107 protein-coding genes (2 of these 107 cut by a window edge) are annotated in these 115,343 nt (G+C 54.3%); 58 read left to right on the top strand and 49 right to left on the bottom strand.

From position 1 onward, the window contains the following. Positions 1-784: the 3' portion of a flagellar assembly protein T N-terminal domain-containing protein gene (locus RG807_RS04030; RefSeq protein ID WP_309043736.1), read on the top strand. The gene continues 425 nt to the left of window position 1, outside the view; the window shows 784 of its 1,209 coding nt (coding positions 426-1,209); its start codon lies beyond the left edge, outside the window; it ends in the stop codon at positions 782-784. 23 nt (positions 785-807) lie between these two features. On the opposite strand, the gene RG807_RS04025 is transcribed toward RG807_RS04030, so the two are convergent. The 8 genes from RG807_RS04025 to trhP form a co-directional block, all read right to left on the bottom strand. Then, entirely contained in the window at positions 808-1,269 is a 462-nt protein-coding gene (locus tag RG807_RS04025) for a SufE family protein (RefSeq protein ID WP_309043735.1), read from the bottom strand. After that, complete coding sequence (gene sufT / locus RG807_RS04020) at positions 1,270-1,812, bottom strand: putative Fe-S cluster assembly protein SufT (protein ID WP_309043734.1); 543 nt, start codon at positions 1,810-1,812, stop codon at positions 1,270-1,272. It lies immediately after the preceding gene. 39 nt (positions 1,813-1,851) lie between these two features. After that, a complete protein-coding gene (locus RG807_RS04015; RefSeq protein ID WP_309043733.1) occupies positions 1,852-2,205 on the bottom strand; it encodes a HesB/IscA family protein in 354 nt (117 codons plus the stop codon). Between the two features lie 13 nt (positions 2,206-2,218). Next, a complete protein-coding gene (locus RG807_RS04010; RefSeq protein WP_309043732.1) occupies positions 2,219-3,472 on the bottom strand; it encodes an aminotransferase class V-fold PLP-dependent enzyme in 1,254 nt (417 codons plus the stop codon). 5 nt (positions 3,473-3,477) lie between these two features. Next, on the bottom strand, positions 3,478-4,767 hold the full coding sequence (gene sufD, locus RG807_RS04005; RefSeq protein ID WP_309043731.1) for a Fe-S cluster assembly protein SufD: 1,290 nt from the start codon (positions 4,765-4,767) through the stop codon (positions 3,478-3,480). A gap of 12 nt (positions 4,768-4,779) precedes the next feature. Continuing rightward, positions 4,780-5,568: a Fe-S cluster assembly ATPase SufC gene (sufC, locus tag RG807_RS04000; RefSeq protein ID WP_309043730.1), complete on the bottom strand. Its 789-nt coding sequence runs from the start codon at positions 5,566-5,568 to the stop codon at positions 4,780-4,782. 41 nt (positions 5,569-5,609) lie between these two features. Next, entirely contained in the window at positions 5,610-7,058 is a 1,449-nt protein-coding gene (sufB, locus tag RG807_RS03995; protein ID WP_309043729.1) for a Fe-S cluster assembly protein SufB, read from the bottom strand. 244 nt (positions 7,059-7,302) lie between these two features. Then, positions 7,303-8,622: a prephenate-dependent tRNA uridine(34) hydroxylase TrhP gene (gene trhP, locus RG807_RS03990; protein WP_309043728.1), complete on the bottom strand. Its 1,320-nt coding sequence runs from the start codon at positions 8,620-8,622 to the stop codon at positions 7,303-7,305. 157 nt (positions 8,623-8,779) lie between these two features. Here trhP and RG807_RS03985 point away from each other — a divergent pair, with 157 nt between their 5' ends. Beyond that, a complete protein-coding gene (locus tag RG807_RS03985; protein WP_309043727.1) occupies positions 8,780-9,136 on the top strand; it encodes a helix-turn-helix transcriptional regulator in 357 nt (118 codons plus the stop codon). A gap of 17 nt (positions 9,137-9,153) precedes the next feature. On the opposite strand, the gene fabB is transcribed toward RG807_RS03985, so the two are convergent. From fabB to RG807_RS03970, 3 genes are all read right to left on the bottom strand, one after another. Next, the gene (gene fabB / locus RG807_RS03980) at positions 9,154-10,365 is read right to left on the bottom strand and encodes a beta-ketoacyl-ACP synthase I (protein WP_309043726.1); all 1,212 of its coding nucleotides are present in this window, start codon (positions 10,363-10,365) and stop codon (positions 9,154-9,156) included. Between the two features lie 11 nt (positions 10,366-10,376). Next, positions 10,377-10,886 carry a bifunctional 3-hydroxydecanoyl-ACP dehydratase/trans-2-decenoyl-ACP isomerase gene (gene fabA, locus RG807_RS03975; protein ID WP_309043725.1) on the bottom strand — a complete coding sequence of 170 codons (510 nt, stop codon included), beginning with the start codon at positions 10,884-10,886 and terminating at the stop codon, positions 10,377-10,379. 208 nt (positions 10,887-11,094) lie between these two features. Beyond that, the gene (locus tag RG807_RS03970; RefSeq protein WP_309043724.1) at positions 11,095-12,279 is read right to left on the bottom strand and encodes an NnrS family protein; all 1,185 of its coding nucleotides are present in this window, start codon (positions 12,277-12,279) and stop codon (positions 11,095-11,097) included. Positions 12,280-12,405: 126 nt separating this feature from the next. Between RG807_RS03970 and RG807_RS03965 the strand changes: the two genes are divergently transcribed. After that, the gene (locus RG807_RS03965; protein ID WP_309043723.1) at positions 12,406-12,783 is read left to right on the top strand and encodes a SirB2 family protein; all 378 of its coding nucleotides are present in this window, start codon (positions 12,406-12,408) and stop codon (positions 12,781-12,783) included. Here RG807_RS03965 and RG807_RS03960 read toward each other — a convergent pair. Continuing rightward, positions 12,739-13,593 carry an ion transporter gene (locus tag RG807_RS03960; protein WP_309043722.1) on the bottom strand — a complete coding sequence of 285 codons (855 nt, stop codon included), beginning with the start codon at positions 13,591-13,593 and terminating at the stop codon, positions 12,739-12,741. The two genes, RG807_RS03965 and RG807_RS03960, sit on opposite strands and share 45 nt — an antisense overlap. Before the next feature lie 104 nt (positions 13,594-13,697). Then, entirely contained in the window at positions 13,698-15,050 is a 1,353-nt protein-coding gene (locus RG807_RS03955) for an MFS transporter (RefSeq protein WP_309043721.1), read from the bottom strand. 291 nt (positions 15,051-15,341) lie between these two features. On the opposite strand from RG807_RS03955, the gene RG807_RS03950 reads away from it, so the two are divergent. Both RG807_RS03950 and RG807_RS03945 read left to right on the top strand, forming a co-directional pair. Continuing rightward, positions 15,342-15,803, top strand: a complete 462-nt coding sequence (locus RG807_RS03950; protein ID WP_309043720.1) for a universal stress protein — start codon at positions 15,342-15,344, stop codon at positions 15,801-15,803. Positions 15,804-15,842: 39 nt separating this feature from the next. Further along, positions 15,843-17,348: an MFS transporter gene (locus RG807_RS03945; RefSeq protein WP_309043719.1), complete on the top strand. Its 1,506-nt coding sequence runs from the start codon at positions 15,843-15,845 to the stop codon at positions 17,346-17,348. 70 nt (positions 17,349-17,418) lie between these two features. Here the strand turns inward: RG807_RS03945 and RG807_RS03940 are convergent, their stop codons facing one another. Then, positions 17,419-18,684, bottom strand: coding sequence for a RidA family protein (locus RG807_RS03940; RefSeq protein WP_309043718.1), 1,266 nt, complete (start codon positions 18,682-18,684; stop codon positions 17,419-17,421). A 243-nt stretch (positions 18,685-18,927) separates the two neighbouring features. Here RG807_RS03940 and RG807_RS03935 point away from each other — a divergent pair, with 243 nt between their 5' ends. The 8 genes from RG807_RS03935 to RG807_RS03900 all read left to right on the top strand — a co-directional run bounded on the left by RG807_RS03935 (position 18,928) and on the right by RG807_RS03900 (position 24,829). Then, entirely contained in the window at positions 18,928-19,836 is a 909-nt protein-coding gene (locus RG807_RS03935; protein WP_309043717.1) for an urease accessory protein UreD, read from the top strand. 105 nt (positions 19,837-19,941) lie between these two features. Further along, positions 19,942-20,244 (top strand): urease subunit gamma, encoded by a 303-nt coding sequence (ureA, locus tag RG807_RS03930; protein ID WP_100638258.1) that lies wholly within the window; start codon positions 19,942-19,944, stop codon positions 20,242-20,244. 11 nt (positions 20,245-20,255) lie between these two features. Next, positions 20,256-20,591 (top strand): urease subunit beta, encoded by a 336-nt coding sequence (locus tag RG807_RS03925; RefSeq protein ID WP_200202876.1) that lies wholly within the window; start codon positions 20,256-20,258, stop codon positions 20,589-20,591. Next, a complete protein-coding gene (gene ureC, locus RG807_RS03920; protein WP_309043716.1) occupies positions 20,588-22,291 on the top strand; it encodes an urease subunit alpha in 1,704 nt (567 codons plus the stop codon). The genes RG807_RS03925 and ureC overlap by 4 nt, the downstream gene beginning before the upstream one ends. A gap of 20 nt (positions 22,292-22,311) precedes the next feature. Next, on the top strand, positions 22,312-22,842 hold the full coding sequence (ureE, locus tag RG807_RS03915) for an urease accessory protein UreE (protein ID WP_309043715.1): 531 nt from the start codon (positions 22,312-22,314) through the stop codon (positions 22,840-22,842). Beyond that, on the top strand, positions 22,832-23,527 hold the full coding sequence (locus tag RG807_RS03910) for an urease accessory protein UreF (protein ID WP_309043903.1): 696 nt from the start codon (positions 22,832-22,834) through the stop codon (positions 23,525-23,527). The genes ureE and RG807_RS03910 overlap by 11 nt, the downstream gene beginning before the upstream one ends. 31 nt (positions 23,528-23,558) lie before the next feature. After that, the gene (gene ureG, locus RG807_RS03905; protein WP_309043714.1) at positions 23,559-24,197 is read left to right on the top strand and encodes an urease accessory protein UreG; all 639 of its coding nucleotides are present in this window, start codon (positions 23,559-23,561) and stop codon (positions 24,195-24,197) included. A gap of 47 nt (positions 24,198-24,244) precedes the next feature. Continuing rightward, on the top strand, positions 24,245-24,829 hold the full coding sequence (locus RG807_RS03900) for a HupE/UreJ family protein (protein WP_309043713.1): 585 nt from the start codon (positions 24,245-24,247) through the stop codon (positions 24,827-24,829). A 94-nt stretch (positions 24,830-24,923) separates the two neighbouring features. Here the strand turns inward: RG807_RS03900 and RG807_RS03895 are convergent, their stop codons facing one another. Together RG807_RS03895 and RG807_RS03890 are read right to left on the bottom strand one after the other, a co-directional pair. Further along, entirely contained in the window at positions 24,924-26,516 is a 1,593-nt protein-coding gene (locus RG807_RS03895; protein WP_309043712.1) for an MFS transporter, read from the bottom strand. Positions 26,517-26,773: 257 nt separating this feature from the next. Further along, positions 26,774-27,910, bottom strand: a complete 1,137-nt coding sequence (locus tag RG807_RS03890) for an NnrS family protein (RefSeq protein WP_309043711.1) — start codon at positions 27,908-27,910, stop codon at positions 26,774-26,776. Between the two features lie 142 nt (positions 27,911-28,052). Between RG807_RS03890 and RG807_RS03885 the strand changes: the two genes are divergently transcribed. The 8 genes from RG807_RS03885 to RG807_RS03850 all read left to right on the top strand — a co-directional run bounded on the left by RG807_RS03885 (position 28,053) and on the right by RG807_RS03850 (position 36,574). After that, on the top strand, positions 28,053-28,616 hold the full coding sequence (locus RG807_RS03885) for a Yip1 family protein (protein ID WP_309043710.1): 564 nt from the start codon (positions 28,053-28,055) through the stop codon (positions 28,614-28,616). Positions 28,617-28,774: 158 nt separating this feature from the next. Beyond that, positions 28,775-30,364, top strand: coding sequence for a MoxR family ATPase (locus RG807_RS03880; RefSeq protein ID WP_309043709.1), 1,590 nt, complete (start codon positions 28,775-28,777; stop codon positions 30,362-30,364). 1 nt (position 30,365) lies between these two features. Continuing rightward, complete coding sequence (locus tag RG807_RS03875) at positions 30,366-31,298, top strand: hypothetical protein (RefSeq protein ID WP_309043708.1); 933 nt, start codon at positions 30,366-30,368, stop codon at positions 31,296-31,298. Next, on the top strand, positions 31,295-33,064 hold the full coding sequence (locus tag RG807_RS03870) for a hypothetical protein (protein ID WP_309043707.1): 1,770 nt from the start codon (positions 31,295-31,297) through the stop codon (positions 33,062-33,064). The genes RG807_RS03875 and RG807_RS03870 overlap by 4 nt, the downstream gene beginning before the upstream one ends. Before the next feature lie 3 nt (positions 33,065-33,067). After that, the gene (locus RG807_RS03865) at positions 33,068-33,640 is read left to right on the top strand and encodes a hypothetical protein (RefSeq protein ID WP_309043706.1); all 573 of its coding nucleotides are present in this window, start codon (positions 33,068-33,070) and stop codon (positions 33,638-33,640) included. Between the two features lie 2 nt (positions 33,641-33,642). After that, positions 33,643-34,986, top strand: a complete 1,344-nt coding sequence (locus RG807_RS03860) for a phenylacetate--CoA ligase family protein (RefSeq protein ID WP_309043705.1) — start codon at positions 33,643-33,645, stop codon at positions 34,984-34,986. Further along, the gene (gene pnuC / locus RG807_RS03855; protein WP_309043704.1) at positions 34,983-35,567 is read left to right on the top strand and encodes a nicotinamide riboside transporter PnuC; all 585 of its coding nucleotides are present in this window, start codon (positions 34,983-34,985) and stop codon (positions 35,565-35,567) included. Before RG807_RS03860 ends, pnuC begins: the two co-directional genes overlap by 4 nt. Further along, entirely contained in the window at positions 35,540-36,574 is a 1,035-nt protein-coding gene (locus tag RG807_RS03850; RefSeq protein ID WP_309043703.1) for an AAA family ATPase, read from the top strand. Before pnuC ends, RG807_RS03850 begins: the two co-directional genes overlap by 28 nt. A gap of 15 nt (positions 36,575-36,589) precedes the next feature. On the opposite strand, the gene RG807_RS03845 is transcribed toward RG807_RS03850, so the two are convergent. From RG807_RS03845 to RG807_RS03830, 4 genes are all read right to left on the bottom strand, one after another. Next, entirely contained in the window at positions 36,590-37,087 is a 498-nt protein-coding gene (locus tag RG807_RS03845) for an acyl-CoA thioesterase (RefSeq protein ID WP_309043702.1), read from the bottom strand. Between the two features lie 31 nt (positions 37,088-37,118). Then, positions 37,119-40,418: a carboxyl transferase domain-containing protein gene (locus tag RG807_RS03840; RefSeq protein WP_309043701.1), complete on the bottom strand. Its 3,300-nt coding sequence runs from the start codon at positions 40,416-40,418 to the stop codon at positions 37,119-37,121. 136 nt (positions 40,419-40,554) lie between these two features. After that, complete coding sequence (trhA, locus tag RG807_RS03835) at positions 40,555-41,220, bottom strand: PAQR family membrane homeostasis protein TrhA (protein WP_309043700.1); 666 nt, start codon at positions 41,218-41,220, stop codon at positions 40,555-40,557. A gap of 92 nt (positions 41,221-41,312) precedes the next feature. Then, positions 41,313-42,014 (bottom strand): Crp/Fnr family transcriptional regulator, encoded by a 702-nt coding sequence (locus tag RG807_RS03830; RefSeq protein WP_309043699.1) that lies wholly within the window; start codon positions 42,012-42,014, stop codon positions 41,313-41,315. A gap of 275 nt (positions 42,015-42,289) precedes the next feature. Between RG807_RS03830 and RG807_RS03825 the strand changes: the two genes are divergently transcribed. Continuing rightward, the gene (locus RG807_RS03825) at positions 42,290-42,427 is read left to right on the top strand and encodes a hypothetical protein (RefSeq protein ID WP_309043698.1); all 138 of its coding nucleotides are present in this window, start codon (positions 42,290-42,292) and stop codon (positions 42,425-42,427) included. Next, positions 42,424-43,224: an energy transducer TonB gene (locus RG807_RS03820; protein WP_309043697.1), complete on the top strand. Its 801-nt coding sequence runs from the start codon at positions 42,424-42,426 to the stop codon at positions 43,222-43,224. The genes RG807_RS03825 and RG807_RS03820 overlap by 4 nt, the downstream gene beginning before the upstream one ends. Here the strand turns inward: RG807_RS03820 and RG807_RS03815 are convergent, their stop codons facing one another. Then, positions 43,225-45,192, bottom strand: coding sequence for a TonB-dependent receptor plug domain-containing protein (locus RG807_RS03815; protein ID WP_309043696.1), 1,968 nt, complete (start codon positions 45,190-45,192; stop codon positions 43,225-43,227). 195 nt (positions 45,193-45,387) lie between these two features. Further along, the gene (locus tag RG807_RS03810) at positions 45,388-47,070 is read right to left on the bottom strand and encodes a cytochrome D1 domain-containing protein (protein ID WP_435404653.1); all 1,683 of its coding nucleotides are present in this window, start codon (positions 47,068-47,070) and stop codon (positions 45,388-45,390) included. Positions 47,071-47,402: 332 nt separating this feature from the next. On the opposite strand from RG807_RS03810, the gene RG807_RS03805 reads away from it, so the two are divergent. Both RG807_RS03805 and RG807_RS03800 read left to right on the top strand, forming a co-directional pair. Beyond that, positions 47,403-48,191: a CbbQ/NirQ/NorQ/GpvN family protein gene (locus RG807_RS03805; RefSeq protein WP_309043695.1), complete on the top strand. Its 789-nt coding sequence runs from the start codon at positions 47,403-47,405 to the stop codon at positions 48,189-48,191. Next, on the top strand, positions 48,157-48,531 hold the full coding sequence (locus tag RG807_RS03800; RefSeq protein ID WP_309043694.1) for a hypothetical protein: 375 nt from the start codon (positions 48,157-48,159) through the stop codon (positions 48,529-48,531). The genes RG807_RS03805 and RG807_RS03800 overlap by 35 nt, the downstream gene beginning before the upstream one ends. 162 nt (positions 48,532-48,693) lie before the next feature. On the opposite strand, the gene RG807_RS03795 is transcribed toward RG807_RS03800, so the two are convergent. The 5 genes from RG807_RS03795 to RG807_RS03775 form a co-directional block, all read right to left on the bottom strand. Continuing rightward, a complete protein-coding gene (locus RG807_RS03795) occupies positions 48,694-48,933 on the bottom strand; it encodes a cytochrome C oxidase subunit IV family protein (protein ID WP_298449044.1) in 240 nt (79 codons plus the stop codon). Between the two features lie 12 nt (positions 48,934-48,945). Then, complete coding sequence (locus tag RG807_RS03790; RefSeq protein WP_309043693.1) at positions 48,946-49,530, bottom strand: cytochrome c oxidase subunit 3; 585 nt, start codon at positions 49,528-49,530, stop codon at positions 48,946-48,948. 10 nt (positions 49,531-49,540) lie between these two features. Further along, positions 49,541-51,364, bottom strand: coding sequence for a nitric oxide reductase activation protein NorD (locus RG807_RS03785; protein WP_309043692.1), 1,824 nt, complete (start codon positions 51,362-51,364; stop codon positions 49,541-49,543). 92 nt (positions 51,365-51,456) lie between these two features. Further along, the gene (locus RG807_RS03780; protein WP_309043691.1) at positions 51,457-52,872 is read right to left on the bottom strand and encodes a cbb3-type cytochrome c oxidase subunit I; all 1,416 of its coding nucleotides are present in this window, start codon (positions 52,870-52,872) and stop codon (positions 51,457-51,459) included. A 10-nt stretch (positions 52,873-52,882) separates the two neighbouring features. Beyond that, positions 52,883-53,332 (bottom strand): c-type cytochrome, encoded by a 450-nt coding sequence (locus RG807_RS03775; RefSeq protein WP_298449036.1) that lies wholly within the window; start codon positions 53,330-53,332, stop codon positions 52,883-52,885. Positions 53,333-53,517: 185 nt separating this feature from the next. Here RG807_RS03775 and RG807_RS03770 point away from each other — a divergent pair, with 185 nt between their 5' ends. Further along, complete coding sequence (locus RG807_RS03770) at positions 53,518-54,435, top strand: AEC family transporter (RefSeq protein WP_309043690.1); 918 nt, start codon at positions 53,518-53,520, stop codon at positions 54,433-54,435. On the opposite strand, the gene rrtA is transcribed toward RG807_RS03770, so the two are convergent. After that, positions 54,404-55,012 carry a rhombosortase gene (gene rrtA, locus RG807_RS03765; RefSeq protein ID WP_309043689.1) on the bottom strand — a complete coding sequence of 203 codons (609 nt, stop codon included), beginning with the start codon at positions 55,010-55,012 and terminating at the stop codon, positions 54,404-54,406. The genes RG807_RS03770 and rrtA overlap by 32 nt on opposite strands. Positions 55,013-55,099: 87 nt before the next feature. On the opposite strand from rrtA, the gene RG807_RS03760 reads away from it, so the two are divergent. Continuing rightward, positions 55,100-56,734 carry a M12 family metallo-peptidase gene (locus tag RG807_RS03760; protein WP_309043688.1) on the top strand — a complete coding sequence of 545 codons (1,635 nt, stop codon included), beginning with the start codon at positions 55,100-55,102 and terminating at the stop codon, positions 56,732-56,734. Continuing rightward, the gene (locus RG807_RS03755) at positions 56,731-57,231 is read left to right on the top strand and encodes a DUF6174 domain-containing protein (protein WP_309043687.1); all 501 of its coding nucleotides are present in this window, start codon (positions 56,731-56,733) and stop codon (positions 57,229-57,231) included. Before RG807_RS03760 ends, RG807_RS03755 begins: the two co-directional genes overlap by 4 nt. On the opposite strand, the gene RG807_RS03750 is transcribed toward RG807_RS03755, so the two are convergent. Then, positions 57,199-57,846 carry a cation efflux transmembrane domain-containing protein gene (locus RG807_RS03750; protein ID WP_309043686.1) on the bottom strand — a complete coding sequence of 216 codons (648 nt, stop codon included), beginning with the start codon at positions 57,844-57,846 and terminating at the stop codon, positions 57,199-57,201. The two genes, RG807_RS03755 and RG807_RS03750, sit on opposite strands and share 33 nt — an antisense overlap. A gap of 88 nt (positions 57,847-57,934) precedes the next feature. Next, complete coding sequence (gene cadR, locus RG807_RS03745) at positions 57,935-58,402, bottom strand: Cd(II)/Pb(II)-responsive transcriptional regulator (protein WP_309043685.1); 468 nt, start codon at positions 58,400-58,402, stop codon at positions 57,935-57,937. Positions 58,403-58,547: 145 nt separating this feature from the next. Between cadR and RG807_RS03740 the strand changes: the two genes are divergently transcribed. Beyond that, entirely contained in the window at positions 58,548-60,236 is a 1,689-nt protein-coding gene (locus RG807_RS03740; RefSeq protein WP_309043684.1) for an HAD family hydrolase, read from the top strand. Here RG807_RS03740 and RG807_RS03735 read toward each other — a convergent pair. Continuing rightward, on the bottom strand, positions 60,233-61,471 hold the full coding sequence (locus RG807_RS03735) for a substrate-binding periplasmic protein (protein ID WP_309043683.1): 1,239 nt from the start codon (positions 61,469-61,471) through the stop codon (positions 60,233-60,235). The two genes, RG807_RS03740 and RG807_RS03735, sit on opposite strands and share 4 nt — an antisense overlap. A gap of 377 nt (positions 61,472-61,848) precedes the next feature. On the opposite strand from RG807_RS03735, the gene hemN reads away from it, so the two are divergent. From hemN to RG807_RS03710, 5 genes are all read left to right on the top strand, one after another. Beyond that, entirely contained in the window at positions 61,849-63,267 is a 1,419-nt protein-coding gene (gene hemN / locus RG807_RS03730; RefSeq protein WP_309043682.1) for an oxygen-independent coproporphyrinogen III oxidase, read from the top strand. Between the two features lie 453 nt (positions 63,268-63,720). Beyond that, positions 63,721-65,418 carry a sodium:solute symporter family protein gene (locus RG807_RS03725; protein ID WP_309043681.1) on the top strand — a complete coding sequence of 566 codons (1,698 nt, stop codon included), beginning with the start codon at positions 63,721-63,723 and terminating at the stop codon, positions 65,416-65,418. Further along, on the top strand, positions 65,415-65,546 hold the full coding sequence (locus tag RG807_RS03720; protein ID WP_309043680.1) for a putative transporter small subunit: 132 nt from the start codon (positions 65,415-65,417) through the stop codon (positions 65,544-65,546). Before RG807_RS03725 ends, RG807_RS03720 begins: the two co-directional genes overlap by 4 nt. A gap of 156 nt (positions 65,547-65,702) precedes the next feature. Next, entirely contained in the window at positions 65,703-66,698 is a 996-nt protein-coding gene (gene ubiU / locus RG807_RS03715) for a ubiquinone anaerobic biosynthesis protein UbiU (RefSeq protein WP_309043679.1), read from the top strand. A gap of 13 nt (positions 66,699-66,711) precedes the next feature. After that, positions 66,712-67,617, top strand: a complete 906-nt coding sequence (locus tag RG807_RS03710; RefSeq protein WP_309043678.1) for a U32 family peptidase — start codon at positions 66,712-66,714, stop codon at positions 67,615-67,617. Here the strand turns inward: RG807_RS03710 and RG807_RS03705 are convergent. The 5 genes from RG807_RS03705 to RG807_RS03685 form a co-directional block, all read right to left on the bottom strand. Then, positions 67,608-68,300, bottom strand: a complete 693-nt coding sequence (locus RG807_RS03705; protein WP_309043677.1) for an MOSC domain-containing protein — start codon at positions 68,298-68,300, stop codon at positions 67,608-67,610. The two genes, RG807_RS03710 and RG807_RS03705, sit on opposite strands and share 10 nt — an antisense overlap. Before the next feature lie 35 nt (positions 68,301-68,335). Next, positions 68,336-68,797 (bottom strand): hypothetical protein, encoded by a 462-nt coding sequence (locus RG807_RS03700; protein ID WP_309043676.1) that lies wholly within the window; start codon positions 68,795-68,797, stop codon positions 68,336-68,338. A 116-nt stretch (positions 68,798-68,913) separates the two neighbouring features. Further along, positions 68,914-69,408 (bottom strand): ubiquinone anaerobic biosynthesis accessory factor UbiT, encoded by a 495-nt coding sequence (ubiT, locus tag RG807_RS03695; RefSeq protein ID WP_309043675.1) that lies wholly within the window; start codon positions 69,406-69,408, stop codon positions 68,914-68,916. A 70-nt stretch (positions 69,409-69,478) separates the two neighbouring features. Further along, positions 69,479-70,150: a two-component system response regulator NarL gene (gene narL / locus RG807_RS03690; RefSeq protein ID WP_200368875.1), complete on the bottom strand. Its 672-nt coding sequence runs from the start codon at positions 70,148-70,150 to the stop codon at positions 69,479-69,481. A 65-nt stretch (positions 70,151-70,215) separates the two neighbouring features. Continuing rightward, positions 70,216-72,078 (bottom strand): histidine kinase, encoded by a 1,863-nt coding sequence (locus RG807_RS03685; RefSeq protein ID WP_309043674.1) that lies wholly within the window; start codon positions 72,076-72,078, stop codon positions 70,216-70,218. A gap of 155 nt (positions 72,079-72,233) precedes the next feature. Between RG807_RS03685 and RG807_RS03680 the strand changes: the two genes are divergently transcribed. The 14 genes from RG807_RS03680 (at position 72,234) to RG807_RS03615 (ending at position 90,718) form a co-directional block, all read left to right on the top strand. Next, the gene (locus RG807_RS03680; RefSeq protein ID WP_309043673.1) at positions 72,234-73,502 is read left to right on the top strand and encodes an MFS transporter; all 1,269 of its coding nucleotides are present in this window, start codon (positions 72,234-72,236) and stop codon (positions 73,500-73,502) included. A 129-nt stretch (positions 73,503-73,631) separates the two neighbouring features. Next, entirely contained in the window at positions 73,632-77,375 is a 3,744-nt protein-coding gene (locus tag RG807_RS03675; protein ID WP_309043672.1) for a nitrate reductase subunit alpha, read from the top strand. After that, positions 77,372-78,943 (top strand): nitrate reductase subunit beta, encoded by a 1,572-nt coding sequence (gene narH / locus RG807_RS03670; RefSeq protein ID WP_309043671.1) that lies wholly within the window; start codon positions 77,372-77,374, stop codon positions 78,941-78,943. Before RG807_RS03675 ends, narH begins: the two co-directional genes overlap by 4 nt. A 9-nt stretch (positions 78,944-78,952) precedes the next feature. Beyond that, positions 78,953-79,705: a nitrate reductase molybdenum cofactor assembly chaperone gene (narJ, locus tag RG807_RS03665; protein WP_309043670.1), complete on the top strand. Its 753-nt coding sequence runs from the start codon at positions 78,953-78,955 to the stop codon at positions 79,703-79,705. 23 nt (positions 79,706-79,728) lie between these two features. Then, positions 79,729-80,406 carry a respiratory nitrate reductase subunit gamma gene (gene narI, locus RG807_RS03660; protein WP_309043901.1) on the top strand — a complete coding sequence of 226 codons (678 nt, stop codon included), beginning with the start codon at positions 79,729-79,731 and terminating at the stop codon, positions 80,404-80,406. A 91-nt stretch (positions 80,407-80,497) separates the two neighbouring features. Continuing rightward, positions 80,498-81,304, top strand: coding sequence for a peptidylprolyl isomerase (locus RG807_RS03655; protein ID WP_309043669.1), 807 nt, complete (start codon positions 80,498-80,500; stop codon positions 81,302-81,304). A 151-nt stretch (positions 81,305-81,455) separates the two neighbouring features. After that, positions 81,456-82,232: a Crp/Fnr family transcriptional regulator gene (locus RG807_RS03650; RefSeq protein WP_435404652.1), complete on the top strand. Its 777-nt coding sequence runs from the start codon at positions 81,456-81,458 to the stop codon at positions 82,230-82,232. A gap of 23 nt (positions 82,233-82,255) precedes the next feature. After that, positions 82,256-82,657, top strand: a complete 402-nt coding sequence (locus RG807_RS03645) for a ribonucleotide reductase subunit alpha (protein ID WP_309043668.1) — start codon at positions 82,256-82,258, stop codon at positions 82,655-82,657. Positions 82,658-82,842: 185 nt separating this feature from the next. Then, entirely contained in the window at positions 82,843-84,933 is a 2,091-nt protein-coding gene (gene nosR / locus RG807_RS03640; protein ID WP_309043899.1) for a transcriptional regulator NosR, read from the top strand. A gap of 69 nt (positions 84,934-85,002) precedes the next feature. Continuing rightward, a complete protein-coding gene (gene nosZ / locus RG807_RS03635) occupies positions 85,003-86,898 on the top strand; it encodes a TAT-dependent nitrous-oxide reductase (protein ID WP_298448993.1) in 1,896 nt (631 codons plus the stop codon). A 210-nt stretch (positions 86,899-87,108) separates the two neighbouring features. Then, on the top strand, positions 87,109-88,374 hold the full coding sequence (locus RG807_RS03630) for a nitrous oxide reductase family maturation protein NosD (protein ID WP_309043667.1): 1,266 nt from the start codon (positions 87,109-87,111) through the stop codon (positions 88,372-88,374). Then, a complete protein-coding gene (locus tag RG807_RS03625; RefSeq protein WP_309043666.1) occupies positions 88,374-89,306 on the top strand; it encodes an ABC transporter ATP-binding protein in 933 nt (310 codons plus the stop codon). Before RG807_RS03630 ends, RG807_RS03625 begins: the two co-directional genes overlap by 1 nt. Next, positions 89,303-90,133, top strand: coding sequence for an ABC transporter permease (locus RG807_RS03620; protein WP_309043665.1), 831 nt, complete (start codon positions 89,303-89,305; stop codon positions 90,131-90,133). Before RG807_RS03625 ends, RG807_RS03620 begins: the two co-directional genes overlap by 4 nt. Before the next feature lie 42 nt (positions 90,134-90,175). Further along, on the top strand, positions 90,176-90,718 hold the full coding sequence (locus RG807_RS03615) for a nitrous oxide reductase accessory protein NosL (protein WP_309043664.1): 543 nt from the start codon (positions 90,176-90,178) through the stop codon (positions 90,716-90,718). On the opposite strand, the gene RG807_RS03610 is transcribed toward RG807_RS03615, so the two are convergent. Beyond that, positions 90,715-92,445 carry a thiamine pyrophosphate-binding protein gene (locus RG807_RS03610; protein ID WP_309043663.1) on the bottom strand — a complete coding sequence of 577 codons (1,731 nt, stop codon included), beginning with the start codon at positions 92,443-92,445 and terminating at the stop codon, positions 90,715-90,717. The two genes, RG807_RS03615 and RG807_RS03610, sit on opposite strands and share 4 nt — an antisense overlap. A 142-nt stretch (positions 92,446-92,587) precedes the next feature. Then, the gene (moaA, locus tag RG807_RS03605; protein ID WP_309043662.1) at positions 92,588-93,580 is read right to left on the bottom strand and encodes a GTP 3',8-cyclase MoaA; all 993 of its coding nucleotides are present in this window, start codon (positions 93,578-93,580) and stop codon (positions 92,588-92,590) included. A gap of 244 nt (positions 93,581-93,824) precedes the next feature. Between moaA and RG807_RS03600 the strand changes: the two genes are divergently transcribed. Genes RG807_RS03600 through RG807_RS03590 form a run of 3 tightly spaced genes read left to right on the top strand, consistent with a single transcriptional unit; the run spans position 93,825 to position 94,923 of the window. Further along, a complete protein-coding gene (locus RG807_RS03600; RefSeq protein WP_309043661.1) occupies positions 93,825-94,040 on the top strand; it encodes a hypothetical protein in 216 nt (71 codons plus the stop codon). Between the two features lie 47 nt (positions 94,041-94,087). Further along, positions 94,088-94,456, top strand: coding sequence for a YbaN family protein (locus tag RG807_RS03595; protein ID WP_309043660.1), 369 nt, complete (start codon positions 94,088-94,090; stop codon positions 94,454-94,456). A 29-nt stretch (positions 94,457-94,485) separates the two neighbouring features. Beyond that, the gene (locus RG807_RS03590) at positions 94,486-94,923 is read left to right on the top strand and encodes an RrF2 family transcriptional regulator (protein WP_298448977.1); all 438 of its coding nucleotides are present in this window, start codon (positions 94,486-94,488) and stop codon (positions 94,921-94,923) included. A 35-nt stretch (positions 94,924-94,958) separates the two neighbouring features. Here the strand turns inward: RG807_RS03590 and RG807_RS03585 are convergent, their stop codons facing one another. Both RG807_RS03585 and RG807_RS03580 read right to left on the bottom strand, forming a co-directional pair. Continuing rightward, positions 94,959-96,038 carry a fatty acid desaturase family protein gene (locus RG807_RS03585; protein WP_309043659.1) on the bottom strand — a complete coding sequence of 360 codons (1,080 nt, stop codon included), beginning with the start codon at positions 96,036-96,038 and terminating at the stop codon, positions 94,959-94,961. Positions 96,039-96,048: 10 nt separating this feature from the next. Then, the gene (locus RG807_RS03580) at positions 96,049-97,164 is read right to left on the bottom strand and encodes a ferredoxin reductase (RefSeq protein ID WP_309043658.1); all 1,116 of its coding nucleotides are present in this window, start codon (positions 97,162-97,164) and stop codon (positions 96,049-96,051) included. A 196-nt stretch (positions 97,165-97,360) separates the two neighbouring features. Here RG807_RS03580 and RG807_RS03575 point away from each other — a divergent pair, with 196 nt between their 5' ends. Then, positions 97,361-97,981 carry a TetR family transcriptional regulator gene (locus tag RG807_RS03575; RefSeq protein WP_309043657.1) on the top strand — a complete coding sequence of 207 codons (621 nt, stop codon included), beginning with the start codon at positions 97,361-97,363 and terminating at the stop codon, positions 97,979-97,981. Positions 97,982-98,010: 29 nt separating this feature from the next. Here RG807_RS03575 and RG807_RS03570 read toward each other — a convergent pair whose 3' ends face one another. Further along, positions 98,011-99,453 carry a WS/DGAT/MGAT family O-acyltransferase gene (locus RG807_RS03570; protein ID WP_309043656.1) on the bottom strand — a complete coding sequence of 481 codons (1,443 nt, stop codon included), beginning with the start codon at positions 99,451-99,453 and terminating at the stop codon, positions 98,011-98,013. A gap of 215 nt (positions 99,454-99,668) precedes the next feature. Between RG807_RS03570 and RG807_RS03565 the strand changes: the two genes are divergently transcribed. Further along, positions 99,669-100,559 (top strand): bile acid:sodium symporter family protein, encoded by an 891-nt coding sequence (locus RG807_RS03565; protein WP_309043655.1) that lies wholly within the window; start codon positions 99,669-99,671, stop codon positions 100,557-100,559. Positions 100,560-100,566: 7 nt separating this feature from the next. Here RG807_RS03565 and RG807_RS03560 read toward each other — a convergent pair whose 3' ends face one another. From RG807_RS03560 to tmpT, 4 genes are all read right to left on the bottom strand, one after another. Then, complete coding sequence (locus RG807_RS03560) at positions 100,567-102,126, bottom strand: SpoVR family protein (protein ID WP_309043654.1); 1,560 nt, start codon at positions 102,124-102,126, stop codon at positions 100,567-100,569. Then, entirely contained in the window at positions 102,123-103,409 is a 1,287-nt protein-coding gene (locus tag RG807_RS03555; RefSeq protein ID WP_309043898.1) for a YeaH/YhbH family protein, read from the bottom strand. The genes RG807_RS03560 and RG807_RS03555 overlap by 4 nt, the downstream gene beginning before the upstream one ends. A 73-nt stretch (positions 103,410-103,482) precedes the next feature. Next, positions 103,483-105,405, bottom strand: a complete 1,923-nt coding sequence (locus RG807_RS03550; RefSeq protein WP_309043653.1) for a PrkA family serine protein kinase — start codon at positions 105,403-105,405, stop codon at positions 103,483-103,485. Between the two features lie 239 nt (positions 105,406-105,644). Further along, positions 105,645-106,298: a thiopurine S-methyltransferase gene (gene tmpT, locus RG807_RS03545; protein WP_309043652.1), complete on the bottom strand. Its 654-nt coding sequence runs from the start codon at positions 106,296-106,298 to the stop codon at positions 105,645-105,647. 74 nt (positions 106,299-106,372) lie between these two features. On the opposite strand from tmpT, the gene RG807_RS03540 reads away from it, so the two are divergent. The 5 genes from RG807_RS03540 (at position 106,373) to RG807_RS03520 (ending at position 111,350) form a co-directional block, all read left to right on the top strand. Continuing rightward, on the top strand, positions 106,373-107,308 hold the full coding sequence (locus tag RG807_RS03540; RefSeq protein ID WP_309043651.1) for a D-2-hydroxyacid dehydrogenase: 936 nt from the start codon (positions 106,373-106,375) through the stop codon (positions 107,306-107,308). 63 nt (positions 107,309-107,371) lie between these two features. Further along, positions 107,372-108,859 (top strand): COG3014 family protein, encoded by a 1,488-nt coding sequence (locus RG807_RS03535; RefSeq protein WP_309043650.1) that lies wholly within the window; start codon positions 107,372-107,374, stop codon positions 108,857-108,859. A 52-nt stretch (positions 108,860-108,911) separates the two neighbouring features. Continuing rightward, complete coding sequence (locus tag RG807_RS03530; protein WP_309043649.1) at positions 108,912-109,304, top strand: YcfL family putative periplasmic lipoprotein; 393 nt, start codon at positions 108,912-108,914, stop codon at positions 109,302-109,304. A gap of 12 nt (positions 109,305-109,316) precedes the next feature. After that, complete coding sequence (lpoB, locus tag RG807_RS03525) at positions 109,317-109,919, top strand: penicillin-binding protein activator LpoB (protein ID WP_309043648.1); 603 nt, start codon at positions 109,317-109,319, stop codon at positions 109,917-109,919. A 96-nt stretch (positions 109,920-110,015) separates the two neighbouring features. Then, entirely contained in the window at positions 110,016-111,350 is a 1,335-nt protein-coding gene (locus tag RG807_RS03520) for a YihY/virulence factor BrkB family protein (protein WP_309043647.1), read from the top strand. On the opposite strand, the gene RG807_RS03515 is transcribed toward RG807_RS03520, so the two are convergent. The 4 genes from RG807_RS03515 to RG807_RS03500 form a co-directional block, all read right to left on the bottom strand. Next, entirely contained in the window at positions 111,328-112,368 is a 1,041-nt protein-coding gene (locus RG807_RS03515) for an HDOD domain-containing protein (RefSeq protein WP_309043646.1), read from the bottom strand. The two genes, RG807_RS03520 and RG807_RS03515, sit on opposite strands and share 23 nt — an antisense overlap. A gap of 108 nt (positions 112,369-112,476) precedes the next feature. After that, entirely contained in the window at positions 112,477-113,706 is a 1,230-nt protein-coding gene (locus RG807_RS03510) for a DUF445 domain-containing protein (RefSeq protein ID WP_298448948.1), read from the bottom strand. Positions 113,707-113,811: 105 nt separating this feature from the next. Continuing rightward, complete coding sequence (locus RG807_RS03505) at positions 113,812-114,546, bottom strand: 16S rRNA (uracil(1498)-N(3))-methyltransferase (RefSeq protein ID WP_309043645.1); 735 nt, start codon at positions 114,544-114,546, stop codon at positions 113,812-113,814. 15 nt (positions 114,547-114,561) lie between these two features. Further along, a protein-coding gene (locus RG807_RS03500; RefSeq protein ID WP_309043644.1) for an adenosylmethionine--8-amino-7-oxononanoate transaminase crosses the window boundary here: on the bottom strand, positions 114,562-115,343 show its 3' portion. The gene runs 568 nt beyond the window's last position; the window shows 782 of its 1,350 coding nt (coding positions 569-1,350); the start codon falls outside the window, past its right edge — the gene reads right to left on this strand; its stop codon occupies positions 114,562-114,564.

Below are 115,343 nucleotides of genomic sequence, written 5' to 3'. Positions count from 1 at the left end.
CCGTGTGGGGCGTATTGATGACGCTGGTGAGGTTCTGCCGCAGTTTTTGCAGCAAGGCTTGCGGGAAACTGGGAACTTGCAGGTGTTATCTGCCTCTACCTCTCGTTTGTTCCCCGATTTGCTGAATGCGCCCACACTGCAGCAGGGGAGCAACCGCCTTACCAATGTGATCCAGGTGGCCCGTGAAATGGGCGCCCAGTTTGTTGTGACAGGTGTTATCCGGGATCTTGGCGTTGCAGACCCTACAGCTTGGGGCACTTCGGTTCTGGACAAATTTCAGAGAGGTATTGGTGTCGCGGATATGCGTCGGCGTTTCGCGGTGGATCTTGTTGTTCTCGATGGCTTCAGTGGCTCGCCTGTCTATCAGCAACGCTTTGAAACGGCTGCAGTCTGGACTACCAACGTGGGTAGTTCTACCGGATTTGGCTCTGAAGGATTTCGTAAATCCCAGTATGGGAAGGCAGTGGCTGGTGTTCTGAACGATATGACTCAGGCCGTAACTGAAGCTTTGGCATGTCAGCCGTTTATGACCCGGATCACCCGGGTAGAAGGCCAACTGGTGACTCTGGCTTCAGGCGCAACCGCTGGTTTACGGCCTGGCGATGAGCTGCATCTGTATCGCAGTGCTCAGTATTTTGATTCGTTGGGAGGGACGCCGGAATTGAGTGACAGCCAGATGACGGTCACCCTGAACAATGTTCATCCGGACTTCAGTAATGGCAAAATGCCCAGCATAGGTGGGCAGGTGAACATTCAGCGAGACGATATTGCCATAATCTGGTAACTCGCCCTAAGTCTGTGAACTGGTCACTCAGTTGCTTGTGCCGCAGCAATATCGCGGATCTTCCCGATCATGGAGCGCAAACCATTGCCGCGGGTCGGGGAGATGTGGCGGAACAGGTCCAGTTGCTCAAACAGCTCGTCTATATCGGTGGCCAGCAAGTCTCTTGGGGTTTTCCCGTTCAATGCAATCAGAATCATGGCAGCAAGGCCGCGCACGATCATTGCGTCGGAATCTATCAGGAGATAGAGCTTGCCACTGGCTTCGTGGAAGTGGGAAACCACCCATACCTGGCTCTGACAGCCGTGAACGTAGTTTTTTTCAATCCGGGCATCGTCCGGAAAAGCCGGTAGCTGTTTGCCCAGATCAATAATAAACGCGTAGCGCTCTTCCCAGTCGTCCAGAAACTCAAAACCGTCGAGTACGTCTTCCAGAGTCGGGTTTTTTCCGAGCGGGTTGTCCAGAAAATCCTGTTCTGTCGCTGGCATTTACAACATTCCCAGTTCGAGTTTGGCTTCGTCAGTAAGCATATCGTTGTTCCAGGGCGGGTCAAAGGTAAGCTCTACGGTTACCTTGTCCACGTTGGGTACGTGCTCTACTTTTACCTTCACATCTTCAGTAATGACGGGCCCCATACCGCAGCCTGCAGCGGTGAGAGTCATCAGGATATAAACGTGATTGCCTTCGGGCGTGCCGTTTTCGATCCGACATTCGTAAATCAGGCCCAGATCCACCACGTTAACCGGAATTTCCGGGTCGTAGCAGTTGCGTATGGCTTCCCATACCTGGTTTTCGTTGATGGATCCGTCTGCCGGCGTGTCAAAACTGCTTTCCAGTGGCTTTTTACCCAGAGCGTCGGCGTTGTGGCCTTCGATGCGAGCGAGGTTGCCATTGACCGCAACGGTAAAGGTACCGCCCAACGACTGCGTGATGGTTACAAAGCTATCTGCCGGAATCATGACTTCTGTTCCGGTGGGAACAAGGCGGGCTTCCACCTCGCGTTTGGTCAGGACGACTTCACGTTCTTGCATGCCTGGTTAAACCTCGTTTGGCGCGGAGAGGGGGCGGAATCAGCTTATGGTAAAGCTCTCACCACACCCGCATTCGGCGGTGGCGTTTGGATTGCGGAACTGGAACATGGAGTTTACGCCTTCGGTAACGAAGTCGATCTCGATGCCATTCACCAGGGAAAGGTGTTCCTCTTTCACAAACACATCAACCCCGTCAATGTGGAATATTCTGTCGTCGGATGAGGCTTCGTCCACCCACTGGGTTTCGTACTTGAAGCCGGAACATCCGCTTTTTCTGATCGCCAACCGAATACCTTTGGCGCTCGATGCTTTGTCGAGTTGCTTGCGTACGTGCTTGACGGCACTTGGCGTCATGGTGACGCCTACGGTCGGTGTGAAGACTTCTGCTGTCATGGTGTCTCCTCCATCAGGCAAACAGGCGCTGGACTTTCTGTAAGGCGGCAAACAATTGTTCCACCTCATCCAGTGTATTGTAGAACGCAAAGGAGGCCCGTGCTGTACCGGGAACTCCGTAGAAATCCATCAGCGGCATTGCACAGTGGTGGCCAGTACGAATGGCGATGCCTTGCTGATCCAATAAGGTTCCTATATCACTGGGGTGCAAGCCCTCGATTTTAAAGGACATTACGGGAACTTTTTGCTTTGCAGTGCCGATAATGCTCATGCCTGGAACGGTTTCAACCAATTGGTTGGCGCGCGCCATCAAAGCATTCTCTGCCGCTTCCATTGCTGGCCTGTCGAGCCCGTTAAGGTAGTCGATTGCAGCACCCAAGCCTACAGCTTCTGCGATTGCGGGCGTACCTGCTTCAAATTTGTAGGGCAGAACGTTCCAAGTGGTGCGTTCAAACGATACCCGCTCAATCATCTCGCCGCCGCCCTGATAGGGAGGCATGTCTTCCAGCAGCGCGGCTTTGCCATAAAGCACGCCAATGCCGGTTGGGCCGAACAGCTTGTGAGATGAAAACACGTAAAAGTCACAGTCCAGTGCCTGCACATCCGGCTGGAAGTGGGGAACTGCCTGGGCGCCATCCAACAGGGTAATCACACCACGAGCCTTCGCCTTGCCCACCAATTCGTTTACCGGATTGATTGTGCCCAGAACGTTGGAAACGTGAGTGATGGCTAGTATACGGGTGCGGTCGTTCAACAAACGATCAAAGGATTCAAGATCCAGTTCGCCCGCAGGCGTAACCTGAATCGGCACCACTTTTGCGCCAGTGCGTTCGGCAACCATCTGCCAGGGCACAATGTTGGCGTGGTGCTCCATGTGGCTCACCAGAATTTCGTCGCCGGCTTTGAGCTTGGGTGCCAGGCCGTTCGCCACCAGGTTGATGGCTTCTGTTGTGCCTTTTGTCCAGATGATTTCCCGGGTACTGCCTGCATTCAAAAAGCTGCGAATGGTTTCCCGGGCACCTTCAAATGCTGCAGTGGCACGGTCGCCAAGGGTGTGGGCACCCCGGTGTACGTTTGAGTGCATTTCCCGGTAATAACGGTCCATGGCATCCAGAACGGCGAGCGGCTTTTGTGCCGACGCACCGTTATCCAGATACACCAGTGGCTTCCCGTTCACCTGTTGCGACAGTATGGGGAAGTCCCGGCGTATGGCTTGTACATCAAACGCCGTCTGGGTGGCTGTGTTTGCCATGGACAGGTCATTCATACCGGTCAGACCTCCTGGAATGCTTGATCAAAAAACTGGTTGAGGCGGATTTGCACCGTATCTTTCACGGCATCCACTGGAATCTGGGCAACCAGTTCGTTGATGAACGCCATGGTCAACAGTACGTTGGCTTCACGGATGCCGATGCCCCGTGATACCAGATAAAACAGCGATTCTTTGTCCAGTTGACCGATGGTGGCGCCGTGGGCGCATTTCACGTCATCGGCGTAGATTTCCAGCTCGGGCTTGGTATCGATCTCTGCACCGGTAGAAAGCAGCAGGTTCTTGTTGCTCATATTCGCGTTGGACTTCTGGGCATCCGGGTGAATATGAATTCTGCCGTTGAACACCGCGTGAGATTTATCCGCTGCAATGTTGCGGTAGGTTTCTTCACTGTCGCAATTGGGTGCTACGTGCTCAATGGTGGTGTGGTTGTCGTAGTGCTGTGTGCCTTGGGTTACAACAACGCCATTGAGTTTGCACTCGGCGCCTTTGCCTTCCAGTCGAACCCGCAGATCGTGGCGCCTTAGAGGGCCACCAAAGCCTACGCAGTGGCTCTCGAAGCGGGAGCTACGTTGCTGGGTTACGCCAGTGGCGCCGATGTGTTGTACGTTCTCGCCGCCCATGCTCAGGCGAATGTTGGTAACATTTGCGCCCTCCGCAAGGGTGAACTCGGTTACGGAGTTCACGAATACTGCTTCCTGGCCGCTGGAAATAAACTCTTCCACCAGTGTGATCTGGCTGTTACGGCCTGCCTCAACAAATATGCGTGGGAAGGCAGATCCGCTGGCGTCGGCGGTCACTTCATGAATGATGAACAGTGGCTGATCAAGAACTGCGTCTGGCTTCAGGCGAATGACGAGGCCGTCTTCAAAACGCGCAGTGTTCAACCCTGCAAATTGCACCGCTTTTGCGTCCAGGGTGCTGTCCAGGCGCTCTGCCAGCTCGCTGGCTTCAGCGTCTGACAGATCACTGAACCGCTGAATAAGAATATCGTTCAGATCCGGGTACTCGCTGGCTTCTGGCACCATTACGCCATTGATAAAAGCCACCTTGTAGCCGGGCACAGCAAGAGCACTGCCGGTTTTGCCCGCAGTGGGCAGTGAGGTAGCCATCTCGTCAGTCAGCTTCAGATACTTGCTGGAGTATTTCCAGTTCTCGGTTTTCCGCGTTGGCATGGGCATGTCTACCAATGCGGCGCCGCGTTGTTTGCGCAGAGCAAGCAGTGGTGCGGGTAGTGCCTGGCCAGCCGGCTGTAGAAACGCGCTGGAAAGAAGACTTGGTGCTGGTTTCATTCCGCGGTCTCCTTAGTTGGCTGAGTTGGAGAGGGCTGAACTGGCTGCAGTTTCATCGTCCTTGATGCCAAGCCATGCGTAACCACGCTCTTCCAGCTCCAGGGCCAATTCACGGCCGCCAGACTTCACAATCTTGCCTTCGGCCAGAACGTGAACGAAATCAGGAACAATGTGGTCAAGCAGGCGCTGATAGTGAGTGACCATCAAAATGGCCCGGTCTTCGGCACGCAGAGCGTTAACGCCGTCAGAAACAACCTTGAGTGCGTCGATGTCCAGGCCGGAGTCGGTTTCATCCAGGATGGCCAGCTTTGGTTGCAGCATCAGGGCTTGCATGATTTCGTTACGCTTCTTTTCGCCACCGGAGAAACCTTCGTTTACACCGCGCTTGAGAAAAGCAGGGTCCAGATCCACTTGCTTGGAAATTTCCCGAGCCAACTTCATGAATTCAGCGGCGTTCATTTCTGATTCGCCCCTGTGGTGGCGCATGGCGTTTACCGATGTGCGCATGAACTGCAAGTTGCTAACGCCCGGAATCTCTACCGGGTACTGAAACGCCAGGAACACGCCATCCCGTGCCCGCTCTTCGGTCGCTTTCTCAAGCAGGTCTTCACCGTGCATGGTGACGCTGCCAGAGGTAACTTCAAATGCGTCGTTGCCTGCAAGCACTTGGGCCAGCGTACTTTTGCCCGAACCGTTCGGGCCCATAATCGCATGTACTTCCCCGGCTTTGATCTCCAGGTTTATACCTTTGAGGATTTCTTTGCCCTCAACGGAGGCGTGCAGGTTTTTGATGCTCAGCATTTGTGGCTTCTCTCTTTAATCTGAAAATCTGTGTATGTAGTTTAACCAACAGAACCTTCAAGGCTGACTTCAAGAAGCTTGCCGGCTTCAACCGCAAACTCCATGGGAAGTTCCTTGAAAACGTCCTTGCAGAAACCGTTCACAATCATGGACACGGCCCGCTCCATATCAATCCCGCGCTGGCGGCAAAGGAACATCTGCTCGTCGCTCACTTTCGAGGTGGTGGCCTCGTGCTCAACGATGGCGGACTTGTTCAGGCTCTCAATGTACGGGAAGGTATGTGCGCCGCACTGGTCACCGATCAGCAGCGAATCACACTCGGTAAAGTTGCGAGCGCCATCGGCGCGGGGGCCGAACTTGACCAGACCGCGATATACGTTGGAGCTTTTACCAGCCGAAATACCTTTGGAGATGATGGTGCTGGTGGTGTTTTTGCCCAGGTGAATCATCTTGGTGCCAGTATCGGCCTGCTGGTAGTTGTGGGTAAGCGCTACTGAGTAGAACTCACCAACGCTGCCTTCACCGCGCAGGATACAGCTGGGGTACTTCCAGGTAATGGCCGAGCCGGTTTCCACCTGAGTCCAGGAAACCTTGGAGTTCTTGCCGATACAGGCTGCGCGCTTGGTAACAAAGTTGTAGATGCCGCCCTTGCCGTTCTCATCGCCCGGGTACCAGTTCTGTACCGTGGAGTATTTGATCTCTGCATCGTCCAGAGCGATCAGTTCAACCACCGCTGCGTGCAGCTGGTTCTCGTCGCGCATCGGGGCGGTACAGCCTTCCAGATAGCTCACGTAACTGCCTTCGTCGGCAATAATCAGCGTGCGCTCGAACTGCCCGGTGTTTGCCGCGTTGATGCGGAAGTATGTGGACAGTTCCATGGGGCAACGAACGCCCTTGGGAACGTATACAAAGGTTCCGTCCGAGAAGACTGCTGCGTTTAGGCCGGCAAAGAAGTTGTCTGTATGGGGAACAACAGTGCCGAGGTATTTTTGCACCAGTTCAGGGTAATCGCGCACGGCTTCTGAAATAGAGCAGAAGATAACGCCTGCTTTTGCCAGTGGCTCTTTGAACGTGGTAGCCACTGAAACGGAATCGAATACTGCGTCAACGGCTACGCCGGCGAGCTTTGCGTGTTCGTGCAGCGGGATTCCCAGTTTTTCATAGGTTTTAAGCAGCTCGGGATCTACATCGTCGAGGCTCTGTGGCATGTCTTCTTTGCGCTTCGGGGCCGAGTAATAGGAGATCGAGTTGTAATCGACTCGCTCATAGCCCAGGTGAGCCCAATCGGGTTCTTCCATTTCAAGCCAGCGACGATAAGCCTTGAGGCGCCATTCCAGCATGAACTGTGGCTCTTTCTTGATTTCAGAAAGGCGGGTGATAACGTCTTCATTCAAACCGGGCTCGAAGGTATCTACTTCGATATCTGTTACGAAACCGTGTTCGTATTCCCGTTTGATCAGTTCGTTCACCTCTTTGTTGGCGGTCGTCATGATCGTCGCTCCGTATTCTCTCTCGCGGGCTCTGAGGCCCTTTGATTTGCCGGCAACCAAAACTGGTTTGCGGGGCCTGATCTGTTGCTTCTGGTTCGTAATTGTACAATACCAGACTAAATTAGTCAGGTATTAAATTGGGGGGAATGGCAAGTATATCGTAATACACCCGCCAGACGCTAAATCTGACGGGTTTGGAGCGGTTTTGATAGGCGTATATACGGAGTCGATCGCTCCGTGAACGTTAGGCTTCGGGTGGCAAAATGCGGGTGAGGTAACTGTGTTTCAGTGCTTCAGGTGTGTGCGGTGGGCGAGGGATGCGAACTATGTGGCCGCTGCCCGGTGCGCAATCCATAGCGATGCCGTTGCGGTTCTCCATAACCGGTATTGAAAACTGCAGATTGCCAGAAGGTGTAATCAGTTCCATTTGGTCGCCTGGGGAGAATTTGTTTTTCACATCGATGGTGAGCCATTGCCCGTCATCATCGGTGATGGTGCCCACAACTTGTTGTGTGCCCAGATAGGAGGAGCCACGCTCGTAGGTCTGGTATTCCTGTGGCATGTGCCTGCGTAGAAAACCTTCTGTGTAGCCCCGGTTGGATAGCGCTTCCAGATCGTTCATCAGCGCCATATCAAAAGGCTTGCCTTGTGTCGCCTGATCTATGGCGCTGCGGTATACCTGAGTGGTGCGGGCAACATAATAGGTGCTTTTGGTGCGGCCCTCGATTTTCAGGGAATGCACGCCCATGGCCGCCAGCTCCGCCACGTGCTGCACCGCTCGCAGATCCCGTGAGTTCATGATGTAGGTGCCGTGCTCATCCTCATAGGCGGGAATAAAGCTACCGGGGCGGTTAGGTTCTTCCAGAAGAATTTCTTTCGGCTCGAAACTTTGAATATCGCTTGCGGCCGATGTGGCAATCAGGTCGCCGGTCTGGTCCTGGGTGTGGGTAACTTCCTTGTAGTTCCAGCGGCAGGCATTGGTGCATGCGCCCTGGTTGGCGTCTCTATGATTCATATAGCCCGAGAGCAGGCAGCGCCCGGAGTAGGCCATGCACAGAGCACCGTGAACGAAGACTTCCAGTTCCATATCCGGAACCCGCTCGCGTATGTCACGAATTTCACCCAGCCCCAGTTCCCGTGAAAGAATCACCCGGCTGATGCCCTGGCGGCGCCAGAACTCCACAGTTGCCCAATTAACGGCATTGGCCTGCACCGAGAGGTGGATGGGCTGATCCGGCCATTTTTCCCGCACCAGCATGATCAGGCCGGGGTCGGACATAATCAGCGCATCCGGCTTGTACTCCAGCACCGGTTCCAGATCCCGCAGGTAGGAGCGCACCTTGTCGTTGTGGGGCGCAATGTTCGACACCAAATAAAACTGTTTGCCCAGTTCATGGGCGCGCTGGATACCGGAGCCCAGAGCGGCAGTATCTTTGAAGCTGTTGTTGCGCACCCGCAGGGAATAGCGGGGCTGGCCGGCGTAAACGGCATCTGCCCCATAGGCGAATGCGGTCTCCAGGTGTTCAGGGGTGCCGGCGGGTGCCAGCAATTCCGGGATATTCATGTGGGCTCCGGGTAAATCAGTGGTGGGCTATTTTGCCGCAAGCTAATGTGCTTTCCCTTGATCCCGCTCAAACGTCTTATTGATTATTTTCAGCTAACATGTGTACGCTGTAAGTTGTGATGAGAGTTGAATAGATATGAATCTGGAGGATAAAAAGATGGCGTCAGGCCCCCTGAGCCAGGATGCAGTGCGGGTTTCGCTGGGTAACAGAGTAAGTTCGCTTATCAGCAGTCAGCTTGCCCGAGGCAAGGTGGGCGTTGAGGTGGTGGCGTCTCAGTTGCACATGAGTCGGTACACGCTCCACAAGAAATTGAAGCGGGAAGGTTTGACATTTGCCCGAATACTGGAGGATGTGCGCCGTAAGCAGGCGCTAACTTACATGCAGGATAAAACCAAGCCGCTGGTGGAAATTGCCGAGCAGCTTGGGTTTTCAGAATTGAGTGCGTTCAGCCGGGCATTCAAGCGCTGGATGGGCACGTCCCCGGCTGAATATCGCTCTATCAGGTTGTCCTGAACTTTAATTGCGAGACATCAGAACTTTTTAAATACCAATGTTGCGTTGGTGCCGCCAAAGCCAAAACTGTTGCTCATAACGAGATCCAGGTTCTGGTTGTCCAGGCGCTTACGCACGATTGGATAGCCTTCGGCGCCTTCGTCGAGGTTCTCGATGTTAGCTGAGGGCGCGATAAAGCCGTCCCGCTGCATGATTAAGCAGTAGATGGCTTCATGAACGCCTGCCGCACCAAGAGCGTGGCCGCAAAGCGGCTTGGTGGAGCTTAGCGGTGGGATTTTGTCACCAAAGGTCGCTTTCAGCGCCTTCAGTTCAGTTACGTCACCAGCAGGTGTACTGGTGCCGTGGGTGTTGATATAGCTGATTTCGCCATCCAGGTTTTTCATGGCCTGGTGCATACAGCGAATAGCACCTTCACCGCTTGGGGCAACCATGTCGGCGCCGTCTGATGTGGCGCCAAAACCAACCAGTTCTGCAATGATGTTCGCGCCTCGCGCCTCTGCATGCTCCAGAGCCTCGATCACCAGGGTACCGCCGCCGCCGGAGATAACAAAGCCATCACGGTCTGCATCATAGGTGCGGGATGCTTTCTCAGGCGTATCGTTGTATTTGGTTGAGAGTGCGCCCATGGCGTCAAACATCAGGCTCAGGGTCCAGTGGATATCTTCGCCGCCGCCGGCAAGCATTACATCCTGACGCCCCAAAGCAATCTGGTCTGCAGCATGGCCGATGGCGTGTGCGCTGGTGGCACAGGCTGAGGTAATGCCGTAGTTGATGCCTGTAATACCGAATGCCGTTGCAATGGTCGCGTTGATTGAGCTGCCCATTGTGCGGGGTACGCGGTAAGGCCCAACGCGACGAATGCCTTTGGCGCGGTGGGTGTCGATTGCATCGAGAAGCTCAACGGTTGACGCGCCGCCGGTGCCAAATACGGCGCCGGTGCTGTTAGCCGTGAGGTGCTCATTGGTTAGTCCAGCCTGCTCAATAGCTTCACAGGCTGCGAGATAGGTGTAGGCCGCAGCCGGGCACATGAAGCGCAAAAGCTTGCGGTCAATCAGTTCGGGCAGGTTCAGATCAATCTGACCACAAACGTGGCTGCGCAAACCATTGTCACGAGCTTCTTCACTGAAGCCGATTCCAGGAATGGACTCCTTCAGGGAGCGTGTGACTTCTTTTTGATTGGTGCCTAGGCTGGAGACAATCCCCATGCCGGTGATAACAACACGACGCATCTTGTTAACTCCTAGAAATCATCGGTGGAAGTGAACACGCCAACCCGCAGGTCTTTGGCGGTGTATATTTCTTTGCCATCCACTTCCATGCGTCCGTCGGCAATAGCCATTGTAAGCTTACGCCGGATTACGCGTTTGAGGTCGAGGTAGTAGGTTACCTTTTTGTTGGTCGGGAGAACCTGGCCGGTGAACTTCACCTCTCCAGCGCCCAGCGCACGGCCCTTGCCTTCACTGCCGCCCCAGGCCAGATAAAATCCCACCAGTTGCCACAGAGCATCAAGGCCCAGGCAGCCAGGCATAACGGGATCATCTACGAAGTGGACTTTAAAGAACCAGAGGTCGGGATTGATATCCAGTTCAGCTACCAGGCTACCTTTCCCGTAGATGCCGTCATCTGTTCCTATGTGGGTGACGCGGTCAACCATTAGCATCTCGTCTATGGGCAGCCGCGTGGCGCCCGGGAAAAGTTTGCCATGACCACACTTAATCAGGTCTTCCTTGTCAAAATGATCCGGGTTCATAGTGCCATCGTCTCTGTTACAGAATGATTTATTGTTACTTTAGCTGTTATTTCGAGAGTCGCTATTGACCATTAGTGGATGATTAACGCTTAAGCGGTGCAGTTGCAAGTTCGGTTTGTTCTCCGGGGCGGGTTGTAGCGCAAAAAAAACAGGCTCCTGCGAGCCTGTTCATTCTTCAAACCCCTTGGGAAACCTCATCCCCAGGGTATCAGCCTGCGCGGCCATCGGGTCTCGGGCTTGCCAGTATTTTCGTGTAACGCACCAGGAACATGCCGAAGGCGAATATCCAGAGCAGGCTACTGCTGCCAATTCCAGGGTGCCAGGGAACTATGTCGAAGGCCGTTAGTACGCGAATCGTTGCCGCCAACTGGATCGCAATGAATGCGGTAACCATACCTTTGGGCAGTACCAGGGGGCGGCCGGTATGGCCAAGTGTTACCCGGGCGATAACGCCCAGAATGAGACAGCTGATGGCGCCAGTACCTGCAGCATGGCTCCAGGCGTTAGACGGCCAGCCTGCGAAAATGGTGCCAGCCAGAAGGTATAGGGAAACCGGGATCCAGAGAATAGAGAGGTGAAGAACCCATAGGAGGGGTTCTTTGCGAGCCAGCCAGCCCTTCCAGTTAGCGAGGCGCACCAACACAAGAGTGCCGGCAACGACCGCCAGCATGCCTGTGATGGCTTGCCAACCGGTGACCAGTGAGGCCATAAGCAGAATCATGGAAAACAGTGACGCCATATCCAGCGCCGGGATATTCTTTACCGCATCAGCAGTCAGCCCGCGCTGGCGCAACCAGCCAGTGGTGAATGCAGGCGTTATGCGCCCACCCACAATGCTGATCAGTGCCATGGCTGCAATCAGTGCTCCGTGGCTGTATGTCATGTCCAGGCGAGTCACAAAACCAATCTGCATGAGCCACAGCAAGCCGAGAACTACCAACAGCATGAGCTGACGCTTTTGTTTCGCATGCCAAACTCGCCATCCTGCATCCAGCATTACCAGAGGGAGGAATGCCAGGTTGACGCCTTGTACTAGCCACTCTGGCAGATCTGCACCCAGGGCTAGCAGCAGTCGCCCTGCCAGCCATACTCCCCAAAGCAGAAACAGCCGAATGCCATGAGTGCGCTCAGTCTGGGTCCAAACACAGACTGCAGTCAGTAAAAAACCTGCAATCGCAGCGGTCAGAAAGCCAAACAGCATCTCATGCTGGTGCCAGAACAGCCCCGGCATGGCTAATGGCATATTGATAGTGCCTGTTACCTGCAGCACCCAGAGCGGTATGGCGAGAAGTGCCAGTACTGTCATGGACAGGAAGAAAATACGAAACGGATAGCCGAAAAGCTGACTGAAGCTGGCGGACCCAGCGTTAGGGGGTGTTGAAGTAGCCTGCATGTTGGTTCCTGTCGATACATATATGTGAGTTATATGTTAAACGGCTGGGCGCAGAATTAACATACCCGGTTGGTGGTATCTATGCGTACAATGTCTCTATCGTTTTGATTCACAATGGAATGGTTTATGAACTCATACATGATACTGAAGCACCTTCACATGACGACAGCCTACCTCACCGTAGTCCTGTTCACACTGAGATTGCTGCTGGATGCCGTGGGCCGCCCCGGCTGGCGCGCAACCCCGCTGCGCTGGATACCCCACGCCAACGACACAGTGTTGCTGGTCGCAGCCATCAGCCTGCTATTTGTGGGTAGCTGGAACCCGCTTGAGCAGGGCTGGATTCTGGCAAAAATTACACTGTTGCTAGGCTACATCGCCGCCGGATTATTCGCCCTGAAAGTTACCGTGTCACGCCCGGTTCGTGTTGTGGCGGCTGTTCTGGCTTTAGTCCAGGTGTCAGCTATCTTCCATCTTGCCATGGCCAAGCCTGTTCTGTTCTGATTTGGAGAGGCTGACCAGTTCTGCCAGCTGGCTCTGCACGTCTCGCAACTGGCGCGTAATCTCATCGCGCTCATCGTGAGCTTGCTGAGCCTGCTTGGCATTTTGCTCCTCGCTCATCACCTCCAGAATCGCCCCGATCATCATGTTCAGGAACACGAAAGCTGTTAGGAAAATGAACGTTAGATAGAAAATCCAGCTAAGCGGGTAGTGTTCCATCGTTGCATACATAACATCTGTCCAATCCTCGAACGTGGCCACACGGAACAGCGTGAGCATGGAGATGGCAACATCTCCCCAGAGATCGTCATCCACTTTGGCGAAGAACATCGAGCCCATGGCGGCATAGATGTAAAAAATAATGAACATCAACAACGCGATGTACCCCATCCGTGGGATGGCTTTGAGCAGGGAGTTGATCAGGAATCGCAGCTCCGGCACCACAGAGACCAGACGCAATACCCGGAAGACCCGCAATAATCTGCCAAGTAAAACCGCCTCCGAGTTATCCAGAGGAATCAGGCTGCCAATCACGACCAGCGTGTCGAACACGTTCCAGCCATCCATGAAGAAGCGACGCTTGACGGGGCTGGCGGCGAAGCGGAAAAGAATCTCGATCAGGAAAAACAGTGTAATAGCGGCATCCATAATACCCAGTGACTGCTCTACCAGGGGTGGTAAGTCATAGGTTTTCGCGCCAATGGTCAGGGCGGACAGGATGATTATGGCAATCACTACGCCCTGAAAGAGCGTGCTGGATTCAATACGGTGCAGCTGGTTGAAGCCTGCCGTAGGAGAAAGTTCCAGGGACATGGGGGTTACTGCTCCAGGTGAAATCGAGTGTGCGGATTCTAAAGGCATGGCCAGCGCTGGAACAGTACTGTTACAGAGATTTCAAGAAACTCGCACCAAACAACTTACTGCGGTGGTGATTCTGTGCTGCCGCCCCGGTGCGGCTTGCGATTCAGGGGGTAGAACAGCTGAGGTGATGCGAGCTCCGGCAGGTCGGTTTGCTCCTGGTTGGCAGCCCACTCAACGCGCTCTGCAGAGCGGATGGCGTAATGCATCCAGGCCAGCGCCGCAGCGGCAATGATGAACATCAGCATAAAGCAGCTCTGCCAAATGCCGGTAACGTCGTTCAAAACTCCGAAAGTGAGCGGCAGGATGAATCCTCCCAGTCCACCGATCATGCCTACTACACCACCAACAGCACCCACGTGCATGGGGTAGTAAACAGGGATGTGTTTGTAAACCGCCGCTTTGCCCAGCGACATGAAAAAACCCAGGGTGAAAATCAGAACGATAAACACCGGGAGGCTCATTTCAAAAGTGAAACGAATGTCTCGATCAATTCCGTGTACCACGTAATCTGTAGGGGGATAGCTCAGCAAAAAGGTACAAATAACCGATGCAATAAACGTCCAGTACATCACCCGGCGCGCCCCGAAGCGATCTGACATCCAGCCGCCCAGAATGCGGAACAGGGAAGCAGGGATAGTGTACAGGGCCGCAATCATGCCTGCGGTTGTTATATCAAGGCCGTAAACGCCTATCAGGTAATGGGGCAACCAAAGAGCCAGTGCCACAAAAGCCCCGAATACGAAGAAGTAATAAAGCGCGAAACGCCATACGCGCAGATCCCTCAGGGGCTCCATTTGCTCCATAAACGAGCGTTGCTGCTCGTCTTTTTTTCGGCCAGCTGAGATAGGGTCTTCCTTTGCCAGAAGCATGAAGACGATGCCCATAACCGCTAGCACAGAAGCGTAAATCTGCGCCGTTGTTTCCCAGCCGAAGGCCACCAACAAAAAAGGTGCACCAAAGTTGGTGACTGCGGAGCCCACGTTGCCTGCACCGAAGATACCTAACGCTGTGCCTTGCCGGGCGGGTTCAAACCACGCAGCTGTGTAGGCCACACCCACAATGAACGCGCCACCGGCAAGGCCAACGCCAAGAGCGCCAACCAACAACATCAGGTATGTAGTGGCAAAGGTGAGCAAGTAAACGCAGGTAGCCGTGGTCAGCATGAGTATGCCTAACACCCAGCGACCGCCGTATCGATCCGTCCAGATTCCCAGGAATAGCCGGCTGATTGAGCCGGTCAGGATAGGGGTGGCCATAAGCAAGCCAAGCTGTGTGTCAGACAGGCCCAAGTCTTCCGCTATGCGGATGCCAATGATGGAAAAAATGGTCCAAACGGCGAAGCACAGGGTGAAGGCCAGAGTGGAAAGGCCAAGTGCGCGATGTTGTTGTGGTCTGGTTGGCGAGTTCATTGCTGCGGCCCTATCTGTCTGCACATACCGGCTTTTTCAAAGCCTCTGTAACCATATCAAAAGTGGGTTTTTCCGTGGGAAAGCATTGGGGGTACCTCCAGCAGGGTGGGCGGGTGGTAGGTGCTGGCAGGGATTTCCTGGGAGGGGGTAGGGCTTCGATTGCTCTGGAGGGGTACTCGCCGCTGAATTTGACTTAAATCAAATATACGCCGCTGAGGAATGTGGGCTAATGCTGAGCAATATCAATTGGCGGAGTGCCCGTGTGGGGTGTGGCCGCCTTCGGAGACTGCTATGAAAATCATGATTGCCTACGACGGCTCCAGGAACGCAAAGCTGGCGCTGGTTCAGACGATTACGATGTTTCGCGAGCTGAAACCTCAGATCACCCTGGTGGCTGTGGCGGAAAACCCCAGAGACATCACTGCCAGTAATGAAGATATGTTTCAGGAAGAGTTGACGGATCTCAAGCGGCACCTTCTTGAGGCGCAGGAAGTTTGCGAGAAAGAGGGCGTCACCTCGGAAACGCTACTTCTGGAAGGCGATGCCCGGAAAATGTTGCTGTATGCCGCAGAGAGCAAAGTTAAGCCCGGCATGATGGTTATTGCCCGCCACAGTGAAGAGGTTGATGGCGGGTTGATTGCTCGTTCATTGACCTACTTTGTGGATGAACTGGATTACATGACATTCGGCAAAGTCAGCTCGTTTCTGGCGCGCCGGGTGCAGTGCCCCCTACTTATCCTGCCCAGCCGCTAACAGCCACTGGCACTGAACTGTAAGCCCCCGGAGGGTGAAATGAGAGTTGCAGACGTATTCCGCTTCAAAAATCCGGAGATCAAGGCACTGCACCTGACCTGGATAGCGTTTTTTATCACATTTTATGTGTGGTTCAACATGGCGCCGCTGGCGTCCAGTATGCTCAAAAGCGTCGACTGGTTGACGGCTGATGATCTACGCCTGTTCGCCATCTGTAACGTGGCGTTGACGATCCCCGCACGAATCATTGTGGGCATGGCCCTTGACCGCTTTGGCCCGCGCCGGGTGTTCTCCATACTGATGGTCCTGATGTCGATTCCGGCACTCACCTTCGCCTTTGGCGACACCATGACCCAGCTGCTGGTCAGCCGCTTGGTTCTAAGCTCCATCGGTGCCAGCTTTGTGGTGGGTATCCACATGACTGCCATGTGGTTCAAGCCTCGCGACATTGGCTTTGCCGAGGGCTTCTACGCAGGCTGGGGTAACTTCGGTTCCGCAGCAGCGGCGTTGACTCTGCCTACCATCGCGCTGCAAATGTATGGCGGCGATGACGGCTGGCGCTGGGCCATTGCCCAGAGTGCGATTGTGATGGCGCTCTACGGTGTTTACTACTGGTTCGCCGTAACAGACGGCCCGGTGGGAACCGTGCACCGCAAGCCCCGCAAAGCCAGCGCGCTGGAGGTTAGTACCTGGGGCGACATGGTAAAACTGATTCTGTGGACCATCCCCTTGATCGGCGTTCTTGCTATCCTGGTATGGCGCATCCAGAACATGGGCTACCTGAGTGTGACCGGTGCGGTGGTCGCCTATGCAGTCATCGTTGCGATTGTGCTCTACCAGATTGTGCAAATCCTGCGGGTGAACTTGCCTATCCTGAAAAAGGGTGTGCCAGAAGACGACAAATACCCGTTCAACAGTGTTGCTGCGCTGAACAGTACCTACTTTGCCAACTTTGGCGCTGAGCTTGCGGTGGTCTCCATGCTGCCAATGTTCTTCGAAGAAACCTGGAGCCTGAGTGCGGCAGCCGCCGGTATGGTTGCAGCCTCCTTTGCCTTCGTTAACCTGGTGGCACGCCCCATGGGTGGCATGGTTTCCGACCGCATGGGTAACCGCCGCTTCGTGATGCTCAGCTATATGTTCGGTATTTGTGTGGGTTTTGCGCTGATGGGCTTGCTCAATTCGAGCTGGCCACTGATTATCGCCGTAGGCATTACTGTCTTCACCTCCTTCTTCGTGCAGGGTGCTGAAGGTGCAACCTTCGGTATTATCCCGTCGATCAAACGCCGCCTGACCGGGCAAATATCAGGCATGGCCGGTGCTTATGGCAACGTGGGGGCGGTGGTCTACCTGACTATCTTCACCTTCGTTACCCCTAGCCAGTTCTTCTTTATCATTGCTGGCGGAGCCTTCATAAGCTGGGTGCTTTGCCTGATGTGGTTGAAAGAGCCTGAGTCTGGCTTTGCGGAAGAGTATGAAGTGTCTTCTGTCGATCTGCAGATTGAGGAAGAGGAGCGCCAGCGCCAGGTAGCACTTGGCAGGGCGTGATGCCAATATCAATATCCTGAAGTAACAAGGCCCGCCGGAAGTGATTTCGGCGGGCTTTGTTTTGTGAACGTCACAGACTGGGTGGTGTACCTTCTCCGTTCGAAAGAACGGCATCGATTTGAACCAAAGCACCCTCAGGAATAGCTGAAACGCCAATGGTTGTTCTGGCAGGAGGATCACTTTCGAAGAATGTTGTGTAAACCTCGTTTATAGAGTCGATGTCTGCAATATTTTTTACCTGGATCGTTACCCTAACGATATCGTCCATCACGTGATCAGTGCTTTCTATAATTGCCTTTATATTTTGCAAACATTGCCCGGCTTGTTCTTTTGCGCCTCCTGCGATCATGCCACCGGTGCCCGGGTCTAGAGGTAGTTGGCCAGATAAGTGATTGTAATGGGAAAATGCGACTGTCTGTGTAGACAGAGAACTCCGGGGTGCCCGTTCCGTATTGTGTGCTCTTATGACGATTCCGTGCCTGTCTTCGACGGCCTGCGGGGGCGTGCCGTCTCCATGCGATACAACCGCATCAATCTGCACTAACGCATCCAACGGCAATCCTGATGCTGAAATTATTGTCCGTGCCGGTACATAGGCAGCGGCTCTTGCTATAGCTGAGTCAGGGAAAAACGTTGTGTAAACTTCATTCACTGCATCAACATCCGTTATGTTTCTAAGGAATATGTTGATTTTGACAATGTCGTCAAAAGGAACGTCGATACTTTCTAAAATTGCTTTGAGGTTTTCTAAGCATTGCGCGGTTTGAGCTTTTACACCGCCTGTAACCAACTCGCCAGATTCGGGATCAATCGGTAATTGGGCCGAAATGTTGTTGTAGTGAGAGAATGCGACGGTTTGTGTTGAGGAAGAGCTTTGAGGCGCGGCTTTCGTGTTTTTTGCCGCTTTCAAGAGGTCGCATGGCTGTTGTGGGGGAGTGCCTTCGCCGTTCGAAATGATGGCGTCTACTTGCAACAATGCGTTTTCCGCAGGCAAAGCTGAAACCGCGACGGTTGTTCGCGTAGGGAGATAGTTCTGGAAGAATGATTTGTACACTGCCTCTACAGCGTCAATATCGGAGATGTTTGTCAGGAATATATTGATTTTGACGACATCGTCCATAACATGATTGATGCTTTCTATAATTGCTTTTATGTTCTCAAGGCACTGCTTTGTTTGATTTTTGATCCCACCCGTAACCACTGCACCCGTTTCGGGGTCTATTGGTAGTTGAGCTGAAATATTATTGTAGTGAGAAAATGCCACTGATTGCGTCGATGACAGGTTTTTGGGTGCATTTTCCGTATTTCTTGAAACTTTAACGATGTTGTCGCTCATATCGATAGCGCCCCAATGTCATGGCATTTTATGTGGGCTCGAGTCTTGCCACCCCCCGAAATTAATCTTAGACGACGCATTGATCTCTTGCCTGCCATAGAACTTTTTTTGTGTTGTGCCTCCCTCTGATAGCGCACATGGGCGATTGCACTGCTATCTTAATTTGAAAGCCTTGCCATATGGCAAAGTGGTCGATTACCCAGAAGCGTCCACTCCAGGCCACTAATTAAGGTGTTTGACAGAATGACTGTTCTATTTTCTGCACCCGGAAAGAATCAGGTGATTTCGGACTCCGGGCACCGTTTCGATGCGACTCGCCACTGGGCAGCCTCTTTAACTCTGGGCTTCCGCGCCTATGTGGAGGGCGATGCCAGTATCACCCGCATGAGCACCGCTCGCCATTATGGCCCCCTACGAGTGCAGCGGCCGTTCTATCCAGAAGGCCGCGACGGCTGCTGCCACGTGTATTTGCTGCACCCGCCTGGCGGCGTTGTCAGTGGCGATGCGCTCAATATCGATGTCACTGTTGGTGCAAACTCGCACACTCTGTTAACTACACCCGCTGCCAACAAACTTTACAGAGCTGACAGTAACGGCGTTGCCTGGACACAGCACACTCATCTCAAGGTTGCCGATGGCGCTACGCTGGAATGGTTGCCCCAGGAAACCCTGGCATTTGACGGCTCCCGCGGCGAACAAACCCTGCATGTTGATCTAGACGGCAGCGCCAAGTGCCTTGGCTGGGAAATTCTCGGCCTCGGCCGGCCCGCCAGCGACCTGCCATTCGTAAATGGCCGCCTTGAGCAACGCTTTCAGCTCACCCGTAATGGCCGCCCTTTGTGGTTGGAGCGTCAATGTATAGACCCTCATCACCCGCGCTATACCGGAAGATGGGGGCAGGGCGGTGCCACTGTGCATGCCACACTCTGGGCCGTAGGGTTGAGTGAACCGGCTGAAGCCATCTCAATGCTCAGGGAGCAACTACCATCGGGCAGTCATTGGGCTGTTACTTTCCGGCGGAGTGTATTGCTGCTGCGGTACCTGGGTACTGAGCGTAACCAAGCCTGGGAATTGTTTCAGCAGGCACGAAGTATTCTTCGACCACGACTGACGGGGCATCAAGCCATTGTGCCGCGCATCTGGCTAACCTGATTTATACATTACGCCGAGGCAGTCGCTTGGGTGCTGAACAGCGCTTTTGCCCGTCAAATGGCAAGAGCTTTAGAAAAAGCGATTTGGATAACAACGGAGTTAACAATGGAATTAGCACCAAGAGATAAAGACAAACTGCTGTTGTTCACCGCTGGCCTGCTCGCTGAACGCCGTAAGGAAAAAGGCCTCAAACTAAATTACCCGGAATCGGTCGCGCTGATCAGTTGCGCCATTATGGAAGGTGCCCGCGAAGGTCGCACTGTGGCAGATATGATGAGTGCCGGCCGCGAAATACTGACCCGTGATGATGTAATGGAAGGCGTTGCCGAGATGGTTCAGTCCGTCCAGGTAGAAGCAACCTTTCCCGACGGCACCAAGCTGGTCACCGTCCATAACCCCATTGTCTGAGGAGGCGCACCATGATTCCTGGTGAATATCAGTTGAAGAGCGAAGACATTGAGCTGTGCGTAGGGCGGGAAAGCATTTCTATGAGCGTCGCCAACACCGGCGACCGCCCAATACAGGTCGGCTCCCATTATCACTTTGCGGAAACCAACCCGGCTCTGCGCCTGGATCGCAAAAAAGCATACGGCTACCGCCTGGCTATCGCTGCGGGTACCGCTATTCGCTTTGAGCCCGGCCAGACTCGCGAAGTGACGTTGATTCCCTACGTGGGTTTGCGTCGCATCTATGGCTTTCGCGGTGAAGTGATGGGCCCGTTGGATAAGAACCCGAACGAGGGAGCAAAATCATGAAGATTTCCCGGCAAGCTTATTCAGACATGTACGGCCCTACCACCGGCGACCGTATTCGCCTGGGTGATACGGAGTTGTGGATCGAGATTGAAAAAGATCACACCCATTACGGCGAAGAGGTGATGTTCGGTGGCGGCAAGGTTATTCGTGATGGTATGGGGCAAAGCCAGCGCTGTGATGATGCGGTGATGGATACCGTGATCACCAACGCTATTGTTATTGATTGGTGGGGCATAGTTAAAGCCGATGTGGGGCTGAAAAACGGGCGCATTGCCGCTATTGGTAAGGCTGGAAATCCGGATACCCAGCCCGATATTGACATAGTTATTGGTGCCGGCACTGAAATCATCGCCGGAGAAGGCCAGATTCTTACCGCGGGCGCTGTTGATACCCACGTTCACTATATTTGCCCGCAGCAGGCTGATGAGGCCTTGATGAGCGGTCTCACCACCATGATCGGCGGTGGTACCGGGCCAGCAACGGGTTCCGTTGCGACCACCCACACCCCTGGCCCCTGGCACCTGGGTAAAATGATGCAGGCGGTGGATGACCTGCCTATCAATATAGGTTTTCTCGGAAAAGGCAGCGCCAGTACGCCAGAGGCGCTGGAGCAGCAGGTGAAAGCCGGAGCCATGAGCCTGAAAATCCACGAGGATTGGGGTGCTGCGCCGGCCTCGATCAGCAACGCACTGGATGTGGCTGATCGTTACGACATACAGGTCGCCATCCACGCCGATAGCCTGAACGAATCGGGGTTTGTGGAAGATACTTTGGCTGCATTCAAAGACCGCTGTATCCATACCTATCACTCCGAGGGAGCTGGGGGTGGTCACGCGCCGGACATTATCGTGGCCTGTAGCCTGCCCAACGTGCTGCCATCGTCCACCAACCCTACCCGCCCATACACCATCAACACAGTTGATGAACATCTCGATATGTTGATGGAGTGCCACAACCTGGATCCAAATATTCCGGAAGACGTGGCCTTTGCGGATTCCCGTATTCGTCGTGAAACCATCGCCGCCGAAGACATCCTCCACGACATCGGCGTGATCTCCATGATCTCGTCAGACTCCCAAGCTATGGGTCGTATTGGTGAGGTGGTTTGCCGCACCTGGCAAACCGCCCACAAAATGCGGGTTCAACGAGGCTTGCTGCCGGAGGATCAAGAACGCGGCACCGATAATTTCCGGGTGAAGCGTTACATCGCCAAATACACGATTAACCCAGCCATTACCCACGGCGTTGGCCATGAGGTTGGCTCTGTGGAGGTAGGTAAGCTGGCGGATCTGGTGTTATGGAAGCCGGCCTTCTTCGGCGTTAAGCCATCGATCATCCTCAAGGGCGGCATGATTGCCGGCGCAGCTATGGGTGATCCAAACGCTGCTATCTCCACACCACAACCCGTGCATTACCGGCGCATGTTTGGAGCGTTGGGCAGGGCTGCAGCAGCAACCCGAATGACCTTTGTAAGCCAGGCGGCAATGAACACTGGGTTGGAAGAAAAACTGGGTCTGAAGAGCCCATTGGTGGCTGTTAAAAACGTCCGCCAGATGCGCAAGAGCGATATGAAATTGAATAGCGCCTGCCCAAAACTGACGGTAGATCCGCAAACTTATGAAGTTCATGCAGACGGCGAGCTACTGACCTGTGAACCCCTCACAGAAGTGCCACTGGCTCAGCGCTACCACCTGTTTTAACCGTTTGTAAGGACATCAAAATGCTTGAGTTAACACAAAGGCTGGATGGCAGTTCTGAAGGAGAGATCTACGACACTCTGACCTTGCCATACGAATTGCGCATCCGGGGACGGTTACGGGCCAAGACCGATAAGGGGCGCGACGTCGGGCTGTTCCTTGATCGTGGCCCTGTGCTGCGTCACGGCGATCTGTTGCGCTCCAGTGGAGGTGAGACAGTTCGTGTTTGCGCTGCTGATGAGTCGGTCACGACCGCCTATATTGAAAATGGATTGCCCTTGGCGCGCCTGTGTTATCACCTTGGCAATCGCCATGTAACGCTCGCGCTGGGTGTTGAGGCAGACGGGCGCCATTGGGTCAGGTTTCCGCCAGACCACGTGCTGGAAGAGCTGGCGCAGCTATTAGGGGCAAGCCTGGAGCATCATCTGGCTCCCTTTGATCCAGAGTCCGGTGCATATGCCCATGCGGGGCGGGAGCACTCACATGGGCATACCCACAGCCACGACCATTCCCATGGGCATAGCCATGATGAAGAGCATAACCATGCACACTGACAACCAGCCCACCGTGCCGAGCGACCTGGCGTTGCTTGGATTGATGCAGCTGGTCAGCCCGGCTTTACCGATAGGAGCTTTTGCTTGGTCGCAAGGCCTGGAAAGTGCTTTTGAGATGGGCTGGGTTCGAAACGAAGAGGAATTGGGGGAGTGGTTGGAAGGCGTGCTTGAAGATGGCTTGAGCCGGTGCGAGTTGCCGGTGCTATGCAGGCTACACAACTGTTGGGCCAAGGGTGATAGCCGCGGCCTTGCATACTGGAACGATTGGTTGCATGCCAGCCGGGAAACCGCCGAATTGAGTGACGAAGGAACGCGGTTAGGGCTGGCATTGCTTCGCCTGCTGACCAGTTTGAAGCTTGAGCCGCAGGCTGACCAGCTGCCGGAAGAGCCGGATTACGTGACGGTGTTTGCTTGGACGGCTTTCCAGCGAGGAGTGCCAGTGCGCCATAGCATGCTCGGCTTTGTGTGGGGGTGGCTTGAGAATCAGCTCGCCGTTGCGTGTAAGGCCTTGCCTTTAGGGCATACCGCTGCTCAACGCCTGAACGAACAGCTACGCCCGAAACTGGTGGCTGCGGTTGAAAACGCATTGTCGCTACCTGACGAACAAATGGGCCCCATTCTGCCGGGGTTGGCTCTTGGCAGTGCCCAGCATGAAACCCAATATTCAAGACTATTCCGAAGCTGACTGCTTCGAGTACACAGAGGGACAAGCAACAATGAAACATTGTTTACGAGTAGGCGTTGGTGGACCGGTAGGTTCCGGGAAAACGGCCCTGTTGCGGCAGTTATGCAGTGCTTTGAAAGATCATTACGACATAGCGGTGGTTACCAACGACATTTACACCCGTGAAGATGCTGACTTCCTGCTGAAACACGAGGCCCTGCCTGCAGATCGCATTTTAGGAGTGGAAACAGGGGGCTGCCCGCACACGGCTATCCGTGAGGATGCGTCCATGAACCTGGCAGCCATTGATGATCTCCAGGCGCGTCATCCAAACCTCGAGCTTGTGTTGGTGGAATCTGGTGGCGACAACCTCGCAGCTACGTTCAGCCCAGAGCTGTCGGATTTGACCCTGTACGTTATCGATGTTGCGGCTGGCGACAAAATCCCCCGTAAAGGCGGCCCCGGCATCACCAAGTCGGACTTGCTGATCATCAACAAGATCGACATCGCTGAATACGTGCACGCATCGCTGGATGTGATGGAGCGGGATTCCAAAAAAATGCGTGGCGATCGCCCCTTCGTTTTCACCAATCTGTATGACGGTGTTGGCCTGGAAGAGATTATCAGCTTCATTCTGAAGCAGGGCATGCTGCCCGAACGTCGACCTGAAAAGCTCACCGATACCGCCTGAGTGCGCACAAGCCTGACAACAAACGCAGAGAATAGACGGAGAGTACTATGACTAGAATAACCAAGTTTCTGATGACCGTTGGTTTGATGTTGACCGCTACCCTCGCTGTGGCGCACCCGGGTGAGGCTGGCCACACCCATAGCGGTTTTCTCAGTGGATTGTTGCACCCGATATTGGGCATAGACCATTTGCTGGCCATGGCCGCCATTGGTTTCTGGAGCGTTCGGCAGAACCAGATCATGAAAAAGGCAACGCCGTTATTCGTGGTGGGAGGCATGGTGCTGGGCGCAGCTATCGCCTGGGGTGGTGTTAGCCTCGCGGGTGTGGAAACCGGCATTGCCATGTCGGTGCTACTGGCCGGTGTGCTGATTGCCACCATGGCAAAACTGCCAACTGTTGTCGGTGGCGCGTTGGTTGCACTGTTCATGGTCACCCATGGTTATGCGCACGGCACTGAAATGGCTGCAGGTGCAAGCTTGATGGCATACATGGCCGGCTTCGTTGTGGCTACTCTGGCGATTACCTTTGTGGGGCGTGGCCTGGGAGCTTTGATGTTGAAGGCCGATAACCGTGTTACCCGTGCGTTGGGTGGAGTGGTTGCGGTTGTAGGCGGTGTGTTGGCCGCAGGCTGATGCCTTTGGATAGATAAAGCGTTTTAATCACACTAAAAAGCCCGCCGGGGATATCCTCGGCGGGCTTTTATTTGTCTACGGTTTACTGAGCGTTTTAAGGGTTCTTGATGTATGCGCCCTTGCGCAGATAGAACCACCAGTTAACGATCAGACAAAGCGCATAGAACACTGCGAACCCGTACATAGCCACTTCTGGAGTGCCTGCCTGGATCTGCTGCCCTAGCAGCTTGGGCGCAATGAAGGCACCGTAGGCGGCGATGGCACTGGTCCAGCCAAGCACTGGGCCCTTCTGCTGCTGGTCAAAAATATACCCGATGCTGCGGAAGGTAGAACCATTGCCGATGCCGCTGGCGGCAAACATCACAATGAACAGGATCAGGAACAGCGCGAAGTAGCTGTTGGGATCAGTGGAGTTGTAGGCCAGCATCATCACATAGCCGGTGGCCACCGACGCCACAACCATTACCACAGAAATGATCTGGGTAACGATGGAGCCGCCCATCTTGTCAGAAATCCAGCCACCCACCGGGCGAATCAAGGCGCCTACGAAGGGCCCCATCCAGGCCCAGGTCAGTGCGCTGGGGGCATCCGGGTTCACAACACGGGTAACGGTGCCGTCGGCAGCGACTTCCATCATGTTGCCGAAGATAACGCCAATGGACAGGGGCAGTGCTGCCGAGAAACCAATGAAGGATCCAAAGGTAAGGATGTAAAGCACGGTCATGGACCAGGTGTGCTTGTTGCTGAAAATAGCAAACTGGTTCTTGATGTTGGGCTTGATGTCACCAGGAATCAGGCGCAGAAGAACAACAGTCAACACAATGGTTAATGGCAGGGCCAGCCACATGTTCATAATGCTCAGAGCCCAGACGCCTACAACAGATGTCAGAATCCCCACGCCATAAAGCCCCAGGATCTTGCCGAAAGCTGAAGCCGGATTGCCCGGGTTGGGGGTGACAACTTTCAGGTTGTTCATGCCGAACCAGCCAGCAAAGGCCAAGGGGATCAGGAAAACCAACCAGATAAAACCAGCGTTCTGGATCCAGGTATCTGTGCCGGCTTCAATCCGGCCAATCAGCGTACCACTTGGGCTTTGCAGCTCCATGGGGCCGCCCGCCAAAAAGCCGAACATGCCAACGGTCATCACCAGCGGAATCAGGATCTGCATGGTAGTAACGCCGAAGTTGCCCAGGCCGGCATTCATGCCCAGACCATAGCCTTGCTTGCTCTTGGGGTAGAAGGAGCTGATGTTGCTCATGGAGCAGGCGAAGTTACCGCCACCAATACCGGATAACAGCGCCAGTGCCTGGAAGACGATGAACGGTGTGTCCGGGTTCATCAACGCAAAGCCGGTGCCTGCCGCAGGGATCATCAGCAGGGCTGTGGTCAGAAAGATGGTGTTACGGCCGCCGGCAATTTTGATCATGAACGACGCCGGTATCCGCAAGGTGGCACCAGACAATCCAGCAATCGCCGAGAGGGAGAACAGCTGTTCAATGCTGAAATCAAACCCCAGGTTCTTCATCTGGGTGGTGATCATCCCCCACATCAGCCATACCGCAAAACCCAGGAGCAGGCTGGGAATGGATATCCACAGATTGCGGGAGGCAACTCTCTTGCCTTCTTTCTCCCAGAATTCTTCGTTTTCGACATCCCAGTGTTCGATGTCGGCGTTGGTTTTGGCCATAACAATACTCCCTTGGTTACCCTGCCCTGTGCCGCATTGGGCGCGGTTACCGGGCTTCATGGTTCCATTGTGCAAAGTGAGATGCCCGTGTATTCATGATATTAGTCAAGGAAAAGGTTTTAGCGATGAGGGTCGTGTTTTTTGTCAGGGATGTGGGGTGGGGTGGTTGTTTTAAGTGATTGATATATGGATGGATATGTTGGTGATATCACCAAGGAGGTAGGCGTTTTCGAGCATGGCGCAGGAGAGGTAGCCATTCATTTCCTGCGTTTTTTAGAGTATTTGGCAAGGTGCAGAAGCCTGACTGTTACCCAAAGATAGGCCAGCGCCCAGCAACTTGCGGATAGCCATAACAGCATAGGTGCGCCAAATGGCGAGGGGCCTGCAATGAACCGGCTGATTGTGGCGATAGCAATGAGTGCCGCAATAGAGAAAACTTCTCCCGCAGGCGGTGGCGTGCGATGGCTTCGTTGCCAAGCCAGGCGAAGCATCACGCTGGCGGACAGGGTGCCCAATGCGCCAATGGTAATCAGGTGCAAAGCAGCGGCGGGATGGGTGCCTTGAATCAGCGCCAATCCTGTAACGAAAGCCCCGATGGCAAGCCAGGAATAGCCCAGAGCCAACACCAGCAAATCAGGGCGCTCCGGGCACAGCCATAGCTTCCAGCGTAAGGTGCGAATGGCCAGTAATCCTGACGCTAATACGAACAGGCTACCTGTTATCGGGTTTGCGGCGGGAAATGCCATAAGGAAAATGGAACACCCCAGAATGAGGATTAATAAGCCCTCGATTCGCGGCTGAACCCGGGCTTCCAGCGGTATACCCTTTTTCTCCAAAGTTCCTGCAACCGCTGGCGCAATGAGGCGCCCTCCCATGAAGGTCATCAACAATAGTAGCCCGGCAATGGCGGAGTGCATGAGCGGGAGTGGGCCGGGCAACCAGGCCGCCAGGGGAGAATACAAGGCCGTAGAAAGCCAGAAAACGAGTGTAAGCAGGCAGGTCAGCAGAATCAGCGGCCCGACCATTCTATTTCGCCATTTTTTCGCGGCGTTGAAACGGGGCACCACATGCCAGGCAAGCAGCAACGCGAAGGCTGGCCCCAGAAGCTGTGCCAGAAGCGTCTCTGGTATCAGAATCCAACTCAGCCTCGCAGCTAGCCACAGCCCCAGAAGCGGGTAGAGCACCGACACCGGCTGTGGGCCAAGGGTGTAGCCGGCCACAAGGGCAAGCGCAAAGCCGAAAATCAATTCATGGCCATGCCCGGCGCCCAGCAACCCGGCCGGCCAACCTGTGCCTGACCAGACAGCCCAAACAGAGAGCGGAACTGCAATGGCGGCCAGTAGGCTTGCGGCCGGAAAAAACAGCCAGAAGGCCTGAGGTTTCTGTTTACGCATGCTGTTTGAGTTGCTCAAAGTCATCCCGGTTTATTGACGGTTAGGCAAAAGGCGCCTAAAAAGTATAAGTAAAAGTCATCATAATATTGCAAAAGCTGTCCCGTGTGGCAAATGCGCCCGCCTGAGAGCAAGGAGATTCAACATGAACGTTTCAAGCTTGCTTAAACTCCCGTTTTCCAGCAATGGGGGCTGGGATGAACTGCAGCAAAGACAGCTTTCCATACCCGTGCTCGCTTGGTGTGTTGTGGTGCCCATGTCGCTCCTGCCGCCTGTGCTGCTTTACTACGCCGGAACCCATTATGGCGATGATTTTATTGCAGGGTTCGGCGGTAAGGAGTGGCGCTTCATTACCACCATCCTCTTTCTTGCAGAATTATTGACGTTTTTTGTGATGGGTTGGCTGATTCATAGTGTGGTAGAAGGCCACAAGTTGGAGATCAGCTACAACGATGCCTATTTGTTGGCTGCGATTGCCCCCCTGCCTCTTTGGTTGTCATCACTGGCGCTATTGGTGCCGGCAATAATGCTCAGCGTGGTAGCGGTTATGGTCGCGATGGTGCTGTCCTGCACCCTTGTGTATCAAGGCCTGAGAGCCTTGTGCCACCGCAGCCCGGATGACGTGCTAACCATGTCCGTTACTTACACTGTTATGGCTGCCTCACTGCTGGCCTGGGGTATTTTGATGGCATTGGTCTGGGCGTATTAGAAGTTACCGATAAGGCTTCGCAAGTTGCAGTTTGATGTCGATGCCAATTGGTTTGATGAGGGCCGGGTTAGATCCTGAAGTAGCCAATGGCTGATTTTCTGGCATACTGTTGCCGGTTTCAGCTATGGGTTTTGGATTCAAATGGATTTTGGACTTAAATGAAAGGATTAAACCCGTTTTCTCGCATATCTGCATCGCCAACCCGCCCCTCAGCGCGCAAAGCTACCGACGCAAAGTTTGACGTTGCCGCTCTGGTGAATGGTCCGTTCGGCAGTTCTGACCAATCGGCTGAAGAGCCATCTTCGGCTCTCGATGAAAAGCTTCGCCAAGCGTACTTCTGGATCGTTAATTATGCGGTAATCAGTCCGCATTATGATGTGGAATATAACGTTTCGGCGCCACAGCCTATAGCGTTTGGTGATAGCCGGACCCCCTTGTATTTGCCAACAGATCAAAGTTATTCCAGCTTCATTCTGCTACCCGTTCTGACCTTTGCAGCGAGACGCAAGTGCCTGTTTATCGGTGGCCCGGGTCGAGGTAAGACCGCCTCTGCTTTACTGATGGGGCTCCTCGCTGGTTACAGTCCCAAAACCGTGAGACGCTCCATGCAGCATGGGCACCCGCAGATGACGGTTGCTGACTTGATCGGCAATCCAATGCCGGCAGACCTGATGAGGGCTGACCAGGAATCGGACATCCGCATCAGCTGGCGTAGCTGGCTGGACATGCGCGTCAAGATTGTCGACGAGTACAACCGCATTCCCACACGCACCCAAAGCGCACTGCTGACCGTCCTGGGGGACAATTACGCCGAGATGTTCAACCAGGTTCATGAGTGCCCGCCGGCAGCCTGGTACCTGACTGCGAATGACGATCAGGGGGGTGGCACCTATCCTGTCATAGAAGCGCTGAAAGACCGTATTGATGTCGTCGTACAGGCTTTGCCGTTCAATCCGAGGTTTCTGGACGAGTTGCTGATCCGCATTGAAGAAGGTGTGGACCCTGCCGATTGTCTGCCTGAGGCGTTGCAGTTTTCAGAAACTGAAATGGACCAGATGGAGCAGAGCATCCGGGCTGTTGTACTTCCATCCGAATTGCGTCAGCGCCTGGAGTTTTTTGCCAGTCAGTTTGAGTTTAGCGAGTATTCCGGTCAGCAGTTTGAATACAAGAGCAAGGACACTTCACGGCTTGCAGGCGTGCCGCGCCACCAGCTAGCGATGCTGGAAAATGGTCGTGACCGCCTCGCAGATCTGGGTTGCCAGACGCGCAATGGGCTGTCCGTGCGCAGCTTAATGTCTCTTGTAATCTACGCCAAAGCAATGGCTTACTTTCGTGGCAATGCCGAAGTTGAGCTGAATGACATAACCCAGATGTTGCCTTTTGTCCTGCATTCGCGTCTTTTTGCTGACGCTGACGCCCCTTTCTTCCAGCAACCCGAAAACGCTGTTCTGTTGAGTGACAAAATTGGCTGGCTGAGGCATTTGTTTCAGCTCAGTTGTCGCGAGTTTGAGCGCCAGGGCCGGCACCGTAATGATGAAGTGGCTGAGTTGAAAGCTGAATTGGACGAAGGCCTTGAGGGGCTCTCATTGAGGGCTTGCCGAAAACGCCTCGAAAAGATCGAGCGAACGTTGCAGCGAATGGCTGAAGGCAGCAAATTGTCAGGTGCTGTTCACGATGATGCGATGACACTCAAATACATACATCAGCGCTATAGCAATTATCAGCGTTGGTTAACCAGTCAGGGTTAATATGCACTCTGGCTGGCTTGCACATTATCTGGTGCGACGGGCCGAGTCGCTCAATCAAGCCTATCGACTTGCACGACAGGGCGACCCGGTTCAGTTCGCAAATACCTTCAGTTGCTTCATTCGGGATGCGCTTGATCCCTTGATGTCAGAACTCGATTGCTGGTCATCAGAGCACAAAGCTGCGCTGACGGAAACGGCGTATCATTGCGGTCTGGCTATGGTTCGTCATGGTTGGTTGACATCAGAGCATCAGGCGGTATCCATCCCTTTGTTCCGTGAGTTATTACCGGCTTGGCTTGCTCCATACCCGGAAGATGCTCCCGGAATGTTAACCCGGTTGCTAAATGCGCTGTCGCACCTCTCCGGTAGCAACCAGCGGGCCCATCTGTTGGCATATTGGAAGACCTGCCTGCCAACACCTGAGGCCGCTCCCGACACCTTGCTGGTTCTTGGCTGGATGTCGGGCCTGCCGCAATTTCGCGAAGCCGCCCTTGAGGGTATGCGGCGTCGCCCTGAGCTGACAGTGGTGCTCGGTCTGGGCGACCCGACACTATTCCAAAACCCTTGGTGGCAAGGGTCACAAGGGCAGTGGTATACCAGCCCTGTTGTGTTGGGCGCATCGGTTTGGCTCGGCGGTGAATTCAGTTCCCGACCGCAACTATTGACCGATTCGGGGCATACCTTCATCAAGGCAGGAAGCGACTGCTGGCAGTTACATGTGGATGCCTTTGGACAAGCGCTGTTACCTCAGCGTCAAGATAATTTAGAGGGTGTTCCTGCTTTGGAGTATAGGGCAACCCAGCACCGGCTAGCTCCAAACTGGCGTGAGTTCGACGAGCCCTGCCAATGCCTGGAGCGCCCATATGACTGGGTAGTCAGCTTCCACAATCGCTATGCCGTAATGGTCATCCCGAAAGCCGGAGATCTGCGATGAGTAACCAGGCGAGCCTGGCGCACTGGAAAAAGGAGTGGCAATCCGCGTTGCGTTTGTGGAGCGATCATTTGCAACTGCAAGATCCGCTCTGGTTGTTTGATTTCGGGGAGGCGAAGGAAGCGGGCCTGACGGAAAGTTTTGCGGCCATTCGCCTGACTTCGCAACGGGTCCTGGTGAATCTCCAGGAAGTCGCCGAGCGCAACCTTTCAGACTGTTCGCTGGAAATCCTGGCACACGAAATCGGTCATCATGTGTATGCGCCCGCCAACATGACCCAGCATCTGCAATTACTGGCTGTTATTCGCCAAGCTCTTCCCAGCGTCGAGCATCTGGGGCCAATGGTTGCGAATGTCTATACCGACCTGCTGATTAACAATCACCTGCAGCGCAATACCCGGTGTCGGATGGATAACGTGTATCAACGCCTGAAAGCGGTCGGGGAAAGCCAGTTCTGGGCGCTGTATATGCGTATTTACGAGCGGCTCTGGCAACTGACTCCCGGAGCACTGACGGCGGCCGATATCAGCGCGGAAATGGAAGGGGATGCCTGGCTTGGCAGCCGCATTATCAAGGTTTATAGCAAGGACTGGCTGACGGGTGCCAGTCGCTTTGCCACCCTGGTGTTGAGTTATCTTATTAACGGTGAAAAAGAGGCTCAGGACGCCTTTGCTGCGTTGAGCGATACCGCAGAAGCCGGGTTGGGTCACAGTGGTGCTGGCGTGATCCAGTTGCCCGCCATAAGTGTTATGCATCCCAGTAAGGATCCGAACCTGGCTGATTTGCCACACCCGCCGAGCCCGGGCAGTGAGTCGGAAGACACCGACAACAAACGGCGAGCGGCAGGGCAGGCTTTGCAGCCTCAGGATTATTATGAGGTGATGAGGGCCGCCGGTGTTGATCTGTCCCCGCACGATGCTGCCGTTGGTTACTACCGCGATGCCGTGCGTGCCTACATATTGCCCTTTCCGACCCAGCGACTGCGCGGCCCCAGCGAGCCGCAGCGAGAAGGTACGGAAATCTGGCAAGTTGGCGAGGATCTGGCCGAAATTGACTGGTTTGCCACCCTGCTTGCAGGGCGTGAGCCAATCCCGGGCATCACCACCCACAAAGCAGTGTATAGCCAGGAAGAGATTGAAGACTCTCCACACCAGGTTTGTGATCTGGATTTGTACGTTGATAGTTCTGGCTCCATGCCCAACCCTCAGCAATGCATCTCCTATCCCGCATTGGCGGGCGCACTGCTTTGTTTATCGGCACTGCGGGCAGGTGCCTCGGTGCAGGTCACGCTATGGAGCGGCCCCCACGACTGCCTGACCACAGATGGCTTTGTTCGTGATGAGGTCAGTGCACTACGAGTCCTGACCGGCTTCTTTGGACATGGAACCAGTTTTCCTCTGAAAATGCTGCGCACTACCTATGCCCGCCCCCGTCTGACACCAACTCAGGTCGTGGTTTTGTCAGATGATGGCATCACTTCAATTTTTGATAATGATGAAGAAGGCACGCCCGGAGCGAAAATCAGCGCTCTTACGTTAAGCCACTGCAAGGGGGCAGGGCACTGGGTGCTGGATTTGCCGTACGACTTGGATGGCCCCGAGGTACAGCAGTCTCACTGGCGCAAAAAAGCCGTCGAGCCTATTTTGTTTGGCCAGCAGCAGGGATGGCATGTGCACCGGGTGAGTGGGCTCGAACCCATGCTGCAATTCGCCCGGGCCTTCTCCACCCAGTACTATCATGCCGATGCCAACTCGCAGGATGGGGATTAGGGTATGTCCAATTTGCAGACAGGTCCGGCCATGCATCGTTTGCATCAGCGCCTCTTGGCCTATCCTGAAGGTTCCGCGCCTCAGGGGCAGGATTTGCTCGCTTTGATGCACGATCTGGTCTATCTCCTTAGCCCTGAAGTGACAGGTGCGGAGTTGGCACCACTCGCCAGATTGCCGCAATGCCAGCCTGATGCGATTCCCGCCAGGCGGCCATCCACGCTCATCCTGATGCTCTGGCTGTTGACTGATCCAGTCTTCCAGAAACCCGTTCTGAACGCGGCAGAGTTGGTTGGCTTGTTGCTTTCCGCCGATACTCTGATGGCCGGCGCCTACCCGGACCTTCAGGACGAAGATCAGCGCGAAGAGCTCATTCGGCTGACTCTGAATGGGCTCCGCTTGAAGCCACAGGATGAAACCGATACTCAGGCCAGGGACCGTTTGCTTATGGTCAGTTCAAGTGAGCGCGCCCGGGTTATAGCCGCATCACGGGCCGCTGAAGAGAGGGCGGAGGCCATTCGCCAAGCCCTGGCCGAAAAGCGTGCTCGCGAAGCGGCTGACAAGTACACGCGCGAGTAATTATGAGCGTGCGCCATAGCATTCCAGCACCCTGGCTCGATAGCGAACGACTGCCTGGGCTAAACGGCCGGGCAGCAAGACGCTTGCGCCAGTGTATTGAGCACCCGGATGCCCCTTACTTTACAGGCCGGAGCGGCCACTGGTTAAGCGCTCAGAACATTCGGCAATTATTGGCTGATAAAGCCGCTTACCAAAGCCCCGGGCAACCATGGCTGGCCTCTTTTCTGTCTCGTTGCCGGCAGAAAGTTCCGCATTACCGCAATTACCCCTGGCATCTCAATCTTGATGACTTTCCATGCACAAATCGTAGTGACCTGAGCCGAAACATCGCGGCATTTGTACCTGATGACATTGAAGTGGGACAGCTCATTGCCTATGAAACCAGTGGCACTACCGGGCACCCACTCACGGTTCCATCACTTCCTCTGGTTGCAGCGCGCTACCATTGCTTTCACGAACGGATACTCGGTTGGCACGGTATTGACCTGCAATCGCTTCAGGGCGATACGGGTGTCATGCTGGTGGGCGACCAGCAACGCTGTTTTACCTATGCCTCGGTATTACCATACTGGCACGACAAAACTCTGCTTAAAATCAATCTGAACCCGGCCGATTGGCCAGAGCCGTGCGCCCGGGGTCGCTACATTGATGCCTGTAAGCCGTTGCTTATGACGGGTGACCCACGCAGCCTGAGCACTTTGCTAGGTATGGAGTTCGAGCATAAACCAGTCGCCATCCTGTCCACCTCCATGACATTACTGCAAGGCCTGAAAGACCGGCTGATTCGGCGCTTCGGATGCCCGGTAATCAATGTGTATTCGATGAACGAAGCCGGGCCCATTGCCGCCGATGATGGCAGCGGCCGGGGCCTGCGCCTTGTGCAGCCGACCATGCAGGTTGATGTTCTGAACAGAAATGATCAGCCGGCGGGCCCGCAGAATCGAGGAGAAATTACACTGACCGGTGGGTTTAACCACTGCTTGCCGCTGCTGCGTTATCGCACCGGGGATTATGCTTGCCTGGTGCGTGACGAGCAGGGGCGGTGTTATCTGCAGCAGTTGGATGGCCGCCCCCCTGTGCGCTACAAAACAGCTGATGGTTGGCTTAACAACGTTGATATCACACATCTGTTGCAGCCCTTTGGGCTGGCACAATATCAACTGCATCAGGATCAAAGGGGTGGCCTGAGGTTGCGCGTGGAGGGCGAGGTAGATCAGACAGCCCTGGAAAGCGCACTGGTTCAGACATTTGGCCCCGGTTATCCGGTATGTATTGCAGGTTACCGGGGTGCGACAGAAAAACTCATTCAATACACCAGTGACTATTCAGGAGCCCATGACGGATGACTGGCCTGACCTTACTCGAATATAGCGCCAATGGATTTTTTTTAAGCAGTGTATTTTTGGCCGCCCGCAATCACCGCCATACCTGGACGCTCGGAGTCATTGGCTGCGTGCTTTTTGCAATACTGTTCTATAAGGTCCAGCTCTACGCAGATGCTACTTTGATGATGTTCTATATCGGAACCAGCCTGATTGGCTGGCAGCAGTGGCAACGGGGTGCTCCAGCGGCTGAAATTCAGCGCACCTCCTGGCAGCTCGTTGGCTTGTTCGTTCTGGTCGCGGTTGCCACCATGCTTGGTTACGGTTACCTGTTATATCTGAACACGGATGCATTCGCGCCTTTTGCGGATTCGGGTGTTCTCACCTTCAGTGTTGTGGCGCAACTCCTGTTGATGAAGCGGCGCCTGGAAACCTGGTGGTTCTGGCTGCTAGTCAACACCATTGCCGTCCCGCTCTATGCCTCCCGTGGTCTGACATTGACATCGTTGGTTTATGCCTGCTTCTGGCTAAATGCCTGTTATGGCCTGTGGCGCTGGCATCAAGAGTTAAGGACATCATGTCAAAGCGTTTCCGAACCGGCCTAGTTGTCGGTAAATTCTCGCCCCTGCATCTGGGCCATCGTTACTTGCTTGCCAGCGCCCAGGCGGCTTGTGAGCGGTTACTGATCATTAGTTACTCAAGGCCGGAATTTCCAGGATGCACGGCAGATCTGCGTCGGCGCTGGTTAAACCGTTATTTTCCGGACAGCCAGTGCCTGGTTGTTGATGCTGTCGATGCACTAACGCTTGGGTTTGAACTGCCGCTAAACACCGCCAGTGATGCGTGCCAGCGTCAGTTCTGTGCGGACCTGACTGACCGCTGTTTCGGTTTGCCCGTGGACGCAGTTTTCAGCAGTGAGGACTATGGTCAGGGCTTCGCTGATTATCTTGCTGCGCACTGGCGGCGCCCTGTCTCGTCTGTCCTGGTTAACCGGGATCGAAGCTCCTATCCCATCAGTGGCTCAAAGTTGCGCGATTGCCCCGATGCCAGTTGGGTGGATAGCGAAGTGTATGCCGCCCAGAATTGCCAGAGAATTGCGCTGATAGGTGCTGAATCGACTGGCAAAACGACGCTCAGCCAGTGGCTGGCCCAGGAACATGACGGGGTTTGGGTTCCGGAGTTTGGGCGTCAGCATTGGCATGACTGTGGTGGTGTTCTGACATCGGCCGATCTGCTGACCATAGCTCGCACTCAGGTGGAAAACGAGAACCGGGCCGTAGAAGGTGCGCTGTTTGCTGGCAAGACCGTGGTTGTTTGCGACACAACACCCCTGACCACACTGATCTATCATAAGCTGATGTTTGATGAGCCACCTCCGGCAGAACTGGTGGCGCTCGCAGAGCGTCCCTATCACGCCTTATGGTTGTGCGCAGCTGACTTTCCAATGATTCAGGATGGCACACGTAGCCCGGAGTCTTTTCGCCTGCAGCAACAGGCTCTGTACCACTCGGAGCTGACACGACAAAACATGGCTCACCAGGTGTTAAACGGGCCGATTGAGCGGCGCAAGCAAAGCCTCATGTCCCTGAAACCCTCGATCCGGGAATATTGATTTTGATGTTTTTAATCAGTGGGCCTGCGGGGCTGTAAAACGCCCCGCGTGATCCACAAACAGGCCTTGCGCTCCCTTTTGCATGGCCTGTTTTACCGCTTCGGGGATGGCTATTTTCTCGAAGGTTTCAGGGTGAATAGCAACACCGATCATTTCACCTCTGGCCAGAAACTGTCCGGTTTCTGCATTTCGGAATTCTGTCGCCAGTGCAAACGATGTGTTGCCAAGGTGAGTAGTACGAACGGATATTTCCAGCGTATCGCGATAGCGAGCCGGAGCCTTCCACTCAATGGTCAACTTGACCACTTGATAGTCTAAAGAAGCCTCAAGGTTTCTCAGCTCAGCCCCCACAACATATAAAAACTCGGTCGCAGCCAATTCAATGTAATCCCCATAGCGGGCATTAAATACAACCTGCTGGGGATCGCATTCGCTATACCGAACCTGCATAAAATACCTGAACGGTTTATCTGCAGAAGGCTCTTGTTCAGGCATCTTCGGGGTTTTTGTCATTGCGGCTTTCCTTGTTCATAAAATAGTGGGCTTACCAGGTATCGACCATAGGCCTGCGACGGCCCTGCCTTGGCCCTGCTTTTTTCACGGATTTGAGCCCGCGGATAATCCAGCTTCGGGTTTCGAGAGGATCAATCACCGCATCAATCTCCAGCGAAACCGCCATGTTCAGGGCTTTGCCTTGCTCGTAGTGCTTGGCCACCAGTTTTTCGAAAAGCGCATTTTGTGCAGCTTCGTCACCCGCTTTCGCAAGCTCATTCTTGTAGCCCAAGCGAACAGCACCTTCGAGCCCCATGCCGCCAAACTCTCCGGTGGGCCAGGCCACGGTGAAGAAAGGATTGTGGAAGGAGCCCGCGGCCATACCCATGGCACCAAGCCCATAGCCTTTGCGCAGCACAAGGGTGAACACAGGAATCTGCAGGCTGGCAGCAGTCACAAACAGGCGGCTGGTGTGGCGAACCAATCCGGATCTCTCAGCCTCTGGTCCGACCATGAACCCCGGGGTGTCGCACAAGCTTATCAGTGGCACATCAAAGGCATCGCACAGCTGCATGAACCGTGCGGCTTTGTCTGAACCGTTGGCATCAATGGCGCCGCCAAGGTGTCTTGGATCGTTGGCAATGATTCCGACGGGGCGGCCTTCAATGCGGGCAAAGGCGGTGACCATGCCTGAAGCGAAATCTGGCCTTAGCTCAAGGTAGCTGCCGGTGTCGGCCAAGGTGCGAATCAATGCACGAATGTCGTAGGAGCGCAGGCGGTTTTCCGGAATGCTTGAACGTAACAGGCGTTGGTCGTCGCATTGCCAATCAGCGGTGGCACCCTGGAAATAGGAGATGAGCTTGCGGGCTACCTGAGCGGCCTCTTGCTCATTCTCTACCAGACAATCCACTACACCGTTGGCCACCTGCACAGACATGGGGCCAACATCTTCTGGCGCAAATACACCCAAGCCACCACCTTCAATCATTGCAGGGCCTGCCATGCCTAAACTGGCGTTGCGGGTGGCGATCAACAGATCACTGGAACCGGCGAACACCGCGTTCCCGGCAAAACAGCGGCCAGACATTATGGCAATGCGTGGCGCCAAAGCGCTTAACCTTGCGTATTGCAGAAAGCTGGGGGTGTGCAGGCCAGCGATCAGGGTTGCGTCATCGGTATCACCGGGTCGTCCGCCACCACCTTCTGTGAAGAAAATGACCGGCAGATGTTGCTCTTCCGCCACATGCAGAATCCGGTCAGTCTTGCGGTGGTTCATGGTGCCTTGGGTGCCGGCAAGCACAGTGTAATCGTACGCCAGCACTGCGCAGCGAGCCTGGTCTTCGCTGAAACTGTCACCGTTCACCGCGCCCACGCCCGTTACCAAACCGTCGGCCGGTGTGGATTGCATCAACTCCTCTGCTGACCGACGCTTGCGCTGGGCGGCGAAGGTGAGGGCGCCGTATTCCATGAAGCTGCCCGGGTCGCAGATATTGGCAACGTTTTCCCGTGCCGACAGCATGCCCCGCTTGTGGCGCTTGGCCATTACCTCCGGGCGGGCTTCATCCTGAGTCAACCGGTGGCGTTCGAAGCACTCTGCCAGATCCGGGCGTATGTGGTTCAGGTCGACCACTTTCTCCGCCGTCTCTATGTTTTTGGTGCCCTCGCCAGGCTCGATATAGGCAATCGCCTGGCCTTCGCTCACGTAGTCGCCATGTTCAAGTGGAAGACTATGAACACTGCCTGCAACGGAGGCTTGTATCTCATGCTCCATTTTCATGGCTTCAATAATGGCGAGGGTTTGGCCTTTGTGTACGCTTTCCCCTACCGCCACCAGAGCTTTGATCAATTGCCCTTGCATGGGAGCCAAGGCAGCCTCTGTACCTTCCGGGGCCTCTGTTCCGGGCTTGGTGTTATCGGTTTTTTGTGCCGGCCCAGTGGTGGAAAACAGGCGAGGGTGTTCCAGCTCGCACTTGGCAGCCAGCGCCGCCATCTGGTCGTCGACATAACGGGTATACACGCTGTTATCCGCAACATCGGATTGCGACAACAAAGCCTGCAAGAAGCTGATGTTTGTTCTGACACCTTCAACCCTGAACTGGCACAGTGCCCGGTAGGCTTTTCGCACGGATTGGGCGTAATTCTGTGAGCGGCTGTGCACAATAACCTTGGCTAACAAGGAGTCGAAATTAGGGTTGGTGGTGTACCCGTTGTAGCCGTATGTGTCGACCCGAACACCCGGGCCGCCGGGTGGTTCGAACACACTCAGCGTGCCGCCGCTTGGGCGGGTAGTTCCGCTGGCGTCGAGGGACTCCATATTGATGCGGCACTGAATGGCAAAACCGTTTGGTGCAGGGATATCGGTTTGCAGCAGCTGAAGACTCTGAAGGCTGGCTCCGCCAAGCACAGCAATCTGCGCCTGAACCAGATCAATTCCGGTGATTTCTTCGGTGATAGTGTGCTCTACCTGAAGCCTGGGGTTGGCCTCCATAAAGTAGAAGTCAGAACCGTTTGTGTCCACCAGAAACTCAAAGGTGCCAAGGCCTGCGTAGTTTACTTCCTGTGCCAGGCGTAAAGCCGCATCCAGCAATCGGTTCCGGGTGGTTTCGGAAAGCGTGGGGCTGGGGGCAATTTCAATCAGCTTCTGGTTGCGCCGCTGCAGGCTGCACTCGCGCTCCCATAGGTGTACGGCGTTTCCAAGGCCATCGCCCAACACCTGTACTTCGATATGGCGGGCGCGCTCGATAAGTTGTTCAACGTATAGATCGTCGTCGCCGAAAGCCGCTTTGGCTTCACGGGCGCAGGCGTGGAAATTGGCTTCAATATCATCGCCTGGCTGAACAATGCGCATGCCCCGGCCACCGCCGCCGGATATGGCTTTGATCACGGCTGAGGCATCGCCGCTCTGGTTGGCAATGAATGCTTTCACCTCGTCGAGAGAGGTGCGGCCTTGAGTGCCGGGCGTAATGGGCACGCCACACTTCTGTGCGAGCTGCCGTGCTGCAGCCTTATCCCCAAGCTGTTCAAGCGTGTTGGCATCGGGGCCGATAAACGTGATGCCTTGCTGCAGGCAGCGGCGAGACAATTCCGGATTCTCGCTTAAAAAACCGTACCCTGGGTGCAGGGCATCGGCACCTGCCTCAATCGCGGCCGCTATGATCGCCTCAATATCCAGATAGGCCTGAGCACCTTTACCGGGAAGCTTTATAGCCTGAGCCGCGTGTTGGATATGCAGGGATTGGCTATCGTCTTCAGAGTAGACCGCAACACACTCCAGCCCCATATCTCCGGCTGCTCTGGCGATTCGAATGGCGATTTCGCCGCGGTTGGCGATCAGTAGCTTGTTGAATTTCACTCACGCACCTTTTGTTCTGATTATCTTGTTCCGTGATTATGCGGTTGCCCAGGATTGTCTGGGCCTGGAAATAGCCAGCATAAATGAATGTGGATTCAATACATCAGAAGGGTAGCACGCTTATTAATCGCTGCCATCATGTAGCGTGAGGAAGGACACCATAATAGATGGCACTGAAATGACAGGCACTGCCGCCGATAACGAACAGGTGCCAAACCGCATGCATGTAGGGAATGCGGTCGGCCAGGTAAAAGACAACGCCGGCGGTGTAAACGATACCGCCAGCAATCGTGAGGGTTAGCGCGGTTTCGTTCAGGCTTGCCACCAGATCTGAGGAGGCAAACGTGATGAGCCAGCCCATGGCTATATAGATACCTACCCGTGCCAGTTTGAAGCGATTGGCGAAGATAACTTTCAAGACGACACCCGTTATAGCAAGCGACCAGATTATTGCAAAGAGCGTCCAGCCCACGGTGCCGCGCATGTTTACCAGCAGGAATGGGGTATAGGTACCGGCAATCAGCAGAAATATGGCGCAATGGTCGAGAGTTTTGAAGGCTTTTTTAAGCTCAGGCCGGCGTGAGCCGTGATACAACGCGGAGGCCATGTACAACAGAATCAGAGATGCGCCAAATATACTGAAACTGACGATTTTCCAGGTGTCGTTTAACTGCGTGGCGCCAACAATTAACGCAATGGTTCCGATTACGCTTAGCAGTGCGCCTATGCCGTGGGTGACGCTGTTCAGAAATTCTTCTATTCGCGAGTGCACAGATTTGGAAGAAGGTTGTAATGCAGTCATTGGGGTAAGGTCCGTGTTTTATCGTGGCAACACGGTACTTCAGCGTACACGTGTACGCAATGACTAACGGTAGCAGTTTTGCGAGCTATTCCTCAGTACTTTATCGCGCCGGTTTTGAGCCGGGAGAAGGTTGCAGGCACCACGCCCAGCCATGAGGCAAGCTGGTTGTCTGGCACACGTTTTACCAGCTCGGGGTACTCTTCAAGCAGCAATTGATAGCGTTCTTTGGCCGACATGGTGTGCTTACGGAACTCCCGCATGCTGGTAAGTTCTGCCAACTCTTCGGTGAGCGCCATGGCAAACTTGGGCCAGATGCCATCACCGTGAGAATGAATCGCGGCGCGGAAAGCCGCGAAGTCGGCAACCCATACGGTGGCGGGTGTGACCGTGGTGAGGCAAAGAGTGTTGCGTACCGTGCGGCTGCGGCCAAACACCGGCCACACCATATCGCCTTCGGTAAAGAAGTGGTGTATTGCCACTTTGCCACTGGGTGATTCCCGGAACAGGCGCATGATGCCGTGCTGAATCAGGTATACATTGGCCCAAGGGGTGTCGTGTTTTTCCATATCCGCTTCGGCATCGACCCGGCGTTGGTGAAACAGTCGCGTCAGGTCGCTTAAAAACCGTGCTTCCGGGGTGTCTTGCTTTTCGGTCAGGCGTATTCCAAATACGCGGCTCAGCCCGTTGAGCAAGGCCATTGACTGTGGCGCTGTCCCGTACTCGATGATGTCCGGGTTGTTTTCTCCGAGCATGCAGGGGGAGGAAGACAGTTCTGGGGTGGTGCTGCGGGTCATTGCGTAGTCGCCATTGGAATATGTGTCAATTATCCTAGCAGAGAGATGCTACAGGAAATGACTTAAATCATTAAGGCTTTTTCATTCACTCGATAATGACTTAGTGGCTGGTGAATTCTGGTCAGGCGGTTAAGATGGATTTCGTGTGGCGTTCGCGGTTGTGATACGCAATTTGAACGATCACAATTTGTTGAAATGTAACGGCCGGCAGGCAGCACAAGGCGGGTATCCCTGGCGGGTGTTGCTCGTTGAATTGAGCGCATCGGAAACACCTTATGAGAATTTCTCCGCCGACAGCCCGGCGCGACGTCAGTGGTAATGACAATCTGGTGTCGCTGATCAACATTATCTTCCTTCTGCTCATGTTTTTTATGATCGCGGGGCGTATTGCCGTAAGTGATGTGGTGCCATGATTCGTCATCGACACTGGGCTGTGGCCTTTGTTACCTCTGTGGCGTTGCACGCATTGGCGTTTTCGGTGTTAGTTCTTAAGCCTGATCAAGGCGCAGGCTTGCCTGGTCACTATGGCATTGAGGTGGAGCTGAGTATGCTGGGGGAAGGAGCGCAGGCCAGCGGAGAAGATAAGGAGCCGCAGGCGGGTGTGGCACCACCGGCTGAGCGGGCCTCCAAAGTCGAGCCTGAATCCGCACTAGAGCCAGAACCCGAACCCGAGCCCAAACCTGAGTCTTTGCCTGAGCCTGTACTGAAAACCAGACCTGTGCCGGCGCCAGAGCCAAAACCAGAGCCAGAACGGAAGCCCGCACAAACCTCAGCCGAGGTTGCAGGCAAGCCGATAGATGCCGGGATCAGCCCGGCAAATCCCGGCACTGGATCTGGCGGGAGCTCGGGCCCCGAGGGCGCAAGGTCTGGAGGTGGCAGCGCAGGTGACAGTGCCGCGAACGCAGGGGCCAAAGCCGCGGATGCGAGCAAATTATGGCAGGCAGAAGTGGCAGCGCATCTGGCACGCCATAAACACTACCCTATGCGTGCGCGGCGCATGCGGCAAGAAGCGGTAGTCACCCTGAGCTTTGTGGTTGCCCGTGATGGCAGTGTCAGAGCGTCTGAAATTACCGGGCTATCAGAGCACGCTGAACTGAACCGTGCGGTCGAGGAAATGCTGGAACGGGCCGAGCCTCTGCCCCGGTTCCCGGTTGATTTACCGGGGCAGGAGGTTCGCATGACCATTCCAGTTGAATTCAAACTACGGTAATCAGAAATTTAGCTGAGTACTCACGTAAACCGTCCGGCCCCTTTCAACATGGCGATAGTTCGGCGACTTGTCTGCCAGGTGCTCATCCCCAATGTTGTCAATGCCCGCGCGCAAGGTGACATCTTCGCCGAAGTCTTGGGCCACGCTGGCGTTCCAAAGTGTGTAGGCGGGCAGGTCGTCGGTGTCGGCACGGTATTGGCTGCCGGTGTACTCTGCGTTCAAACGGGCCGATAGACTAGCGGTTGCCTGCCAGTTCAAAAACGAGTTAAAGGTTCTACGTGGCCGGTACTCCAGTTCATCCCCGGTACCCAGGTCTTTGGTTCTGAGCCAGCCGAAATTGTTCTGCCAGGTAACAACAGGGTGGAGTTGCCAGGAAAACCCGGCTTCCAGTCCTGTAAGGCGGGCTTCGTCAACGTTGGCGAACTGAAATACAGATGTTTGTGGCGGTCTGGCTATAACAATTGGCTTGTTGATAATCAGGTCGCTTGCTTCGCTATGAAACACAGTAGCATTGAGACCTATAGCTTCGCCCTGCCAATCGATCGATAATTCATAAGAATCGATTTTTTCCGGCTTGATATCGCTATTGCCTATAAATTTGAAAAAGGGCACCGGTGTACTTTCATAGCTCGGTGAACTTTGCTTCAACGTTGGCGCACGGAATCCGCGGCCATATCCGCCCTTAACGATAAGCTGTGGTGTTGCTTCCCAAACCAGATAGGCGCGCGGGCTGGCTTCGCTGCCATAGTCTTCCTGGTGATCGTAACGCAGGCCTGCCGTCAGCAGCAGTTGCCCGGTCAGAGCGACCTCATCCTGCAAAAAGACAGCGGTATGATCAGCGTCGCTTTCGCCACCCTCAAGCTCGGTATTTTCAAGAGTTTCATGCCGTACTTCGGCGCCCACCGTTAGCCAGTGGTTACCAAGGGCGCGGCTGGTATGGGCATCGATAATTTCATCGGTAAGCGTTTGCGGGTCTGTGGCGGCTATGCCGGCTGTGCGCTCATTGCTGACCTCGACTTTGCTGCGGTAGGCCCGCATCTGGCTCACCCAGTTGGTAAACTCACCGTTCCAGGTTAAACCGAACCCGGATCGATCCACCTCGTAACGATTCTCATAATAAACCGGTGGTGCGGGTGGCCTGCTTCCTGCTTCGGCGTCAAATTCGCGTTCCTCGTTACTCATCGAGAATTGCAGTTCCAGTGATTGCTCAGGCGTAAGCTCCAGGAAAGCCGCAACGCTGCCGCGATTGGCCTTGCTGCCTTCGAGTTCACTCTGGCGGTTGTCTGCCGGATTCTGCGTTCTGTCCTGGCGTGACGTCTCCCCGGTAAAGCGCAGTCCCAGGCGCTCGGTAACAAGGCCCGAGGTGTATATGGATGCCAGTCCGCCGTTCACACTGTCATCACTGGTTTCACTGTTTGCCAGCGTTGAACCACGCAGCAACAGGTTGGTTTCCCATTCCTTGCCAGGCTTGCGGGTAATCGTATTGATGACGCCGCCCAGAGCGTCGGAGCCGTAGAGCGTAGACATAGGGCCACGGATGATCTCGATGCGCTCTACCGCCGACATAGGGACCCAGCCGTATTGGTAGTCGGCGTGGCCGAAGACATCATCACTGGCAGGAATACGTCCCCCATCTATGAGTGTGAGCACGTGCTTGCTATCCATGCCGCGCAAGGAAATGGATTTGCGCCCTATGCCACCACCCTGCGTGAAGGCAACTCCGGGCTCGCCAGCAACTGCAGACGGAAGGGAATCGGCATGGCGCGCGTCCAATTCTTCACGGGAAATTACCGAGCCGGAAGCCGGTGCCAAGCGCGTGTCAACGGGTGATAACGTGGCCGTTACCGAAATGGTATCTAATGTAATGGCCTCTGACGGTAGGGGTTCAGCAGCCTCTTGTGCCCACAAAACGGGGGCTGGCAACAGAACTGCAGCAAGGCACAAAAGGCCTGAATGGTTGTTGGTCACGGGTCGCACCAAGTTACTCAAGACGAAAGGTATGGTTTTGAAGCTCAACTCGCTATTCCTAATACCTGGTCCCAAACTCAGTTGGCAAGGCCAATACTGAGGGCCGGAGGACGGTTAATGCGGGCGGCTACCATATTCAGATACTGTTCTGGAGCCGCCACGTTCGCCAGCAAGCTTGCGCCTGCTTAACGTTTTCTAGTAGACGTCGTGCTGGGTGTTATAAACGTTGAACTTGCCAGTCGGAGTGACCAGACGTTCGTCGTCGATAACCTTCAGCAGTTTGCGGGTTTTGTCATCCACCACCACGATGGCTGACCTCTGCTCTTTGCCATTCCAAACAGAGAACCAAACCTCGTCACCTGCCACGTTATATTCTGGCTGAACGACACGCTTGGGGCCTTCGCCCAGGTTCGCCCACTCTGCAATCGGCAGTACTTCGTAGCCGCCTTCGAGGTTGTCGATGTCATACACCGCAACGCTCTGGCTGACGGATTCTGCAGGGTTCAGCGCCGTATCAACGTACAGGTTCTTAGACTTGGGGTGAGTTTTGATGAACAGTGAGCCGCCGCCCTGACCGTTGAGGGTGCGAACGACTTTCCAGGCTTTATCCGGATGTCCTTCGGGATCGGTACCAATCATCTGGATGGTGGGGTCGCCCAGGTGGCTGGTTGCCCAAACCGGGCCATGCTCAGGATCTACAAAGTTGGCGCCACGGCCAGGGTGAGGGATTTTCCCTACATCCACCAGGGCTTCCAGATTACGATCCTTGGAGTCAACAACGGCAATCTTGTCGGACTGGTTTGCCGCAGTCATGAAGTAGCGCATGCTGCTGTCCCAGCCGCCATCGTGCAGGAATCGGGCAGCATCAATGGTGGTGGTGCTCAGGCTGTCCAGGTTTTCGTAATTGACCAGCATGATCTTGCCGGTTTCTTTGATGTTAACAATGAACTCGGGGTGCGCATGGGATGCCACAATAGCGGCAACCCGAGGCTCGGGGTGATACTCCTGGGTGCCCACGGTCATGCCCCGGGTGGCCACGATCTTTTTAGGCTCCAGGGTTTGGCCATCCATAATTACAAACTGCGGTGGCCAGTAGGCACCGGCAATGGCGTACTCGTCTTCATAACCTTTGTACTTGGAGGTTTCGACCGAGCGAGCTTCCAGGCCAATCTTGATCTTGGCAACGGTGTCAGGATGCTCCATCCACAGATCAACCATGTTGATCAGCGCATCGCGGCCAATAACAAACAGGTAGCGGCCAGAGGCCGACATGCGGGAGATGTGTACCGCATAACCGGTTTTGATAATTTCCACGATTTCTTTGGTGCCGCCGTCAATCAGGGCAATCTCACCGGCATCCCGCAGAGTGACGCTGAACAGGTTTTGAAGGTCCAGCTTGTTCATCTGCTTCTTGGGGCGGTCTTCAGGTGCTATAAGCACTTCCCATGTGGCCTTCATATCGGCCAGACCCCACTCAGGAGGTGCGGGTGGCTCATGCATCAGGTACTTTGCCATCATCTCGACTTCAGCTTCACTGAGCTCACCCGAAGTGCCCCAGTTCGGCATGCCGGCTGGTGAGCCGTAGGTGATGAACATTTTGAGGTAGTCGATACCCCGCTCCTGGGTAACGTCTGGCGTCAGTGCCGAGCCAGTGGCACCTTTACGCAGTACCCCGTGACAACCTGCGCAGCGTTCGAAGAAAATCTTTTTGGATTTTTCAAATTCAGCGTCAGAGAGATCGGGGGCTCCTGGGGAGCGGACGATCTTGGCCGACTCCGAGTCAATGGGGCTTGGGGTGCCTTCGTATGCAGCTTCTGTGGAATCGGGATGGGTAGTTGCAGCGCTTGCATTCATCACGCCAAAAGACGCGACAGACATGGCAAGCACCAGTGGTTTTAATAGTGGATTGTTTGCTCTCATCAGGCTATCTCCTTGAATTAGAGTGCTATTAGGTTTCTCTTCTTTAGTCTGATGAACATTGATTAAAATCAGATGTATGCCATTTGATTAGTGGGTACCCACCCATGGGTATAACCAAAGAGTTGTTGTAGTAGAGAGCGTTTTTAACCAGTATTATAAATGCATTTAAAGGGCGGTAGAATCAATGCCTATCGCTGCGCCGAATGAATGAAAAACAGGTGCTTGCAGTTTTCCTGAATGGGTTTGCGGCTTTGCCAGAACTGATAGTCAGTAACAGAGGGTTGTGATACATGACGTTTTACCAGCCAGTTGGTAATGAAATAGAGCTGTTCCAGGCAGCAGCCGATAACGGCCTGCCGGTTCTTATCAAAGGCCCCACAGGCTGCGGTAAAACCCGGTTTGTGCGCTATATGGCGGAGAAACTCAATCGTCCCGTTTACACCGTTGCCTGCCACGACGACCTGACGGCGGCTGATCTGGTTGGTCGGCACCTGATAGGCCCCGAAGGCACCTATTGGCAAGACGGCCCCTTGACCCGAGCCGTACGCGAAGGCGGTATTTGCTACCTCGACGAAGTGGTCGAAGCCCGAAAGGACACAACCGTGGTACTGCACCCGCTGGCAGACGACCGCCGGGAGCTGCCCATAGAACGTACCGGTGAGCTGCTTACCGCTGCGCCCGGCTTTATGCTGGTGGTCTCCTACAACCCAGGCTACCAGAGCCTGCTCAAGGGCATGAAGCCCAGTACGCGCCAGAGATTCGTATCACTGAGGTTTGATTACCCCTCTGAGGAGGCGGAGCAAACCATCGTGACGGAAGAATCCGGATGCGACCGTGATCTTGCCAAGCAGTTGGTGAATCTTGCGACAGCCTTGCGCAACCTGAAAGATCACGATCTGGAAGAAGCTGCATCAACCCGGCTGCTGATACATACAGCGCTATTGATTCGCGCTGGCCTGCCAGCGGCGGAAGCCTGCCGCGCAGGCATGATCGAACCATTGTCAGACGACGAAGCAACCGTTATTTCATTGATGGAGGTGGTATATGCCGTATTCGGGCGCCCGGAAGAAAGCTGCTAGCGGGGCGATTGTTCCTGTTGTCTGGTATTTGCTGAACTTGTTGGCAACGCCGGTTATCGGTTTTTTGATTCTGCTGTGGTTGTTCATTAACAGCTCTGGAACCAACGAACTGCGTCGAGCTCATACGCGGGCGGCCATGTTCATGTCGCTGCTGGGCTTTATTCTGATCAGTACCGGGATAGCTCTAAGCTGGGTGTTCATCGGCGATGTGGGCCACTTCGGTACATTTGCTCTGGTATGGGCAATCGCGCTTCACACAGGGTTTGTATTGTGGGGAATGATTTCCCTAGCGCAGGCTATGTCTGAGAAGATGCCTTATTTCCCGGAGAAATGGCTCTAACTCCAATGTTGATGGCGTCAGGGAAGACAGCTTTCCAAAACTGTGCGGAGCCATGGATGGCGGAGCCAAGCGTACACGGACGTATTCACAGCGTGTTTTGGAAAGCTGTCTTCCCTGATGCCTTGCACGGTGTTTGATCAAAGCTTGGAGGGCTGACTCTCATCATGTGATCGTATGAAACCCTGCAACCGCAACAATCACCACCGGCGCCCAGGACTGGGCAATCATCCTCCACCCGCGTGGTGCATTCTTCATCTCCATGAAGTGATCTACCAGGAGCATGGCTTTCACAATCACCATTCCGAAAACCAGCCAGGCCAGAAACTCAGGCCCGATACCGGCCTTTAGAGCGATCACCGGCAAGGCCGTGCAAATCATTAAAGCAAAATAGACAGTCAGCATCCCAAGCCCTCCCTAGGCCAGTACGTAAATCATCGGAAACAACACCAGCCACACCAGATCCACCATGTGCCAGTATGAAGCGCCAGACTCCATGCCGTTCATATCCGAACCGTCGTAGTCACCGTTGCCGACTTTAACCGCAAGAATAACCAGAATGACCTGCCCCAGAATGACGTGCATGAAGTGAAAAAACGTCAGAAAAAAGTAGAACATGAAAAATGTGTCTGTACCCAGGTTGTAGCCCTGGCTGTAAAGGTTCACGTATTCGTACATTTTGCCCACGGTGTAAATGCAGGAAACCGAAACTGCCAGCCACAGCCGCCATTGCACACCCGAGTGCCTGTTACGGAGCTGATGGGCAGCCGTTGCGACGAAATAGCTGGCGGTGATCAGCGCAGCAGTATTCAGCAGCCCGATTAATGGGTGCAGCACTTCGCGGCCAGCGTGGAAGGTGGCTGGGTCCATACTGCGGGCAACGGCAAAGCCGATGAACATAATGCCGAATACCGCCAACTCGGCGAAAATGAAGATCCATACGGCGATGTCACCGGGAAGCTGGCGAGTATCGGTTTCTGGAGCAAGGTTAAAGTGAGTCATATCGCTCCTGTCATTGCGTGATATTCAGGTAGAGTTTCGGTAGCTGCAAGGGCAACTGTGCCGGGTCGCGGATGACCACGAAGTTGCTGCTGCCGAATACATAGGGCAGGTATTCGCTAGCCTCGTCATCAATGGTGACGCAGAAGGGGGTCAGCCCGGCTTTCTGTGCTTCCTGAACTGCCATGCGTGTATCTTCCACGCCGTAGCGGCCCTCGTAGATATCCAGATCGTTTGGCTTGCCGTCGGTCAGTAATAACAGGATTTTCTGATGCTCATGGCGCGTCTCCAGCAATTTTGTTGCCTGGCGAATGGCGGCACCCATGCGGGTATAAAAGCCCGGTTCCAAAGCCTGTATCCGGCCCCGAATGGTGCTGGTATAGGGCTCGTCGAAGCTTTTTAGATGGTGAAACCGTACATGGTCGCGGCGCCGGGATGAAAACGCGAACAGGGCAAAGGGATCGCGACTTGCCTGCAAGGCTTCACTGAGCAGTTGCAGGCCGTCACGGGCAACGTCGATAACACGCTGATGGTTGTTAATGTAGGTTTCGGTCGATAGCGATATATCCGCCAGTACCAGGCAGGCAAGGTCGCGCTGGCTTTGCTGGCAGCGGCGGAACAGCTTTTGGTCGATAATGCCCTGGCCGCGCCGGTGTTGTACTTCCCGTTCGAGGCAAGCGTCAAGATCCAGCTCGTCGCCGTCCAATTGCCGTTTTTGCCACTGTTTGAGTGGCTTAAGCGCGCTGAACTGCCGTTGCAGACGCTTGGCAGGTCGCCGCAGTGCCTCGGGAAGCTCTGCGGGCACAGCGTCCTTTGCGAGCAGTGGCTGAAGGCAGCAGAAGGCCTCGCGGTAGCTTTGGCTGCGCCAGTCCCACTCTGGCAAGTGAATGCCTGGGCCGAGGTGCAGGTCATCATGCTCTTCTGAGGGTAGATCCAAATCAAACTTGATAGCTGATGACGTTTCTTTGCGGTCGTTGGATACCGAGATCATGTCCATGTCATCTGCCACGGCTTCTGCATCTTCTTCGTCGGTATCATCCCCCGCCCGGTCAACCGGAATGAACTCAGTCCAGGAGAACAGGCTTTCTAACCGGAAGATCATCAAACCCTGATTGCGGTCAAACGCTTCTACCCGCTCTGCCTGCTTGCGCTTGTTCTTTTTGGTGAGGCCGCCCGGGCTGGATTGTGTGTCTTCATCGCCGGTTACCTGTCCGCTGGATTTTCCTTGCTCCAGAGCCGGGTAGAGCCAGAGGATGACAGGCCAGGGATCCGTGTCGGCAGGTGGCAGGGCAGGGACACTACCGGGATGAATCAGCGCCTGGCAGATGGCCTGTTCGCGGATGGCTTCCGGGTCGGTCAGGCTGTCCGGGTCAGGGCGCCAGTACAGAACATGCTTGACCAGACGCTGGTAAACATTTTCCAAGCCTGGCCAGCGTGAGAGAACATCCTGTACCAGAGCCTGGTTGCCGGTAAACCAATCACTGTCCGCTGCGGCCGGGGTGGCCGCAAGTGCAGCCAGCCAGATGTAGAGATCCCGGTTTAACTGCTTCGATGGGAATCGGGCAACTTTTTCAGGCAGGCGTAGGTTTTGGTCGTCCCGCCATGCCAGCTCAAATTTACGATGTGTTCCTGCAAGCTTGTGCAAGAATTTACGGCGCAGGCGAAAGTGTCGGGGTTCTGCAGTCACCAGGCTGAGCGCCGGGTCGCCTCCAAAGGCACGGAATACAATGCCCAGGCTGCGAGCTTCGTCTTTCAGGTAAACGGCGTGCTCGGGGAACTCACCCAGAGCCTGGCGAGTGATGTACTCATGCCATTTGTAGCCGACCCACTCTTCCATTTCGAGTTCCTTTTAGGCCCGCGGACGGACGAGTTTGCTGGAAAGCAGGGCCGGAAACGAGTTCCGGCCCTGTGGGTTGGAAGGACGTTGGTTTATGCGTCCTGAATAGCAGCGCCGCGAACTTCCTCGTCAAAAGACGCTTGTCCCTTGATAAAGAAGCTACCGAAATACACCACCAGACCCGCCATAAAGAAACAGCCTGCAATCATGCGTGCCCAATAGAAGAGTACGATGTTGTCCTGGGTAGCCATGAAGGACAGCGCTTCACCGCTTTCCGGAATACGCTGCAGCCAGATTTGCAAGATGCCCGCACCGGTCAGGAACAGCGTGATGAACACCATGGAGATGGTCATTAACCAGAAGCCCCACATTTCCACAACCTGGGCAGTATTACTGTTGCCGTAGGGTCGGCCGCGCATGATCGGCATGGCGTAGGAAATGATGGTGAGCACAATCATCACATAAGCACCGTAGAAGGCCATGTGGCCGTGGGCTGCAGTGAGCTGGGTGCCGTGGGTGTAATAGTTGATGGGTGCCAGTGTGTGAAGAAAGCCCCACACGCCTGCGCCGAGGAATGCCATTACAGCCGTACCCATGGCCCAAAGCATCGCTGCCTTGTTGGGGTGGTTGCGCTTACGCCGGTTGATCATGGTGAAGGCAAACAGCACCATCATGAAGAACGGCAGGGGCTCCAATGCCGAAAACACAGAGCCCAACCACAGCCAGTACTCAGGTGGCCCAATCCAGAAGAAGTGGTGACCGGTACCGATGATGCCGGTAATCAGCGCCATAGCGATGATGATGTACAGCCACTTTTCGATCACTTCCCGGTCTACACCGGTGATCTTGATCAACACGTAAGCCAGAATCGCGGCCATGATTAATTCCCACACACCTTCAACCCACAGGTGCACCACAAACCACCAGAAGTACTTGTCGGTGGTGAGGTTACTTGGGTTGTAGAAGGAGAACAGCCAGAGTACTGCCAAGCCGATCAGGCCGGTAATCAGTACAATGTTGACCACGGTTTTGCGGCCTTTCAGGGCAGTCATCATGATGTTGAACAAGAAGCCCACCACCACGAGGGCTATGCCTATCTTGGTAATTGTCGGCTGTTCAAGAAATTCCCTGCCCATGGTGGGCAAGAGTTTATTCATGGTGATGTCCGCCAAGGTGGCGTAATCCACAAACAAATAACCAAGAATGGTCAATGTGCCAGCAACGGCAAAGACCCAGAACAGAATCCAGGCAAGCAGCGGGCTGTATAGCTCGGTTTGTGCTTCTTCTGGCACCAGATAATAGGTGGCGCCCATAAAACCGAACAATAGCCAAACGATCAGCAGGTTGGTATGAACCATTCGCGCAACGTTGAAGGGAATTTCCGGGAACAGGAAATCGCCCACTACGTATTGCATGCCCAGCACCAAACCGAACACGATTTGGCCAGCGAAGAGCACCAGGGCAAAGATGAAGTAGGGCATGGCGACCCGTTGAGACTCGTATTTCATGTTTTCTCCTTTACCCTTCGATGTTTGGTGGCCAGCCGTTGTCGTCGATCTTGGATGTCCATTCGAGGAATGAGGACAGATCGTTGATTTCCTGGTCGGTCAGGTTGAATTGCGGCATCTGCCGGCGGCCGGGCACGTTCGTGGGCATGGCGTTCATCCAGGCGTTCATGTATGCCTTGAAGACGTCGCTGTCGGCCGCGCCACGACGGTCGAATACGTTGGCAAGTTCAGGTGCAAAATACGCACCTTCGCCCATGAGGGAGTGGCAGCCTACGCAGTTATTGTTTTCCCAGACGTGTTTGCCCCGGACAACCTCTTCGGTAAGCTGATCCCTGTTATCTCTTTCGGGCATAGCCCGGGATTGGGTGTCAAAAGTCAGAACCAGAAACAACAGGATGAAGAACGTGCTTCCTCCCAGATATATGTTTCTGGCCATGCTTTTGGTAAAGCGTTCGGCCATTGGTCTCTCTCCTTGGTCGTTATGGAATACCTGACTGCATTACTAGGATATAAAGATGTATCCGAAATACTGTTGACGATTATCAAGCAAAGTCAGAAATCACACCACTGCGCAGGGGAGTTACCTCTTGATGGGTAGCTGTTAGACTTCACGCCCTGCTTTTTGCCCAAATGTCCGGAGAAATAATGGCCGCAGCACTGGCGTTGTTTATCAAGCTAATTCCGCTATACGTAACGGTTGCTCTTGGATGGGTGGCGGGCCGTTATCTGGAGGCCAGTGGCAAGCATATTGCGGGCATCATGCTTTACATTGTTACGCCCTCTGTGGTGTTCTCCGGCGTGATGGCTGCACCGCTTTCGCCGGAAGTCATCCTCCTGCCATTTTTGGTGTTCGGGTTTGCAACGGTGATTGCTCTCGCTCACTTGAGGTTGGCGAGGCGGGTGTTGACCGACGGCAGTGCCGGCATGATTCCCCTATGTGTCGCTTCGGGGAATACGGGGTATTTTGGCGTGCCGGTGGCGCTGCTGTTGTTTGGCGAAGAAGGGCTGGCGCTCTATATCGTGTGCATGCTGGGTGTCACCCTGTTCGAAAGTTCGGTGGGGTATTACCTTGCAGCGCGGGGCCGGCATGATCTGAAAGATTCACTTTTGCGCGTCGTCAAATTGCCCTCGGTATACGCCTTTCTGGTCGCCGTCGTTCTTAACCTTTCAGAAATTGGTATTCCTGAAGTGTTTGTACCGCTGTTCGATAACCTGCGCGGTGCCTACAGCATTCTGGGCATGATGATTATTGGTATGAGTATCAGCAGCTTTCGTGGGCTGGCGGGCAATATTCGGTTTACGGCGTTGGCGTTTTTCGGCAAGTTTGTGGCCTGGCCGGTACTGGCAACGGTATTCTGGTGGCTGGACTCACAGTTTTTAGGCATTTATGAGCCGGCCGTCCATAAAGCTATTTTCCTGATCTCCATTACCCCCATAGCCGCCAACACAGTTGTCATTGCCACCTTGCTGGATACGTCCCCGCGGCAGGCCGCGGGGACGGTTATGCTGTCGACCCTCTTTGCACTGGTGTTTATACCAGTGATGATTTCGCTGGCTTTCTGAACAGCTTTCTTGCCAGGATCGGCAATAGCCCTGCGAGCGCCCCAATGAGGGCTCCTAGCCCATGAGCTTGCTGAATGACGCGGCCACCGATGAAAGAGTTTTCAGCGGAGTGCCCATAAACGAGGTTCTCCAGAGCCAGTTTCAACGATACAACCGCCAGCACCAGAAGGCTCCATCGCCGCTCAGTGCTGAGGTTAAAGAGTGCCGTATAAACCAGGAGCCCGTGCAGAGCGCCGGAAAATCCTCGGTACCACACCAGATCTGGCACGAGCCATAAGAGACCCAGTGAAATGAGTACCGGCGAGATGAGCAGGAACGCAACCCAGACGGTCAAAGGGGGGTGCCGCCTGAACAGCAAGCCGATAATTGCCAAACCTGCAAGGTTTAACGCTAAATGCTCAGCGCCAAGATGAACCCAGTGGCCGGTTAACAAGCGCCAGTATTCGTAACTCTGCAGGCCACTGCGAGACCATTCCAGCAGAGCTGGCGGCATGAGTGTGCAGGCACCCAGAACCATCGCCAGCAAGGCAAACCGTCGCCAATGGCGCAGTGGTAAAATTCGGGACTCAGTTGTCATAAACACATAACGTTACGCAGCCTTCGTGGCAGGCCGGCCCGATATTCGGTAAATTTCCGAAAAAACCGTCTAATGTAGAGTTTTACCATGATTTTCAGGTTCATACCCAGTGTTGTATCCATCATTCTCCTGTCCATTTTGTGGGCACTGCCTGCGGTAGCCGAAACCGGAAAGGTTCAACCGGTGTGGATCGACGGCCACAACTACGATGCACATCTCAAGCGGAACCTGCGATTTGGGTCCAATGAGGGTGAACATTACGAAGGCTATTTTCCGGAAGACCCGGAAAGCTGGGTGCGTGTTTCTTTCCTGGATAATAGCTGGGAAGGCATGGCCTATGCCTTCGGGCGGATGCACACCATTGGCGGCAACGATAAGCCTGCCACGTTCAGCTTCAGTCGCAACGAAGAGCCACCGCAATGCGGTGTGGACCACCTCCACGGCGATTCCATGATTACACCGGAAAGCCTGGTTGGCCCCGCAATGGCTCGAGCCGTAACGGAAAACTACGATGTGCTCTGTACAGACAAGGTTGATGGTGCTTGCCTGATGCTGGAACTGGAGCTGGCGTTTGACCAGCAGTTTCAGGAGCGCTTTGCGCAACCTGAAGCGCGGGCCGGTGCGATCATGAATATGGTGGAAGGCTTCTACAAAGACCAGCTCGGTATTATTTTCGATACGCTGTCGCTGACGTTTCTCGATAGCGCTCAGGACAGGGTGTTCAGCGACACAACAGAAGCTGGTGATTTGCTCTCGGATGTTAGTGACAAGCGCGCTGCGGGAGCTGTCCGTTTTCTGAAAAGTGATCGCTCCATTTTCCACTTTGTCAGTGGCCGGGATTTCAATGGCAGCACGGCCGGCATGGCCTGGGTAGGCTCTCTCTGCGGTACCGGTCGGTATGCTACAGGCGTTACCAATGCGTTTAATAGCAACACTGTCACTGCATTGGTGGTTGCCCACGAGATTGGCCATAACCTGGGTGCGAGGCATGATGGTCAGGGCGGGGAAGGTGCGGCGTGCGAGTCCGGTCAATTCATTATGGGGCCGAGCGTCAATAGCAATGTGAGCAGCTTTTCAAGTTGTTCCTATGTTTCAATGACCCGAAAAATCTCCTCGCTTGGGGCGGTTGAACAGTGTTTTAACTTCCCGGCGGATGTCTCGTTGTCTGCAGTCAACGGTAACCCTTCTGAAGTGAAGCAAGGGGCGCCTTTTCAAGCGAATTTTCAGGTTGATTACCAGGATGCCAGCCAGCAAAAGGCTGATCGTGTCACTGTTGGCGGCGTGATTGGTAAGGGAGAAGGGCGCCTGGTTGGCGTCAGTCTCGGCGGTAAGGCATGTAGTCTGACGGGCCCGGCTGATAACTCAGATGGCTTCCGTTGCCCCGAAGTAGTAGCAAGATCTGGGCTCACGCTCAGTATTCAGGCTGAAGCTGGCAGCAGTGTCTCGTTCAACCTGCTACAGAGCGCAGCCCTGATCAGCGACAGCGGTGAGGTGAAGGATATTCTACCGCAGAACGATGAGTTGATGACCCGGATAGCGCTTGCGGCAAATGAGCCTGCTGTGCCTGAAGAACCAGGTAATGAAGACACCCAGCCTTCTGCGCCGGATGCACCGACGAATAGCAATTCCAGATCTGATAGTGGCGGCGGTGGAGCCGTCAGCCTGGCTTGGTTGCTGTTGGGAGTGTTTGCGGTAGCTGCTCGCCGGAAGCGATTAAAATGATGGCGCTGTGGTCAGCGACACCGCAACGCGTGTCAGTATTCTTGATAGCTTTGTTGCTAGCCGGATGTGGCACAGCTGCATCCGATGCTTCTACAGGGCAACCTGAAACTACGCCCGAAACCTTGGGTCAGGCTCAGGCGCTATGGAGTGACAAAGGCATCGCTGATTATCAGATAACGGTTCAGCAATCCTGTTTCTGTCCGGCGTATCTGCGCCAGCCTATTCGAGTCACGGTGGCTGACGGCAAGCTGGTCGACGTAACCGGGCTTGAGCAGCTGATTCAGGACCCAAGCCAACTTGATGCCGAGCGACTGACGGTCCCCGGTATGTTCAGATTCATCGAACGGGCCGAGCGGAGAGACGTTCACCGATTAAAAGTGGATTACGACCCCCGCTACGGTTTCCCCGTCTACATCGATTACGACGGGCACGAAATGATTGCCGACGACGAGTACCAGTACGAGTTATCGGACTTCCAGCGTGGCGCCGGCCACTGAAGCCTGCTTTGCATTGGCAATGTCCTGGCGGGCATGACGCACCACGCTCACCCCTGCGGTAATTGCCAAAGTACCCATAATGGCGGCGACTACAAGATCCGGCCAGGCGCTGGCGGTCCCAAACACACCCAGTGCAGCCGCCATTACAGCCAGGTTGCTGATGGCATCGTTCCGGCTGCATAGCCAAACCGAACGCATATCCGAATCACCATCGCGAAATTTGAAAAGAATAAGTGCCACAGACAGGTTAGCGACCAGCGCCAGCAGGCCAACTGAGCCCATGGTGAAAGCTTCTGGCGTGGTGCCCTGCTGTAAGACCCATAGAGCGCGAGCCCAGACAATCGCACCGAAAACCGTCATGGTAATGCCTTTGACCATCGCCGCGCGGCCACGCCAGAGCAGGCCCATGTTCAGTACGCAAAGAGACAGAATGTAGTTGGCGCTATCGCCGAAGAAGTCGATGGCATCCGCCATGAGCGACACCGAGCCAGAAGTAAGGCTGGCAACACCTTCCACGAAAAACATGGCCAGGTTCACCCAGAGCGCAATCCAGAGCGCGCGACGAAAGCCGGTGCCAGGGGTTTTCAGTTCCGGGCCAGGGCAGCTACAGGCCATAAAACACCTCCTTGATTAGGTAGGCTTGTATTAAAAACCCTGTAGCTACTATAGGGTCAACCCCCTGAGCTTACACTTTATCAAACCGTTAACTTTTCCCCGGCTTGTGGGTTCCGGGAACGTGGTTTTCATGGTCGCCAGCGTCACGTGGTGAGGGTTCAAGGTCAGCGCTGCTAAGCCCTCCCATAATGCCGCACTCCTGCACGGTTCCTGCATCTGAGCAGGCCTTTTGCAGCTGTTGCAGAGTGTTTTCGAGGTTTGTGAGCTCCTTCAGGCGCTCCCGCACATGGTTGAGGTGGCTGGCCAGGAGTTCATCCACCTGTTGGCAATCTGCTTCCGGGTTTTCAGACAGCCGGATCAACTCGCGTATCTCATCCTGAGCCATATCCAGATTGCGGCAGCGCTTTATAAACAGGAGTCGATCCAGGTGTGCACTACGATAAGCGCGGTAGCCGCTAACGTCCCGTTCCGGTGTCGGCAACAACCCGATTTTTTCGTAATACCGGATGGTTTCCACGGCAACGGCTGAGTGTTGGGATATCTCACCGATTTTCATCGTATTGGCACTTCCTGAGTATTATTGATCTGGTGTGTGTCAGGGTTGGGCTGTTTTGGTTATGGTAGAGGGTAACCCTACTATTTGTGAACTAACTGACGGATAGCATCTGTCTATACGCCTCTGAAATGCCAAAGGACTGTTTATGGACCGCATGGGTGAGCGCCTATCTATTCCTTCGGTGCTGATACTGGATTGGCACGGAACCTTGGTGGACACCCACGACGCCATGTTCAGCGCCATGGAGGAGATGCTGCCGCAGCTGGAAGAACTGGGGCTGGTGGATCAGCTGCTGCCGGAGGAGCAGTGCCGCACTGAAGATGATGCGAGGCTGGTTCGCTACATACGCATTTTCAGGCGCCTGCACCCGCGAATTCTGGCGGAGCGCAGGGTGTCGAGAACAGACATATTCAATGCCATCTTTGGTGACAACACAGCGGCCAAGCTGATTGCGCACCAAGCCTACAATCAAGCGTACCGGCGTTTCTTCGGGCAGGTTCGACCCTTTCAACCGGGAGCTTATGAATACCTGTCGGCCCTGAAAGCCATGGGCATTCGTTTGGCGGTGGCCACCAACAGAAACCGGGAGTTTTTTGATAAGGAATTGAAAACCGTTGATGAGGGGCGCTGGCAGGATCTGTTCGAGGTGGCGATTTGCGCCGATGATGTCACCGAATACAAGCCTGACCCCCAGATAATCAATACAATTCTTGAGAAGCTGAACCTTCCCGCAGACCAGCGCGCCTGGTACCTTGGCGACAGCTACGTGGATATGCTGACAGCGCATCGAGCAGGCATTTCAGGTGTTTTTTATAACGGTGCCCAATGGGAAGCGGATCGAATTCGCAGTTGGTTTACCCGCCGGGACGAGCCCGTGGCGGTTCTGGACAGTTTTGAAGAATTGATGGATCTGCTGGCGCTGATTGAGCGGGATGAACCTGAGCAATTCCTGCAACTGCCAGCAGAAGTGCGGCCGGCTCCCTTCCCGCCACCGGAGCGCCCGGAACCCCGCATAGAGCCAGACTGGCACCCCGCAGTGGTCAAGCTTATACGGCCCGAAGTGATCCTGTTTGATTGGCATGCCACTCTAGTGGACACCCTCGATGCCATGTACCACGCAGTGGATGACATGTTCCCGGATTTTCACAAGCTCGGGTTGATGGAGCGCATGGTGGCGCCGGAAGACAGCAAAACCCCGGAAGATGCCAAACTGGTGGCCTATGTTCGCGAGTTTGCCAAGCTGCACCCCAAGGTAAAGGCCGACCGAAAAATCTCCCGCACGGATATTTTTGAAGTGCTTTTTGGTGATGATCAGGACGCAAAGCAGATCGCCCACAAGGCCTTCAATCACCATTACCGCAATCACTATGGCACGGTAAAAGCCTTTGAGGCGAACGTGCGGGCGGTGCTGGAGGGTTTGCGGCGCCTGAATATTCAGGTGGGGGTGATCACCAACCGTGACCGTGAGTTTTTCGAGCACGAACTGGCGGCTGTTGAAGACACCGGTTGGGTGGAGCTGTTTGATGTAGACGTGTGCGGTGATGACACGCCCTTGCGCAAGCCCCATCCAGATCAGCTCTTGCTGGCGGTGCAGAAACTGGATTACCCGCCCGACCCCAGCGTGTGGTACGTGGGTGACAGCACCACCGATGTGATTGCTGCCAAACGTGCGGGCATGACCTCCGTATTCTTCAACGGTGCACAGTGGGATCTACCCTGGCTGAACCGTATATTTCCGGGCACCCATAAGCACCCGGACAAACCCGATGTGGTGGTAAATGATTTCTCGGAATTCTGGGCACTGGTGCTTGCCTGCGAGATTGGGCCGCCCTAAATGCCCATGGCCTTTTCTATATCCAGGCCGATTACGATGACACCGTTTGGTGTGTTCTCGCTGGCCGAAACGATCGGAGCACTCACAGTAATCTGAAACCTTGCGGTTGATTGATCGTAACGTATGGGGGAGATGAAAAACGGTTTTTGATCCTGTGGATCGGCCGCCAGTTCCGGCCCTGCCACCTCGAGAAACTTGAGCTCATCGCCCTGCCAATAGTCAGAGGTGAGTTGACTCATGGCGGCAATGCTTCCCATGCTGTTGACTAGCATGATCTCTGTGACCAGGCCCTTATAGGAGCTCTGCCATACTTCCAGAGTTTTTGATGCTGGCAGGGCCAGAATATGCGCTGCCAGTGGCGGCACAGTCTTTGGTGCCAGAGCCTGCCATTTGCTGTCGATGTTGAGGACTTCGGCGAACGAGCCTGGTTGCGGACCGGCTTTCAGAGCCTGTTGTATGTTCAGCAGCTTTGTGAGCTCTGCCAGCAATCGCTTTGTCAGAGATTCAATGTGTTTTATCTCCCGGCTGGTGGGCGTCAGTGTTTTGGCTGTGCAGCTTGGGAGTGCCTTATTGAACTCGGGTAAAAATTCCGGGTGTGCCTTTTGGAAGGTCTCAGCTACGTAAAAGTGAAGAGGTGCATAGCGAAGGAAGTGCGAATTGAGGCTCTCTGTTGAGAGTTCATTCCTGGCGCGTAGCCATATCATAACGCGCTCATCCATTAGGGCAGTATCAATTCGCCCTCTCTCCAGTAACGCGAGGAGCTGCGACGGCGAAGTGACGCTCAGATACACCTCGTAGCCATTTGCCAACAGCCAGGCTTCCTCGTTACTGCCATCCACAACACCTATGCGTCGCAGATCTGGTTCGGCAGTTGGGTCTTGAGTGAAGAAGTACCATTTCTCCAGCGCAACGGGATAACTGCGGCTGGCGATGGTGTCCAGCTCTGCAGAAGGGTCTGCTGCGAAATAGCCGTCTACGCTGTTCTTTCGGAGTGAATAGATAGCCCGCTTCTGGGGCGCGAGGGTAATGTTGGCAGACCATCCGGCCAGTTCTGCGGCACAGGTTACCGTGTCTACGGTTTCGCCGGTTATGCTGCGGTGCCCGTTTCCAATTATTTCAACCACCTGATAGGGCGGGGCATCAAAGGTGACAAGCTCCAGTTCAGGTGGCTGGGCCAGGCATGCTGGAACAATAAGAAATGCAAGGGTGCCGAGTGCCCGTGGCCGGTATTCCATAGTGACCGCTCATTCCATTGTTTCGGCTAGATGTGAAGTGCATAGGACACTAGCAGTTGTAGTACTTTTTTCAAATAATTTCAATCTGCTGCAACAGGCTCTCTCCCCGTTTGAGCAACGCCTCACGCTTCTCCGGTATTTTTGACAGGCTATTTTTGGCTTGTTTTCGTGAGAAACATTTCGGCAATTAACCCATTATAGGTAGCCTGAATACGCACTAGGCATAAGGGTGGTTCCGTTGCCAAGCTGTTAAAATCCGGTCAATGGTATGCACACAGCTGTCGAAATGACTCGCATCAAGATGTGCTCAGCCTGCATAGCCTAAAATGCGCGGCTATCCGGCTGGTACCACACATCACGCGCTCAGAGCTTTAATTATGACCTCCAAACCCGCACCGCAAACTTCTGAATCAACCCTTCCTGAGTTCATGTGGGATGATGCGCTGATCAAGCGTTACGATCTCAGCGGTCCGCGTTATACATCGTATCCGACGGCTGTGGAGTTTAATCAGAACTACCCGATTGAGCAGATGGTAGAGGCCGCTGCTCGCAGCAAGGCCAGCAACCGCCCACTGTCTCTGTATACCCACCTGCCGTTTTGTGCGCACCTTTGTTATTACTGCGCCTGCAACAAGGTGATTACCAAGAAGCGCGACAAGGCCATGCCTTATGTTGAGCGTGTTCTGAAAGAGGCCGCCATGCAGTCCAAACTGTTTGGTTCGGACCGCCCGGTAAAACAGCTTCACTGGGGTGGCGGCACGCCAACATTTTTGGCTAACGATGTTATGCAGGAGTTGATGGAAGGCTACGCCGAACTGTTCAACCTGCAGAGCGATGATGAACGTGACTACAGCGTGGAGATTGATCCCCGTGAAGTAGATCAGGACACCCTGCCAACACTTTGGAAGCTTGGCTTTAATCGCATCAGCCTGGGTGTACAGGATGTGAATCCGGAAGTTCAGAAAGCGGTTAACCGCATCCAGCCCCGGGAAATGACCGAAGCGGTGTTGCGGGAGGCCCGTCAGCTCGGGTTCCGGTCTATTAACCTTGATCTTATTTACGGCTTGCCGCACCAGACTCCGGAGAGTTTTGCGGAGACACTCGAGGCGGTTCTTGAGATGTCACCAGACAGGTTGTCCGTATTCAGTTACGCGCATCTGCCAGATCGTTTTTATCCGCAAACGCGCATTAAAAATGACACGCTACCTTCCCCGCAGCAGAAATTGACCATGCTGCATAACACCATCAACCGGCTGCTCGAGGCGGGATACGAGTACATCGGTATGGATCATTTTGCCAAGCCGGATGACAGTCTGTCTGTGGCACAGCGCGGCGGACGATTGCACAGAAACTTCCAGGGTTATACCACTCACTCGGACTGCGATCTGGTTTCCCTGGGTGTGTCTGCCATCGGTCAGACAGACGATGCCTATTTCCAGAACAACCACGATCTGCCTGCCTGGGAAGCGTCCATTGATGCTGGCCAGTTGGCGATAACCAAAGGCGTCAATCTGACCCGGGACGATCGCATTCGCCGCTGGGTGATTGGGCAGCTCATTTGTCAGTTCCGTCTGGATCGCCAGCAGTTTTCAGGTGAGTGGCAGGAAGATTTTGATAGCTACTTTGCTGACGAGCTTTCTCGCCTGAAACCGATGATGGCCGATGAACTTATTGGTGATAATGGCCGGGTGTTGCAGGTGGAGCCTGCAGGCCGCCTGTTGATTCGCGCCATTTGCCAGATATTCGACTTTTACCGTAAAGAGGGCGCCAGCCAGCGGTTTTCACGCATCATCTGACTTTTCCATTTGCTCTATTCCCGGGGGCGCCAGTGCCCCGGAGAATTGTTATGACCTCTAAACACTGGACTCTTTTCTGTATATCGAGTAACTTCTAGTGCTTCCTTTCAGAATAAATGCTCTGGATTAAAGGCTTTGCGCTTGTAGTAATTCTTTTGTGACCCTCATTTTTGGTCTAAAAACAGCCGCCGCCAGATAAATTCAGGGCAGAAGAGGCTGTAATTGCAATGACGACTAAACAAACTGCAAGGCTCTATATTCACTTCCGCTTTCTTTAGCGTCCCTCATGCCTTGGCGAATTAGCATCGTTGCTGTTCGCTGACACCCCTTGGTGTTCCCGTAATTTTCATTTTCCGCGCTCTGCGGTCTTTCTGAATACTTGTGCCCCAAGTAATCGAATATGTGTGTTCGCACGCTGTTCAGATGGCACTGTGGTAGTAAAGAGGTTTTGGTTTGAACGAAAGTGGCTTTGTTCAGTTCTCAATACTGACAATCGTGATTTTGCTGGTCGGCTTTTATGGCGGCACCTACCTGCTCACGCTGCTGATCCGCAAAAAAGAAGAAGATACCTCCGGTTTCATGGTGGCGGGGCATAACGTTGGCTTTGGCATGGGCGCGTCCAGCATGACCGCCACCTGGATATGGGCGGCCTCCTTCTACGCCGCGGCCACCTCCGGTTATACCTATGGTGTATCCGGGCCGATCCATTATGGCCTTTGGGGCGCCTTGATGATTTTGTTCATCTACCCCTTTGGCCGGCGTTTCCGCAAGCTGGCGCCGAATGGCCATACCCTTGGCGAGCTCATCCATGCCCGCCACGGATCATCCAGCCAGTTGATCCTGGCCGGCTCCAACATTCTGGGCAGTATTATCAGCCTGATGGTGAACTTCACCGCTGCAGGCGCGTTGGTATCCGTGCTTTCGCCCCTGTCTTTCCAGACAGGCGTAATCGTTGCCGGAGTTGGGGTGCTCAGTTACACGCTTACATCAGGATTCCGGGCCTCTGTATTTACAGACTTTGCGCAACTAGTCGCGTTGATGGCTATTACAGTTGTCATCATCCCCGCCGTACTGTTTTCTGTTGGCGGGCCGTCTGTAATGGTTGATGGCATGAAGAACCTGACGAATCAGCAGGCTGACTTCCTTTCTGTCGATGCGATCATGAATCAAGGCGCGCCTTTCTTTGTGGCGGTGCTTGCCTATGCCATTGGTAACCAGACCATCTCCCAGCGCTTGTTTGCGGTGCGGGAAAAACACATCAAACGAACTTTTGTTACCGCAACACTTGGCTATGGGGCCATCGTTATCGGCCTTGGCATGATTGGGTTGATGGCATTAACGGTCGGGGTAGAGCCGGTAAACGACAACATGAACAACCTGATACCTCAGATGGTGTCCACTTACTTACCTCCGGTATTTGTGGGCCTGTTTTTTGTGTTGGTGATTGGTGCCTTGTCGTCCACCGCCGATTCAGATTTGTCAGCCTTGTCGACCATTGTGATGGCCGATATTTATGGCAAAAACATCGCAGGGGACAATCCTAATCCCAAAACAATGCTGCTGATTGGCCGCTCCACCATGATTGTGGCAACCGTGGCCGGTTTGATTTTCGCCAGCTTTTCACTGGATATTCTGGTGATGCTGGTGTTCGTTGGTGCGCTTTGGGGTGCGATTGTATTCCCGGTCATTATCAGCTGCTACTGGGACAGGGTAACCAACGCGGCATTTACATGGTCGGTTGTTGTCGCCATGGCCCTGTTCTGCATCGCTCGCTTTGAGCTTCTGGAGATGACCGGTGCAACGGTGCTCTTCTTTGAAATACTGGCCTCGGTTGGTGGTGCAGTTGTGTTCGGACTGATGGCGTTTGGTTTCTTTGGCCGCGTGGTAGGCCTGATTGTCGGGGGTGTTTCGGCCGCCATTTTGCTGATTTATGCCACCGGCTTTCTGCGGGATTACATGGTTCTTACGGCGTCCCTGACAGCTTATGGTGCCAGCGCCATCGTGTGCACAGCCATGACCTTGCGCAGCAAGGAAAGATTTGATTTTGACCTGATTAAACAGCGTGTCGGAAGTTATGACACGGCTGCAGATGAAGATGAAAATGAAAATGAAAATGAACCCACAATGATCCCTCAAGGAGCACGTTCATGAGTGAACTCGTCTATGGAACTTATATTCTGGTTTGGCCGGCACTGACACTGGGAGTGCTGGCCGTGATTTGCAGTGCGGTTGTCAAAGATGCCCTACAGGCGCGCAAGTCTGACAGTGATATGGTCTGACGATTGAACCTGTGAAACGGGAGCCTTCGGGCTCCCTTTTTTTTGGCCAGAGGAGACATTCACCCAGTCAGTATTCTCGGCTCTGCTGACAAAGGTCAATGCCTCTAATCCCTCTCCGGCGTATGGTTTGTGCAACTTTTACGGGGGAGAGCGTCTATGGAACTTGTTTGCCCGGCCGGCAGCCTGCCGGCATTGAAAGCAGCGGTGGATAACGGCGCCGATGCGGTGTATCTCGGGTTCAAAGACAGCACCAATGCCCGCCAGTTTGCAGGACTCAACTTTAACGACAAGCGTGCAGGTGAGGGGATTGAGTACGCCCACAGCAAAGGCGCGAGAGTGTTCTGTGCCATCAACACCTACCCGCAACCGGATGGCTGGGAAACCTGGAAGTCTGCCGTTGATCGGGCTGCTGCCCTCGGTGTGGATGCAATCATTCTGGCCGATATGGGGCTGTTGGAGTATGCCGCCAACAAACACCCGCAGGTACACCGTCACCTTTCGGTGCAGGGCTCGGCTACCAGTTACGAGGCCCTGCGTTTCTATAAAGACAACTTTGATATCCGCCGCGCTGTGCTGCCCCGGGTATTGTCTATAGATCAGGTGCGTGGTGTTGCAAAGCACAGCCCTGTAGAGCTGGAAGTGTTTGCCTTCGGCAGCCTGTGCATCATGGCCGAGGGGCGCTGCTACTTGTCTTCCTATCTTACCGACGAATCCCCCAACACTCGTGGTGCATGCTCGCCAGCCAAGGCTGTGCGCTGGCAGGAAACACCAGACGGCCTTGAATCCCGGCTTAACGATGTGCTGATCGACCGTTATGGCATGGGAGAGTCCGCGGGTTATCCCACCCTGTGCAAAGGGCGTTTTGAGGTGGAGGGCAGCGTTTATCACGCCATCGAAGAGCCGGTCAGCCTTAATACCCTGGATTTGCTGCCAGAGCTGAAAAAGCTGGGCGTCAGTGCAGTGAAAATTGAAGGCCGCCAGCGTAGCCCGTCTTATATTGCGGACGTAGCTCGCACCTGGCGACAAGCGCTGGATCGGGTAGGTTCCGACATTGAAGGCTTTCGTGTGGACCCCGCATGGAATAGTACCTTGGCGGGTTTGTCGGAAGGTGGCCTGACCACCATCGGCGCCTACCACCGCAAATGGAAATAAGGCTGAGCAACCCATGATGAAACTTTCTCTGGGCCCGATCCTCTGGTTTTGGTCCAAGCAGTCCGTGTTTGATTTTTACGCTAATGCTGCTGAATGGCCGATTGATACGGTGTACCTGGGGGAAACTGTCTGTTCCCGCCGCCGCGAGCTTCGGTTGGCGGATTGGCTGGAAATTGCCGGTGTGCTCAAGGAATCCGGTAAGCAGGTGGTGCTTTCTACGCAAACGCTGATCGAATCGGAGGCTGACCTGCGGGCGCTGCGCAGAATTTGTAGCCAGCAGGAGTATCTGGTTGAGGCCAATGACCAAAGTGCGCTGCAGTTGGCTACCCAGAATAACCTGCCATTTGTGACTGGCCCTTCAATGAACATCTACAACAGCGCAACCCTCAAACTATTGGCAAAGCAGGGGCTGAAGGGATGGAGCTTGCCCGTCGAGTTGGGCCAGAACACCTTGCAGCAATTGATTGCAGAGCTGAACGCAGACGGGTTGGATTTACCTGCAGAAGTGTTCGCCTGGGGCTTTTTGCCTCTGGCCTGGTCATCCCGCTGCTTTACGGCCCGCCACTACAACCTGCCTAAAGACAATTGCGAATTCCGCTGCCTGCAGCATCCGGATGGGTTGGAACTGCGCTCCCGGGAGTCCCAGGAACTGTTTCGCCTGAACGGCACATCCACTTTGTCTGGCGCGCGCTACGACCTGATGCGGGAAATGCCGAGTATGGAGCGAATGGGCGTGGCTACCGTGCGCCTGAGCCCGGAACACCAGGGTATGGAAGAGGTTGTTCGACGTTTTGATCAGGTTCGCCGCGGAAAGATACCCGCGGCCGACCCATTACAGCTGGTGGAAGCGCCGCCTTGTAATGGCTACTGGTATGGCAAGCCAGGCATGAATCTTGTGACTGATCAGGCTCAGGCCTGACCAAATAGCCGTCTTCCCCAATCCTCAACGTGCTGCGTTTCAAGACGCTGTTTTGCGAGTTGTTTCAGGTTGGGGGAGAGCTCCTCAATATCGGCCATCGATGCAAGCGCAATTAGGTCGAGAGGGTGCTCGTAGAGCAAAGACAGCAAGCGGCTAAGTGGCCAATTGTCATGTGGCCGTTCCTTGAGTAGAAGTGTGTCACCTTTGCTGATAATGCCGGGTTGCAATACCCGGTAATACCATCCGGTTCTCAGGCTGCTTTGCAGGCGCCGGGACATATCCGGAATGCCAAAGCGCAGATTCAGTCGCCAGCAGGGCTGCCGAGGTTGGGATACCTGAATAATGGCCTTGCCAAGTGTAAAAATATCACCAGCGCAAACGTCCGTTTCTGTGAGCCCTTCCGTCACCAGGTTTTCACCGAAGGCACCTGGCCGGCAATGACCGGAGGCTGGCTCAGGAAGCGTCCGCCGTAACCCGCTGTAGTGATCAGAAGCAAAGTGGTGCAGAGCTTTCTCGGGCCCGCCATGGTGGCGTTTGTCATCCTGATGGTCATCACTCAGGCCGTTCACGTCCAGGTAGGCGGAGCCAACTTCCTGTTTGTGTATGCCGGTGAGTATTTCGGTGCCTGCGAGTTGTGTCAGGTTACCGGTTCTGAGTTGCCTGATTACAATGCCTCTTTCCATGTGGATTCTCCAAAGCCTCCCGAACGGGCACTGTATCACCAGATTGACAGCATGGCGCCGCTACCCAGAATCAGCGAACCTCCCACTTCAGCCACAATCAAAGCCACCATAAAGCCGTGAACGATCCAGGACGGCAATGTCATGGTTCCCAAACGATGAGGTTTGCGCAGCTGGTTGCTGGTATCCCGCAAAAAACCATGGATGAGATAGGTGCCAATAGCGAGCGCAAAAAAGCCCAGTGCGCACACGGCGGCCAGAGTATTCAGCCAATCCGGGTAGACACTGTGGCTGGAAAACCAACCCAGTAACATGGCCGCAAAGCTGTACATGAGGGAGCTGCGATGGGCGATGTCCACATACCGGGGCGCCGCGGCCTTCGGGTTAGTGGCCATGCACCAGTATTTCCAGATGCCAGTTAAAAGCCCGGTCATAAAGAAGATGAAGGCCGCGGTAAGGCTGAGTTTTTCAGCCAGAGTTATTATTTGAACTTCGTCCATTCCGTGCGCTCACTGTGTGAATCCGTGGAGGATTCTGTGTAAAGGTTCTGCGTGTCTGCTATTGAACCATCGCACAGGATCGCATGGATTTGATATGGCTCCAGTAACAGAGGGTGTCAGAATAAATGCAACTTCGGGAGTTTGAAATCCCACTCCAGACTGTCCAAAAGGTTTTTTAACCCCAGCCCCAGTTCGGTATCCCCCTCAACCACCAAGCGTCTTTGAAAGAACAGTTGGTCAGGATCTTGCCGGCGCTCCGCGAGGGTTTTGAAGGCCAAAAGGGAGCCTCTGATGGTGGCTTCGCCAGGGCCGTCCAGCACTCGGAGCCTGCCTGCCCAAAAACCGAATGTAATGCCCGGGTGGCCGCCGTTTATTTCCAGGCGGATACGGCGGCCTGCAAAATCGTCAAATTCACCATCTGCAATGGCCTCAGCAAAAAAGCGATTCAGAGGTGCTTCGGCAACCAGTTGTTTTATGGGAATCGGGATCGACCGGTCTATGGCGCCAAGCAAGGGAATTGGCGACGGGAGGTGTTCAGAAAGCAATGCCAGTGAATCGCTGATCAGGAGTTTGGGGGGTAGTGGCAAGGTAATAGACAAGGGCAGGGCCATAATCAACTCCGGGCAGTGAATTCGGTCTGCCCAGAGTAAACAAAATGCGCCGTGTTTGATTTGATATAGCTCAGCCCTTGTGAAGGCCTTCTTCTACCGCCCAAACAGCAACTTCCACGCGGGAGCGCAAGCTGAGCTTTTTAAGCAGGTGCTTTACGTGCACTTTTACCGTGCCGTCACTGATATCCAGTTTGCGGCCAATCATCTTGTTGGAAAGGCCTTCTGCGATAAGCCGAAGAATGTCCTTTTCCCGGGGGGTCAGGCTGTCGAAGTCCGGGCGCGAGGCCTGTTGGGGCTTGTTGGAGCGCAGGGCCTCAGCAAGCAGTGTGGTCAGCCTGTCGCTGATGACCATCTTCCCCAAGGCCGCCTGGCGCAACTGGGCAATCATGTCTTCCGGTTCCATGTCTTTCAGAAGGTAGCCGTCGGCACCGGCACGCAGAGCAGCGACTACGTCATCTTCCTGGTCAGACACCGTAAACATCACGATGCGCGAGCTTACATTCAGTTCCCGCAGTTTTTTCAGGGCGTCAATGCCGCTTACTTCCGGCATGTTGAGGTCCATCAGAATCAAGTCGGGTTCGAGCTCGGTTGCCAGCTGTATGCCGTCGGCGGCATTGCTCGCCTCGCCGGCTACTACCATGTCCCCTTCCATTTCGACGAGCTGTTTGATGCCTTGGCGCAACAATGGGTGGTCGTCGATCAGCAATATGCTGGCGGGTGTGTCAGACGCTACATCGGGCATGGTACTTCGCTTCCTCTCTCTTGATTGCATGGCGGCTCATGTGAATTGCCGCTTTTTTTTGATATTCAGGCGCTCGGTGCTTCGGTGGGAATCAGGTGCCGGCTTTTCGGAACGAATGTCAGGATTACCTCAACGCCACCGCTTTCGTGGTTTTGTACCACAACCTGCCCCCCGAGAGTACGGGCACGGTCCTGCATGATGATCAGCCCGTAATGGTTGACTGGCTGACCGTCCTCCGGCAAGCCCTTACCATTGTCTCGTATTTTTGCCTTTACCTGGGGCGACTCAAATAGTATGTCCACGCTAACTTCTGTGGCGTCTGCATGTTTAACCGCGTTGGCCAGGCCCTCACGCACAATTTGCAGTGTGTGTATTTCCTCGTTGGGCGACAGGGCTTGGGGAGGTAGATTGTAATTCAACCCTACGGGTTTCCCCAAACGCGTTGAAAACTCCTCAATGGTTTTGCGCAGAGCTGTGAGTAGATCGGGGGTGTCCAGCTTTAGCCGGAAGGTGGCCAGCAATTCCCTTAGCTGGCGATAGGCACTGTTCAGCCCCGTGCTCAGCTCGTCCAGAATGGCCTCGTGGGCGTTTTTCTGGTCGCCCTCAATGTTCAGCCTGCGCATGCGGGCTACCTGCATTTTCAGATAGGACAGCGATTGTGCCAAAGAATCGTGGAGCTCCCGGGCGATGACGGTGCGCTCCTCGGCCAGTGTGAGCTGTTGCTCTTCGTTAATCTGACGTTCAAGGAAAATGGCGGTTGCCAGTTGGTCGCTAAGCGTTTCCAGCAGGCGCCGAGCGGTATCCGAAAGCCCGGTTTCTACAGGGTACCACACCTCCAAAGTGCCCAGGAGTTTGCCGGGTGTACGTATGGGCAATAGCAACCTGCGCCCATCGTTATCTTCTATCGGAAGCTCGTCGTAGATTTCCGGTGTAACCAGACAAGCGTTGCAGTGGTGGTCACGGCAATAGAAAGGGCGGTCTGTTGAGGCGGTAGTAACAACCTGCACAGGCTCTGCAGCTTCTTTGTCGTGAAGGTAAAGCCGAATTGGTCCTATATCCAGGAGCTGTTCCAGCTCTTGCAACATGGGCACTGCGCCGCTGCACAGATCATGGTTGGCAAACAGGTTGCGGCTGGCAGTATGGAGCAATTGGAGGGCCGCATGGCTTTTTTCCAGTTCATCGGTTTTGCTGCGAGCGCGCTCTTCAAGCTCGTTGTACGTGAGTGCCAGCTCGCTACTCATTTGGTCAAAGGCGCTGCCGAGTTGTGCCAATTCGTCACTGCCCTTCATATTGGCTTTCTGGGAAAAGTCCTGCTCACCCACCGCTGTAGCAATAGTGACAAGTTTGCGCAGCGGCTTGAGAACCCGGTTTCTCAGGTCTACAAATAGGGCAATAATTATGAGTATGGAAAATACCAGGCTGATGATCTGGATAAGGTGTAACAGGCCAATTCGTGCTTCAGTTCGCCGCTCAAGCATGCTGACGAGTTGGTTTACGGAGTTTACGTAGGCTTCTGTAGCCGCAAGCATCTCGGCGTTGACGGGGGCCCCTTGAGGATGATTCTCCAGTGCCGGGCGGAGGGTCTGCTCCCAATAGGTTGTGACAGCGCTGTACTGAGTTGCGAGCGGGTGATCGGTTGAATCTGGAATTGTGCGGGTAATCAAGCTGTCCAACAGGCTGGCTTCATAGCCGTCTGCGAGGTTGCTGATTGTGCCTTCTGGAGTGTTGTTGCTGTCCCCTGGGCCTGCAACGTGGGCAAGCAATCGAAATGCGCCCATACGTAGAGCGCCAGCCAGATTAATAGCCGTCGCGTTCCCTTCAATGCTTTTTGAAACCGCCAGCGTTGTAGCCATGCTGACAATGGATGTCAGCACAACGGCACACACAACGATAGTAATCCGGTTAACAAGAGGGCTTCTGGGTTTCATTGAATCTCGTCTTTGCGGGCGCCGGAGTCGAATACCTCCTTGAGGATAGTCAATTACCCCAATGGTTGGTATCCCATCATAGTCTTTGACCTGTCTCAGGGCAAAAGCTGACACTGAAAGACGGTGTGAATAGTGGCTCAAAAAGGCGCTGTAGGATGGGGTCAGAGGCGGATCAGGAAGACGAACGGCTGGCATCACTTGCCGTTGTTTTGCCGCTTGCAGTAACAGGCTTTGTTATTGCGGCTGGCTGCTGGACGCTGTTTGCGGTGGCTGGAATACATCTGAGAGCCGAACTCAGCCTTGGCAATCTTCAGTTTGGCCTGCTGCTCGCCATGCCAATGGCGGTTAGCGCTTTGCTTGCCGTACCCGCTGGGCTCGCCGCCCGGAAATTTGGTGCCCGGCGCATAATGCTTATTTGTCTTGCCGGGCTTGCGGCCTGCATGGTGGTTTTGCTTACCACAAATACCTTCATTGGTTATCTGATTGCGGCGGGTGGGCTGGGGCTTGCCGGTGGGTTCTACAGTGCCGGGCTGCAGTTTGTAACCAGCAACTGCCAGCCCATGAGGCTTGGCCTTGTCCTGGGGGTGTTTGGTGCTGGCGTTACCGGTGCCGGGTTTACCTATTACCTCGTGCCCCTTTTTCATGATGCCTTCTCCTGGCATGGCGTTCCTCTGGCTTATCTGATTGTGCTCGTGTTAGTGCTGGCTCTGTTGCTATTGCTTACCGATCCGGAGGACGCGGCTGCAGATCCGCAAACAGAAACCTCCCTGAAAGTGTTGTTCCGGTACCTCAATCAGCAGGGGATGTGGCAGCTGGTCGCCTATTTTGGTGTGGTAGCCGGAAGTTTTTTTGCGTTGGCTTTGTGGCTTCCGGATTACCTTTCCTCACAGTTTGGGCTTCAGGTCGGGTCGGGTGCCAGGCTGGCGCAGTGGTTCATCATACCGGGGGCCCTGGCGCAGATTCTGGGCGGGGGGCTGTCTGATCGCTATGGCAGCCCTAACGTTATTAGCCGGTCGCTCTTTATTGGCCTGGTAGCACTGGTGGTGTTGTCTTACCCGCCCATGACGCTATTCATTCGAGGTGTGGAGGCAACCATCAGGGTTGAGTTTGCGCTACCCATGAATATTGAAAGAATCTTTGTGGTGGTGCTCGGAGTGGCGCTTGGAAGTGCCATGGGCAGTTTGCAGAGAATGGTGATTATTGAGAGTCGCCAGAATGCTGCATTTGTTGCCGGATTACTGCTGGTCGGCGCCTGCTCAGTGGCTTTTTTGTTGCCGGTTATTTTTGGTGCGGTGAACCACTGGTTGGGGGTTCGCAGTGCCGTATTCATGATCGTGTTTGTTCTGCTTTGTGTTTGCCAATTCATGTTTGCCCGCTTTAACCGCCGCCACGAACGTAACGCACTTCTCCATCCGGGGATATAGCAGCTATACCACCTCGGTGGTAGAGCAGGGTTATGTAGTAGTAACCACGCAGATTTCAGGGTTTTTCTCCCACACAATGGTTCCAATTCGGAAAAACGATCCGCAGACGGGTTGATGGAGAGAGAGACCATGAGTCATTTGATCGATAAGCTGAGCTACTTCAGTAAAAAGCGCGAGTCCTTCGCGAACGGCCACGGCGAAACCCACGACGTAAACCGCGACTGGGAAGACAGCTACCGCCAACGTTGGCAGCACGATAAAATCGTTCGCTCCACCCACGGCGTAAACTGCACAGGCTCCTGTAGCTGGAAGATCTACGTCAAGAATGGATTGGTGACCTGGGAAACCCAGCAAACCGACTACCCCCGCACCCGTCCGGACCTGCCTAACCATGAGCCCCGTGGTTGCCCTCGTGGTGCCAGTTATTCCTGGTACATGTACAGCGCTAACCGTCTGAAGTACCCACTGATGCGCAAGCATCTGATGAAGCTTTGGCGTGCGGCACGCATGCAATTCAATGACCCGGTTGAAGCCTGGGCGTCCATTGTTGAAGACCCGAAAAAAACTGCAGAGTACAAACCCCGTCGTGGTATGGGCGGATTTGTGCGTTCCAGCTGGGACGAAGTTAACGAACTGATTGGCGCAGCAAACGTTTACACGGCCAAGAAGGTTGGCCCGGATCGTATTATTGGCTTCTCTCCAATTCCTGCCATGTCGATGGTTTCCTACGCGGCCGGTAGTCGTTATCTGTCGATGATCGGCGGCGTGTGTTTGAGTTTCTATGACTGGTACTGCGATTTGCCGCCGGCTTCTCCGCAAGTGTGGGGTGAGCAGACCGACGTTCCTGAATCTGCAGACTGGTACAACTCGGGCTACATCATTGCCTGGGGTTCCAACGTGCCTCAAACCCGTACTCCGGACGCCCACTTCTTTACCGAAGTGCGCTACAAGGGCACCAAAACTGTTGCCATTACTCCGGATTACGCCGAAGTCTCCAAGCTGTCTGATGAGTGGCTGAATCCCAAGCAGGGTACAGATGCGGCTCTGGGTATAGCTATGGGGCACGTCATTCTTAAAGAATTCCACCTCGACAACCCCAGTGAGTATTTCACCGACTACGTGCGTCGTTACACCGACATGCCTTATCTGGTGAAGCTCGACAAAATGGAAGATGGCCGTTACGTACCTGGCCGATTCCTGCGTGCCAGTGATCTGGTGGGTGGACTGGGTGAAGAGAACAACCCGGAATGGAAAACCATTGCCATTGATGAAGCCAGCAACCAGCTGACAGCGCCTAACGGCTCTATCGGCTATCGCTGGGGTGAGAAGGGCAAGTGGAACCTGAAGCAAACAGCCAAGACGGACGACGTCAGCCTTCAGTTGTCTCTGGTTGAAAAGCATGACGAAGTGGTTGATGTGGCCTTCCCGTATTTTGGCGGCATTAAGCACGAGCACTTCAAGTCCGTTGAAATCAGCGACACCCTGACCCACAAGCTGGGCAGCCGTAAAATCGAGCTGGCTGACGGTGGCGAAGCTCTCGTAGTTACCGTGTACGACCTGATGATGGCCAACTACGGCATCAGCCGCGGCCTGGGCGATGACGACGGCGCAACCTCCTACGATGAAATCAAGCCGTACACTCCGGCTTGGCAGGAGAAGATCACCGGCGTACCCGCTGAGAAAGTGATTCGTATTGCCCGTGAATTTGGTGAGAACGCCCATAAAACCAAGGGCCGTTCCATGATCATTGTTGGTGCCGGTATGAACCACTGGTATCACATGGACATGAACTACCGCGCACTGATTAATATGTTGGTCATGTGTGGCTGTATCGGTCAGAGCGGTGGTGGCTGGGCTCACTACGTAGGCCAGGAAAAGCTGCGTCCGCAAACCGGTTGGCAGCCGCTGGCCTTTGGTCTGGATTGGCAGCGTCCACCACGTCAGATGAACGGTACCTCGTTCTTCTACGCCCATTCCGGGCAGTGGCGCTATGAAAAACTGGATGTGAGCGAGATTCTTTCGCCTCTGGCCGACAAGTCCAAGTTTGGTGGAAGCCTGATCGATTATAACGTACGCGCAGAGCGTATGGGCTGGCTGCCATCAGCACCTCAGCTAAACCGCAACCCGTTAGGCATTGCGGCGGAAGCTGAAAAGGCCGGTATGGATGTACCTGCCTACGTGACCCAGTCCATGAAGGACGGCTCACTGGCCTTTGCATCGGAAGATCCGGAAGCGCCGGAGAACCACCCACGCAACATGTTTATCTGGCGTTCCAACCTGCTGGGCTCCTCCGGTAAAGGTCACGAGTACATGCTCAAGTATCTGCTGGGTACCACCAGCGGCTTGCAGGGCAAAGACCTTGGCCACAATGGCGGCATGAAGCCAGAAGAAGTGAAGTGGCATGACGAAGCACCTGAAGGCAAGCTGGACTTGCTGGTGACTCTCGACTTCCGCATGTCCACCACCTGCTTGTACTCAGACATCGTTCTGCCGACCGCTACCTGGTACGAAAAGAACGACCTGAATACATCTGACATGCACCCGTTCATCCACCCGCTGACCGCTGCGACTGACCCGGCATGGGAATCCCGCAGTGACTGGGAAATCTACAAAGGCATCGCCAAGTCCTTCTCCAAGGCATCCGAAGGCCATCTGGGTGTTGAAAAAGACGTGGTTACTCAGCCACTGATGCACGATGCAGCAGCCGAGCTGGGCCAGCCGTTCGATGTGAAAGACTGGAAGAAAGGCGAGTGTGAGCTGATCCCGGGCAAAACAGCGCCGAACTTCGTCACCGTAGAGCGGGATTACCCGAACACCTACGCGCGCTTCACTTCGCTTGGGCCTTTGATGGACAAGTTAGGTAACGGTGGCAAGGGTATTAACTGGAATACCGAAAAAGAAGTGAACTTCCTGGGTGAGCTGAACTACAAGCACATCGACGGAGCGAACGCAGGTCGTCCGAAAATTGAAAGTGCCATTGACGCAGCAGAAGTAATTCTGACTCTGGCACCAGAAACCAACGGTCACGTAGCTGTTAAAGCATGGGCTGCGCTGTCGGAGTTCACCGGGCTGGATCACAGTCACCTAGCGGTGGGCAAAGAGCACGAAGCCATTCGCTTCCGCGACATTGTGGCTCAGCCCCGTAAGATTATCTCCAGCCCCACATGGTCTGGTCTGGAAGACGATCACGTGTCCTACAACGCTGGCTACACCAACGTGCACGAGCTGATTCCCTGGCGCACATTGACCGGCCGCCAGCAGTTCTACCTCGACCACGAGTGGATGCGAGCGTTTGGTGAAAGCCTGTTGGTGTACCGTCCGCCTATTAACACTAAAGCCGCAGCGCCATTGCTGAACGCAAAACCCAATGGCAACCCGGAAAAAGCGTTGAACTTCCTGACACCGCACCAGAAGTGGGGTATCCACAGTACCTACAGCGACAACCTGTTGATGCTGACCCTGTCTCGCGGTGGCCCCATTGTGTGGCTGAGTGAGGATGATGCCCGCGACGTGGGTGTTGAAGACAACGACTGGGTAGAAGTATTCAACGCCAACGGAGCGCTCGCAGCACGGGCCGTTGTCAGCCAGCGGGTTATGCCGGGCATGATGATGATGTACCACGCTCAGGAACGGATTGTGAACATTCCCGGCTCGGAAGTGACCGGAAGCCGCGGTGGTATTCACAACTCGGTTACCCGTGCTTGCCCGAAGCCCACACACATGATTGGTGGCTACGCGCAGTTCTCCTACGGATTTAACTACTATGGAACCGTGGGTTCCAACCGCGATGAGTTCGTGGTGGTGCGCAAAATGAAGAACGTTGACTGGCTTGATGGCGAAGGCAACGACACTGTTCAGGAGGCTGTAAAATGAAGATCCGTTCCCAAGTAGGCATGGTGCTGAACCTGGACAAATGCATCGGTTGCCATACCTGTTCAGTGACTTGCAAAAACGTGTGGACCAGCCGTGAAGGCATGGAATACGCCTGGTTCAACAACGTAGAAACCAAGCCAGGTATTGGTTACCCGAAAGAGTGGGAGAACCAGGATAAGTGGAAAGGCGGCTGGATGCGTGATGCCAGCGGCAAGATCCGCCCGCGCATTGGCGGCAAGTTCCGGGTACTGGCGAACATTTTCGCCAACCCGGACCTGCCGGAAATTGACGACTACTACGAGCCGTTTGATTTCGATTACCAGCATCTGCACACCGCAGGCGACAGCAAGCACCAGCCGGTTGCACGGCCTCGCTCGCTGATCTCCGGCAAGCGCATGCAGAAAATCGAGTGGGGCCCGAACTGGGAAGAAATTCTCGGTACCGAGTTTGCCAAGCGTCGTAAGGATAAAAACTTCGACCAGATTCAAGCCGACATTTACGGTCAGTTTGAAAGCACGTTCATGATGTACCTGCCGCGCCTGTGCGAGCACTGCCTCAACCCGACCTGCGTGGCGGCCTGCCCAAGTGGCGCCATCTACAAGCGGGAAGAAGACGGCATCGTACTGATCGACCAGGACAAGTGCCGCGGCTGGCGGATGTGTGTCTCCGGCTGCCCGTACAAGAAAATCTACTTCAACTGGAAAACCGGTAAGTCTGAAAAGTGCATCTTCTGCTACCCGCGTATTGAGGCTGGTATGCCGACCGTGTGCTCCGAGACCTGCGTAGGTCGTATCCGCTATCTGGGTGTGTTGCTTTACGATGCCGACCGCATCGAAGAAGTGGCCAGCACTCCGGGCGAGCACGAGTTGTATGAAAAGCAGCTGGAAATCTTCCTGGACCCGAACGATCCGAAGGTGATTGAACAGGCTCAGAAAGACGGCGTGCCAATGAACGTTATCCAGGCAGCCCAGCGCAGCCCGGTGTACAAGATGGCGGTGGACTGGAAACTGGCCCTGCCTCTGCACCCGGAATACCGCACTCTGCCAATGGTCTGGTACGTACCGCCACTGAGCCCGATTCAGTCGGCAGCCGAGGCCGGCAAGGTTGAGTTCGACGGCATACTGCCGAAGATCGAAAGCCTGCGTATTCCGGTGAAGTATCTGGCGAACCTGCTCACCGCAGGGGACGAGAAGCCGATTGTGCGCGCGCTCAAACGCATCATGGCAATGCGCCTGTACAAACGAGCAGAAACCGTAGATGGCGTTGAAGATCTGCGGGCATTGGAAGAAGTCGGCCTGACTAAGGCTCAAGCTGATGAAATGTACCGTTATCTGGCCATTGCGGATTACGAAGATCGCTTCGTGATTCCCACCAGCCACCGTGAACTGGCGAAGGAAGCTTTCCCTGATGCACACGGTGAGCGCGGCGGTTGCGGCTTCAGCTTCGGCGACGGTTGCAGCGGTGGTGACAGCGAATTCAGCATGTTTGGTGGTCGTAAAAACACCACGTCCATGGTGCAAAAGCTGACCACTGTGAAGCAAGTCGACCCCAAACAGCTGCAGAAGTAAGGAGGCCGCATGAAATTATTGAAAGTACTGGCACGGATTCTGGAGTATCCCTCCGCTGAACTTCAGGCCTCCAAAGACGCCATGGTAGCTGCTGTCCTGGAGGACAGCCGGCTACCACGGAAAAACAAGGAGCAGCTGCTCCAGTGTATCGACCGCCTGTGTGAGGGCGATCTGCTGGATCTCGAAGAGGCCTATACCGGCACCTTCGATAAAGGCCGCGCCACCTCACTGCTGTTGTTTGAGCACGTGCACGGTGAATCCCGTGACCGTGGTCAGGCCATGGTTGACCTGATGGAGCAGTATCGGGCCAACGGGCTGGAAATCGACGCCAAGGAATTGCCGGATTACCTGCCGCTGTTCCTGGAGTATTTGTCGACCCGCCCCTGGGAAGAAATCCAGAACTGGTTGGAAGATATCCATCACATTCTTGGCCTTCTGGGCGAGCGGCTGTATCAGCGTGAAAGCCTGTATCACGTAGCCATGGACTCGTTGCTGGAGCTGTCTGGTCGCACAACCGATCGCCAGGAGCTTGCACAACTCGTGGCCTCGGAAGAGCGTGACGACACAGCAGAAGCGCTGGATAAGGTCTGGGAAGAAGAAATGGTGAAGTTTGTGGATGACCAGGGAAGTTCCTGTAACACCGGAGGCGTTGTTGGCCAGCGCCGCCGCGAAATGGAACAAACCCAGACCATTCACCTCAGTGATCATCTGATGACGGATGTAACGCCCGCTCAGGCGCGTGCCGCCGCGAGAGACGCCTGACGGCGCAGGAGGAGACCAAGATGATGTCTTATCTGAATACATTGATTTTCGGGATTTATCCGTACATCGCTCTGGTGGTGCTGGTTCTTGGCACTTGGGCACGATACGACCATGGGCAGTTCACCTGGAAGGCTCATTCCAGCCAGATGCTGCGCAAGAAAAACATGGTCATGGCCAGCGTGTTGTTTCACGTAGGCATTCTGGTGATCTTCTTTGGCCACCTGGTTGGGCTGCTGACGCCACACTTTGTGTACGAGCCCTTCATGACCGCAGGTACCAAACAGGTACTGGCGATTGTTGTGGGTGGTATTGCTGGAGTCATGTGCCTGATTGGTGGCGCTATGTTGGCCTATCGCCGGTTAACGGACCCGCGGGTCAGCGCAAGCAGTACCTTTGCCGATAACATGGTCATCATCATCCTGGTTGTTCAGGTGGTGCTGGGGCTGGCAACCATTCTGCCAACACTGGGACACCTTGATGGCGGCACCATGCTGCAATTGGCTGGCTGGGCACAGGCCATCTTCACCTTCCAGGGCGGGGCAGCCGAGTACATGGTGGGCGTACATTGGATCTACAAGCTGCATATGTTCCTGGGCTTGACGATCTTTGTAATCTTCCCGTTCACCCGTTTGGTGCACATGTTGAGTGTTCCGGTGGAGTATTTCGGCCGGAAGTACCAGGTGGTAAGGAAGCGGGCGTAAGGAAAAATTGGGCCTTGCCCCCTCTCCCCAACCCCTCTCCCCTTGCGGGAGAGGGGACAGCCCCCACTGAACAAACCTACGGAGACCAACCATGCAACTGATCCCCACCGGTGAACCCGAAAAACCCAGAAACCAGTTTCCGCCAGTGTATGTGGGTGAAACCCTGATACCTGAGGATGATATCGCTCGGGAAATGCAGCACCACCCGTCTGAAGAAGTAGCTGAAGCCTGGCATGAAGCCGCCAAATGCCTTGTTATTCGAGAGCTGCTTCTGCAACAGGCTAAAGTATTGAAACTGCCAGAAGAGCTGGATGAAGAAGCTGCGATAGCACAGGTGCTCGAGCAGGAGCTCGACGTGCCCCAGCCCAGCGACGAAGACTGCGAGCGCTTTCATGCAGCCAACCCCGGCCGTTTCCGCAGTCCGACATTAATGGCTGTAAGCCACATTCTGCTGGCGGCAGCACCAGACGATGTGCAAGAACGCATGCGGCAGGAAGAAATCGGGCAACAGTTACTTACCTCTTTGATTGAGGGACGGGCCCAGTTTGCGCCGCTGGCCAAGCAGTACTCTGCGTGCGAATCCCGTCACCAGGGCGGTAGCCTTGGGCAGATCAGCAAGGGGCAGACCGTCGAAGAGTTTGAGCGGCCAGTGCTGACGCTCAAAGAAGGCCTGAATCCGGAATTGATTGAAAGTCGTTATGGCTGGCACATCGTGCGGGTAGACCAGCGTATTGATGGCGAGCAGCTGCCATACGAGCATGTAAAACCGCAGATTCGCCAATACCTGAGCGAAAGCGTGACCCGTCGGGCATTTCGTCAGTATTTACAGGTGCTGGCCGTCGAAACAGGTGTTCAGGGGGTCGATCTTGAGCTCCCCGACTCGCCCTTGATGCAGTGATTTAAAGAAAGACACGGATGTCATCCCGGAAAATAGGTAGTAATGCGAAATATTGCGTTAAGTCAATTATTACCAAGTATCCGTGATACTACCCCCATGGGGGGAGCGATTTTTCAGGAGTATCCTCTTATTATCTAAAACATGATTTTGAATGCATGATATGAAAGGGGATAACGCAATGATGGCTACGCAACCTGCACAAACCCGCTACGCCAAACCTGTTGTGTTGGCTGTGAATGAGTTGACCAACGGCGAAAGCGTACTGCAGCCCATGCGCAGCCACGCCCTGTTCAACACGCTCAGCGACGCAGACTTTGAGAATCTCGTGCTCCAGTCCCGCCGGCTTCGCTTGGGGCATCATCAACTGCTCTACCGGCAGGACATGCCAGCCCATCACTTCTTCTTTGTGGTATCCGGGCGCTTGCGGCTATACCGGCTGGATTCCTCCGGAATTGATCGGACACTCGATAGTATTGCACCAGGTGACTGCTTTGCAGAAGTAATGATCTACGCTGACCCAGCCCGCTATGCGTGCTATGCCGAAGCATTGAAATCCAGTGAAGTTCTGATGATTCCCGTGAAAGCCTATCAGGAACTGCTCGATAGCAAGCCTGAGTATGCCAACGCGGCCCTCCGTCACTACGCCATGCGTGCGGTTTCCCGGTTCCACGATCTTGAAATTATGACGGTTCAAAATGCCCGTGATCGTTTGATCCGTTACCTGATCGATTTGCTGCCAAATGGTGTTTCCGAAGGCGGGGAAGTCGAATTGCCATTGCCAAAGTGCCTGGTAGCGTCTCGGCTTGCGATGCAACCGGAAACCTTCTCGCGGATTTTGGCAGATTTGAAATCCAACGGGCTTGTGCGGGTAAACCGGAGCAAATTGTTTATCTCTGATCCCAAGCGATTGATCGAAATCAGTCAGTAGAAAATTGAAAGGATATCGCCTTCATGATTAGCAGTTACAGTGATTTGATCAAAACAGCAAAAAGTGAACACGAACCCCAGCGCCTATTGTTTGTTTTCTGTCGGGCAGAACTGCCAGATGACGCATCGGCTGACGAAAAAGCCGCATTTGAGCGGGGTGAGGGCGGCGCACTTACGCCCGTTATATGCGTGGACAAAGCCCTGGAAGAAGTCTTGGAGTTTGCTGTACTGGTTGAAGAGTCCAAGAGCACTGGCCAGTCATGGGATGTGGTCTTCGTTGCGGCCATGTCTGGCCGAGGGGGCACAGCACCATCGTCCGACGAAGCCCAACAGCCACTGACCATGATGGTGGAGTCGATTCGTTTGGGGCATGTCAGCAATTATCTGCCACTTGATAGGAGTGGGAGAGCGGTCAACCTCGGCTAGCCAGGATGCCTTTTTGCTTCTTGCGAAAAAGACATATCCATATAGAGGTATTTGAATTATTCCTCGATCGCATAGGCTGTTTAACTCAGGCGTAGGTGATTCGCTGTTTCCGTTGGGGGCTTGTTTTGAACGTTATTTTTCGCAGTGTCTTTTGTATTTTTACCCTGCTTCTCGCAACTGTTTCGATGGTTCAGGCAGCACCGCTCAGCCAGTATGAGCCGGTGTCTGGCAGGCAGGTTATCCAAAAGGCCTTCCCGGAAGTAGATCGGGTTGAACCACGGGAAGGCAACCGCGCTATCCAGGAGTTGTATGCCGCTGACGAACTGAAAGGTTATGCCTATCAATCCCTGGATTTTGTGCAAACGCCTGCCTATTCCGGCAAACCACTGAACGCTATGGTGGTGCTGGATACCGAAGGCACTATCCGCTTTGCCAAAGTGATTCACCATGATGAGCCCATACTTCTGGTGGGCATTCCCGAAAGTAAGATGCACGCATTTACCGATCAGTACACCGGCTTGAAAGCAGATCAGCGGGTTACTGTCGGTGGCACATCTACCGAGCGCAAGATTGCTGTTGACGGGCTCTCCGGTGCCACAGTTACGGTTATGGTGATCAATGAAGTCATTATGCGCACCGCGCACCGGGTGGGGGTTGAACTTGGGCTGGTAGAAGGCAGCGGCACCAAGCGACCGCCAGCGGCTGAGGTTGTCAAAGATGGTTTTCAGCCTCGCACGTGGGAAGAATTGACCGGCGACGGCTCGATTCGCCGCATGCTGCTGACCAAAGGCCAGGTAGATGACTCCTTCAAAGGCACCGAAGCAGAGGGCGTTGAAACAGCTGCACCTGATGAGCGTGATGAGCCACTGATTGATCTGTATGCAACTTACCTGGATTCACCGGTGATTGGTCAGAATCTGCTGGGTGAAAAGCAGTATGACTGGTTGATGTCCGAGCTGAAGGAAGGTGAGCAGGCTATTGCCGTATTGGCTAACGGTGACTATTCCTTTAAGGGCTCAGGCTATGTGCGCGGGGGTATCTTCGACCGCGTTCAGATTCGACAGTACGGCGATACCTTCAACTTCCGCGACATGGACTTTTTTCGCCTAAGCGATGTTTACGCGGCAGGCATGCCCAGCTTCAAGGAAATGGCGATTTTCATAGTTCGCCAGCAGCACAACTTTGATCCGGGGTCACCCTGGACTCTGGAGCTGACGGTAAAGCGCCAGACAGGCCCGCTGGACAGCGAGTTCCAGGTGTTTCCTTTGGAATACCAGCTGCCGGAACAGTATTACACCCGTGCAGAACCGGTGCTCACAGACGAAGAATGGCTCGAAACCCAGCCGCTATGGGTTCAGGTTTGGTATCAGCGCCAGTTCCAGGTGATTGTTCTGGGAATTGGTATTGGCGTGCTGTTGTTGATTCTGTTCTTCCAGGACTGGCTGGTGAAAAAGCCTAAGGTGACGCGCTGGATTCGCCACGCATTTCTTACCTACACAGTGTTTTTCATTGGCTGGTATGCCTTGGGCCAACTGTCGATCGTTAACGTTTTGGCATTTGTGCACAGTCTTGTCAGCGGCTTCACCTGGGAAACTTTCCTGATTGATCCGATTATATTTGTGCTCTGGGCTTCTGTGGCGGGCATCGTGTTGCTCTGGGGGCGAGCTGTTTATTGTGGTTGGCTGTGCCCGTTTGGGGCGCTGCAGGAGCTGATCAACGAGATTGCACGCTTCTTCAAGGTTCCCCAGTACAACGTGCCCTGGCCTATTCATGAGCGTTTGTGGGCGGTGAAGTACATCGTATTGCTGGTGCTGTTCGGGGTGTCTCTGGACTCGCTGGCAACCGCTGAGAGGATGGCAGAAATCGAGCCCTTCAAAACCGCAATTACCCTTCGCTTTGATCGCAGTTGGCCGTTTGTCACCTACGCGGTTCTGCTACTCGTAGTGAACATTTTTACTCGCAAGGTTTTCTGCCGCTACATGTGCCCGCTGGGTGCTGCACTGGCGTTGCCGACCAAGTTGCGTGTTTTCGACTGGCTCAAGCGTCGTAAGGAGTGCGGCAACCCTTGCCAGCTGTGTGCCAAGGAATGCGAAGTGCAGGCTATTCACCCTGACGGCACCATCAACTACCAGGAATGTCACTACTGTCTGGACTGCCAGATGACCTATTTCGATGACCACAAATGTCCTCCGCTTATCGTCAAGCGTCGTGGCAAGCGTCGTGGTCATAACGCCCCGGGCCGCCCTGAGGAGATTCCAGTGGTTCAGGTGACGTAGCAGTGTAAAACCAAAAATAAAATAGAAATAGAAATAGAACCGCCATTACCAATAACGGAGTTCAATGCTATGAAAAAGAAAGAAGAGTTAGGAAAGGATCTTGCCGAAAATGGCGAAAGCGGGTTGAGCCGTCGTCGCTTCCTGGGCGCGACTGCTCTGGCTGGCGCAGTGGGTGCTGCAGGCCTTGGTGGCGCTGTAATGACCCGTGAGTCATTTGCTGCTGCAGCGAAGGAAGCTCAGAACAAGATTCACGTAGGGCCGGGCGAACTGGACGAATACTACGGTTTCTGGAGCGGTGGCCACCAGGGTGAGGTTCGTGTTCTTGGCGTTCCATCCATGCGTGAAATCATGCGGATCCCCGTATTCAACGTTGATTCAGCCACAGGCTGGGGTATCACTAACGAAAGTAAGGATATTCTGGGTCGCGACAAAACCTACCTGAACGGCGATTGTCACCACCCGCACGTTTCCATGACCGACGGTCGTTACGATGGCAAGTACCTGTTCATCAACGACAAGGCCAACACCCGTGTCGCCCGTATCCGCCTGGATATCATGAAGTGCGACAAGATTACTCACGTTCCGAACGTGCAGGCCATTCACGGGTTGCGCCTGCAGAAAGTGCCCCACACCAAGTATGTGTTCTGCAACGCAGAATATATGATTCCGCACCCCAACGACGGTAGCGATTTCTCCATGGAGAACAGCTACACCATGTTTAACGCGCTGGACGCGGAAACCATGGAAGTCGCCTGGCAGGTGATTGTAGACGGCAACCTCGACAACACAGACGCTGATTACACTGGCAAATATGCGGCGTCTACCTGCTACAACTCCGAGAAAGCGACGGATTTGGCCGGCACCATGCGTAACGACCGCGACTGGGTAGTTGTGTTCAACATTGAGCGCATTGAGGAAGCCGTCAAGAATGGCGATTTCAAAACTCTGGGCGACTCTAAAGTTCCAGTGGTTGATGGCCGTGGTAAATCCAGGCTGACCCGTTATATTCCTGTGCCAAAGAACCCGCACGGCGTTAACACGTCACCAGATGGCAAGTACTTCATTGCCGCCGGTAAGCTATCGCCAACCTGTTCGGTGATCGCCATCGACAAGCTGGACGATGTGTTTGATGACAAAATCGAACTTCGTGATGTGATTGTTGCCGAGCCGGAGCTGGGTCTTGGGCCTCTGCACACAACCTATGATGGTCGCGGTAACGCTTATACCACGCTGTTTATCGATAGCCAGGTAGCCAAGTGGAACATTGCGGATGCCATCAAGCACTACAATGGCGAGAAGGTGAACTACCTGCGCCAGAAGCTGGATGTGCATTACCAGCCAGGCCATAACCATGCATCTCTGACAGAATCCCGCGATGCCGATGGTAAGTGGTTGGTTGTGTTGTCCAAGTTCTCGAAGGACCGCTTCTTGCCGGTTGGCCCTCTGCACCCGGAGAACGATCAGTTGATCGATATTTCTGGCGAGGAAATGAAGCTGGTTCACGATGGTCCTGCGTTCGCAGAGCCGCACGACTGTATTCTGGTTCGCCGTGATCAGATTAAAACCAAGAAGGTTTACACCCGTGACGATCCGTATTTCGCCGGTGCCCGTGCTCAGGCGGAGAAAGACGGAGTTGCTCTGGAGTATGACAACAAGGTGATTCGCGACGGTAACAAGGTTCGCGTTTACATGACGTCGGTTGCACCTATGTTTGGCCTGACTGAGTTCAAGGTGAAGCAGGGCGATGAGGTAACTGTGTATGTTACTAACCAGGATACCATTGAGGATGTGACTCACGGTTTCTGTATGGTAAACCACGGTGTGGGCATGGAGATCAGCCCTCAGCAGACCTCTTCGGTGACCTTCATTGCGGATAAGCCTGGTGTTCATTGGTACTACTGCAACTGGTTCTGTCACGCTCTGCACATGGAGATGACGGGGCGGATGTTGGTAGAGCCGGCTTAATATAAGCGTTTTGACCGGAGCTCTGTATGGGGCTCCGGTTATTTCTGACTTTGGAGTAGCAAGACACTGGAAGAGCGCTTTCCAAAACACGCTGTGGATACGTCCTTGTACGCTTGGCTCCGCCATCCCTGGCTCCGCACAGTTTTGGAAAGCGCTCTTCCAGTCTCTTGCCCGAATTTGGCAGTAGCTTTTAGCTCGAGAACTTATTTGATGCACCACATTATGCGTTTAGGGGCGGCCCTGACAGTCGCCTTGCTATCGCTGACCGCTCAGGCCGATATTCAGCAACAGTTGGATGATTTGGAGGCGGGCGCGACTTTTAACCTTCCTTCCGAAACTCTTCCATCTATCGCCATCCGGGTGCCGGATGTGACTGTGGCCTGTGGGTCTGAAACGCTTATTGATGGCGGTGGTCAGGGCAATGGGGTGGAGATTCAGGCGGAGGGTGTAACGCTTACCGGTTGTCGTATCCGGAACTGGGGTACGGATTTGAATGAGTTGAATGCCGGTGTGTTTGTTAAGCGGGAAGCCAGCAAGGTAACGGTTGAGAATAACGATCTGCAGGGTTCGGCGTTTGGTGTTTGGTTGGATGCAGCACCAGATGCGACGGTGAAGAATAATACGATTCGGGGGGATGCGACGGTTCGCCCGAACGATCGGGGTAATGGCATTCATCTGTTCAATACCACCGGGGCTTTGATTGAAGGCAATGATATTCGCCAGACTCGGGATGCGATTTATATTGAGACGGCGAACAGGAACAGGATTCGCAATAACACCATGGCGGATCTGCGTTACGGGATTCACTACATGTATTCCATGGATAATCTCCTGGAAGGCAATGTGACCCGAGGAACCCGAACGGGTTATGCGTTGATGCAGAGTAAGCGTCTTACGGTGATTAATAACCGTTCCGAGAACGATGAGAATTACGGCATTCTGATGAACTTCATTACCCAGTCGGTGCTGCGGGGGAATGTGGTTTCGGGAGTGTCTCAAGGGCAGACGGCCGGGGTGTCGGTTTCCGGCGCGGAAGGCAAGGCTGTTTTCATCTATAACTCTTTGTATAACACCTTTGAAAACAATGTGTTTCGGGACAGTGGGGTGGGTATTCACCTGACCGCCGGCTCGGAAGATAATGATGTGTTCCGCAATGCGTTTATCAACAACCAGCGGCAGGTTAAGTATGTAGCCCTGCGCACGCAGGAATGGTCGAAGGACGGTGTGGGCAATTACTGGAGTGATTACCTGGGCTGGGATCGTAACCAGGATGGTATTGGTGATGTGCCTTACGAGCCTAACGATAATGTTGATCGTTTGTTGTGGACCTACCCCGAGGCAAAAATCCTGATGTTCAGCCCGGCGGTGGATACACTGCGTTGGGTTCAGGAAGCGTTTCCTGTTGTAAAGGCTGCAGGAGTTAAAGATTCGCACCCCTTGATGAGCCCCCCAAAATTGTTGGAGCCGGAGTCCTGATGAGCTGTTTTCGTCTTGAGAATGTGAGCTACCGGTACGATAGAGCGCTGGTATTGAATGGCGTTGATCTGCGTCTTGAGCCCGGGGAAATTCTCGGGTTGTTTGGCCATAATGGCGCTGGCAAAACCACCAGCATCAAGTTGATTCTGGGGCTGATGACGCCGTCGCAGGGCAAGGTTTCCGTGCTCGGTGGCGAGGCCGGCGATCCCAAAATCAGCCAGTACATCGGTTACTTGCCTGAAAACGTAATGTTTTATCCGCAGCTGACCGGCCGTGAAATTCTCGCCCACTTTGCCCGCCTGAAAGGCGCCAGTCTGCGGCAGGTTCCTGAGTTGCTGGGGCAGGTAGGGCTGGATGATGCCATGGATGCCCGGGTCAAAACCTATTCCAAAGGTATGCGTCAGCGCTTGGGGCTTGCCCAGGCCTTGCTTGGAAAACCGCGTTTGCTGATGCTGGATGAGCCCACGGTTGGTTTGGACCCAATAGCTACCGCTGACCTCTACCGTTTATTACGAACGCTGCGGGACGATGGAACGGGTGTTGTCCTATGCTCCCATGTACTTCCCGGCGTGGAACCTTACATTGATCGGGCTGCGATTCTGACGGATGGCAGCCTGAAGGCGGCGGGGGATCTCGCATCCTTGCGCCGGCAAGCGAATATGCCCACAACCCTTTCTATAGAGCCTGAAAACACCGTGGCGGCGCTGGAGGCGGTTGTAAATAATGCCCCGGCTTCAGCAGGGCTGATGATGCATCAGGCCAACGGGCGGCTGCGTGTAGATGTTCGGCCAGCAGAAAAAATGGAGTTGGTGAAGGCTTTGGTTGCATCGGGCGAAGTGCGTGATTTGGGTATTTACGAGCCAACTCTGGAGGATGTGTACGTGCACTTTATCGGTTCGGGTGGGCTTGCCCATCGTGGAGGTGCTCAGTGAATAGCATCTGGACAATTGCACGTAAAGAATTAAGCGACAGCCTGCGGAACCGTTGGCTGATCGCCATTGCTTTGGTGTTTGCCACGCTTGCGGTGGGCATAGCCTGGTTTGGTGCAGCGGCCTCGGGGCAGGTGGGTTATGCGTCTACCCCTGCAACCATTGCCAGCCTGGCGAGCCTGGGTATCTTTCTTATTCCGCTCATTGCGCTGCTACTGGCTTACGACGCCATTGTAGGTGAGGAAGAGGGCGGTACGCTTCTATTATTAATGACCTATCCGCTAAGCCGCGGGCAGTTGCTGTTCGGGAAGTTTCTGGGGCACGGGCTGACATTGGCTTTGGCGACCTTAATAGGCTTTGGCGTAGCAGGCGTTGCTATTGCCTTGTTGGTAGAAGACGTTGCCGTTGGTGCTCTGACTGTCGCCATGTTGCGCTTCATTATTTCGACAACGTTGCTGGGTTGGAGCTTCATTGCACTGGCCTATGTGGTCAGCGTGCGGGTCAGTGAGAAGCCCATTGCCGCCGGACTGGCCCTGGCGATCTGGTTCTTTTTTGTGCTTGTTTTCGATTTGTTGCTGCTGGGTACATTGGTCGCCAGCCAGGGTGAGTTCAACCCGGAATTGTTGCCATGGCTCCTGTTGCTGAACCCGACCGACATATACCGTTTGCTGAATATAGTTACCTTCAGCGATAGCACTCAACTTAGCGGTGTTCTTAGTCTTGGCTCTGATTTGCCAATTGGCCCGAGCGGGCTTTGGCTGGCACTGATTCTCTGGTTTGTTATTCCTTTAGCCGGCGCCTGGGCACTGTTCCGTGGCCGTCGCATCTGATTTCCGCAACCACACTATGGCAATTACACTATGGAGAGCTCCATGAAGTCTGCTCAAATCAAATCCCTGCCGTTACTGTTGATGTTCGCATTGCTTCTGGTGGGATGCTCGGGCGAAGCGGAGAAGGTCGTCGAAAAGCCTGCGCCCGTGCACATCGAATCTGGTGATGAATGCCACGTATGCGGCATGGCCATCACCCGTTTCCCCGGCCCCAAGGGCGAAGTGATTACCGAGAAAGAGCAAACAGTCCACAAGTTCTGCTCCACACGCGATATGTTCGCTTGGGCGCTGCAGCCCGAGAACGTCGTGCGCAAGCACACCCTGTACGTTCACGACATGAGCCAAACCGAATGGGCCAGCCCGGATGATGCCGCCCTGATCGATGCCCGCGAGGCTGTGTACGTGGTGGGTTCTGAGCGCAAAGGCGCCATGGGCAAGACCCTGGCATCCTTCTCCACAGAAGCGGCTGCCCAGGGATTCATGGCGGAGCATGGAGGAGAGCTATTAACTTATGACGCAATCACCCTGGAGCATCTCAATACAGAGATGCCAATGGGGGATATGCATGGTGATATGCAGCACTAAGGTCGGACTTTTCTCCAAAGCGCCCGCCCCACAACCCTAACCTTGTCTCGGGTCGCCATTCTGCCAAGGTTGGTTTTTACCACGCCTTTGGTGAACCGGGTCGGTTTGGAATAGTCGATGCGTACGTCTACCAGAACCGGCCGCCCGGCGGCCGATTTCAGCATAGCGATCTCCAGACTTTCAGAAATATTCTGATTTCCAGCCATTGATACAAACTCGACACCCACGGCTTTGGCAAAGGCCTCATAGTCCATCGACCCGAGCACGGTGCAGGTTTTCTTGTTGTACGGAATTTGCTGCGCCTGTGCAATCTGCGACAACTCACCATCGTTGAATACAAAAATTATCAGCCCAACTTCCAAGCGTGCAGCTGTTACCAATTCCATGCCGGTCATCAGTAGTGCACCGTCGCCTACGATACCGACTACCTGACGAGTGGGATTCGCCAGCTTTGCGCCGATGGCACCAGGAACACAGTAGCCCATGGCGTTGAAGTCGCTGGGAGACATGTAGTTCCGCGCACCCAATATGGGTAATAGCTCGGCCACCAGGAACGTATGGTTGCCATCGTCTGCGACGACAATTGCATCATCAGCAAGGCGTTCGCGTAATTGGCTGAAAAACAGCTCCGGGTTTACCCGGTCGCCGCTGTCGTGATCCCGCCACTCTTTCTTGTAGGCGGCTTTGTCTTTTGCAATCTCCTCGCGAATGCCGGTGTTGGATGCCGAGGGCTGCAGGGCTTTTACAGCCTTGAGAAGCGCGGGCAGTGTAACTCTCGCGTCCCCCTCAATCGTATGGCTGGCTGGGTAGTTGGCGCTGAATACCTCGGGGTTGATGTCCATGTGAATCAGAGTCTCGGGCGGACTAATGCCATAGCTCCCCGTGGGGATTTCCGAAAACCGCGTCCCTATCGCTAACAGGCAATCTATCTTGGCAAAAGCATTGGTTGCTGCCGGAACCGCGTAATTGCCCATGCCCATGCCGGTGTGCAAAGGATGGTTGCCCGGGAAGGCGCTTAGACCCTGAAGAGTTGTTGAAACAGGCGCATCCAGTAGCTCTGCCAACTCGATCAGCCCAGCCTGGGCATCAACAGAACCCCAGCCCGCGAAAATGCCCGCTTGCTTAGCCTGCACCAGTGCCTGAGCTGCTGCATCAACCAACGCCTGATCTGGCTGTACTGGTGGCGGCGGTGCCTGAAAAAGAGGCATGTCGTCCACGTCGCCCAGAAAGTTGCTTATGTTGACCGGAATTTCGATAAAGACGGGGCCGGGCTCGCCGCCCATGGCCACGTTATAGGCTTCGTAAAGTGTAGGGATAATTTCCCGATGACTGGCAATGCGCCAGGTTTTCTTGGTAATCGGCTTGAGCAGAGCGTGCTGATCCATCTCGTGGAGTTGGTATCTGTGCCCGGATTCCGAATGAATCCCACCAGAAATAATCAGCATGGGTATGCCATCAATGCCTGCTTCGCCAATGCCGCTTGCAGCATGGGTAACCCCCGCGGCAGGCACAATCAGAAGTGTGCCCAGTTCAGCACCGGTGCGGCTGATGGCATCGGCCATAAAGGCACCACCACACTCATGGGTAACAAGTGTTGGCTCAATGCTTTCAGAGCGGTTCAGCTCATCATAGATTTCGGTGGTATGGACGCCGGGAATGCCGAATGTGCGACGTATACCGAGTTGTTCCAAAGCGTGGCGAACGAGAGTCGCGCCGGTTTTTTTCATGAATATGCCCTGAGTATTATTGTTTTGAGTTCAAGAGCTTAATGCTTAACGATCAATCAGGCCAGTGAAGTGGAGAGTGTTAAGGCGTGGAAGAGTTTTTAAGCGGCGGGATTGGGCGGGAATGAGCCCAGCACCCGGGGGATCATCCCCCGGTCATATTCATGAAGCGCAGAATCTGTACATCGCCGTTGCTGGAGAAATGATGGCGTTCCGGCTTCAGATCCATGGAGTCGATGATGGTTTGCCGTAGTTTGTCATCGGTTACCGGATGGCCACGAAGTACCCGGCGAAGGTCTACGGAATGCTCGTTGCCAAGGCACAGGAGTAATCGGCCTTCAACGGTTACCCGCACGCGATTGCAGGTGGAGCAGAAGTTGTGGGAGTGGGGCGAAATGAAACCCACCTTGATGGGGCTGTCCGACATCCGGTAATAACGCGCGGGGCCGCCGGAGTCTTCAGGGGTAGGCATCAGGTCGTGATGCTGGCGAACAATGTCGCGGACTTCATCACTGGTGCAGAGAGCTTGCCCTCGATCGTGCTCGGAAATCTCGCCTAAAGGCATTTCCTCAATAAAGGTGATATCGACGTTTTTCTTCCGTGCAAACTCGATCAGATCCGGAACTTCGTGATCATTGCCACCTTTCATTACCACGGTATTCAGTTTAATGCCTTTAAAACCGGCATCTCTTGCAGCGTCTATACCTTCCAGCACTCGCGACAGTTTGCCTGTGCGAGTAATACTGGCGAATTTTTCCGGGTCCAGAGAATCCAGGCTGATATTCAATCGTTTCAGGCCGGCTTTGCGCAGGGGCTCTGCCATGGTAGACAACTGGCTGCCATTGGTGGTCATGGCAAAATCACGCAGGCCGTAGGTGCCTATCTCCCGAACCAGTTCGAGAATGTCTTTGCGAACCAGCGGCTCGCCACCTGTCAGGCGGATTTTTTCCGTGCCCAGGGACACAAATGTTTTGGCAACCCGGGCAATCTCCTCAAGCGTCAAAACCTGTTGCCGGGGCAGAAAAGTCATCTCCTCTGCCATGCAATAAACGCAGCGGAAGTCGCAGCGGTCGGTAACGGACAGGCGTACGTAATTGACGGTTCTGCCAAAACGGTCTGTCAGCTTGCTGTTGGACATTGGCTTCTTTCCTGTAACTGCTGAATGCGCGCTTACGGATTGAGTATAGCTCCAGTATCGCAGAATCAAACCCTGAATCAGATACCCCTCGCGGGGTAAGCCTGGTGGCGCTCGTTTACAGTAAACATTGTGCGGGGATTCTTTATTCAGTCAGAAAGTGATTGATTTTCGCTCTAAACATGATTATAAAATACATGTTAATGGTTGGCGGCATAAGCCCAAAGATAATTTGCTGGAGAATAGAATGGAAAAACTGCTGTTTCGAGCCAATAGTGCGATGGTTTGGTCTTTGATCGGGTTGATTGCCACAGTCTTGATGGCGTACCCCCTGGCCGGCCGATTCCCCATGATGATTCAGGTACTGGCCCATGTGGGTACCTTGCTGTTTGCCGTTGGTATCAAAATATCCTACGTCGCTCGGTTGGTGTTTTTAAGTCGCTTGGGAAGACCTGTTCACTGATAAACGGTAGAATAGGTGAAAGATTGAACAATGCTGAGGTCTTCGCTATGACCGTGCGACCCGGAAAAACAGGTTTCAGGGTTCTTGCGTATATATCCATAGGGTTAGCCGCCATCGGTGTGGTGTTGCCACTATTGCCGACCACGCCTTTTGTTTTGCTGGCAGCGTTTTTTGCGAGCAAGGGCTCCCCGGCATTTGCCAGTTGGCTTGAAGAGCACCCGTCGTTTGGCCCCGCCATCAGAGACTGGCGTCGGAATAGGGTTATACCCTTAAGGGCCAAAGTGCTCGCTTGTGGCATGATGGCGTTGAGCTGGGGAATACTATTCGCGATGGGTGCGGCTACCGTGGTTTTGGCCATCTCGGGAACTTTCCTCGTGGGCGTAGCGTCTTATTTGCTTACCAGGCCTTCGTACTGATCGCTTTCATAGAATAACCGGAGTGTTGAATGCATATTACCCGTTACACCGATTACTCGCTTCGCGTGCTGATTTATCTGACGGTGCAGGGGGATCGCCTGACAACTATCCAGGAAATTGCAGACAGCTACGACATCTCCAAAAACCACCTGATGAAGGTGGTGCACCAGCTCAACAAGAATGGCTACATAGAAACAGTACGCGGAAAAAAGGGTGGTATGAGGCTGCACAGGGCACCTGAGGATATCAACATAGGTATGCTGGTGCGTGATACTGAGCATGACCTCAGTATTGTTGAGTGCTATTCCGATAAGAACACCTGCAAAATCTCTCCGGTTTGTGGGCTTAAACCCATATTCGGAGAAGCCCTGCAGGCATTCCTTTCGGTGCTCGACAAATACACATTGAAAGACATCATGAATGATCAGCACCAACCGCAATTATTAAAACTGCTGCAAATCGCCTGATCACCCTCCTTTCTGTCTTTCTACCCTGGCAAGTTTCAGGCCGGTTGGCTCTCAAGCCTCATCCGTAGCCGGTCTGGTAACGAGTATTTCAGTATTCTTTTTACGACCGTGCCGTATTGGTGCCTGAAGCTGCCGGTGTTGTAGTGGATGCCATACTTACGGCAGACTTCCTGAACTTTCTCGGAAACCTCGGGGTATCGGTGTGCTGGCAGGTCCGGGAAAATGTGGTGCTCGACCTGATAGCTCAGGTGCCCGCTAAGCAGGTGCATCAATTTATTGCCGGTAAAATTTGAAGAACCGGTAAGCTGGCGCAAATACCAGTGTCCTTTGCTTTCATTTTCGCAGTCTTTCTCGTCGAAGGTTTCTGCATCCTCAGTGAAGTGGCCGCAGAAAATCACTGTGGACGACCACAGATTGCGCATCAGGTTGGCGCCGAGGTTTCCGGCCAACACAATGGGCGCTACCGGAAAGGTAATGAGGGGGAAGAACACGTAATCCTTGAAAACCTGTCGCCCACCTTTTCGCAGCGTGTCTTTCAGGAATGGAATCTTGTCGCGCATGCGGATCTCTCCGCGCCTTACCCGTTCAAACTCCAATTCATGCAGGCTTACGCCCCACTGAAAGAAAACACTGAGCATTATGTAGCTTAAAAACTGCAGGCTGTGGGCGGGGTGCCATTTTTCATCATCGCTCAGGCGCAGCAGTGCATAGCCATAGTCCCGATCTTTGCCGATGATGTTGGTGTAGGTGTGGTGCTCATAATTATGCGTGCGACGCCAGGAATCGGATGAGCACGCGGTATCCCATTCGTAGGATTGAGAGTGCAGGGAGGGATCGTTCATCCAGTCATACTGGCCGTGCATCACGTTATGCCCAATCTCCATGTTCTCAATGATTTTGGATAGGCCCAGTGAGACCGTTGCGGCCACAAATACCGGCGGGATAAAGCCGAATGGCATCATTACCCGGCCACCCACTTCAAGAGCACGGTGTAAGCGAATGACCCGACGAATGTAGTTGGCATCCCGCTCTCCAAGATCCGCGACGATTTCATCCCGAATGCTGTTCAGGTCTTGCGCCAATTCCTGGAGTTGGTTTTCGGTCATCTGTTTCATGTTTTGCTCCTTAAATCTCGATGCTCACAGGGCCATGGGGAATGGATATACAAAGTTGAACGCTTTCTTCCCCCGGTCCTGAGGCCTTGCCTGTGAGCCTGTTAACGACTGTGCCGCTGGTTTTGCGACAGCTGCATTGATGGCAAATGCCCATACGGCAGCCGTGGCGGGGCGAAAGACCTGAGGCCTCTGCAATTTCCAGAAGGCTGGCATCGCCCTCGGAGCTGGCTTGCAGGTTGCTCTTTCCAAACTGCACCTTGCCGCCAAGAGCCTGGTTCGCAAGGTCTGCGTTCAGTGCGGGAGCTACTGTAGAAAAGAAGGTGCTGTGAATATCCGTTTCGCGAACGCCATGCTCGTGCAGTTGTTTGTTGGCCAGGTCCATTAGACCCATAGGGCCGCAGAGGAACACCTGTCTGGCTTTGAGTCCGGGCACCGCTTCCAGGTCCTGACTTTTTAAATACCGGGGCTTGTCACTTTCATCCGTCTGGATGATTTTCAGGGTTAGTGCGGTGTAGCGGCGTTCAAGAGCATGCAACCGCTCGGAGGCTATGATGTCCTGCTGGGTGCGCACGAAATAGAGCAGGGTGACCGGTGCCCGGAAGTCCTGGGCTGCCATGGTTTCCAGATGACTCAAAACAGGTGTGATCCCACTACCGCCTGCAATAAACAGCACAGGCTGCGCCGTTTCAGGCAGTAGAAAATCGCCGAAAGCCGCGCCCAGCCCCAGCACCTGACCGTCTCTCAGGTTGTCGTGCAGCCAGTTGGTTACCAGACCACCAGGCAGACGTTTGATGGTCAGGGTGACAAGCCCCTGTTTGGCCCATAACTCCGGTGAACTTGAGAGACTAAAGGTACGGGTGCGCAAGACGCCGTTGATCTCAACGCAAATATTGACGTGTTGACCGGCCTGAAAACCCGCCCAACGTGCTGCAGGTTTTAGTACAAATGTGCGTGTGTCAGCGGTTTCCTGAACTATTTGCTCAACGCGCGCGAGCGTTTGACCCTGCACCAGCATGGGGTCAACTGTCTCTAACAGTGGATCGAAGAAGGCAGCCGGATCAGTCCGGTTAAAAAGCTGCTTTCCAAGCCAGTGCAGAGCTCTTGTTTGGGGGATTCTTGCCAGCATGATGTTTTCTCCTGATGCGGCCATGACTTCATGTGTACACTTGTTCACATGTTGTGTACGACTGTACACATTGGTGTGTGGGCGCACAACGGGGGTCGTTTGTTTGGCGCAATATGACAAGCCCTCGATGCTTTAAAGTCCTTGCATGTGTACACTTGTTACTTGGATTCAACGATAACTGCGGTATGGACAGGCAATGTCAGAACGAAAAAAGCGCAAACCCGGTGAAACCCGTGAAAAGCTGATGAGTGCTGTGCTCACGCTCGTGGGAAAAGGCAGGCATTTTGCCAGCCTTGGTATTCGTGAGGTGACCCGCCAGGCTGGCGTGGTGCCCACTTCTTTTTACCGGCACTTCCGCAATATGGATGATCTTGGGCTACAGCTGGTTGATGAGCTTGGGCTAGTGCTGCGACGAATGATGCGGGAGGCGCGTGAAAACGTGCTTCAGGCCGATAAGCTGATTGAAGAGTCGGTGGGTATCTTTGTCAGTCACGCCCAGGCAAACCGCAGTTATTTTTTGTTCATGGCGCAGGGACTGGCGGGTGAGAGCCGGGCTATTCAGGATGGTATACGCAGTGAAATGCGGTACTTTGTCAGCGAACTGGCGAACGATTTGCGGCGGCTGAAAATGGTGGACCACCTTTCCGATAGCGATCTGGATATGACCTGCGATCTGGTGGTTCGCAGTGTAGCCTTCAGCCTTACGGATCTAATCGGTGTGTCGGCGGATGATGAGTATCAAATAGAACAAATAAGGAAGCGGACGTGCCGCTACCTTCAGCTTATCTTCGTTGGTGCGGCACACTGGGACAGGTAGCCCTGAAGTCAGAGCTGCCTGCATTCCATTCAAGGCTTCGTGCTTTTGCGGGCCTGTGCTTTTTTGGGCTTACGCTTGGGCGGAAGTATCAGTTTCTCTAATTCATCCAAAGCTTCGCCTGTGTACACCGCCAGTTTCTGCATGCTGGGTAGGGTATCCCGGCAGCCGGTAAACCCGAAGTTTAACGATCCCGCGTAGCTCAGGCAGGTAATGTTCAGTGCGCCGCCGTGTGCAATCAGCGACACCGGATACATGGCTTCCAGCTTGGCGCCCTCGTAATACAAGGGCTTCTGGGGGCCGGGTACGTTCGAGATGGTCACGTTGAACACTGGGCGCATACGACCGCCAAGGCCGGATAATAGCTGCAAAATATACGGCGACATCAATAGCATAGTGTATTGGGTGAGGGCGCTTTTGGGCAGCTTTTGCAGGTGTTCTTTGGCCTGATGTGTGGACGATTTTATGCTCTGCAAACGGGTCAGAGGATCGGATTCGTTTGTCGCCAGAGAGGCGATCATGAAGCTGATTGCCGTGCCCGTGCCCTGATCATCCGCCGGCCGAATGTTTACAGGAATGCCCGCTGTAAGAGCAGTGGTTGGCAGATCGTTTTGCTCTATCAAAAAGCGCCGGAGCGCCGTGCCGCATAGATAAAGAACGATGTCGTTCAGGGACGATTTGGATGCGTGGGCCAGATCTTTCAGGCGATCAAGTTGATAGTGCTGGGTAGCGAAGCGGCGCTGGCCGGTTACCCGGTGATTGATCTTTGAAACAGGCCCCGCAAAGGGGGCTGTAAGGCCCTCTTCCGGGTGGCGGCTAGATTGCAAGAGCCGGCTGCCTGCACGCCAGAGCGTGGGTGCCATGTCAGCCTGCAACTTGACAGCGTCCAGTGCTTGAGAAAATACAGAGGGAACGCTTTGTCTGCTCTCTCCTTTGGCAGGCTTTAGTGTTTCCGGGCGCATGGCCCAGGGTGGCAACATGCCGCGTTCATCCGGGTTTGTGCTCAATACCCTTTGAAGCAGGCGCACGCCGCTGATGCCGTCAATCATTGAGTGATGCATTTTGGTGTAAAGCGCAAAGCGGTTGTTTTCCAAACCCTCGATAACGTGGCATTCCCAGAGCGGACGTGCAAAATCCAGAGGGTTGGAATGCAGACGCGATACCAGAACGCCGAGTTCTCTTTCGCCGCCAGGCTTAGGGAGGGCTGAGTGGCGAACGTGGTAATCAAGGTCAAGATTCTTGTCGTGCTTCCAGGCGGGCGCAAGTAGCCGGCCGATCGCGCCGGACCATGCCAGCTTTGAACACCAGGGAGGCGCAATTTCCCCGGTTTCTTTCATGCTGAGCACCATATCGCGCAGGAAGGTGTCCGGTGCACCCTCCGGTAAAGAAAAGATCAGCATGTTGCCGACATGCATCGGGGTGTCTTCGGTCTCTACGGCTAGCCACGAGGCATCCAGTGTTCCCAGGCGTTTCATTCCTTGCGCACCTCTGCCCAAAATAGGGGCTTCAAAGTTAGACTTTTAGTTGTTGCTTGCAAGTATACGGGTTGCAGACCAAACAGACGATCACCCTGGCGAAAAAAATGCAAGGCAGACCTACGGACTTTTGTTGCTTTCATGCTCCCGAAAGTGGAATGCTTGTGGTAGGTTCACACTATTGAATTAATAAAAACAACAACATCGGAGGCACTGTGGAATCCAGTCCCCTTATCTCAGCAGGTCTGCCGCTCGCCCTGTTTATTATTATGATCGGTATAGGTATGACCCTCACCCTTCGTGATTTTCGCCAGGTGGCTGTTTATCCCAAAGGCATGATCATTGGAACTGTGGCGCAAATTTTGTTGATGCCACTGGTGGCGTTTGCGCTTGCGTCACTGCTGGCAGTGCCGCCAGCCATTGCGGTGGGCCTGGTTATTATTGCCGCCTGCCCCGGAGGAACAACATCCAACCTCTTTGTGTTACTTGCCAGGGGCAATATTGCGCTGTCCATAGTGCTGACAGTTAGCGCAAGCCTGATCACCATTCTCACGCTACCGCTGTTCACCAATATCGCTCTGAAATTCTACATGGGCACGGAGCACGACATTGTATTGCCGGTATGGAAAACCATCGGCATGTTGACGGGTATCGTTCTGTTCCCCGTGGCAATCGGCATGCTGGTGCGTTCACGCAAACCTGAGGTGGCGCGTAAAGCCGAGAGTATTGTGAGTGTGTTCGGTGGTGTTGTGTTGGCTGTTTTGATTGCTGTCATCGTTTACGGCGTGCGGGATGAAATATGGGATCTGTTGAAGCAGGCAGGGCCTGCAACGATTCTGCTTAATGTGGTGGGTATTTTCATCGGTTTGCTCGCAGGCCGGGCGGCGAGCCTGACTCAGCGGGAATCCTTGGCTGTTGCGGTGGAGCTGGGGGTTAAGAATGGCACGATCGGCCTGATGGTCACGCTCACGCTTCTGGAGTCCAGTGCCATGTCCATTCCCGCTGCGGTGTATGGTGTGCTGATGTTTCCTATCGGGTTCTTGCTTGCCATGTATGGCCGGCGCCTTATTCCGAAAGCCACCCCTGATATTGCGGAACAAGGGTAGGCAGCAGTCAGGGCGTTAATGGCGGCGGGTGCGGGCAATGATACTCTTCGACTACCGTACCCTCGTCGACACTTTCAAGATGCACATCAAAGCCCCAGAGCCTGTGCGCGTGGCGCAGTACTTCTTCTGTATCTTCGCCCAAAGGCACTCTGTCGACCGGCACATGCCGGAGCATCAACGAGCGGTCGCCGCGTAAATCCACGTTCCATACCTGAATGTTGGGTTCGCGATAACTAAGGTTGTATTGGCGCGCCAGTTTCTCCCGCAGCTCGCGGTAGCCCGGCTCGTCGTGAATGGCCGTTACTGTATAGCTGTCTTCCATGTCATCATCTTCAATGGCAAACAGCTTCAGATCCCGCATCACTTTGGGCGACAGGAACTGCTGTATAAAACTCTCATCCTTGAAGTTGGCCATGGCAAAGTGCAGGGTTTTTACCCAATCAGTACCGGCGATATCCGGGAACCACTCCCGGTCTTCATCGGTGGGCGCTTCACAGATTCGGCGCAGGTCGATGAAGATGGAAAAACCAAGCGTGTAAGGGTTGATGCCGGAATACCAGGGGCTGTTGAACGGCGGCTGGTACACCACCGCTGTGTGGCTCTGCAGGAACTCCAGCATGAAGCCATCTGTCACCAGGCCTTTCTCGTACATCCTGTTTAACAGAGTGTAGTGCCAGAAGGTGGCCCAGCCTTCGTTCATCACCTGAGTCTGGCGTTGCGGATAAAAGTACTGCGCCAGTTTGCGCACAATCCGGATGATTTCCCGTTGCCAGGTTTCCAGTAGTGGCGCATTCTTTTCGATGAAGTACAGCAGGTTCTCCTGGGGTTCTTCCGGATAGCGCTTTTTGCGTTTTACCGGGTCTTCATCTTCGTCCAATTTCGGGATGGTGCGCCAAAGATCGTTCACTCGGCGCTGCAGGTATTCCTCCCGCTCCTCTTGGCGCAAGGCTTCCTTTGCAGCAGAAATTGGCGAAGGCCGTTTGTAACGGTCAACGCCATGATTCATCAGCGCATGGCAGGAGTCCAGTATTTGCTCAACCGCATCGACACCGTGGCGTTCTTCGCATTCGGACACATAATTCCGGGCAAACACCAGGTAATCAATAATGGCGCTGGCGTCTGTCCAGGTTCGGAACAGGTAGTTGCCCTTAAAGAAAGAGTTGTGGCCGTAGCAGGCATGGGCAATCACCAGCGCCTGCATGGGCAGGGTGTTTTCTTCCATCAGGTAAGCAATGCAAGGGTTGGAGTTGATGACTATTTCATAGGCCAGGCCCATTTGGCCGCGCTGGTAGCCTTTGGAGGTGCTGAGAAACTGCTTGCCGAAGGACCAATGGTTGTAGCCAACGGGCATACCAACAGAGCTGTAGGCATCCATCATCTGTTCGGCACTGATCACCTCAACCTGATTTGGGTAGGTGTCTAAACCGAACTCGGCAGCGCACTTGGCGATTTCTTCATCGTATTGCCGGATCAGCTCGAAGGTCCATTCCGAACTGGTGGAAACCGGTTTGCGAATTGCAGGGCTCTCAACATCCGGTGCATTGGGGCGGTCGATTGCATCGCTCATGCCGCTTTCCTCTCAAAGAGCCGGCGGAACACCGGGTAAATCTCGCTCGGGTCAGCAATTTGCTGCTGGGCAAAGCTTCCGGGGAATTGCGCCTGTACCTGTTCGTATTCGTGCCAGAGCATCTGGTGATCCTGAGGCGTAATCTCAACATAGGCGAAGTACTGCACCAAGGGAAGAATGCGCTCGGTTAAAAGCTTGCCGCAGATGGGCGAGTCGTCGTTCCAGTTGTCCCCGTCGGAGGCCTGAGCTGCGTAGATGTTCCACTCAGCAGGGGAATAGCGGGAGTCGATGATCTTGTGCATCAGTTTCAGGGCGCTTGAAACAATGGTGCCACCGGTTTCCCGGGAATAGAAAAACTCCTCTTCATCCACTTCCTTGGCGCTGGTGTGGTGGCGGATAAATACCACATCGATTTTCTTGTAATTCTTCTTCAGGAACAGATACAGCAAGATGAAAAACCGCTTGGCGGTGTCCTTGTGCATCTGGGTCATCGAGCCGGAAACATCCATCAGGCAAAACATGACGGCGCTGGTGGCTGGCTTATGCTGCTTCAGGTGCTGACGGTAGCGCAGGTCGATTTCATCAATGAAGGGGATGCGTTTTACATTGGCTTTCAGTCGGGCAATTTCGTCCTCAAGTACCCGGATTTGATCGTCGTGGCTAAAGGCAGCGTCCAGATCGGCAGGCGCGCTTTTGAGATCCGCAAGCTGAGCTTCAAGTTCACGGATTTTTTTCCTGCGGGCACCACCCAGTCCCAACCGGCGAGCATGGGCGCCACGCAGCGACCGGATAACGTCGAGCTTGGCGGGTACGCCCTGGGTGCTGAACCCGGAGCGCACATAGTTGAAGGACTCGGTATCCTTGAGTTGCTTTCGGACAAGGTTCGGGAGTTCGAGGTCATCGAACAGGAAGTTAAGGAACTCGTCCTGGGTAATCTGGAAGGCAAATTCATCCATGCCTTCGCCATCGGGGCTGGCATTGCCTTGCCCCTGACCTTGGCCGCCGCCCTCTGGCTTGGGTAGCCGGTCCCCCGTTACAAAGTCCCGGTTGCCCGGATGGACCATCTCGCGATGACCGCCCTGGCCGTGATGGAAAACGGGTTCATCAATATCCCGCTTGGGAATACTGACATTCTCCCCCCGTTCTATGTCGGTTATCGAGCGCCGGTGCACCGCTTCAGCAACGGCCTTCTTGATGTGATGCCGGTAGCGGCGCAAAAACCGCTCACGGTTCACCGCACTCTTGTTTTTGCCGTTCAGTCGTCTGTCGACAATGTGGGTCATACCCATAATTCACACTCCACTTACACGTTCGGGGCTATAGCTGCCGGCTGGAATTTCCAGCCATGCCGCCCTGCTAGTGGGACTTGCGAACTCGCAGATACCACTCTGCCAGCAGGCGTACCTGCTTCTCCGTGTAACCCCGGTCGACCATGCGTTCGACAAACTGTTTGTGCTTACTCTGATCCTCCTGGCTGGCTTTGGGGTTGAATGAAATAACCGGCAGCAGGTCTTCGGTGTTGGAGAACATCTTCTTCTCGATCACGCTGCGCAGTTTCTCGTAGCTGAGCCAGGAAGGGTTTTGTCCTTGATTATTGGCCCGGGCCCGCAATACAAAGTTGACCACCTCGTTGCGGAAGTCCTTCGGGTTGCTGATGCCCGCCGGCTTTTCGATTTTCTCCAGTTCCTCATTAATAGAGGAGCGATCGAGAATCTCGCCAGTTTCCGGGTCCCGGAATTCCTGATCCTGAATCCACAGGTCGGCATAGGTCACATAGCGGTCGAACAGGTTCTGCCCGTATTCGCTGTAGCTTTCCAGATAGGCTGTCTGGATCTCCTTGCCGATAAACTGAACGTAGTGTGGGGCCAGGAATTCCTTGATGAAGCGCAGGTAGCGCTCCTGAATTTCTGGCGCAAACTGCTCCTGTTCTATTTGCTTCTCGATCACATACAACAGATGGACCGGGTTGGCGGCCACTTCGGTGGTGTCGAAGTTGAACACCTTGGAGAGAATCTTGAATGCAAAGCGAGTCGAAAGGCCGTCCATACCTTCGTTAACGCCTGCTGCATCCCGGTATTCCTGAATGGATTTGGCTTTGGGGTCTGTGTCCTTGATGTTCTGTCCGTCGTAAACCCGCATTTTGGAGAAAATGCTGGAGTTTTCCGGGTCCTTGATCCGTGAAAGCACCGAAAACTGAGCCAACATATCCAGGGTGTCCGGAGCGCAGGGAGAGCCGGCAAGAGAGCTGTTTTTCAGCAGTTTTTTATAGATCTCGATCTCTTCTGTAACTCGCACGCAGTAGGGCACCTTGACGATATACACCCGATCAAGAAAGGCTTCGTTGTGCTTGTTGTTGCGGAAAGTTTGCCATTCCGACTCGTTGGAGTGCGCCAGAATTACACCATCGAATGGCACCGAACCCATGCCCTCGGTGGTGTTGTAATTGCCCTCTTGGGTTGCGGTTAACAATGGGTGCAGCACTTTGATGGGCGCTTTGAACATCTCCACAAATTCCATTAGCCCCTGATTGGCCTTACACAGACCACCACTGAAGCTGTAGGCATCCGGATCATCCTGGGAGTAGTCCTCCAGCATGCGGATGTTCACCTTGCCCACCAAGGCTGAAATGTCCTGGTTGTTGTCATCCCCCGGTTCTGTCTTCGATACGCCGATCTGGTCAAGAACAGAGGGGTACTTTTTCACAACGCGGAATTGGCCAATGTCGCCGCCAAACTCGTGCAGGCGCTTGACGGCCCAGGGCGACATAATGTTCTTCACGTAGCGCGCGGGGATTCCGTATTCTTCTTCCAGAATGGCAGCGTCTTCTGCCGGGTCAAAAAGCCCAAGGGGCGATTCGTTAAGCGGGGAACCCTTGATGGCGTAGAAGGGAACCTTCTGCATCAGGTATTTTAGTTTTTCCGCCAATGAGGATTTACCGCCGCCAACCGGCCCCAGCAGGTAAAGGATTTGTTTCTTTTCTTCCAGACCCTGAGCTGCGTGCCGATAAAAAGACACTATGTTTTCTACAGCTTCTTCCATGCCATAGAACTCGGAAAACTCCGGATATCGCTTGATGATTTTGTTGGAAAAAATGCGCGACAGGCGGGCGTCGCGGGAGGTATCGACAAATTCGGGTTCGCCGATGGCGATCAGTAATCGTTCTGCGGCCGTGGCGTAGGCCGTTGGATCCTTCTTGCAGATCTCGAGATATTCCTCGAGGCTGTATTCTTCTTCCTGGGTGCTCTCATACCGGTTTTTAAACTGCTGCAGTATGCTCATGGGTAGCCCCTCGCTCGCTGTTTTTCAGCTTTTAATACACGCAATATCCCCGTTGGAGTTACGGTCGCCCTGCTGGCGATTCGTTTTGGTTATGGGTGGATGGAATCAACATTTACGGCCGGCCGCGATCTGTGTCGGGTTTCGGCCTGCTCAACCTGAGCTTAGTTCACGGTCATCAAGTTGGACAGGCAGTAAATGGTTAAGGTTCATTAAATTATGTTATTGCAGAGGCTCCAGCCTCACCGTTTGGTAAGCTGGAAAACACTCTCCGTAGCACTGGCAAGGCCCTTACGTTTGGTGAACGGATTGTCGCTGGCAAGGGTGTTGGTAAGAACATGCTTGATGTCATAGTCGGCGCGGTAGAGCTCGTGAACTTCCTCATCGCTCACGTTGAATGGCGGCCCGGTGATGTTTGCGTTGTAATCCAAAGTAATGAGTAGAATACGAGTGTTATCGGGGATGATGGCCGTAAGATGGTCTACATAGGCCTTGCGCATTGAGGGGGGTAACGCGATCAAGGCCGCGCGGTCATATACCAAGCGGATGTGTTGCAGGTCAGCTGGCACCAGTTGAAAGAAATCACCACACCAGAGTTGCAGGCTGTCGTGCGCGAAGGTGGTAAATGGCTCGCTTGGGTGCACCATGGCCTTCTCGCCAGCCTCGGCAAAGAAATCCTTGCAGGCGATTTCGCTCAGCTCTACGCCGATGACCGGGTGCCCGCGATCATGCAGCCACCACATATCGTGGGCTTTGCCGCACAAAGGCACCAAAACACCCTCGGTGCCGCCGCCAGAGAGTTCGGGCCAGTGGTCGTACAGGTATTTGTTCACGGAGCCTTCGTGGAAACCGATTTCCTTTTTGCTCCAGCGTTCGTGCCAAAAGTCATGTTCCATGGTTGTCGCTCCCTTACTTGGACGTTTGATTCAGTCTACCCTAATCTTTGCGGATATTGACGAAGGACAAACCTATGAAAGCCGTGTTTCTTGATGTCACAACCCTTGGCAACGATGTAGATTTGACCCCCATTGAGCGGGTTACCGGCGGCATGGTGAAGCATGCCGCGACATCACCCGGTGACGTGCTTGAGCGAATTCGGGGCTTTGATACGGTGTTGGTGAACAAGGTGGTGCTTGCCCGGGAGCATATCGAACAATGCCCGGAGCTGAAAACCATAGCTGTTGTCGCCACCGGACTGAACAACGTGGATCTGAAGGCGGCCAAAGATCACGGCATTCGAGTGCTTAATGTTACGAATTACGGGCGTTCAACGGTGGCCCAGCACACCATGGCACTGATGCTGGCACTGGCAACTCGCCTGTTGGATTATGACCGCGATGTGAGGGCAGGGCGCTGGGGAAAAAGCGACATGTTTTGCCTGATGAACCACCCGATCCTGGAGCTGGAAGGCCGAACACTGGGTATCATCGGCTATGGCGACCTGGGGCAGGGGGTTGCTGAGCGGGCCAAAGCCTTTGGCATGAAGATACTGCTCGGTGCTCGCCCCGGGCAGGCGGCGGGGGAGGTTGACGGCTACTCGCGGATACCGCTTGATGAGTTGCTGCCACAGGCAGACGTGCTCTCGTTGCATTGCCTGCTCACGGAGGAAACCCGACATTTGATTGGTGCCCGAGAGTTACAGCTGATGAAGCCGGATGCCTTGCTGATTAACACAAGCCGCGGTGGTCTGGTAGATGAACAAGCGCTTGCTGATGCGCTTCGCAACGGGGTAATCGGAGGCGCGGGTTTTGATGTGCTGACCGAAGAGCCACCACGCAATGGGAATCCTTTGCTCGCTGATGATATTCCGAACCTGATTATTACACCGCACTCGGCATGGGCCAGCCGCGAAGCGCGGCAGCGGATTGTAGAGATTACCGCGCATAATCTTGCATCGGCTTCTTGATGGATCAGCGGGCAGGGGGCGATAGAGGGTGACAGGGGGGTATGGTTTGCAAGGTATGACGGTTTGATAAAACCTTGGCACGTGGTTTTTGCAGTCATTGCGACGGCCGTCCTTGCAGGATGTTCGACAGCACAGCATCGTGACCAGTTGGCCTTATTCAACTCAGCCTATGCTACTGGAGACTACAGCTCCGCACTGAAGGCTGTGAGCTTCAACGAGTCCAAAAACAAGCCTGTGGATGCCGAGGCACACCTGCTCGAATTGCTGCATCAGGGTGAAATGTACCGCCTGACCGATCGCAACAGTGAATCTATAGCGGCTTATGATCTGGCTGAAGAGGGAATGAAAAACCTCGACACGGCGGGGCTGCTTGAAAACACCGTGGAAGGGTTGATGGCGGTGATGGTTAACGACTCCGAGCGCGACTACAAGGCGCTGATGTCTGAGGCGGTTCTGGTCAACACCTATAAAGCACTGGCGTTTCTGGCTGAGGGCAATAATGACTACGCCAGAGTGGAATTTAATAGAGCCAATGATCGTACCCGCCGCGCCGTCGACTTTTTTCGCAAAGAAATCGCGGAGCAGCAAGCAGTGCTGAAAAATGAGGCCCGGAGCGGGAACGAAAAAGCCTCTATGGTTCAAAGCAGCCTCAACAGTAAAAGTTTTCAGTCGGCGGTCCATAATCGCTACGGATCATCCTCGACCTGGTCGGTTTTTCCCGAGTTTATTGTGCCTGCAAGCACCTGGCTCCATGGCATCTATTTCCTGGCGAATGCCGAAGGCGGAGCTGATTACGAACGTGCTGCCACCTCACTCAAACGGGTGGCAGAAATGAGCCCACAAAGCGTGATGCTGCAAGCCGATGCAGATTTGGCCACGGGCTTTGCCTCAGGCGCCCAGAGCCTCGCAGCCCTGCCTTCCCAGGTATGGGTTGTGTATGAAAACGGGCTCGGCCCGGTTCTTCGAGAAGCGCGCCTGGATGTGCCTCTGCTGCTGCTTCACGGCAATCAGCAAGTGCCGGCCTATTTTGGTATCGCGCTACCAGAATACGCTGAGCGCTCTGCTATACCTGGAAGTATTGGTGTATCAGACGCAGCTGGCCAGGTGATACAAACAGAACGAATTTCGGATATGGGCAAGGTGTTTCGTACTGAAATGAAAGAGCGCTTTCCGGGTGTGTTGGCCCGGGCCGTTACATCGGCGATTGGCAAGGCGGTTCTGCAAAAGGAAGCTGCAGACCAGTTCGGCCCAATAGGGCAGCTTTTCGCGACTGTATTAACTATCGCAACAACCCAGGCCGACTTGCGCAGTTGGCAGGCATTGCCCAACCATTGGCAGGCCGCTCGCATTGACCGCCCGGACGATGGGCGCCTGACACTGCTGGGTCATCGGGGAGAAGTATTGGGCAACCTGGAAGTTCCACAGCAGCCCTTTACCTTGGTATATGTTAAACAACCGACCATACAGGCGCCGGCAACGGTCATAATCATGGATTTGCAGGGTAAAAGGAATGCTACGTTTGCACGCTTTCCCAAGGAGCATGAACCTTAACGGGTTTCCCGGATCAAGTAGTTCAATACACCAGAAAAGCAGGATGTTCGTTATGAAATCGTTAGTCTTCGCCAGCATGCTGGTTCTTGGTTTGGCGGGCTGTGCCACTCAACCAGAAACCAACAGTACAATGATCGACCGACAAGAACTGAGGGTCGATCCCGAAGTGGTCTACACCGCAGATGTAACAGAGCTCTTTAAATCGAGGCTGACACTGCCCGATGGCGGCAGCCTTCTGCAAGTGCAGTTCGCAGTAGAAGCGAGATCAGACACTGAGCTGGGGTGGAAGGTTACCTGGTTTGATGACATCGGTATGGTGGTGAAGGGTGTCGGCGAGAGCTACCGCCAAGCGACATTGCTAACCGGTCAGACTCGATATTTCAAAGCGACCGCTCCGCATTCACGAGCTACCAGCTTCCAGTTACATCTTCGCGAACCCAAATAAAAGGAAAAACCAATGTTGATACGTGCCCTTGCCATCTCTGTAGGTATTGCCGTTTTGGCCGGCTGTGCCGCGCCCACTCGTTATATTGATCCGGCTGCAGACGATGGCCCTGTAGCAATGACCATGGATTACCGGGACTTTGAACAAGCGGCAACCGACGCAGTAGAAGATATGCTTTCCAGCGGTGCCGTGAACAACCCGGACGGCAGCCGTTACATCATGGTGGTAAGCCGCATAACCAACGACACCATGCAGCGCATTGATACCGACCAGCTCACCAAGAAAATCCGCGTATCACTGCTGCGCTCAGGCAAGGTTGTGACTACCACCGCTGTTGGTCTCAACGGTGCTGAAGATGAAATGAATATGAAGGCGCGTGAATTGCGCGGTTCGGAAGAGTTTGATCAGTCTGGTGTACAGCGCAAAGGCACGCTTCAGGCACCTGACCTGAGCCTTTCCGGCAAGATTCTCCAGCGTAACCACAAGGTAGGAAAAGAACAGCAGGTGGAATATTACATCCAGCTGTCTTTGACAGAGCTGGCATCCGGCCTGGCCATTTGGGAAGGTGAAACCCCTATCATCAAACGGGGGTCTGACAAGTCGGTTACCTGGTAGCCTGTTTTCCTTAAAACAGAAAAGTAGGCCATACTGATTCCGTTTCGTATCCGTTGAGGGTACTTTCTCGTTGCATCAGATAAAACAGGACGTTAAGTGGCCTCCTTTCAATTCAAAGAACGACTCCAGGCAGCAGAAACATGGATTCTTGCAAACCCGAATCCGCCGCAAACCTGGCCTTGGACCCTGTTATATAAGGCCGGGCGTTCCATTTATGCGCTCATACGTGATGTTGTCAGCGGCCAGTTAACTTTGCATGCCATGAGCCTGGTATACACCACGCTGTTGAGTATTGTGCCGCTGCTGGCTTTGAGTTTTTCAGTGCTGAAAGCGTTGGGTGTGCATCAGCGTATGGAACCTTTCCTGTTTCAGTTCTTTCAGCCCATGGGGCCTGAAGGCGTTGAGATGGCGGAGCGTATACTCGGCTTCGTCGACAACATGAAGGTGGGGGTGCTGGGTTCTGTGGGCCTGGCTCTGCTCGTATACACCGTGGTGTCGCTGGTGCAGAAAATAGAGCGATCGTTCAATATGATCTGGCGGGTGCCAGAAATGCGCTCGGTGGCTCAGCGTTTCAGTAACTACCTGAGCGTTATCATGGTCGGGCCACTTTTGATGGTGTCGGCTATTGGCGTAAGCGCGACGATTTTCTCTTCATCGTTTGTTCAAACCCTGATTGCCATTGAGCCGTTTGGCTCACTGATTCTTGTGCTTAGTCGCTTTACGCCGTTCTTTCTGGTGGTGGGCGCATTCACCTTCGTCTATGTGTTTATGCCTAACACCCGCGTAAAGCTACGGTATGCGTTTATTGGTGGCCTGGTGGCCGGGGTTTCCTGGCAGGCTGGTGGAATGTTGTTTGCGTCGTTTGTCGCAGGTTCTGCCAAGTACGCGGCGATATACTCCAGCTTTGCGATCGGCATTATCATGCTGACCTGGATATATCTGAACTGGATGATTCTGCTTTTGGGCGCCAGCCTGGCGTTCTACTTGCAAAACCCGGGTTCGGTTGCCAAGCGCAGTCATGTTCAACTGTCTCCAGAGCTTCAGGAAAAGGTTGCCTTGGCGATGATGTGGCTGGTGGCTCGCCCGTTCAGTGAGGGCGGAAAAGCACCGCAGCAGGAGGTTCTGGAGCAATCCTTACGAGTACCGGGAGAGGTTACGCGAGGCGTAAGTGACAAGCTGATTCGTGCCGGCATGCTCACGCTTGCTGGACGCCAAGGTGATCAGTTGGTACCAGGGCGGGCGTTGGACCTTATTACGGTGGGGGATGTGCTGAAAGCCGTGCGCCATGACGAGGATCGCGTAGTTGATCGGCTGCCTCCGGTGTTTCCCCCTGAATTGCTCAAAGGCGAGCGGGAGAATGAATCCACCACGTTTGCTGCCTTGCTCAAAAATGGCATTGCCGCAGAGGTTAGCCCCGAGCGCCTTCGCTGAGCGCGGCTTTCAAGGCTGCCCGCACGCGGCCTGTCTGTTCAGAGTTAAGACTTATGATTTTCTCCAGGTCTTCTTCAGGCAGGTTGCGTTGGTGGGCGTGGCGCAATACTTCACGGCTGCCTAGCACCATACCATCCACCAGTGTTGCTCCGTCCCGAGCGGGCGCTGGGCGTTCTGCAGACAAAAGGTACGCGTGGTATTTGGGTGGAAGCCCCCACTCACTTGCAATCACCTGAGACGCTACCCACTGGTAGCGTGCCAGCGCTGTGCGAATCAACACCATATCCGGTTCCCCGGCGCCAGGCTGAGCCTTACAGATATGCTGCAGCTCCCTGCGAAGGGTAATATAGGATAGTGCCGGTAGCAGACCAACGGTGAAGCATGTGCTTGCATCCTCCCCACGAAGTTTTGCTATAAACTCTGCTGCTCGAGCGCAAGTAAGGCCCCATTGCCAGGCTCGCTGGGCAAACAGTGCTTCCCGGCTATTTCGGGCCGCCATCATGGGGCGCATAACGGCCGCTGAAATCACGTTCCGTATACCATCAATACCAAGGATGAATACAGCTTGGTCGACGGATTCAATGGTGTGATCGCCGGTGCGGAAATAAGGGCTGTTGGCAATCTGCAGTATTTGATTGGTGAGAGCGGGGTCACCCAGAATAATCTGACTCAGCTTCTGCCGGTCGCCGGACTCGTCCGAAAGCGCTCTCATAAGCATGGGGAGCGTCATGGGCTGCCGTGGCAGCTCTTTCATTTTTCTGTTCGAGAGGCGGTATTCGAGCTCTTGAAGAGCGCGTTCGGATAACGATTGTTCATCGCGCAGCTTGGAGGGGCCGGTATCGAGTAGCCAGCAGAAGAGGTTTTCTTCAAGTTGCATCGTCAGGCTTTGTGCGGTCTGGACTGATTCGGTGGGCTCAGCAGTTTTTGCAGGATTGAACAGCCGCGCCTCAGGAGCCGGAGGAGATGGCGGTTGTTCGGTTTTAAAAAATCCTGCTATCCAGGAAAAGAAGCCTGGCATCCAATGCCTCCGGGTGAATCAGTCGTGAAACTGTACGTGCCTGCAACTTGCAGTATAGGGGGCCATTGTTGCATTGCACAGGCCAAACCGTTGCTGCCAGTAAACTATTTAGATCACTGCTCCACCGAATACAAAAATGAGCTGGCAGACACCTGCCGAAAAACCAAGAAATGCGCCCACAAGAATCAGCTTGATTTCGTCTTCCTGGAAGCACGGGCGGAGCAAATCCTGAAACTCTTCCGATGACAGGGCAATCATTCGCTCCACCATAATGGCTTCGACCGCCCGGGCTCGGTCAGTTTGAAACATCGGGTTGTTAAAGGATGTTTTTGATATCTCGATGGCCTTTTCGCCCACCTGGTTTTTCAAGGTGGCAAAGCCGGTTGGGCCGAATGCCATTTGGGTTAGCGCTTTGCCCATACCCGCGGTTTCATCCACCAGTGGCTTGATGTGTTTCTTCACCATGTTGCGTGCGCGATCGCCCTTTGGGCCTTCCATGATGGCGCCTATGATGTTGCCAACCGTGAGGATTTCGTGGGTGATGATGTGGCAGAACGATTGAGCCACTTCGGGTTGGCGCTTGAGGAATAGACCTTGAATATTGAACGGGCCAATCTTTTTTGCATGGAGCGGCCGGAAGATAACGTTCAGTGCAATCCAGTTAGTTGCCCAGCCCACCAGCAAACCGAAAAATGGCAGTACCCACCAGCTTTGGTAGGCATACCACACAGCCATTTGAATAAGGCCGAACAGGAAGCCGAAATAGAAGCCGGAGTTCACAATAAAACGAAACTCTGCATCGCCGCACTCGAGGAAGATGCGGTTCAGAAGCTGCTTGTCGGCTGATAATTTTTCGATGGTCATGGTTTTGATATCGAGCAGATCTTCGATGTTGTTGGCAATATCGTCGACCAGGTTGTCCACGAGTTGCGGTGTGGATCTGCGTACCCTGTCGTAGACCATTTTTCGAGCAGAGGCGGGTAGGTTCTCCCAGAATGTCGGGTACTCCCGCAGCATCATTTCATCCACATATTCTTCGATGCGGGGCTCAACCGAGTGGACAATGTGAGCGGCGAGTACCTTTGGGTCAATCTGCTCGAAAATTTCCCGCACAGTGCCGATTTTGGAAATGGTGGCATCTACGGCGATGGCAGCCATTTTCTCGGCTTTTGATGGAATAATGCCCTGCCAGCCCAGCAGCGGAGGTTTGCCAATAAACTCCAGGGGGAAGAAGGTCATTTTGATGGCCAGCCAGTTAGTGATCCAGCCAATCAGGGCGGCAATAACGGGAATACTGAGGTATTGCCAGAATTCAGGGTTGTTTAACAGGCTTGTCATCCGGAGGGTGCACTCGCTTTTTTGTTTGTGTCTGCGGGTTGAAGCATGTTTGGAAGGTGCGCGGCTGTCAATGACCTAAAAGCCCGCCCGGGATGGCGGAATGATCTAGCCTGCCATGTCACCCCATAGCCACTGACACAAAGCCATGGCGGCAACGGGTGCTGTTTCTGTTCTAAGCACTCTCGGGCCGAGAGCCACAGGCAAAAATCCCTCTTTCTCCGCTTGGGCAATTTCATCGGCGGAGAGACCGCCCTCGGGCCCGATCATCAGGGCTACGCTGGCAGGCTTGGCCACAGAGCCCAGCGACTGTTCCGTGCGGTGATGCAGAACCAGCCGCAGGTCGCAGGTACGGCTGTGTTCCAGCCATTGCGCTACGGTCATAACTGGCAGGATTTCCGGGATGCGAGCACGGCCGCATTGTTCTGCAGCGCTTATGGCCATCGCCTGCCATTGCCGCAAACGTTTGTCTTCCCGGTCGCCTTTCAGTTTTACCTCACAACGCTCAGTGGTGAGCGGCACGATTTGCGAAACCCCCATTTCCACCGCTTTCTGAATGGCATAATCCATGCGATCACCCTTGGATAACGTTTGTCCGAGGGTGATCTGCAAGGGAGATTCGGTATGGTTGGGCTCGGGTGCCGCTACAAGTACTTCAACACGCTTCTTCCCGGCTTCCGTGATGGTTGCCGGGTAATCCTGGCCATCCCCGTTGAAGAGCCTCAAAGCCTGCCCGGGCTGCATGCGCAGCACCCGGCCGACATGCTGGGCCGCATTCTCATCCAGATCTGCGTGAGAGGCTTCGCTCAAGAGCGAATCGGTATAAATTCTGGGGATGCGCATTCGTGTGTACCTTAATCAGTCCCTAACGGCGATATCGATGCCTTCGGTCGCAACCTGAGCCAGATGGCGTATCTGATCTTCAGTGATAACGTAAGGCGGCATGAAGTAAACCACATTACCCAGGGGACGAAGCAAGGCCTGACGCGTGAGAGAGTGCTGATAAACCCGAACACCCCGGCGCTCCTGCCAGGGGAAGGGGGTCTTCGACGCCCTGTTTTTCACCATTTCTATCGCCAGGGTCATTCCGTGCTGGCGGATATCCCCCACATTGGGGTGATCGGCAAGGTGAGCTACGGAATCAGCCATGCAGGTCGAGAGTCTGCGGTTGTTTTCAATAACGTTATCATCCCGGAAGATGTCGAGTGTGGCCAGTGCCACGGCACAGCCAATGGGGTTGCCGGTGTAGCTGTGGCTGTGCAGGAATGCTTTAAGGGTTTCATAATCATCGTAAAAAGCGTTGTAAACGGTGTCCGTTGTCAGCACAACCGAGAGGGGTAGGTAGCCGGCGGTAAGGCCTTTAGATAAACACATGAAGTCTGGCGTAATGCCGGATTGCTCGCACGCAAACAGGGTGCCGGTGCGGCCAAAGCCCACGGCAATTTCATCCGCAATCAAATGCACGCCATAGCGATCACAGGCTTCCCGCAACTTGGTGTGGTAAATCGGGTGGTGCATGCGCATGCCACCGGCGCACTGAATCAGCGGCTCCACCACAACTGCACAGATTTCATCGTGCTTTTCTTCCAGTAGCTTTTCCATGGCCTCAAACTGGCGCAGGGCATAGGCCTCGTCTGTTT

Source organism: Marinobacter sediminicola (genome assembly GCF_031157525.1).
Lineage (GTDB): Bacteria > Pseudomonadota > Gammaproteobacteria > Pseudomonadales > Oleiphilaceae > Marinobacter > Marinobacter sediminicola.
This window is presented reverse-complemented; position numbering and strand designations above follow the sequence as displayed.

Coding starts and splice junctions, on each gene's coding strand:
- RG807_RS04025 (WP_309043735.1), bottom strand. CDS start 1,269: ATGCCAGCGACAGAACAGGATTTTCTGGACAACCCGCTCGGAAAAAAC.
- sufT (WP_309043734.1), bottom strand. CDS start 1,812: ATGCAAGAACGTGAAGTCGTCCTGACCAAACGCGAGGTGGAAGCCCGC.
- RG807_RS04015 (WP_309043733.1), bottom strand. CDS start 2,205: ATGACAGCAGAAGTCTTCACACCGACCGTAGGCGTCACCATGACGCCA.
- RG807_RS04010 (WP_309043732.1), bottom strand. CDS start 3,472: ATGAATGACCTGTCCATGGCAAACACAGCCACCCAGACGGCGTTTGAT.
- sufD (WP_309043731.1), bottom strand. CDS start 4,767: ATGAAACCAGCACCAAGTCTTCTTTCCAGCGCGTTTCTACAGCCGGCT.
- sufC (WP_309043730.1), bottom strand. CDS start 5,568: ATGCTGAGCATCAAAAACCTGCACGCCTCCGTTGAGGGCAAAGAAATC.
- sufB (WP_309043729.1), bottom strand. CDS start 7,058: ATGACGACCGCCAACAAAGAGGTGAACGAACTGATCAAACGGGAATAC.
- trhP (WP_309043728.1), bottom strand. CDS start 8,622: ATGAATATCCCGGAATTGCTGGCACCCGCCGGCACCCCTGAACACCTG.
- RG807_RS03985 (WP_309043727.1), top strand. CDS start 8,780: ATGGCGTCAGGCCCCCTGAGCCAGGATGCAGTGCGGGTTTCGCTGGGT.
- fabB (WP_309043726.1), bottom strand. CDS start 10,365: ATGCGTCGTGTTGTTATCACCGGCATGGGGATTGTCTCCAGCCTAGGC.
- fabA (WP_309043725.1), bottom strand. CDS start 10,886: ATGAACCCGGATCATTTTGACAAGGAAGACCTGATTAAGTGTGGTCAT.
- RG807_RS03970 (WP_309043724.1), bottom strand. CDS start 12,279: ATGCAGGCTACTTCAACACCCCCTAACGCTGGGTCCGCCAGCTTCAGT.
- RG807_RS03965 (WP_309043723.1), top strand. CDS start 12,406: ATGAACTCATACATGATACTGAAGCACCTTCACATGACGACAGCCTAC.
- RG807_RS03960 (WP_309043722.1), bottom strand. CDS start 13,593: ATGTCCCTGGAACTTTCTCCTACGGCAGGCTTCAACCAGCTGCACCGT.
- RG807_RS03955 (WP_309043721.1), bottom strand. CDS start 15,050: ATGAACTCGCCAACCAGACCACAACAACATCGCGCACTTGGCCTTTCC.
- RG807_RS03950 (WP_309043720.1), top strand. CDS start 15,342: ATGAAAATCATGATTGCCTACGACGGCTCCAGGAACGCAAAGCTGGCG.
- RG807_RS03945 (WP_309043719.1), top strand. CDS start 15,843: ATGAGAGTTGCAGACGTATTCCGCTTCAAAAATCCGGAGATCAAGGCA.
- RG807_RS03940 (WP_309043718.1), bottom strand. CDS start 18,684: ATGAGCGACAACATCGTTAAAGTTTCAAGAAATACGGAAAATGCACCC.
- RG807_RS03935 (WP_309043717.1), top strand. CDS start 18,928: ATGACTGTTCTATTTTCTGCACCCGGAAAGAATCAGGTGATTTCGGAC.
- ureA (WP_100638258.1), top strand. CDS start 19,942: ATGGAATTAGCACCAAGAGATAAAGACAAACTGCTGTTGTTCACCGCT.
- RG807_RS03925 (WP_200202876.1), top strand. CDS start 20,256: ATGATTCCTGGTGAATATCAGTTGAAGAGCGAAGACATTGAGCTGTGC.
- ureC (WP_309043716.1), top strand. CDS start 20,588: ATGAAGATTTCCCGGCAAGCTTATTCAGACATGTACGGCCCTACCACC.
- ureE (WP_309043715.1), top strand. CDS start 22,312: ATGCTTGAGTTAACACAAAGGCTGGATGGCAGTTCTGAAGGAGAGATC.
- RG807_RS03910 (WP_309043903.1), top strand. CDS start 22,832: ATGCACACTGACAACCAGCCCACCGTGCCGAGCGACCTGGCGTTGCTT.
- ureG (WP_309043714.1), top strand. CDS start 23,559: ATGAAACATTGTTTACGAGTAGGCGTTGGTGGACCGGTAGGTTCCGGG.
- RG807_RS03900 (WP_309043713.1), top strand. CDS start 24,245: ATGACTAGAATAACCAAGTTTCTGATGACCGTTGGTTTGATGTTGACC.
- RG807_RS03895 (WP_309043712.1), bottom strand. CDS start 26,516: ATGGCCAAAACCAACGCCGACATCGAACACTGGGATGTCGAAAACGAA.
- RG807_RS03890 (WP_309043711.1), bottom strand. CDS start 27,910: ATGCGTAAACAGAAACCTCAGGCCTTCTGGCTGTTTTTTCCGGCCGCA.
- RG807_RS03885 (WP_309043710.1), top strand. CDS start 28,053: ATGAACGTTTCAAGCTTGCTTAAACTCCCGTTTTCCAGCAATGGGGGC.
- RG807_RS03880 (WP_309043709.1), top strand. CDS start 28,775: ATGAAAGGATTAAACCCGTTTTCTCGCATATCTGCATCGCCAACCCGC.
- RG807_RS03875 (WP_309043708.1), top strand. CDS start 30,366: ATGCACTCTGGCTGGCTTGCACATTATCTGGTGCGACGGGCCGAGTCG.
- RG807_RS03870 (WP_309043707.1), top strand. CDS start 31,295: ATGAGTAACCAGGCGAGCCTGGCGCACTGGAAAAAGGAGTGGCAATCC.
- RG807_RS03865 (WP_309043706.1), top strand. CDS start 33,068: ATGTCCAATTTGCAGACAGGTCCGGCCATGCATCGTTTGCATCAGCGC.
- RG807_RS03860 (WP_309043705.1), top strand. CDS start 33,643: ATGAGCGTGCGCCATAGCATTCCAGCACCCTGGCTCGATAGCGAACGA.
- pnuC (WP_309043704.1), top strand. CDS start 34,983: ATGACTGGCCTGACCTTACTCGAATATAGCGCCAATGGATTTTTTTTA.
- RG807_RS03850 (WP_309043703.1), top strand. CDS start 35,540: ATGTCAAAGCGTTTCCGAACCGGCCTAGTTGTCGGTAAATTCTCGCCC.
- RG807_RS03845 (WP_309043702.1), bottom strand. CDS start 37,087: ATGACAAAAACCCCGAAGATGCCTGAACAAGAGCCTTCTGCAGATAAA.
- trhA (WP_309043700.1), bottom strand. CDS start 41,220: ATGACTGCATTACAACCTTCTTCCAAATCTGTGCACTCGCGAATAGAA.
- RG807_RS03830 (WP_309043699.1), bottom strand. CDS start 42,014: ATGACCCGCAGCACCACCCCAGAACTGTCTTCCTCCCCCTGCATGCTC.
- RG807_RS03825 (WP_309043698.1), top strand. CDS start 42,290: ATGAGAATTTCTCCGCCGACAGCCCGGCGCGACGTCAGTGGTAATGAC.
- RG807_RS03820 (WP_309043697.1), top strand. CDS start 42,424: ATGATTCGTCATCGACACTGGGCTGTGGCCTTTGTTACCTCTGTGGCG.
- RG807_RS03810 (WP_435404653.1), bottom strand. CDS start 47,070: ATGTCTGTCGCGTCTTTTGGCGTGATGAATGCAAGCGCTGCAACTACC.
- RG807_RS03805 (WP_309043695.1), top strand. CDS start 47,403: ATGACGTTTTACCAGCCAGTTGGTAATGAAATAGAGCTGTTCCAGGCA.
- RG807_RS03800 (WP_309043694.1), top strand. CDS start 48,157: ATGCCGTATTCGGGCGCCCGGAAGAAAGCTGCTAGCGGGGCGATTGTT.
- RG807_RS03795 (WP_298449044.1), bottom strand. CDS start 48,933: ATGCTGACTGTCTATTTTGCTTTAATGATTTGCACGGCCTTGCCGGTG.
- RG807_RS03790 (WP_309043693.1), bottom strand. CDS start 49,530: ATGACTCACTTTAACCTTGCTCCAGAAACCGATACTCGCCAGCTTCCC.
- RG807_RS03785 (WP_309043692.1), bottom strand. CDS start 51,364: ATGGAAGAGTGGGTCGGCTACAAATGGCATGAGTACATCACTCGCCAG.
- RG807_RS03780 (WP_309043691.1), bottom strand. CDS start 52,872: ATGAAATACGAGTCTCAACGGGTCGCCATGCCCTACTTCATCTTTGCC.
- RG807_RS03775 (WP_298449036.1), bottom strand. CDS start 53,332: ATGGCCGAACGCTTTACCAAAAGCATGGCCAGAAACATATATCTGGGA.
- RG807_RS03770 (WP_309043690.1), top strand. CDS start 53,518: ATGGCCGCAGCACTGGCGTTGTTTATCAAGCTAATTCCGCTATACGTA.
- rrtA (WP_309043689.1), bottom strand. CDS start 55,012: ATGACAACTGAGTCCCGAATTTTACCACTGCGCCATTGGCGACGGTTT.
- RG807_RS03760 (WP_309043688.1), top strand. CDS start 55,100: ATGATTTTCAGGTTCATACCCAGTGTTGTATCCATCATTCTCCTGTCC.
- RG807_RS03755 (WP_309043687.1), top strand. CDS start 56,731: ATGATGGCGCTGTGGTCAGCGACACCGCAACGCGTGTCAGTATTCTTG.
- RG807_RS03750 (WP_309043686.1), bottom strand. CDS start 57,846: ATGGCCTGTAGCTGCCCTGGCCCGGAACTGAAAACCCCTGGCACCGGC.
- cadR (WP_309043685.1), bottom strand. CDS start 58,402: ATGAAAATCGGTGAGATATCCCAACACTCAGCCGTTGCCGTGGAAACC.
- RG807_RS03740 (WP_309043684.1), top strand. CDS start 58,548: ATGGACCGCATGGGTGAGCGCCTATCTATTCCTTCGGTGCTGATACTG.
- RG807_RS03735 (WP_309043683.1), bottom strand. CDS start 61,471: ATGGAATACCGGCCACGGGCACTCGGCACCCTTGCATTTCTTATTGTT.
- hemN (WP_309043682.1), top strand. CDS start 61,849: ATGACCTCCAAACCCGCACCGCAAACTTCTGAATCAACCCTTCCTGAG.
- RG807_RS03720 (WP_309043680.1), top strand. CDS start 65,415: ATGAGTGAACTCGTCTATGGAACTTATATTCTGGTTTGGCCGGCACTG.
- ubiU (WP_309043679.1), top strand. CDS start 65,703: ATGGAACTTGTTTGCCCGGCCGGCAGCCTGCCGGCATTGAAAGCAGCG.
- RG807_RS03710 (WP_309043678.1), top strand. CDS start 66,712: ATGATGAAACTTTCTCTGGGCCCGATCCTCTGGTTTTGGTCCAAGCAG.
- RG807_RS03705 (WP_309043677.1), bottom strand. CDS start 68,300: ATGGAAAGAGGCATTGTAATCAGGCAACTCAGAACCGGTAACCTGACA.
- RG807_RS03700 (WP_309043676.1), bottom strand. CDS start 68,797: ATGGACGAAGTTCAAATAATAACTCTGGCTGAAAAACTCAGCCTTACC.
- ubiT (WP_309043675.1), bottom strand. CDS start 69,408: ATGGCCCTGCCCTTGTCTATTACCTTGCCACTACCCCCCAAACTCCTG.
- narL (WP_200368875.1), bottom strand. CDS start 70,150: ATGCCCGATGTAGCGTCTGACACACCCGCCAGCATATTGCTGATCGAC.
- RG807_RS03685 (WP_309043674.1), bottom strand. CDS start 72,078: ATGAAACCCAGAAGCCCTCTTGTTAACCGGATTACTATCGTTGTGTGT.
- RG807_RS03680 (WP_309043673.1), top strand. CDS start 72,234: ATGGGGTCAGAGGCGGATCAGGAAGACGAACGGCTGGCATCACTTGCC.
- RG807_RS03675 (WP_309043672.1), top strand. CDS start 73,632: ATGAGTCATTTGATCGATAAGCTGAGCTACTTCAGTAAAAAGCGCGAG.
- narH (WP_309043671.1), top strand. CDS start 77,372: ATGAAGATCCGTTCCCAAGTAGGCATGGTGCTGAACCTGGACAAATGC.
- narJ (WP_309043670.1), top strand. CDS start 78,953: ATGAAATTATTGAAAGTACTGGCACGGATTCTGGAGTATCCCTCCGCT.
- narI (WP_309043901.1), top strand. CDS start 79,729: ATGTCTTATCTGAATACATTGATTTTCGGGATTTATCCGTACATCGCT.
- RG807_RS03655 (WP_309043669.1), top strand. CDS start 80,498: ATGCAACTGATCCCCACCGGTGAACCCGAAAAACCCAGAAACCAGTTT.
- RG807_RS03650 (WP_435404652.1), top strand. CDS start 81,456: ATGCATGATATGAAAGGGGATAACGCAATGATGGCTACGCAACCTGCA.
- RG807_RS03645 (WP_309043668.1), top strand. CDS start 82,256: ATGATTAGCAGTTACAGTGATTTGATCAAAACAGCAAAAAGTGAACAC.
- nosR (WP_309043899.1), top strand. CDS start 82,843: ATGGTTCAGGCAGCACCGCTCAGCCAGTATGAGCCGGTGTCTGGCAGG.
- nosZ (WP_298448993.1), top strand. CDS start 85,003: ATGAAAAAGAAAGAAGAGTTAGGAAAGGATCTTGCCGAAAATGGCGAA.
- RG807_RS03630 (WP_309043667.1), top strand. CDS start 87,109: ATGCACCACATTATGCGTTTAGGGGCGGCCCTGACAGTCGCCTTGCTA.
- RG807_RS03625 (WP_309043666.1), top strand. CDS start 88,374: ATGAGCTGTTTTCGTCTTGAGAATGTGAGCTACCGGTACGATAGAGCG.
- RG807_RS03615 (WP_309043664.1), top strand. CDS start 90,176: ATGAAGTCTGCTCAAATCAAATCCCTGCCGTTACTGTTGATGTTCGCA.
- RG807_RS03610 (WP_309043663.1), bottom strand. CDS start 92,445: ATGAAAAAAACCGGCGCGACTCTCGTTCGCCACGCTTTGGAACAACTC.
- moaA (WP_309043662.1), bottom strand. CDS start 93,580: ATGTCCAACAGCAAGCTGACAGACCGTTTTGGCAGAACCGTCAATTAC.
- RG807_RS03600 (WP_309043661.1), top strand. CDS start 93,825: ATGGAAAAACTGCTGTTTCGAGCCAATAGTGCGATGGTTTGGTCTTTG.
- RG807_RS03595 (WP_309043660.1), top strand. CDS start 94,088: ATGACCGTGCGACCCGGAAAAACAGGTTTCAGGGTTCTTGCGTATATA.
- RG807_RS03590 (WP_298448977.1), top strand. CDS start 94,486: ATGCATATTACCCGTTACACCGATTACTCGCTTCGCGTGCTGATTTAT.
- RG807_RS03585 (WP_309043659.1), bottom strand. CDS start 96,038: ATGAAACAGATGACCGAAAACCAACTCCAGGAATTGGCGCAAGACCTG.
- RG807_RS03580 (WP_309043658.1), bottom strand. CDS start 97,164: ATGCTGGCAAGAATCCCCCAAACAAGAGCTCTGCACTGGCTTGGAAAG.
- RG807_RS03575 (WP_309043657.1), top strand. CDS start 97,361: ATGTCAGAACGAAAAAAGCGCAAACCCGGTGAAACCCGTGAAAAGCTG.
- RG807_RS03570 (WP_309043656.1), bottom strand. CDS start 99,453: ATGAAACGCCTGGGAACACTGGATGCCTCGTGGCTAGCCGTAGAGACC.
- RG807_RS03560 (WP_309043654.1), bottom strand. CDS start 102,126: ATGAGCGATGCAATCGACCGCCCCAATGCACCGGATGTTGAGAGCCCT.
- RG807_RS03555 (WP_309043898.1), bottom strand. CDS start 103,409: ATGACCCACATTGTCGACAGACGACTGAACGGCAAAAACAAGAGTGCG.
- RG807_RS03550 (WP_309043653.1), bottom strand. CDS start 105,405: ATGAGCATACTGCAGCAGTTTAAAAACCGGTATGAGAGCACCCAGGAA.
- tmpT (WP_309043652.1), bottom strand. CDS start 106,298: ATGGAACATGACTTTTGGCACGAACGCTGGAGCAAAAAGGAAATCGGT.
- RG807_RS03540 (WP_309043651.1), top strand. CDS start 106,373: ATGAAAGCCGTGTTTCTTGATGTCACAACCCTTGGCAACGATGTAGAT.
- RG807_RS03530 (WP_309043649.1), top strand. CDS start 108,912: ATGAAATCGTTAGTCTTCGCCAGCATGCTGGTTCTTGGTTTGGCGGGC.
- lpoB (WP_309043648.1), top strand. CDS start 109,317: ATGTTGATACGTGCCCTTGCCATCTCTGTAGGTATTGCCGTTTTGGCC.
- RG807_RS03515 (WP_309043646.1), bottom strand. CDS start 112,368: ATGCCAGGCTTCTTTTCCTGGATAGCAGGATTTTTTAAAACCGAACAA.
- RG807_RS03510 (WP_298448948.1), bottom strand. CDS start 113,706: ATGACAAGCCTGTTAAACAACCCTGAATTCTGGCAATACCTCAGTATT.
- RG807_RS03505 (WP_309043645.1), bottom strand. CDS start 114,546: ATGCGCATCCCCAGAATTTATACCGATTCGCTCTTGAGCGAAGCCTCT.